General features: G+C 67.6%; 87 protein-coding genes. 50 read left to right on the forward strand and 37 right to left on the reverse strand.

Going from position 1 to position 88,813, the window contains the following annotated elements:
- Positions 1–267 precede the first annotated feature (267 nt).
- The gene (locus MHZ35_RS09640; RefSeq protein ID WP_132883708.1) at positions 268–1,665 is read right to left on the reverse strand and encodes a short-chain fatty acyl-CoA regulator family protein; all 1,398 of its coding nucleotides are present in this window, start codon (positions 1,663–1,665) and stop codon (positions 268–270) included.
- A 120-nt stretch (positions 1,666–1,785) separates the two neighbouring features.
- On the opposite strand from MHZ35_RS09640, the gene MHZ35_RS09645 reads away from it, so the two are divergent.
- The 3 genes from MHZ35_RS09645 to MHZ35_RS09655 are packed head-to-tail and all read left to right on the forward strand — an operon-like array spanning position 1,786 to position 5,675.
- Complete coding sequence (locus MHZ35_RS09645; RefSeq protein WP_132883707.1) at positions 1,786–3,375, forward strand: isocitrate lyase; 1,590 nt, start codon at positions 1,786–1,788, stop codon at positions 3,373–3,375.
- A gap of 12 nt (positions 3,376–3,387) precedes the next feature.
- Positions 3,388–3,564, forward strand: coding sequence for a hypothetical protein (locus tag MHZ35_RS09650; protein WP_165890034.1), 177 nt, complete (start codon positions 3,388–3,390; stop codon positions 3,562–3,564).
- 11 nt (positions 3,565–3,575) lie between these two features.
- Positions 3,576–5,675, forward strand: a complete 2,100-nt coding sequence (locus MHZ35_RS09655) for a malate synthase G (protein ID WP_132883706.1) — start codon at positions 3,576–3,578, stop codon at positions 5,673–5,675.
- Positions 5,676–5,801: 126 nt separating this feature from the next.
- Here MHZ35_RS09655 and MHZ35_RS09660 read toward each other — a convergent pair whose 3' ends face one another.
- The 3 genes from MHZ35_RS09660 to MHZ35_RS09670 all read right to left on the reverse strand — a co-directional run bounded on the left by MHZ35_RS09660 (position 5,802) and on the right by MHZ35_RS09670 (position 11,045).
- Entirely contained in the window at positions 5,802–6,731 is a 930-nt protein-coding gene (locus tag MHZ35_RS09660; protein WP_132883705.1) for an electron transfer flavoprotein subunit alpha/FixB family protein, read from the reverse strand.
- A gap of 161 nt (positions 6,732–6,892) precedes the next feature.
- Positions 6,893–7,642, reverse strand: coding sequence for an electron transfer flavoprotein subunit beta/FixA family protein (locus tag MHZ35_RS09665; protein ID WP_239435408.1), 750 nt, complete (start codon positions 7,640–7,642; stop codon positions 6,893–6,895).
- 655 nt (positions 7,643–8,297) lie between these two features.
- Positions 8,298–11,045, reverse strand: a complete 2,748-nt coding sequence (locus MHZ35_RS09670) for a TonB-dependent receptor (RefSeq protein ID WP_239435409.1) — start codon at positions 11,043–11,045, stop codon at positions 8,298–8,300.
- A 191-nt stretch (positions 11,046–11,236) separates the two neighbouring features.
- Between MHZ35_RS09670 and MHZ35_RS09675 the strand changes: the two genes are divergently transcribed.
- Positions 11,237–12,496: a histidine-type phosphatase gene (locus tag MHZ35_RS09675; protein WP_239435410.1), complete on the forward strand. Its 1,260-nt coding sequence runs from the start codon at positions 11,237–11,239 to the stop codon at positions 12,494–12,496.
- A 65-nt stretch (positions 12,497–12,561) separates the two neighbouring features.
- Here the strand turns inward: MHZ35_RS09675 and MHZ35_RS09680 are convergent, their stop codons facing one another.
- The 12 genes from MHZ35_RS09680 to MHZ35_RS09730 form a co-directional block, all read right to left on the reverse strand.
- The gene (locus MHZ35_RS09680) at positions 12,562–12,933 is read right to left on the reverse strand and encodes a response regulator (protein WP_132883790.1); all 372 of its coding nucleotides are present in this window, start codon (positions 12,931–12,933) and stop codon (positions 12,562–12,564) included.
- The gene (locus MHZ35_RS09685; RefSeq protein WP_446741042.1) at positions 12,930–16,151 is read right to left on the reverse strand and encodes a PAS domain-containing protein; all 3,222 of its coding nucleotides are present in this window, start codon (positions 16,149–16,151) and stop codon (positions 12,930–12,932) included. The genes MHZ35_RS09680 and MHZ35_RS09685 overlap by 4 nt, the downstream gene beginning before the upstream one ends.
- Positions 16,152–16,790: 639 nt before the next feature.
- The gene (locus MHZ35_RS09690) at positions 16,791–17,201 is read right to left on the reverse strand and encodes a (R)-mandelonitrile lyase (protein WP_239435412.1); all 411 of its coding nucleotides are present in this window, start codon (positions 17,199–17,201) and stop codon (positions 16,791–16,793) included.
- A gap of 92 nt (positions 17,202–17,293) precedes the next feature.
- Positions 17,294–18,061, reverse strand: a complete 768-nt coding sequence (locus MHZ35_RS09695; protein WP_239435413.1) for a glucose 1-dehydrogenase — start codon at positions 18,059–18,061, stop codon at positions 17,294–17,296.
- 102 nt (positions 18,062–18,163) lie between these two features.
- The gene (locus tag MHZ35_RS09700) at positions 18,164–19,072 is read right to left on the reverse strand and encodes a LysR family transcriptional regulator (RefSeq protein ID WP_342453513.1); all 909 of its coding nucleotides are present in this window, start codon (positions 19,070–19,072) and stop codon (positions 18,164–18,166) included.
- A 3-nt stretch (positions 19,073–19,075) separates the two neighbouring features.
- Entirely contained in the window at positions 19,076–19,207 is a 132-nt protein-coding gene (locus MHZ35_RS18030) for a hypothetical protein (RefSeq protein ID WP_274615794.1), read from the reverse strand.
- An 84-nt stretch (positions 19,208–19,291) separates the two neighbouring features.
- Entirely contained in the window at positions 19,292–21,511 is a 2,220-nt protein-coding gene (paoC, locus tag MHZ35_RS09705; protein ID WP_239435415.1) for an aldehyde oxidoreductase molybdenum-binding subunit PaoC, read from the reverse strand.
- Positions 21,508–22,458, reverse strand: a complete 951-nt coding sequence (locus tag MHZ35_RS09710) for an FAD binding domain-containing protein (RefSeq protein ID WP_239435416.1) — start codon at positions 22,456–22,458, stop codon at positions 21,508–21,510. Before MHZ35_RS09710 ends, paoC begins: the two co-directional genes overlap by 4 nt.
- Entirely contained in the window at positions 22,455–23,096 is a 642-nt protein-coding gene (gene paoA / locus MHZ35_RS09715) for an aldehyde dehydrogenase iron-sulfur subunit PaoA (RefSeq protein WP_239435417.1), read from the reverse strand. Before paoA ends, MHZ35_RS09710 begins: the two co-directional genes overlap by 4 nt.
- A 557-nt stretch (positions 23,097–23,653) precedes the next feature.
- Positions 23,654–23,839: a DUF3606 domain-containing protein gene (locus MHZ35_RS09720; RefSeq protein WP_239435418.1), complete on the reverse strand. Its 186-nt coding sequence runs from the start codon at positions 23,837–23,839 to the stop codon at positions 23,654–23,656.
- 74 nt (positions 23,840–23,913) lie between these two features.
- Positions 23,914–24,474, reverse strand: coding sequence for a DUF421 domain-containing protein (locus tag MHZ35_RS09725; RefSeq protein ID WP_239435419.1), 561 nt, complete (start codon positions 24,472–24,474; stop codon positions 23,914–23,916).
- A gap of 148 nt (positions 24,475–24,622) precedes the next feature.
- Positions 24,623–24,817, reverse strand: a complete 195-nt coding sequence (locus tag MHZ35_RS09730; RefSeq protein ID WP_239435420.1) for a hypothetical protein — start codon at positions 24,815–24,817, stop codon at positions 24,623–24,625.
- A gap of 347 nt (positions 24,818–25,164) precedes the next feature.
- On the opposite strand from MHZ35_RS09730, the gene MHZ35_RS09735 reads away from it, so the two are divergent.
- The 19 genes from MHZ35_RS09735 (at position 25,165) to MHZ35_RS09825 (ending at position 42,760) form a co-directional block, all read left to right on the forward strand.
- Positions 25,165–25,962 carry an SDR family oxidoreductase gene (locus MHZ35_RS09735; protein ID WP_274615795.1) on the forward strand — a complete coding sequence of 266 codons (798 nt, stop codon included), beginning with the start codon at positions 25,165–25,167 and terminating at the stop codon, positions 25,960–25,962.
- A 58-nt stretch (positions 25,963–26,020) separates the two neighbouring features.
- A complete protein-coding gene (locus MHZ35_RS09740; RefSeq protein WP_239435421.1) occupies positions 26,021–26,896 on the forward strand; it encodes an alpha/beta fold hydrolase in 876 nt (291 codons plus the stop codon).
- 89 nt (positions 26,897–26,985) lie between these two features.
- On the forward strand, positions 26,986–27,771 hold the full coding sequence (locus MHZ35_RS09745) for an SDR family oxidoreductase (protein WP_239435422.1): 786 nt from the start codon (positions 26,986–26,988) through the stop codon (positions 27,769–27,771).
- Between the two features lie 8 nt (positions 27,772–27,779).
- Positions 27,780–28,109: a hypothetical protein gene (locus MHZ35_RS09750; protein WP_239435423.1), complete on the forward strand. Its 330-nt coding sequence runs from the start codon at positions 27,780–27,782 to the stop codon at positions 28,107–28,109.
- Between the two features lie 14 nt (positions 28,110–28,123).
- Positions 28,124–28,894, forward strand: coding sequence for a DUF72 domain-containing protein (locus MHZ35_RS09755; RefSeq protein WP_239435424.1), 771 nt, complete (start codon positions 28,124–28,126; stop codon positions 28,892–28,894).
- Positions 28,895–28,974: 80 nt separating this feature from the next.
- Complete coding sequence (locus MHZ35_RS09760; RefSeq protein ID WP_239435425.1) at positions 28,975–29,832, forward strand: type 1 glutamine amidotransferase; 858 nt, start codon at positions 28,975–28,977, stop codon at positions 29,830–29,832.
- Positions 29,833–29,923: 91 nt separating this feature from the next.
- Entirely contained in the window at positions 29,924–30,589 is a 666-nt protein-coding gene (locus MHZ35_RS09765; RefSeq protein WP_239435426.1) for an HAD family hydrolase, read from the forward strand.
- A gap of 4 nt (positions 30,590–30,593) precedes the next feature.
- A complete protein-coding gene (locus MHZ35_RS09770) occupies positions 30,594–31,472 on the forward strand; it encodes a formate/nitrite transporter family protein (RefSeq protein ID WP_239435427.1) in 879 nt (292 codons plus the stop codon).
- A 284-nt stretch (positions 31,473–31,756) separates the two neighbouring features.
- The gene (locus MHZ35_RS09775) at positions 31,757–32,209 is read left to right on the forward strand and encodes a DUF2243 domain-containing protein (protein ID WP_239435428.1); all 453 of its coding nucleotides are present in this window, start codon (positions 31,757–31,759) and stop codon (positions 32,207–32,209) included.
- A 226-nt stretch (positions 32,210–32,435) separates the two neighbouring features.
- The gene (locus MHZ35_RS09780) at positions 32,436–32,684 is read left to right on the forward strand and encodes a glutaredoxin domain-containing protein (RefSeq protein WP_125960615.1); all 249 of its coding nucleotides are present in this window, start codon (positions 32,436–32,438) and stop codon (positions 32,682–32,684) included.
- 22 nt (positions 32,685–32,706) lie between these two features.
- Positions 32,707–33,741, forward strand: coding sequence for a patatin-like phospholipase family protein (locus tag MHZ35_RS09785; RefSeq protein ID WP_239435429.1), 1,035 nt, complete (start codon positions 32,707–32,709; stop codon positions 33,739–33,741).
- A gap of 113 nt (positions 33,742–33,854) precedes the next feature.
- A complete protein-coding gene (locus MHZ35_RS09790) occupies positions 33,855–36,077 on the forward strand; it encodes a hypothetical protein (protein WP_239435430.1) in 2,223 nt (740 codons plus the stop codon).
- Between the two features lie 2 nt (positions 36,078–36,079).
- A complete protein-coding gene (locus tag MHZ35_RS09795) occupies positions 36,080–36,820 on the forward strand; it encodes an SDR family oxidoreductase (protein WP_239435431.1) in 741 nt (246 codons plus the stop codon).
- A 39-nt stretch (positions 36,821–36,859) separates the two neighbouring features.
- Positions 36,860–37,912, forward strand: a complete 1,053-nt coding sequence (locus MHZ35_RS09800) for a zinc-dependent alcohol dehydrogenase (RefSeq protein ID WP_239435432.1) — start codon at positions 36,860–36,862, stop codon at positions 37,910–37,912.
- A complete protein-coding gene (locus MHZ35_RS09805) occupies positions 37,909–38,652 on the forward strand; it encodes an SDR family oxidoreductase (protein WP_239435433.1) in 744 nt (247 codons plus the stop codon). Before MHZ35_RS09800 ends, MHZ35_RS09805 begins: the two co-directional genes overlap by 4 nt.
- 142 nt (positions 38,653–38,794) lie before the next feature.
- Positions 38,795–39,520, forward strand: coding sequence for a hypothetical protein (locus MHZ35_RS09810; protein WP_239435434.1), 726 nt, complete (start codon positions 38,795–38,797; stop codon positions 39,518–39,520).
- Between the two features lie 95 nt (positions 39,521–39,615).
- The gene (locus MHZ35_RS09815) at positions 39,616–40,416 is read left to right on the forward strand and encodes a MipA/OmpV family protein (protein WP_274615797.1); all 801 of its coding nucleotides are present in this window, start codon (positions 39,616–39,618) and stop codon (positions 40,414–40,416) included.
- A 259-nt stretch (positions 40,417–40,675) separates the two neighbouring features.
- Positions 40,676–41,737, forward strand: coding sequence for a DUF47 family protein (locus tag MHZ35_RS09820; protein WP_239435436.1), 1,062 nt, complete (start codon positions 40,676–40,678; stop codon positions 41,735–41,737).
- 9 nt (positions 41,738–41,746) lie between these two features.
- The gene (locus MHZ35_RS09825; protein ID WP_239435437.1) at positions 41,747–42,760 is read left to right on the forward strand and encodes an inorganic phosphate transporter; all 1,014 of its coding nucleotides are present in this window, start codon (positions 41,747–41,749) and stop codon (positions 42,758–42,760) included.
- Between the two features lie 13 nt (positions 42,761–42,773).
- Here MHZ35_RS09825 and MHZ35_RS09830 read toward each other — a convergent pair whose 3' ends face one another.
- On the reverse strand, positions 42,774–43,586 hold the full coding sequence (locus MHZ35_RS09830; protein ID WP_239435438.1) for an SGNH/GDSL hydrolase family protein: 813 nt from the start codon (positions 43,584–43,586) through the stop codon (positions 42,774–42,776).
- A gap of 128 nt (positions 43,587–43,714) precedes the next feature.
- On the opposite strand from MHZ35_RS09830, the gene MHZ35_RS09835 reads away from it, so the two are divergent.
- A complete protein-coding gene (locus MHZ35_RS09835; protein WP_239435439.1) occupies positions 43,715–44,116 on the forward strand; it encodes a MerC domain-containing protein in 402 nt (133 codons plus the stop codon).
- Position 44,117: 1 nt separating this feature from the next.
- Here MHZ35_RS09835 and MHZ35_RS09840 read toward each other — a convergent pair whose 3' ends face one another.
- From MHZ35_RS09840 to MHZ35_RS09865, 6 genes are all read right to left on the reverse strand, one after another.
- Positions 44,118–45,014 (reverse strand): bestrophin family protein, encoded by an 897-nt coding sequence (locus MHZ35_RS09840; RefSeq protein WP_239435440.1) that lies wholly within the window; start codon positions 45,012–45,014, stop codon positions 44,118–44,120.
- Positions 45,015–45,078: 64 nt separating this feature from the next.
- Entirely contained in the window at positions 45,079–46,065 is a 987-nt protein-coding gene (locus MHZ35_RS09845; RefSeq protein WP_239435441.1) for a Gfo/Idh/MocA family protein, read from the reverse strand.
- A complete protein-coding gene (locus MHZ35_RS09850) occupies positions 46,062–47,039 on the reverse strand; it encodes an MDR/zinc-dependent alcohol dehydrogenase-like family protein (protein WP_239435442.1) in 978 nt (325 codons plus the stop codon). Before MHZ35_RS09850 ends, MHZ35_RS09845 begins: the two co-directional genes overlap by 4 nt.
- Positions 47,040–47,063: 24 nt before the next feature.
- The gene (locus MHZ35_RS09855) at positions 47,064–47,999 is read right to left on the reverse strand and encodes a glycosyl hydrolase (RefSeq protein ID WP_239435443.1); all 936 of its coding nucleotides are present in this window, start codon (positions 47,997–47,999) and stop codon (positions 47,064–47,066) included.
- Complete coding sequence (locus MHZ35_RS09860; RefSeq protein ID WP_239435444.1) at positions 47,996–48,802, reverse strand: TIGR04290 family methyltransferase; 807 nt, start codon at positions 48,800–48,802, stop codon at positions 47,996–47,998. Before MHZ35_RS09860 ends, MHZ35_RS09855 begins: the two co-directional genes overlap by 4 nt.
- Positions 48,799–49,386, reverse strand: coding sequence for a histidine phosphatase family protein (locus tag MHZ35_RS09865; protein ID WP_239435445.1), 588 nt, complete (start codon positions 49,384–49,386; stop codon positions 48,799–48,801). Before MHZ35_RS09865 ends, MHZ35_RS09860 begins: the two co-directional genes overlap by 4 nt.
- 228 nt (positions 49,387–49,614) lie before the next feature.
- On the opposite strand from MHZ35_RS09865, the gene MHZ35_RS09870 reads away from it, so the two are divergent.
- From MHZ35_RS09870 to MHZ35_RS09900, 7 genes are read left to right on the forward strand one after another with little or no spacing between them, the layout of a single operon-like run.
- Positions 49,615–50,727 (forward strand): NAD-dependent epimerase/dehydratase family protein, encoded by a 1,113-nt coding sequence (locus MHZ35_RS09870; protein ID WP_239435446.1) that lies wholly within the window; start codon positions 49,615–49,617, stop codon positions 50,725–50,727.
- Positions 50,724–51,824: an SDR family NAD(P)-dependent oxidoreductase gene (locus MHZ35_RS09875; protein WP_239435447.1), complete on the forward strand. Its 1,101-nt coding sequence runs from the start codon at positions 50,724–50,726 to the stop codon at positions 51,822–51,824. Before MHZ35_RS09870 ends, MHZ35_RS09875 begins: the two co-directional genes overlap by 4 nt.
- On the forward strand, positions 51,824–52,927 hold the full coding sequence (locus tag MHZ35_RS09880; RefSeq protein ID WP_239435448.1) for a glycosyltransferase family 4 protein: 1,104 nt from the start codon (positions 51,824–51,826) through the stop codon (positions 52,925–52,927). Before MHZ35_RS09875 ends, MHZ35_RS09880 begins: the two co-directional genes overlap by 1 nt.
- Positions 52,924–54,036, forward strand: coding sequence for a CgeB family protein (locus tag MHZ35_RS09885; RefSeq protein WP_239435449.1), 1,113 nt, complete (start codon positions 52,924–52,926; stop codon positions 54,034–54,036). The genes MHZ35_RS09880 and MHZ35_RS09885 overlap by 4 nt, the downstream gene beginning before the upstream one ends.
- Positions 54,033–55,121 carry a CgeB family protein gene (locus MHZ35_RS09890; RefSeq protein ID WP_239435450.1) on the forward strand — a complete coding sequence of 363 codons (1,089 nt, stop codon included), beginning with the start codon at positions 54,033–54,035 and terminating at the stop codon, positions 55,119–55,121. Before MHZ35_RS09885 ends, MHZ35_RS09890 begins: the two co-directional genes overlap by 4 nt.
- Positions 55,118–56,203, forward strand: a complete 1,086-nt coding sequence (locus MHZ35_RS09895; RefSeq protein WP_239435451.1) for a CgeB family protein — start codon at positions 55,118–55,120, stop codon at positions 56,201–56,203. The genes MHZ35_RS09890 and MHZ35_RS09895 overlap by 4 nt, the downstream gene beginning before the upstream one ends.
- Positions 56,203–57,255 (forward strand): UDP-glucuronic acid decarboxylase family protein, encoded by a 1,053-nt coding sequence (locus MHZ35_RS09900; RefSeq protein WP_239435452.1) that lies wholly within the window; start codon positions 56,203–56,205, stop codon positions 57,253–57,255. The genes MHZ35_RS09895 and MHZ35_RS09900 overlap by 1 nt, the downstream gene beginning before the upstream one ends.
- Before the next feature lie 324 nt (positions 57,256–57,579).
- On the opposite strand, the gene MHZ35_RS09905 is transcribed toward MHZ35_RS09900, so the two are convergent.
- Entirely contained in the window at positions 57,580–58,869 is a 1,290-nt protein-coding gene (locus tag MHZ35_RS09905) for an MFS transporter (RefSeq protein WP_125960593.1), read from the reverse strand.
- Between the two features lie 131 nt (positions 58,870–59,000).
- On the opposite strand from MHZ35_RS09905, the gene pgsA reads away from it, so the two are divergent.
- The 3 genes from pgsA to MHZ35_RS09920 are packed head-to-tail and all read left to right on the forward strand — an operon-like array spanning position 59,001 to position 60,258.
- Entirely contained in the window at positions 59,001–59,567 is a 567-nt protein-coding gene (pgsA, locus tag MHZ35_RS09910) for a CDP-diacylglycerol--glycerol-3-phosphate 3-phosphatidyltransferase (RefSeq protein ID WP_239435453.1), read from the forward strand.
- The gene (moaD, locus tag MHZ35_RS09915) at positions 59,567–59,824 is read left to right on the forward strand and encodes a molybdopterin converting factor subunit 1 (RefSeq protein WP_239435454.1); all 258 of its coding nucleotides are present in this window, start codon (positions 59,567–59,569) and stop codon (positions 59,822–59,824) included. The genes pgsA and moaD overlap by 1 nt, the downstream gene beginning before the upstream one ends.
- Positions 59,821–60,258, forward strand: a complete 438-nt coding sequence (locus MHZ35_RS09920) for a molybdenum cofactor biosynthesis protein MoaE (protein WP_239435455.1) — start codon at positions 59,821–59,823, stop codon at positions 60,256–60,258. Before moaD ends, MHZ35_RS09920 begins: the two co-directional genes overlap by 4 nt.
- A gap of 36 nt (positions 60,259–60,294) precedes the next feature.
- On the opposite strand, the gene MHZ35_RS09925 is transcribed toward MHZ35_RS09920, so the two are convergent.
- Together MHZ35_RS09925 and MHZ35_RS09930 are read right to left on the reverse strand one after the other, a co-directional pair.
- Positions 60,295–60,948 carry a fasciclin domain-containing protein gene (locus tag MHZ35_RS09925; RefSeq protein ID WP_342453515.1) on the reverse strand — a complete coding sequence of 218 codons (654 nt, stop codon included), beginning with the start codon at positions 60,946–60,948 and terminating at the stop codon, positions 60,295–60,297.
- Positions 60,949–61,056: 108 nt separating this feature from the next.
- On the reverse strand, positions 61,057–61,959 hold the full coding sequence (locus tag MHZ35_RS09930) for a hydrogen peroxide-inducible genes activator (protein ID WP_239435456.1): 903 nt from the start codon (positions 61,957–61,959) through the stop codon (positions 61,057–61,059).
- Between the two features lie 154 nt (positions 61,960–62,113).
- On the opposite strand from MHZ35_RS09930, the gene epsC reads away from it, so the two are divergent.
- Both epsC and MHZ35_RS09940 read left to right on the forward strand, forming a co-directional pair.
- A complete protein-coding gene (epsC, locus tag MHZ35_RS09935; protein WP_239435457.1) occupies positions 62,114–62,794 on the forward strand; it encodes a serine O-acetyltransferase EpsC in 681 nt (226 codons plus the stop codon).
- The gene (locus tag MHZ35_RS09940; protein ID WP_125960586.1) at positions 62,794–63,138 is read left to right on the forward strand and encodes a DUF2794 domain-containing protein; all 345 of its coding nucleotides are present in this window, start codon (positions 62,794–62,796) and stop codon (positions 63,136–63,138) included. The genes epsC and MHZ35_RS09940 overlap by 1 nt, the downstream gene beginning before the upstream one ends.
- Before the next feature lie 107 nt (positions 63,139–63,245).
- On the opposite strand, the gene MHZ35_RS09945 is transcribed toward MHZ35_RS09940, so the two are convergent.
- From MHZ35_RS09945 to MHZ35_RS09980, 8 genes are all read right to left on the reverse strand, one after another.
- On the reverse strand, positions 63,246–63,569 hold the full coding sequence (locus MHZ35_RS09945; RefSeq protein WP_132882728.1) for a hypothetical protein: 324 nt from the start codon (positions 63,567–63,569) through the stop codon (positions 63,246–63,248).
- Positions 63,570–63,640: 71 nt separating this feature from the next.
- On the reverse strand, positions 63,641–64,333 hold the full coding sequence (gene phoB, locus MHZ35_RS09950) for a phosphate regulon transcriptional regulator PhoB (RefSeq protein ID WP_125960584.1): 693 nt from the start codon (positions 64,331–64,333) through the stop codon (positions 63,641–63,643).
- 10 nt (positions 64,334–64,343) lie between these two features.
- On the reverse strand, positions 64,344–65,042 hold the full coding sequence (gene phoU, locus MHZ35_RS09955) for a phosphate signaling complex protein PhoU (protein ID WP_239435458.1): 699 nt from the start codon (positions 65,040–65,042) through the stop codon (positions 64,344–64,346).
- Positions 65,043–65,052: 10 nt separating this feature from the next.
- On the reverse strand, positions 65,053–65,799 hold the full coding sequence (gene pstB / locus MHZ35_RS09960) for a phosphate ABC transporter ATP-binding protein PstB (RefSeq protein WP_239435476.1): 747 nt from the start codon (positions 65,797–65,799) through the stop codon (positions 65,053–65,055).
- A 35-nt stretch (positions 65,800–65,834) separates the two neighbouring features.
- A complete protein-coding gene (gene pstA / locus MHZ35_RS09965) occupies positions 65,835–67,130 on the reverse strand; it encodes a phosphate ABC transporter permease PstA (RefSeq protein ID WP_446741041.1) in 1,296 nt (431 codons plus the stop codon).
- A complete protein-coding gene (gene pstC, locus MHZ35_RS09970) occupies positions 67,123–68,499 on the reverse strand; it encodes a phosphate ABC transporter permease subunit PstC (RefSeq protein WP_125960581.1) in 1,377 nt (458 codons plus the stop codon). The genes pstA and pstC overlap by 8 nt, the downstream gene beginning before the upstream one ends.
- A gap of 7 nt (positions 68,500–68,506) precedes the next feature.
- Entirely contained in the window at positions 68,507–69,538 is a 1,032-nt protein-coding gene (locus MHZ35_RS09975) for a substrate-binding domain-containing protein (protein WP_125960580.1), read from the reverse strand.
- Positions 69,539–69,611: 73 nt separating this feature from the next.
- Positions 69,612–70,823: an ATP-binding protein gene (locus tag MHZ35_RS09980; RefSeq protein WP_239435459.1), complete on the reverse strand. Its 1,212-nt coding sequence runs from the start codon at positions 70,821–70,823 to the stop codon at positions 69,612–69,614.
- A 119-nt stretch (positions 70,824–70,942) separates the two neighbouring features.
- Between MHZ35_RS09980 and MHZ35_RS09985 the strand changes: the two genes are divergently transcribed.
- From MHZ35_RS09985 to MHZ35_RS10000, 4 genes are read left to right on the forward strand one after another with little or no spacing between them, the layout of a single operon-like run.
- Entirely contained in the window at positions 70,943–71,350 is a 408-nt protein-coding gene (locus MHZ35_RS09985) for a hypothetical protein (protein ID WP_239435460.1), read from the forward strand.
- A gap of 23 nt (positions 71,351–71,373) precedes the next feature.
- Entirely contained in the window at positions 71,374–71,667 is a 294-nt protein-coding gene (locus tag MHZ35_RS09990; RefSeq protein ID WP_239435461.1) for an HPr-rel-A system PqqD family peptide chaperone, read from the forward strand.
- Complete coding sequence (locus MHZ35_RS09995) at positions 71,664–72,527, forward strand: HprK-related kinase A (protein ID WP_239435462.1); 864 nt, start codon at positions 71,664–71,666, stop codon at positions 72,525–72,527. Before MHZ35_RS09990 ends, MHZ35_RS09995 begins: the two co-directional genes overlap by 4 nt.
- The gene (locus MHZ35_RS10000) at positions 72,524–73,528 is read left to right on the forward strand and encodes a nucleotidyltransferase domain-containing protein (protein ID WP_239435463.1); all 1,005 of its coding nucleotides are present in this window, start codon (positions 72,524–72,526) and stop codon (positions 73,526–73,528) included. Before MHZ35_RS09995 ends, MHZ35_RS10000 begins: the two co-directional genes overlap by 4 nt.
- 3 nt (positions 73,529–73,531) lie before the next feature.
- On the opposite strand, the gene MHZ35_RS10005 is transcribed toward MHZ35_RS10000, so the two are convergent.
- The 3 genes from MHZ35_RS10005 to MHZ35_RS10015 are packed head-to-tail and all read right to left on the reverse strand — an operon-like array spanning position 73,532 to position 75,496.
- A complete protein-coding gene (locus MHZ35_RS10005; RefSeq protein WP_239435464.1) occupies positions 73,532–74,005 on the reverse strand; it encodes an OsmC family protein in 474 nt (157 codons plus the stop codon).
- Between the two features lie 8 nt (positions 74,006–74,013).
- On the reverse strand, positions 74,014–74,805 hold the full coding sequence (locus tag MHZ35_RS10010; protein ID WP_239435465.1) for an SDR family NAD(P)-dependent oxidoreductase: 792 nt from the start codon (positions 74,803–74,805) through the stop codon (positions 74,014–74,016).
- Between the two features lie 7 nt (positions 74,806–74,812).
- On the reverse strand, positions 74,813–75,496 hold the full coding sequence (locus tag MHZ35_RS10015) for an HAD hydrolase-like protein (RefSeq protein ID WP_239435466.1): 684 nt from the start codon (positions 75,494–75,496) through the stop codon (positions 74,813–74,815).
- Between the two features lie 75 nt (positions 75,497–75,571).
- Here MHZ35_RS10015 and glmU point away from each other — a divergent pair, with 75 nt between their 5' ends.
- The 10 genes from glmU to MHZ35_RS10065 all read left to right on the forward strand — a co-directional run bounded on the left by glmU (position 75,572) and on the right by MHZ35_RS10065 (position 88,633).
- A complete protein-coding gene (gene glmU / locus MHZ35_RS10020) occupies positions 75,572–76,930 on the forward strand; it encodes a bifunctional UDP-N-acetylglucosamine diphosphorylase/glucosamine-1-phosphate N-acetyltransferase GlmU (protein WP_239435467.1) in 1,359 nt (452 codons plus the stop codon).
- Position 76,931: 1 nt separating this feature from the next.
- The gene (gene glmS, locus MHZ35_RS10025) at positions 76,932–78,755 is read left to right on the forward strand and encodes a glutamine--fructose-6-phosphate transaminase (isomerizing) (protein WP_239435468.1); all 1,824 of its coding nucleotides are present in this window, start codon (positions 76,932–76,934) and stop codon (positions 78,753–78,755) included.
- A 140-nt stretch (positions 78,756–78,895) separates the two neighbouring features.
- Positions 78,896–80,761: a putative bifunctional diguanylate cyclase/phosphodiesterase gene (locus MHZ35_RS10030; protein ID WP_239435478.1), complete on the forward strand. Its 1,866-nt coding sequence runs from the start codon at positions 78,896–78,898 to the stop codon at positions 80,759–80,761.
- Complete coding sequence (locus MHZ35_RS10035) at positions 80,761–82,542, forward strand: ATP-binding protein (RefSeq protein WP_239435469.1); 1,782 nt, start codon at positions 80,761–80,763, stop codon at positions 82,540–82,542. Before MHZ35_RS10030 ends, MHZ35_RS10035 begins: the two co-directional genes overlap by 1 nt.
- A 132-nt stretch (positions 82,543–82,674) precedes the next feature.
- The gene (locus tag MHZ35_RS10040) at positions 82,675–84,729 is read left to right on the forward strand and encodes a carbon starvation CstA family protein (RefSeq protein WP_239435479.1); all 2,055 of its coding nucleotides are present in this window, start codon (positions 82,675–82,677) and stop codon (positions 84,727–84,729) included.
- Entirely contained in the window at positions 84,726–84,920 is a 195-nt protein-coding gene (locus MHZ35_RS10045) for a YbdD/YjiX family protein (RefSeq protein ID WP_132882743.1), read from the forward strand. Before MHZ35_RS10040 ends, MHZ35_RS10045 begins: the two co-directional genes overlap by 4 nt.
- Positions 84,921–85,002: 82 nt before the next feature.
- Positions 85,003–86,295: an Hsp70 family protein gene (locus MHZ35_RS10050; RefSeq protein WP_239435470.1), complete on the forward strand. Its 1,293-nt coding sequence runs from the start codon at positions 85,003–85,005 to the stop codon at positions 86,293–86,295.
- 94 nt (positions 86,296–86,389) lie between these two features.
- Positions 86,390–86,965, forward strand: coding sequence for a putative colanic acid biosynthesis acetyltransferase (locus MHZ35_RS10055; protein ID WP_239435471.1), 576 nt, complete (start codon positions 86,390–86,392; stop codon positions 86,963–86,965).
- 82 nt (positions 86,966–87,047) lie between these two features.
- Entirely contained in the window at positions 87,048–87,482 is a 435-nt protein-coding gene (locus tag MHZ35_RS10060) for a hypothetical protein (RefSeq protein WP_239435472.1), read from the forward strand.
- On the forward strand, positions 87,479–88,633 hold the full coding sequence (locus MHZ35_RS10065) for an SGNH/GDSL hydrolase family protein (RefSeq protein WP_239435473.1): 1,155 nt from the start codon (positions 87,479–87,481) through the stop codon (positions 88,631–88,633). The genes MHZ35_RS10060 and MHZ35_RS10065 overlap by 4 nt, the downstream gene beginning before the upstream one ends.
- Positions 88,634–88,813: the final 180 nt, after the last annotated feature.

An 88,813-nucleotide genomic window follows, 5' to 3' on the forward strand; every position in this document is an offset into this window, starting at 1 on the left:
CTCACACGGCTCTTGGCTGGCTGACGCCAGCTGAATATGCTGCATCCGCCGGGGTTAACCCCGGCGGATGCAAGCCGGAAGCTCGCATCACGCCCGGATGAGAAACCGGGGGACCGTCACTGCGATGCTCCCGACTAACTGTGTGAGCACGCGCGGTCACCAGGAAAGCATCGTCATGGCGACCATCGCGGGCTTAAGCCACCGCTCTAGGATCGAGCTTTCATAGAGCTCGTCAGGACCAGAACCGGCGTGAAACAACGTACGACGCTAGATCTGGCGAAAGGTATAACGCGTGGTAGGCCTTCGGAACGTCTCCGGGGCGAGTGCTCGCGTGATCGGTGGAAGCGAACGATCCGGACAGTCTGGGCGCTCGCATAGATGGCAGGCCGGACCGATCGGTGTTGTTCCGCTCGCCGCGGCTGCGTATCCGATCCGATCGGCGTGGCGCGCCTCACAGCCCAGAACCAGCAGCGTCGGTTCTGTATCTGCGGGCGCGCTGATCGCCCGTGCCCAGGTCAGATATCTCGCATCGTCCGGCAACACGGCCAAGTCGACCACTGTCTCCCCAGGCCGGCGTATTGCCCGGTGGACGCGCCAGCGTGGGCAACCGCCACCGAAGCGGGCAAAGGGCGTGCTTGCCTCCGCGAAACGCTTGGCAACATTGCCGGCAACATCCAGCTTGAGAAAGAACAGCGGGACGCCTCGCGCACCCGGTCGATCAAGCGTGGTCAGCCGGTGTGCGACCTGCTCGATCGACGCGCCGAAGCGATGTGAGAGGAGGTCGAGGTCGTATCGACTTGCTTCGGCGGCGGCGTGGAAGCGGGCATAGGGCATTACCAGCGCGGCCGCCGCGTAGTTCGTCGCGATCTGGAAGGCGAGCGCTCGCGTTTCCGCATTGGGCGGACCGGCGATCACAACGGCAGCAGCGATAGCCTCGCTCAACTCCACTTGCGCCAGCTGCACGGCGATGCCGAACAGGCGGCTCGCGGCCGAGAGCTGTTCCGAGAGCATCAAGCGGCGCCGGTGCAAGTCGTAGTGGCGTAGCGCGCCGGGAAGAACCTCCATCGGGACGACCCGAACAGTGGTGCCATGTTGTTCGCGCAATCGCGCTACCATCGCCTCGCGCAGCACCTCCGGATCGTCGCAGATGCCCAGCGATAGCGCCTCCGCCGCTTCGTCCAGCTCGGGAAGATGATTGCGACGCCGGTCTAGCCAGTCGCGCGACCAGGCGAGGGGCGAGGACAGGCGGGTATCTGACGCGCCCGCCGTTTCGACCCGGGCGGGTAACTGGCGCAGGTCCGCAAGTGCGCGGTACAGCCGCTTCACCGCCTCCGCGACGCCGGGGTAGTTTTCTGCGACTTCCAACACCTCCTGGCGGCCGATGCCGATCTCGCGGACTAGATCGTCAGCAAAGATCTCGTGCAGGTCGCTCGCCGCAGCTTCGTTCGCGCCCGCCACAAAGCCGCGCACGTCGATGTCATAGGTGTCCGCCAGTCGCAGCAGCATCTGCGCGGTGAGAGGACGCTGGTTCCGCTCCAGATGGTTGAGGTAGCTCGGCGAGACGCCCAGTTCCTCCGCCATGCGCGTCTGATTGATGCCCAGCTCGCGCCGGAGCATCCGCAGGCGCGGTCCGAGATAAAGCTTCCGATCGCGATTTGGCGCCACACTGTCGGTTTGTCATCATACGACAACGTGATCAAGTCACGATCTGACCCATCGTCAATATCCGTCCTTCCGATCCGTACGGGGCCCGTTCACCACCGCCTACGACTTACGGAGGGATCAATGATCTATCAGGACCTTGTCGCGGAATTGGTGGGTTTGATCGCGCGCCACGGGAATTGGAACGGCATCGCAGCGGAGGCAGCTGCGCGAATGCGGCTCCAGAACCGCTTCGACTGCGGGCTCGACATCGCGCGGCATACGGCGCGGATCATGCGGGCGGACATGGCAGCGTTCGACGCTGACCCGGCGCGGTACACCCAGTCGCTCGGCTGCTGGCACGGCTTCATCGGCCAGCAGAAGGTCATCAGCATTCGCAAGCATTTCGGCTCCACCGCGCGCCGGTATCTCTACCTGTCGGGCTGGATGGTGGCGGCGCTCCGGTCCGAGTTCGGGCCGCTTCCCGACCAGTCGATGCACGAGAAGACCAGCGTTCCCGCACTGATCGAGGAGCTCTACACCTTCCTGAAGCAGGCGGACGCACGCGAGCTGGGGTTGTTGTTCCGTGACCTCGACGCCGCGCGGGCCACCAACGACCACGCACGCGAGCGCGACCTGCTGGAACGTATCGACGCGTTCGAGACGCATGTCGTGCCGATCATCGCCGACATCGACGCCGGCTTCGGCAATGCCGAGGCGACCTATCTCCTCGCCAAGAAGATGATCGAGGCGGGCGCCTGCGCGCTCCAGATCGAGAACCAGGTGTCGGACGAGAAGCAGTGCGGCCACCAGGACGGCAAGGTCACCGTCCCGCATGAGGACTTCATCGCCAAGATCCGCGCCTGCCGCTACGCCTTCCTCGAATTGGGCGTGGAGGACGGGATCATCGTCGCCCGCACTGACTCACTCGGCGCGGGGCTGACCAAGCAGATTGCCTATAGCCGCGAACCGGGGGACCTCGGCGGCCAGTATAATGAATTTCTCGACTGCGAGGAGGTCAGCGACCTCGCGGCCCTGCGCGGCGACGTGCTGATCGAACGGGACGGACAGCTGGTCCGGCCCAGGCGGCTGCCGTCCAACCTGTTCCAGTTCCGCGAGGGCACCGGTGCGGACCGGGTCGTGCTCGACTGCGTGACGGCACTCCGGCATGGCGCCGATCTGCTGTGGATCGAGACGGAGAAGCCGCATATCGAGCAGATCGCGGCCATGACCGACCGCATCCGCGCGGTTGTTCCCGACGCCAAGCTGGTCTACAACAACTCGCCCTCGTTCAACTGGACGCTGAACTTCCGCCAGCAGGTGTTCGACGCCTGGACGGCGGAGGGGCGCGATCTCGCCGACTACGAGCGCGCGGCGCTGATGAGCGTAATCTATGACGGGACCGAGCTGGCGCGCGAGGCGGACGAGAGGATCCGGACGTTCCAGCGCGACGCAAGCGCGCGGGCGAACATCTTCCACCACCTTATCACGCTGCCGACCTATCATACCGCGGCGCTCAGCACCGACACCCTCGCCCGCGACTATTTCGGGGAAGCGGGAATGCTTGGCTATGTCGCCGGCGTGCAGCGTCGCGAGATCCGCGACGGCATCGCCTGCGTCCGGCACCAGAACATGTCCGGCAGCGACATCGGCGACGACCACAAGGAATATTTCGCCGGGGATTCCGCCCTGAAAGCCGGCGGCGTTCACAACACCATGAACCAGTTCGCCTGAAGGAGAGGAAGCATGACGACCGACACCATCCAGCCCACCCCCGCTCGCGCCCGAGCCGTCTTCTCCAACGAGGATTTCGGTCTGCTCAGGAAAGCGGTGATGCACTACCTGAAGCAGCCGGAGGTTCAGGACGCGCCGGAGTCGGTGAAGTACGTCAACCTGTTCCACCGGCTAGGCCGACTGGGTTGAGCCGAGGGACGATGACAACCTATTGCGATCGGGCGGGGCTGCGTGTCGCTGGAGTGCTGGCGGCCTTTGTGGAGGCGCGGGCATTGCCGGCGACAGGCATCGCGCCCGACCGGTTCTGGGCGGGGGTGGCCGCGATCTTTCAGCGGTTCGCGCCGGAGAACCGGGCGCTGCTGGCGCGGCGCGACGAGTTGCAGGCAGCGATCGACGCGCGTTACGCAGCAGGCGAAGCGGTGGATGAGAGTTTCCTGCGCGGCATCGGCTACCTGGCGGACGAGCCCGCGCCGTTCCGCATCGATACCAGCGGCATCGATGCGGAGGTAGGACAGTTGGCCGGGCCGCAGCTGGTCGTGCCGGTGCTGAACGCGCGCTTCCTGCTCAACGCGGCGAACGCCCGCTGGGGCAGCCTTTATGACGCGCTGTACGGCACAGACGCGCTGCCGGGTACGGCGCCTCCGGGCGGCTACGATGCCGGGCGTGGGGCGCAGGTGATTGCCTGGGCCAGGCAGTTTCTGGACCGCACCGTTCCGCTGGCGAGCAAAAGCTGGGCCGAGTGGAGCGGTGATGCGCCCGACCTCGCCGACCCTCGCCAGCTGATCGGCCGGTCCGGCGAGAACCTGCTGCTGCGCCACAACGGTCTGCACATCGAATTGGTGATCGACCGCACACACCCGATCGGCCGGAGCGATCCGGCCGGGATCGCAGACGTGCTGCTCGAATCGGCGCTGACGACGATCGTCGACCTGGAGGACTCTGTCGCGGCAGTGGACGCGCAGGACAAGGTCGCGGGCTATGCCCACTGGCTGGGCGTGATGTGCGGCGACCTGACCGTCATGTTCGAGAAGGGTAGCAGGCGCTTGGAGCGGCGGCTTGCTGAGGACCGGCGCTACGTCGCTCCGGATGGGATCGAGCTGGTCCTGCCTGGCCGCTCGCTGCTGTTCGTGCGCAACGTCGGCCACCTGATGACCACGCCAGCGCTCCTGCTGCCGGATGGCAGCGAGGCACCGGAAGGAATACTCGACGCGATCGTCACCAGCCTGGTCGGGCTGCACGACCTCATGGGGCTCGGCCGTCGGCGCAACAGCCGTGCGGGGTCGATCTACATCGTCAAGCCCAAGATGCACGGGCCGGAGGAATGCGCCTTCACCGACCGTCTGTTCGACGCGGTGGAGGACCTGCTCGGCCTCGCGCGCCACACGATCAAGGTCGGCGTCATGGACGAAGAGCGACGCACCTCCGCCAACCTCGCCGCCTGTATCGCCGCCGTCCGGCACCGGATCGCGTTCATCAACACCGGCTTCCTCGATCGTACGGGAGACGAGATGCATACCGCGATGCATGCCGGCCCGATGATCCGCAAAGGCGAGATGAAGGAAGCGACGTGGATCCGCGCCTATGAGGATCGCAACGTTCAAGTCGGCCTGGCTTGTGGACTGGCTGGACGGGCGCAGATCGGCAAGGGCATGTGGGCGGCGCCCGACCGCATGGCGGACATGCTGGCGCACAAGGCGGCACATCCGATGAGCGGCGCCAGCACCGCCTGGGTGCCGAGTCCGACCGCGGCGACGTTGCACGCGACGCACTACCACGCGATCAAGGTGGCGGACCGCCAGGCGGCGCGGGCCGGGGAAGTGGTGGCCCCGATCGCCGACCTCTTGACCGTTCCGGTCGCGACCAGGCGGAACTGGCGGCCCGAAGAAGTGCGGGCCGAACTCGACAACAATGTCCAGGGTATCCTGGGTTATGTGGTTCGCTGGATCGACCAGGGCGTGGGCTGTTCCAAGGTGCCGGACATCCACGATGTCGGCCTGATGGAAGATCGCGCGACGCTTCGGATCAGTGCGCAGCACTTGGCGAACTGGCTGCTTCACGGCGTTGCCACGCACGAGCAAGTGGATGCGGCCTTCGCCCGTATGGCGGCGAGGGTGGATGGGCAGAATGCCGGCGATCCGCTGTACCGGCCGCTCACACCCGACAGTTTCGCGATGCAGGCGGCAAAGGCGCTCGTGTTCGAGGGTGTCGCCCAGCCGAACGGCTACACCGAGCCGCTGCTACATCGATTCCGTCTTCAGGCAAAAAGTGCGGGGAATATGCACTCGAAGTCTGCGGCTTAGCGTCGGTACTGAACTGCGGCGATTCGCAACTTGAAGAAGATGCTTCTTTCAGCCGTGTCACCGGCGGGCTGTCTGACGGGTGCTGCGAAGCGCCCACACCCGACCAGCCAGCCCACCTCACCCGGCCTACAGCTTCGCCGTCAGTTCCGGCACGACTGTGAACAGATCTCCCACCAGGCCGATGTCGGCGACCTGGAAGATCGGTGCGTCCTCGTCCTTGTTGATCGCGACGATCACTTTGGAGTCCTTCATGCCCGCCAGGTGCTGGATCGCGCCGGAGATGCCGACCGCGATGTAGACTTCCGGTGCGACGATCTTGCCGGTCTGGCCGACCTGATAGTCGTTGGGAACATAGCCCGCATCCACCGCCGCGCGGCTCGCGCCGACGCCCGCGCCCAGCTTGTCGGCAAGCGGCTCGATCAGTTCGTGGAACTTCTCGCCAGAGCCGAGTGCCCGGCCGCCCGAAACGATCACCTTGGCGCTGGTGAGCTCGGGGCGTGCATTCTCGGCAAGTTCGGAGCCGACATAGGTGGACACACCCTTATCGCCCGTCGAAGTGACGGGCTGGACCGTGCCCGACCCGCCAGTTGCGGCCGCCTTGTCGAAGGCGGTGGTGCGGACGGTTACGACCTTCTTGGCGTCGCTCGTCTGCACGGTCGCGATCGCGTTGCCGGCATAGATCGGGCGGGTGAAGCTATCCTCGCCCTCGACTGACAATATGTCGCTGATCTGCATCACGTCGAGGAGCGCGGCGACACGCGGCGCGATGTTCTTGCCCGTGGTGGTCGCAGGCGCAACGAAGGCATCGTGGTTCCCCATCAGCTGAACCACCACCGGGGCGACATTCTCGGCCAGCGCATGTGCATAGGCGGCATCGTCGGCGACATGCACCGTGCCCGAGCCAGCGATCTGCGCGGCAGCCTGGGCAACGCCGTCCACTCCCTGCCCGGCGACGAGCAGGTTCACCTCGCCCAGCTTCGACGCGGCGGTGACCGCGGCGAGTGTGGCATCCTTTACCGTCGAACCGTCATGCTCGACCCAGACCAACGTTTTCATGCTTCCGTTCCTTCAGCCACTCCCACCCGTTCGCGTCGAGGAGGCATTGAGCCTGTCGAAATGCCGTTTCGAAACACGTCCACCTGGAGGCGGGGCCCTTCGAGACGGGTCTTCGACTTCGCTCAGCCCCTCCTCAGCAAACGGGGAGGGGAGGATCATCCTTACTTTGCGATGCCCATCGCCTGGAGCTTCATCGCCAGTTCGTCGACATCGGCTACCTTGATGCCCGCCTGGCGCTTGCCAGGCTCGACCACCTTGAGCGTTTTGATACGCGGGGTGACGTCGACGCCGTAGTCGGCCGGCGTCTTCTGGGCGAGCGGCTTGCTCTTAGCCTTCATGATGTTGGGCAGAGAGGCATAGCGCGGCTCGTTGAGGCGCAGGTCGGTGGTGACGATCGCGGGGAGGGTGAAGCGGTCGGTTTCCAGCCCACCATCCACCTCACGCGTCACGGTGACGCTGTCCGCCGCCAGCGTCACCCTCGAGGCGAAGGTACCCTGACCCCAGCCGAGCAGCCCCGCCAGCATCTGTCCGGTCTGGCTGTTGTCGTCGTCGATCGCCTGCTTGCCCAGAACCACGAGGCTAGGCTGCTCCTCCTCGACGATCTTCGCCAGGATCTTGGCGACGCCCAGCGGCTCCACCTTCTGCTCACTGGTGACCAGGATGGCTCGGTCGGCGCCCATGGCCAGCGCGGTGCGGAGCGTGTCCTGCGCCTTGGGCTCACCGAGCGAGACCACGACCACTTCGGTGACGCCCGACTTTTCCTTCAGCCGGATCGCCTCTTCGACGGCGATCTCGTCGAAGGGGTTCATGCTCATCTTGACGTTGGCGAGGTCGACGCCCGACCCGTCCGCCTTCACGCGAGGTTTCACATCGTAGTCAAGCACCCGCTTGACAGATACCAGCACCTTCATCGGAACCTCTCCTCAGAACGTCAGCCGAGCGCCAAGCGACAGAACCACCGCGTGCGGATACGAAGCGACCAAACGTTCGAGACCTAATCAAATTTAACATAATCTATGCTATCGCTTTCAGCTGGGACAAGGCGGTTTACGGCGTGCTCCGTAAGGGGAAGGCTGGTATCGCAGCGGTATCGCAGAACGCCGATGTTCTCGGCACGTTCTGGTTGGTATCGCACTAGAAAAGCTTGGAAAAACAATGTTCGGAGCAGTTTTTCAAGCAATGGCATTGCGAAGGTCAGGGGTTCGATCCCCCTCGGCTCCACCATTTCAAGACCCTGCTAGTGCCAGGGCTCGCCTTATCTGCGAATTCTCTTTGAAGAGCGCGTGACCACGTAGAGTTACCGCGGGACCGCAGACGCGCTGTGTGCGCTCCCTTCGGCCGAATAGGTCATCCAGCCCCCGGTGAAGTCCAAGACGTAGTCCGATCGGAGGCGGCGGTACTTTTCTCGTTGGCGCCGGTGCCTGCGTGTCCTGCTGCCGAATCGATCTGAGCCTCGGGCAGCCGAGCCGGTGCATCTCGGCTGACACCGTGTGTCGCGGTGGTCTGACCCACAAGCAGGGAGGAGTGCGGTGCGGAAGGGGCACGCCGTTTCCGCACCGCACTAGCTTACATCGTCATGGTCAGGCTTGCCTGGAAGATGCGGCCGGTCTTCAGATAGCCGCCCGCGCGATCGGCCGAGATGTAGCGCGTCGAGGCGGCCACCGTGTTGTAGTAGGTCGGCTCGTTGGTGATGTTGCGTGCTGCCAGTCCCAGCTCGATCTTGCTGGTCATGGCGAAGGCGACGCCCAGGTTCAGCTCGTCGAGCCCCTGGGTATAGGTGTCGGGCTGGGTGTCCTCGACATTGTACAGCCGCTTGCCGGTGTGGTTGTACCAGAGGTTCGCGCGCACCGGGCCCTGCTCGTAGAACAGCTCGGCATTGGCGATCAGGTGCGGCGCCTCGGGCAGGCGGCTGGTGCGGATTTCGTCCTCGCCCAGCTGATAGGTGACTTCGGTGTCCTGCACGGTCACGTTGCCGCCGATGCCGAAACCGCCCATCCAATCTGCGGGCGCCCAGTCGTTCAGTGCGAAGCGGAACGAGGCCTCGATGCCCTTCGCCGAGCCACCCAGGCCGTTGTACGGCTGATAGTAGATCACCCCGTCCACCGCGCCGGATCCGGTGCGGGTCGCGGTCGGCACGATGACGTTCTTCAGGTCCTTGTAATAGGCGGCAATCTGGAACCAGCGGTTGCGCTCGGTGCGATATTCGACCCCCAGGTCGAAGTTCCAGGCGGATACCGGCTTCAGGTCCGGGTTGGGACGGGTGACCGAGATCAGCTCGTCGGTGATCGCGTCGCGCTCCTCTGTGGTCGGGCCTGCAAGCTGGTTGAAGGCCGGGCGGCTATAGCTGCTGCGCGCCGAACCGCGAACCGTCCAGCCGCCAGGGGCACGCCACACCGCCAGGAGCGACGGGTCGAGATGGTCGTACTTGCGCCCCGCCTCGATGAAGCGCGCGTCGCTGTCGGCTTCGGTATTGGACCAGAAGCTGGCCGTGTAGCGATTATCTTCCCAGCGGATGCCCGGCATGACCTCGATCGTGCCTGCGTCCTCGGTTTCGAAGCGGAGCATCGCGGTCGCGAACACGGCCTTGCGCGTTTCCTCGCCCGACAGGCGCCCGCGGTTGAGGATGTCCTCGCTCAGGCCGTCGATGTCGACATAGCGCGACACCTGTTCCTCGATCGCCTCGCGGCTGATCAGCTTGATCGGGCGGGGGGTCTGGTGCCCCATGAAGCTGTCGAGCGTCTCGCCTGGGAACTGGGCGAGCGGCAGGCCGGGCACCGTGCCGCTGTAGAGGTCGGTCTGGAAGCGATAGCGCAGCGATCCGTCATCAATCGTCAGGCCCTTGCGATCGGCGCGCTCCCACAGGCCGCCCGCCTTGACGAGCGCGAGCACGCCGTCGCCGCGCCAGTCAATGTCGCCCTTGAAGGTCAGCTTCTCTTCCGAAAGGAAGCTGCGATTGGTCTGCACATAGTATTGCTGCGGCCGTTCCAGGCTGCCGACATAGGCGGCGGCCTCTGGCGACAGGATCGCGCGCGGCCAGTTGCGATCGGAGAGGTCGATCAACAGTCCTTCGCGCGCCACGCCGGTCTGACCGGGCGTGCCGATGTACGAGATGCCGCGAAACGCCGCCGTGTGCGACCGCGGCTGGTCGAGCCGACCATCGGCATAGGATCCGCTCAACCCGATGCTCACGCGCTCGCCCTTCCAGCGGCCGCCCAGCTGGGTGGAGACCAGCTCCTGCTCCACGTCCTCGACGCGGAAGTAGTGCGCCGGGTTGATGCCCATCGGCCGGTAGATGCCGGTGTCGTCATAGCCGCCGGGATTGGGATTGGTCTGGCCGCTGACCAGCTCATTGCGCAGGCCCGTCTGGTTCTGCGTGTTGGTGTTGTTGTAGCGGGCGTAGTTGACGCGCGCGAAAAGGTCGAGCGCGTCGGTGCGGTAATCCAGCGAGCCGCTGGCGCCGTAGCGCTCGATCTCGTTGTTGAAGAAGTTCCACTGGATGCCGTCGGCGGTCACCGAGTCCGGGTTCTCGCGCGGGGTCTCGCCTTTCACCGTCGCCTTGTACGGGTTCTGGAGCGCCACCGATTCCGCCGCACTCGCTCGGCGCTCGTAATAACCCGCGATGTAGACGCCGAACTGCCCAGCGCTGCCGAAGCGCTTGGCCATGTCGAGGCCGATGGCGCCGCCCATGCCCGCCTGTCCCTGATCGAGTGCCAGGTCCGCGGCCTGCGCCAGCACCCGGGCGCGCACAAAGGAACTGCCGAAGTCGAATGCGGTCGGAGTGCGCAGGTCGATGTTGCCTGCGATCGAATCCGCGTCCTTGTCGGCGCCCGGGGTTTTGTCGACGACGATGCCGCCGATCGCGAAAGGCGAGAACAGGTTGAGCGAGATCGCGCGGGTATTGCCGCCCGAGGTCTGGGGCAGGCGTAGCCCGTCGAGCGTATAGGCGTTGAAGCCGGTCTCGAACCCGCGAATCGAGACGAACTGCGCCTCGCCGGTCGCCGATCCGTTGCGTGCTTGATCGACGCTGACCGAGACGCCCGGGAGCTGCTTGGCCAGATCGGCGATGTTGGTTTGGGATCGCAGCGAGATGTCGCCGGTCTGCACCACGTCGATCGTGCCGACCGCGTCCTCCTCTTCCTGCACCAGCCGGCGGTCGGCCGCGCCGAGTACGACAATGTCGTTGTCGGTACGCTGCACCTCGGCGTCTGCGTCTGAAGCAGGGTCCGGCGCCCCGGCATAAGCGATGGAGGATGCCGAAAGCATCAGGGCAAGCAGCAGCGGCCGCCCAAGCGGGCGGAGGGAAGGCTTTGTCATGGGATCTCCCAGGGATTGCATCTGTCGAATGCAGATGTGGGCGACCTAAGTCCGCTACGTTACCGATCAGGGACCAATATATGTCGTCGACATGTCATCTCCGCTATGCTCGCGGTGCGATTAGAGCGTAATCGAGAGGACATGTTGCGGACCTAACGAAGCGCTTCTTTCCAGATCGCACAGGTTTGCTCATGAAACTCGGGTCCATGCTGCTGTCGGCCGTTGCCGCTGCCGTTTCTTGCGTGCCGGCGGCGGCGCAGGAACGGCCGGACCTGCAGCTGGAGAAGGTGGTGATGGTGGTTCGGCACGGGCTCCGCGCGCCGCTGGCGGACGAGGCGCCGGTCGGCACGATGGCGCGCCAGCCCTGGCCCGAGTGGCAGGTGCCCGAGAGCTATCTGACCGAGCGCGGTTACACCGGCATGCGGCTGCTAGGTGCTTATGATCGCGACACCTATGCCGCGCGCGGGCTGTTCGACGCGGCCGGGTGCCCGGTACCCGGCGCCGTGCGGATCCGGTCCAGCACCGCCCAGCGCGCGATCCAGTCGGGGAAGGCTCTGGCCGAAGGGTTCGCGCCAGGATGCGGCCTGGCCGTCGAGCATGGCGCGTCCGGCGATCGCGACCCGATCTTCGATCCGCGGGGCGCGGGCGTGGTCACCTATGACGGTGCGGCGGCAGTGGCGGCGATCGACAGGCATACCGGCGGTATCCAGGCGTTGGCCGGGCGGCACCGCGCCGCGTTCCGTACGCTGGAGGAGATCCTGGGCTGCCGGGGCAAGGGGATCGCGCGGCCGTGCGACATCCTGGCCGAGGAATCGGTGCTGAAGCCGGCGGCGGACCCTGCGTCGTTCGACTTTGGCGGGCCGATCCGGACGGCATCGGGAACCGCCCAGGTGTTTCTGCTCGAATATGCCGAGGGCTTCGACCCGGCGCGCGTGGGCTGGGGCCGTGCGACACCGGAAAAGATCGAGCAGATCGGTGCGCTGCACTCGCTGCTGTTCGACGTCCATGTCCGCGCACCCTATCTGGCCGGGCGGCAGAGTGCGGTGCTCGGCCGGCGCATCCTGTCCTCCCTTCAGGACCCGAGCGGGGCGAAGCTGGATCTGGTGGTCGGTCACGACAACAACCTGAACGCGATGGCCGCGGTGCTGGGCGTGACGTTCAAGGTCGATGGCTATGCCGAGAACGACGCAACCGTGGGCGGGGCACTGGTATCCGAGTTGCTGCGCAATCCCGGCAGTGCCGAGCGTTATGTGCGGGTGGCCTATCAGTCCCAGACGCTGGAGCAGCTGCGCAGCCTGGAGCCGCTGTCGATCGCGACGCCGCCCAGTTACAAGACCCTGGCGATCGCCGAATGCGCGGGTGGCTTCCAGGGCATGTGCACGCTGCAGCAGTTCGACGCGCTGGTGCGGGGCAGGCTGGCGCCGCTCGATGGTCCAGCGCGCTCTCGGTAGCGCCAGATGCGGCCGGCTGAACCGCGTCGCGCTGCGCTGCGGACACCGCGTTCAGGGATCAGCCGCTAATCCGACTCGCTGGCCGTGAGCGCGCGTTCCAGTGCGTCAGCAAGTTCGCTGGCCCGGTATGGTTTCGTCAGCGTCGGGACTTCCGCATATCCTTCGGCGCCTTCCGCGTGGCCGTAGCCGGTCGCAAAAATGAAGGGGATCTTGCGCTCGCGCAGGGTCTCGGCAACCGGGTACGATCGGCCACCGTGGAGATTGATGTCCAGCACCGCCACGTCGAACCGTTCGGTCCGGGCAAGTTCCAGCGCCGTGTCGAGACGCATGGCGGGCCCGACCACTTCGGCTCCCCGTTCGATCAGCAGGTCTTCAAGGTTCATGGCGACCAGCATCTCGTCTTCCACCACGAGGACACGCTTGCCGGTGAGTGTCATTCCTGCCCTTCCATGTTCGGCAGGGGAGCCTCAATCTCGCAGACCACCCCTGTTGGCGGATAGCGCAAACGCACTATCCCGCCGATTTCCGCTGCCAGCCCGCGTTCGATCAAGCGTGAACCGAAGCCCCGGCCTGACGGTGGCATAACCGACGGGCCACCCTGTTCCTCCCAGCGCAGGTGAAAGACGGGTGGCTCACCTTGCTCGACGCTGCAGTCGATCCGGGCGCGCCCGCCTTCTTGCGAAAGCGCACCATATTTGGCGGCGTTGGTGCACAGCTCATGCAACGCAAGCGCCAGGCTCACGGACGCCTTCGACCCGATGCGAAGGTCGGGTCCCGCATAGTCGAAGCGATTGGCCCCGCCGAAAGGCCGAAGCGCATTTTCGATGATCTGCCGGAGCGGCGCGGACGCCCAGCTCTCCCGCGTCAGGAGATTATGGGCATCCGACAGGGCCAACAACCTGCCCTCGAACGCGCGCCTCGCGTGATCGGGAACGCGCTCATCCCTGAACGATTGCACTGCAAGCGACTGCACGACCGCCAGCGTGTTCTTCACGCGGTGGTTGAGTTCGTTCACAAGCAGTTCGCGGTGCCTTTCGGCCTCCTTCCGCTCCGTTACGTCGGAGAAGGACACCGCGATGCCGCCGCCCTCCTTGGGAGCCGTTCGTATCTCGACGAATCGATCCGGCTTCAGCACCGACCGCATTTCTTGCCGGCTCTCGACCCGGTCGATCATGGTGCGACGGAGGACATCCTCGAACGGCGTACCGACCACTTCGGGAAAAACGTCCCACATGACGCGGCCAAGCACCTCGTCGCGGGACCGATCGAAATGGCGTTCGGCGGCACGGTTGAACAGGATCAGCCGCCAGTCCGCATCGATGGCGTAGAAGCCGTCGGACACAGCCTCCAGGACCGTCCGCATCCGGCGCTCGTTGTCGGCGAGCAGACGCGCCTGCTCCCGGGTGGCGCTCACGTCCTGAACCAGGCTGTAGAAGCCCTCTGTTTGCTCGTCCGACGTCAGCTGGGGCAGGTATTCGGCCTGTACGATACGGCGCACCCCGTCGGGAAAGATCAGCTCCTGCTCGAAGGAGAGGTGCTCGCCCGCCAGCACGCCGTCGATGTTCGCTCTCCCCTGGGCGAGCGCTTCCGGGTCCACAACGTCGAACACGGACTGTCCGATCACGTGCTCGCGCCGCCGGCCAAACCACTGCTCGAACGTCCGGTTCACGAACCGGTACCGCAGATCCTTGTCGACATGCGTGATGAGCACGGGCAGCGCGTCCGCCAGCATCCGCAACTGCTCCTCACTGTCGGCAAGCGCGGCCTTGGCCTGGCTGGTGGCGAGCTTCGCCTCGAGCACGCGCTCGCGGGACGCTGCTTCGCCACGAAGGTCCGCCAGCCGGATCGCCCCGGCTACACGCGCGCGCAGCTCCTGGGCGTTGAAGGGCTTCACGATATGATCGTCGGCCCCGGCCTCCAGGCTTTCCACCCTGGCCTCTTCACCGGCGCGCGCGGACAGAAAGATGATCGGGACGGCGGCCGTGGCCGGGTCCGCCCGCAGCTCCCGAAGCAGCGCGAACCCGTCCAGGCCGGGCATCATGATGTCCGACAGGACGAGATCGGGTGCGATCCGCTTTGCCGCGGCCAGGGCTTCCGTGCCGTTCGCGACCGCCGTCACCTCATAGTCGTCGCGCAACAGGCGCTCGACATAGGCGCGCATGTCCGCGTTGTCGTCGGCCAGAAGAAGATGCGGCCGCGCGGCGGGCAGGGACGCCCGGGACGCTACCGACTCTCCGGGCAGCCAACGAAGCGCTTCTTCGACATAGGCGTCTGCCCGGGTGGAAGCGGTGGCTGAAACCGCTGTGTCGCCGATGGTGCGGCCATAGGGCAGGATCACCCTGAAGGTCGCGCCGCGGCCCGGCCCCTCGCTCTCGGCCGATATCGTGCCACCGTGGAGTTGGACCAGCTTCTGGACCAAAGCCAGGCCGATCCCCGATCCTTCATGGCTGCGCGCGTTCTGACCCTCGATCCGGTGGAACCGCTCGAATAGCCGGGGCAGCTCCTCTGCCGCGACGCCCTCGCCGGTATCCGTCACGGTCAGTCCGACCCCATCGTCCAACCCGGCCAGCCGAACCCGGACCGATCCCTGATGCGTGAACTTGAAGGTGTTGGACAACAGGTTGAGCACGATCGTCTCGTACATGCTGCGGTCGACCGCCACGGGGCGAGGAAGGGGCTGAACGTCGACGGTGAAGTCCAAGCCGGCCTTCTCCATCGCGGATCGGAAGTTGGAGGACAGATCGGCGGTCAGCGCCGCAAGGTCCACGAGCTCGAAGCTCGCTTCGGCCCGATCGGCTTCTACCCTCGAGAAATCGAGAAGCGCATTGACCAGCCTGAGCAGACGTAGCGCATTGCGATGCGCCATCTCCAGCTCGCCGCGATGGGCAGGCAGGCGGTCAGGGCTGTCGGCCAGAGCGTCCTCCAGCGGCCCGAGCAACAGGGTGAGGGGCGTCCGGAACTCGTGCGACACGTTGGAGAAGAAGGCGGTCTTCGCCCGATCCAGTTCAGCCAACTCCTCGGCGCGCCGACGCTCGTCCTCGCGGGCGCGCGCGTTGCGCATGGCGACCGAAACCTGGCCGGCCAGCAGCTCGAAGAACGAGCGATAGCCTTCATCCAGCGAGCGGTTCGGGGATACGCCCGCAATGATCACGCCCAGCGCCGTTCCCTGGGCCCCGGTGATCGGGAGGACAAGGGCACAGCGGACGGGATCGGCATAGGGTCCGCCGACCAGCGGGACCAGGGTCTGCACATCGTCGACCGGCGTCACCTGGCCGCGCAATGCCGCGGCGACGGGCCACACGGCACCCGCCCCCTGATGCATGCGGTGCGGTGCGGCCACGCTGTGCTCCGGGATGCCGACTGCCGCAGTCCGGATCAGCTCGTCACCTTCGCAGAGGTAGATGGCGGCGAAGGGCACGTCGAGCGGATGTTCGGCCATGGTCTCGACGAGGTCGCGGGCGGCCTCGGCGGGTTCGCGCGCTTCACCGGCCCTCGCACCGAGTTCTCTCAACAGGCGCAGCCGTCGTTCGCTCACCAGCTGCTCGGTCACCTCCGAACACACGGCCAGCATGCCGACGATGTTGCCGTCGTCATCTTCGGCCGGCGCATGGCTGACCGAGAAGTAGGCCTCTTCGCGATAGCCGGAACGATGCATCTCCAGCGGCAGGGCCGCCGTCCAGTTCGCCAGGCCCGTCCTCATCACCCGGTCGATCATGGGCCCCAGCGTGTCCCAGGCCTCGGCAAGGGTGATCCGGATATCGTTGCCGAGGCCCGCCGGATGCCGGTCGCCAATCAGCTTCGAATAGGCATCATTGTAGATCTGGGTGAACGCGCCTCCCCAGGTGAGAACCATGGGATATTGGGACGACAAAAGGGTACGCACCGTCGAGCGAAGGCTCTGCGGCCAGCGCTCGACGGGGCCCAGCGGCGTGGCCGCCCAATCGATGAGGCGACCAAGCGCGCGGATCTCACCGGGGCCGGCAAACAGTTCTTCCGCGGAGCGGGATCGAAGCGGGACAGGATCAGACAAGCTATCGCAACCTTCGCGGTACATCAGCATCGTTGCTTTAGCGGTAAGCCGGTGAGGCCGCTACAGCGGCTCGAGAACGCGCCGGGGCGAGACACGGGTTGGTTGCTCACCTGGAGGCGAGCACCGCAAAGACGGCGAGCTGAAACAAACCTCCGACCGTCCACAATTTGGCAGACGGAGCTTCTCGCTCATTCGCGCACATCGTGTCGACTAGTAGCTCCAAGGCCCCGGCCGGGGAGCTTCACGATCACGTGCGGTACGGGATCAATCCTTCGCGACCGGGGCGAGATACTCCTCGTCCGTCACCTTCTCCATCCAGGTCACGGGGGAGCCGTTCACCGCTTCCTGGACCGCGATGTGGGTCATCGCTTCGTGCTGGGTCGCACCGTGCCAATGCTTGTGCTCGGCAGGGCACCACAGGATGTCGCCGGCATGGAACTCGAGCTTCGGGCCGCCCTCGATTTGGGTCCAGCCCACGCCTTCCGTGACGATCAGCGTCTGCCCCGCCGGATGCGTGTGCCACGCGGTACGCGCGCCCGGCTCGAAATGGACGATCGCGCCGCTGACGCGGGAGGGATCAGGGCGCTGGAACTGGCCGGTGATCGTGACCTTGCCCGTGAAATACTCCGCCGGGCCGTCGGCGGTCTTCATCGCCGCCTTGCGGGTGATTTCCATCTTCGGTTCTCCTTGCTGTGCATGCGCGATGGTCGGGAGGATGAGTGAGCCCGCCAGGATTGCGGGCGCGAAGAGCGATCGAGCGATCATCGTCAGTTCGCCGTGAAGCCGCCGTCGACGGGCAGCGCAATTCCGTGGACGAAGCTGGCGCCGGAACTCGACAGCCACAGGACGGCGGCCGCGACTTCTTCGGGTTCGCCAAGGCGTCCGATCACCTGCAGGCGCATGATGTCCTCCATCGCCTCAGGCTGGGTTTCCAGCATGCTCGCCACCATCGGGGTGTTGATCGTCGCCGGACAGACCGCGTTGATGCGAATGCCGAGCTTGGCGTAGCGCAGTGCGGCGCTTCTGGTCAGCCCGATCACGCCATGCTTGGTGGCGTTGTACGCGGCGAGATCGAGATTGCCGATCAGCCCGCCGATCGAGGCCATGTTGACGATCACGCCCGTTCCTTGCGCCCGCATCTGCTTCAGTTCGTGCTTCATACACGCCCAGGTGCCGCGCAGGTTGATCGCCACGACCCGATCGAAGTCATTGGTCGGCTGGTCGGCCAGATCGCTTGCGGGCGCCTGCACACCGGCGTTGTTGAAGGCGATGTCGAGGCGCCCGAACTCCGCAACCGTCCGTTCGATCGCTGCGGCGACCTGGTCTTCGTCGCGGACATCGCAGGCAAGGCCGATCGCTCTGCCTCCCTGGGCGTGGATCTTCTCGGCTTCGGCTTGGACGCGTTCTGCCTGCACATCGGTGAGCACCACGATGGCACCCGCTGCGGCATAGGCCTTCGCCGCGGCCAGGCCCATGCCCTGGCTTGCGCCAGTCACGAATGCGACCTGGCCCGTGAAGTCGTAGGTAGGGTTCATTGTTTGCCTCCGAAGCTGTCACCCCGGAGGTAGGCCTCGAACCGGGGCGGGATTAGCCCGGCAGCCGTTCATGAGACGGTGAGCGTCGCTCATCGCCCACGCTCACAAGCCCAAGGGACGGACTTCGCGGATGAGCTCGATCAGGAGGCGAAGCGCGGTCGGCACCTGGTGTCGGCTGGAATAATAGATGTGATAGCCTGGCCCCTGGGTGGCCCACTCCTCCAGAACCAGATTGAGCTGGCCGCGGGCCACGTACGGCGCGAAGGCCGGTTCCAGACCATAGATGAGCCCCATGCCCTGCAAGCCCAGCGTCAACAGAGCCTGAGTATCATCCACGGTGATCTTGCTGTGAACCGGCAGGGCGAACTCGCCCTCGGCCCCGTCGAACTCCCAATGATAGATACGCCCGTTCCCCAGCCGCACGCCGATGCAGCGATGCTGCTGGAGGTCCTGCGGCGCACCAGGCACCCCGTAGCGCTCCAGATAAGCAGGAGATGCCGCCACGACCCAGCGCAGGTTGGCGGAGAGACGCTGGGCGATCATGTCTTCGGGAACGGTGCCGCCATAGCGGATCCCCGCGTCGAAGCCGCTGCCGACCACATCGACCATGCGGTTGGTGGCAACGATATCGACTTCGATGTCGGGAAAGCGCTCGGCGAACAGCGGCAGCACCGATCCGAACAGCAACGGGACCGCATCGGCGACGACATTTAGGCGGATGCGGCCGGTTGGCGCATCACGGTAGCGATTGAGATCCTCAAGCGCTCGGTCGATCGCGGTGAACGGCTGGCTGATCGCGTCGCGCAGTTCCTCACCCGCCGCAGTCAGCGTGACGCTACGGTTGGTGCGATTGAGCAGCCTGACGCCGAGGCGCCCTTCCAACCCCTTCAGGGCGTGACTCAAGGCCGATGCGCTGACGCCTACCTCCAATCCCGCCAAGCGGAAGCTGCGGTGCCTGGCGATGGCCAGGAAGTAGGTGATGTCGGCAAGATCGGAACGGTTCGCAGCCACGGGCTACAGCCGATCGCCTGGATTAATCAGCGTCTCGAAGGACCGAGCATTTCTCTCGAACGTCGCCTGATACATGCCGAAGCCGAGCACGGTGCCGTCGTCCTCAAACAAACGATGGAGCGCTAGATGGATCATGGCTCTAGATCTTTCTGCGCGTCAGCCCCGCCCCTTCGATAGGAACAACCGCATCGAAGGGGAGAAGCGTGGCAGCTGTCCGCATCAGGCGATCGCAGGCAACTTCTCCAGATGCTTGTCCAGCGTGATCGGATAGTCGCGCACTCGGACGCCCGTCGCATTGTAGATCGCGTTGGCGACCGCCGCCCCGACCCCGCAGAGCCCCAACTCGCCCACGCCCTTGGCCTTCAGCGGGTTCGCCGTCGGGTCCGCCTCGTCCAGGAAGATCACCTCCTGGTGCGGAATGTCGGCGTGGACCGGCACTTCATAGCCGGCAAGGTCGTGGTTGACGAAGAAGCCGAAGCGCCGGTCGACCTCCAGTGCCTCCATCAGCGCGCCGCCGACGCCCATCGTCATCGCGCCGATCATCTGGCTGCGGGCGGTGACGGGGTTCAGGATCCGCCCGGCCGCACAGACCGCGAGCATCCGCCGCACGCGGGTGACGCCCGTGTACGCGTCGACGCCCACCTCCACGAAATGTGCGCCGAAGGTCGACTGCTGCATCTGCTTGCCGAGGTCGCCCCACTCCATCTTGTCCTCGACAACCAGCTCTCCGGAAGCCGCCGCCTCTGCCAGAGGGGCCGAGCGATTGCCGCTGGTGACCTTGCCGCCGGTGAACTGCGCGTCGGCCGAGTTGAAGCCGAGCCGCTGGGCCACTGCCTCGCGCAGCTTGACGCAGGCGGCGTAGACGCCCGAGGTCGCGCTGGCGGCGCCGAACTGGCCGCCCGAACCGGCAGAGATGGGGAAGCTCGAATCCCCGAGCTTCACGGCCACCTGCTCGATCGGCACGCCCATCATCTCGGCCGCGGTCTGGGCGATGATGGTGTAGCTGCCGGTCCCGATGTCGGTCATGTCGGTCTCGACCGTCACCACCCCGTCGCGGCCCAGCCGTACCCGCGCGCCGGACGGCAGGGCGAGGTGGTTGCGGAACGCCGCCGCCACGCCCATGCCCACCAGCCAGCGGCCGTCCCGCACCTGGGCGGGCTTGGCCTGGCGACGCGACCAACCGAAGCGGTCGGCACCTTCCTCCAGGCAGCGGACGAGGTTGCGCTGCGAGAACCGGCGCGTCGGCGTCTTGGGATCGACCTGGGTGTCGTTCTTCACGCGAAAGGCGATCGGGTCCATGCCGAGCTTCTCGGCCATTTCGTCGATCGCGATCTCCAGCGCCATCATGCCCGGCGCTTCGCCGGGCGCCCGCATCGCATTGCCCTCCGGCAGGTCGAGCACGGCGAGCCGCAGCGAGGTGAGCCGGTTGGCGCCGGCATAGAGCAGCTCGGTCTGGTTCACCGCGGTCTCTGGGCCGCCGCCGGGCAGATCGCCCGATCCGCTCTCGTGCGCGATCGCGGTGATGGTTCCGTCCGGGGTCGTGCCGATGCGGATGCGTTGGCGCGTCGCTGGCCGGTGCGTGGTGTTGTTCGCGATCAGCGGGCGTTGCAGCGCGAGCTTCACCGGCCGCTTCGCCGCGCGCGCGCCCAGCGCCGCCAGCACCGCGTCGGTGCGCAGGAACAGCTTCCCGCCAAAGCCACCGCCGACATAGGGCGAAAGGAAGTGGATCTTCTCCTTCGGCATCCCCAGCGTCTTGGCCAGGTCCGAGCGGCCCCAGTCGATCATCTGGTTGGACGTCCAGAGCGTCAGCTCGTCGCCGTTCCAGGCGGCGATGGAGGCGAACGGCTCCATCATCGCATGGCTGTGGTCGGGCGTCGTATACAGTGCGTCCAGCTTCACGGGCGCTGCCGCAAAGGCCTCCTCGAACTTGCCGACCCGGTGCTCGGGCGGGGATTCGCTGCCCTCGCCGCTGTTGCCACCCGTCAACGGCGCGGTCTTGAGCCCCTCGTCCAGGTTGAAGCGGCCGGCACCCCGGTCATAGTCGACGCGGATCAGCGCGGCTGCGGCGCGGGCCTGCTCGAACGTCTCCGCCACCACGACGGCGATCGCCTGGTGATAATGGGCGACCTCCGGTCCGCCCAGCAGCTTGGCCGTGTTGTAGTTGCCCTTGCCGAGCTTGCCGGCGTCGGCGGCCGTCACGATCGCGATCACCCCCGGCGCCGCCTTCGCGTCGCGCAGGTTCATCTCGCGGATCCGGCCCTTCGCCACGGCCGATCCCACCACATAGCCATAGGCGGCGTCGGCAACCTCATGGTGGAACTCATAGGCATAGGGTGCCGTGCCGGTCGTCTTGAGCGGTCCGTCGATGCGGCTGTGGGCGCGGCCCACGACCTTTTGTTGATCGATGGGGTTGGTGCCCGCGGGCGTGTCGAACTTCATGCGGACCTCGCTTCGGTCATCACCGCTGCCAGCGTGCGCTCGGCGAGCGGCAGCTTGAATGCGTTGTCGTGCGTGGGCTTCGCCCCGGCGAGCAGCCTCGCCGAAACGGCCCTGGCGCCCTGCGGCATCGCCGCCTCCGCCGCCTCGACCCGCCACGGCTTGTGCGCGACGCCGCCCAACGCGACCCGGCCCGTGCCGTCCTTCTGGACGATCGCGGCGACGGAGACGACGGCAAAGGCATAGGAGGCGCGGTCGCGCACCTTCTCGTACATCTGGAACCCGCCCACGGGCTTCGGCAGCGTCACCGCGGTGACCAGCTCACCCGGGGTCAGCACATTCTCGATATGCGGCGTGTCGCCCGGCAGCCGATGGAAGTCGGCGATCGGGATCGATCGCGTCTGCCCCTGCGGGCTCACCGTCTCGACCGTGGCGTCGAGCACGCGCATCGCCACCGCCATGTCGCTGGGATTGGTCGCGATGCAGGCCTCGCTCGATCCGATCACCGCGAGCTGGCGCGAGACACCGCCGATCGCGCTGCAGCCGGAGCCCGGCTTGCGCTTGTTGCAAGGCATGTTGGTGTCGTAGAAATAGGGGCAACGAGTGCGCTGGAGCAGGTTGCCCGCGGTCGTCGCCTTGTTGCGAAGCTGGCCGGACGCGCCCGCCACGATCGCACGGGCGAGCACACCATAGTCGCGGCGCACGCGCGCGTCGGTCGCAAGATCGGTGTTGGTGACGAGCGCGCCGATCCTGAGGCCGCCGTCCGCGGTCTTCTCGATCTTGTCGAAACCCAGGTCCTGTACGTCGACCAGATGGGCCGGCGCCTCGATCTCCAGCTTCATCAGGTCGAGCAGGTTGGTGCCGCCGGCCAGGAACTTGGTGCCCGGCCGGGCCGCGGCCTGGGCGGCCGCCACCGGGTCCGTAGCGCGCTCGTAGGTAAAGGCCTTCATGCCTTGGCTCCCGCCACTTCGGCCATGGCCTCGGCGATGTTCGAATAGGCGCCGCACCGGCAGATGTTGCCGCTCATCCGCTCCCGCATCTCGATGTTGGTGAAGCCGGGCTTTTCTGTCAGGTTCGCCTGCACATGGCTCGGCACACCCCGCTTGATCTCGTCCAGTACCGCAACCGCCGAGCAAATCTGGCCCGGCGTGCAATAGCCGCATTGGTAGCCGTCGTGGCGCACGAACGCGGCCTGCATCGGGTGCAGCTTCTCAGGCGTGCCCAGGCCCTCGATCGTGGTGACCGTGTCGCCTTGGTGCTGGGCGGCGAGGCTGAGGCAGGAGTTGATGCGGACGCCGTTCACGATCACCGTGCAGGCGCCGCACTGCCCGTGGTCGCAGCCTTTCTTGGTGCCGGTGAGGTGCAGGTGCTCGCGCAGGGCATCGAGCAGCGTGGTGCGCGGATCGAGCGTGAGATCGCGCTTCCGGCCGTTCACCTCAAACGAGACGGGCATGGTCGGCACCGCTTCCGCAGCGGTTGTCGCCTGCGCTGCCGCGGCGCTCGCCGGCGCAGTCGCGGCGACCGCCGTCGCCGCCCCGCTGGCAAGAACGGTTCGGCGAGACATTCCGAATTCAGCCTCTACGGCCATGATATAGGTTCCTTCTTCGCCGATCCGTCGGCGCCGCGCATACGCTGGCCGCACCGCCGTTGCGCGCACCTTCGTTCCTTCTAACGCTTGGCACAGGCGATCGCGCCTGCAAAGCAACTCAACGAAGCGATGAATATTGTTCATCGAAAAGCGTAACGGTGGGAGATCGCCGTCAGCTCCGACGGGCGCAGATCGGCGGAGGTGCCCAGCCGCGCGACAGGGCGGGCAGCTGGGGTGGGGCGATCAGCCAACGCGAGGTTTGGGGGATCGCTCAGCGGACCCTCGACATGGGTGCGGAGGGGGCCTGTGCCAAAGCCTGCTCGAAACGAGTGGCGGCACGGCGGGCGGAACCTGCGTTGAGGTGTTGGCCGCATGGGGACACCGGCCATCGGTGACAAACCATTGCGATGCCGGAGTTCAGGCGGCCAACAGGAAAGTTGCGCGCTTCTAGATCTGCACGACTCCCATTAGCGCCAGGATCAGCACGGTCGCGATGGCCGAGATCACGAGCGACCCCAGGCAGCCGATCCGGCGGGAGAAGAGCAGGAACAAGGGCCTTAGCCCTTCAGCTGCTCAGCGGCGGCGTCGAGCGCGGCGCGATCGTTGCCGATGCGGGCGATCAGATCGCGCGCCTGCTGCGCATGCAGGCCATGCTTGCGGGCGAAATACTCCACCTCATAGGGTTCTTCGGCCGCCACCGTCCGGCGATCGGCGCCGCCCACCTTGGTCTTGTCGTCTGCCATTTCCAGCCTCCTGATAGGTAGAACTGGAATCCGCGGCACTGCGGACTGGTTCCCGCGCACCGACCGAAGGAGCGTCAGTTGATCTCGATCCGCACCGTCTGCACTCCAGGCGCAACGGCGATGTCGACGACCTTGGCGCCGCCTTCCGACTTGATCACGCTGACCTTGCCGTTGCGCTCCAGGTGCGCCTGCTTCACGCTTGCGGGGTCCGCCACACCTTCCTCGCGCAGCGCCTCGCTGAGATCGCGGTCTGTCATATGGGCGGCACGGAGCATGTGCTCGTCGACGATGCCTTCGCGGATCAGGATCTCGTCGCGTCCTTTGATGAGATGCCCGAAGCCATGCCACCGCACCGCAACGGCCGAGACCAGCCAGTGCAGCGCGACGACGGCCGCGATGGCCGCAAGCGATGGCAGGATGGGCGCGTTGCCGGTGATCGCGCGGCTGGCGATCGATCCTATGACGATGCCGACGATTACGTCGAACGCGCTCGCCCGGCTGAGGAAGCGTTTCTTGCCGATGCGGACGATCGCGAGCGTGGCGACATAGAGGACAACTGCGCGGCAGGCCATCTGCCCGGCCGAAAGCGCCTGCGCCTCACGCCCGATGCCCAGCAACAGTTCTGCCCAGTCCACGTCGTTTCCTTTCCTGCTGCCAATCCGATCGCTTAACGCGGGAAGCGGGCCGCAGTGCGCGCCGGCAGGAAAATAGAAGGGCGACTGGGCTGCGGGCGAGCGAAACTCCGGAGCAAGGCGCATGGACCATCGACCCGGCTCGGCCCGATCAATCGTCCTTGCGCTCAGCCGTCCGGGCTACTCCGAGCTTTGCCGCGACGCGCTGAACTTCTTCGTCGGAAGGCGCGGCCGGAAGCGCTTCGCCGGGGGCTAGGGCTTCGTCGGGAATGCCGGGACCCGTTCCCGCGATGCTTTCATCCGGCGCGCGTTCGTTCGGGCCGTTGCTGATCTTGCGCTCGTCCATTGGGAACCTCCCTGTGTATCCGGTCAACGCACAGGTGCCGCGGATTGCGCCACCGATGTCGCGGTTTTCGGGCTGGGGCGATCCTTGTCCCAGCATCGCGAAACCTTTGATGCTGCCGCCCGTTCGGGGTTTTCCCAATCAGGAGACAGACAGTGAGCACAGGCGAACCTTCGCGCCGGGCGTTGCTTGGCGGGGCGGCGTTGGGTTTGGCGGCCACTGCCGCTCCCGGATTGGCCCAGAGCGCAGGCCCGGGCGCGGCACCGGCTCCGCTGCGGGATCCGCGGAGCAAATATACAGCCGGGCCTTTTCCCGAACAGCGCCAGCCCTGGCCCGGCCTGCAGAGCAAGATGAGCCCGCGGCCGGATTGCGGGGAGACCAGCTACAAGGGCTCGGGCAAGCTCCTGGGCCGGAAGGCGCTGATCACCGGCGGCGACAGCGGCATCGGACGTGCGGCAGCCATCGCCTATGCCCGGGAAGGTGCCGACGTCGCGATCAACTACCACCCGGACGAGGAGCCGGATGCCCGCGAGGTCGTCTCCCTGATCCGCGAGGCCGGGCGCAAGGCGGTGGCCATCCCCATGGACATTCGCGGCCTCGACAATTGCAGGCGCATTATCGCGCGCGCAGTGGAAGGGCTGGGCGGCCTCGACATCCTCGTCAACAATGCGGCCTACCAGCAGAGCAAGGCCGACATCTCGGAGATCAGCGACGAGCAGATGGTCCGGACGTTCGAGACCAACATCTTTGCGACCTTCCGCCTCAGCAAGAGCGCCATCCCGCACCTGAAGCCGGGCGCCGTGATCATCAACACGGGTTCGGTGAACAGCTATGATCCGGGCGAGGAACTGCTCGACTATGCCTCGACCAAGGGCGCGATCCTGATCTTCACCAAGGGTCTCGCCAAGCAGCTCGCCAAGAAGGGGATCCGCGTCAACATGGTCGCGCCGGGCCCGTTCTGGACGCCGCTGCAAGTCGCCGGCGGGCAATTGCCCGGGAAGCTCGGCGAGTTCGGCAAGGACACGCCGCTCGGACGCGCGGGCCAACCGGCGGAACTGGCGGCGCATTACGTGCTTCTCGCCTCCGACGATTCGAGTTTCACCACCGGTGGGGTGGTCGGGGCGAATGGCGGCAAGGGAAACCCCTGACGCGGCCGGGCCGGTTGCGAGCCCGGGAACTCCTCTGGTTCCCGCGGCTTGAGCCGGCATGACCGATAACGAATGGATCGCCGCGGGTTGGACAAGCCGGCAGGTGCGGGCGAACGGCATCGAGTTGCATGTCGTGGAGGCCGGACCGGGAGACGGGCAGCCGCTCATCCTGCTGCACGGCTTCCCGGAATTCTGGTGGGCCTGGCGCAAGCAGATCCAACCCCTGGCCGACGCCGGCTTCCGGGTGATCGTCCCGGATTTGCGGGGCTATAATCTGAGCGAGGCGCCGCAGGGTCTCGCCTCCTACGACCTCGACGTGCTGGCAGCCGATGTGGTCGGCCTGGCCAAGGCTCTCCACGTGCCGCGTTTCAACCTCGTCGGCCACGACTGGGGCGGGGTGGTCGCCTGGTGGGTCGCGGCTCGCCACGCCGATCATGTCGAAAAGCTGGTGATCCTCGACGCGCCGCATCCGGACGTATGGGGAGCGCAGGCGCTCAAGCACCCAACCCAAGCGCTGCGGAGCAGCTATGCCATGTTCTTCCAGCTTCCGTGGCTGCCGGAAGCCGTGTTCGGAAGCTTCGACTTTGCAGGCTTGCGCACGATGATGGAGGGCTCGGCCGCTCCCGGCGCGTTCGAAGCGGGAGCGCTCGACCGCTACATGCAGGCCTGGCAGCGGCCGGGGCGGTTTACCGCCATGCTGAACTACTATCGCGCGCTTCGGCATCGAAGGTCGGGCGGATCGGCGCGGATCGGGGTGCCCACGCGTATCCTTTGGGGCGGAAAGGACAGCTTCCTGGAGCCGCATGTCGCACGTGCGAGCCTGGGGCAGTGCGAGCAAGGTGACCTGGAGATCCTGGAGGATGCGACCCACTGGCTTCATCTCGAGCAGCCCGAGCGGGTGACGGCGCGGATCCTCGATCACCTCCAATCTTGAACCGGTCGCCACGACCGGCTGGCGGGGCGGGATAGAAGCGCCCCCGGGATCGTTCGGACGTCACAAGCTTGAATAGTGGGGCTGACGGCATGCGCTTTTCGGGACAGGTGGCATTGGTAACCGGCGCGGGCTCGGGCATCGGCAAGGCCGTTGCCCTGCGGCTCGCGGAAGAAGGCTGCGCAGTCGGGGTGCTGACCCACACCGCCGAGGATGCCGAACAGGTTGCCCGCCAGATCGCGGATGCAGGCGGTCGCGCTCTGCCGCTCGTCGCGGATGTCTCCGCCGAGGATCAGGTGAAGGCCGCGGTCGCCGATCTCGTGCGCGCCTATGGGCGGCTCGATCATGTGTTCGCGAGTGCCGGCATCAACGGCGTCTGGGCGCCCATCGACGAACTCGGGCCCGACGAGTGGGACCGTACCATCAACACCAATCTGCGGGGCACGTATCTCACGCTCCACTATGCCGTGCCGCACCTGAAGCATGCGGGTGCCGGCGCCATCGTCATCACGGCATCGGTGAACGGCACCCGCATTTTCTCGAACGCCGGCGCGACCGCATACAGCTGCACCAAGGCGGCGCAGGTCGCGATGGCAAAGATGCTCGCGCTGGAGCTCGCCAAGTTCCGGATCCGCGTGAACGTGATCTGCCCGGGACAGATCGAAACCGGCATCGAGGAGAGCACGACGCACCGCGACGCGGCGGTCGCGGGCGAGCCGGTCGAATATCCGGAAGGGAAGATCCCGCTGACCGATGGGGAGCCCGGCACCTCTGACGAAGTGGCGGACCTCGTGCTTTTCTTGCTTTCGGATCAGGCACGACACATCAGCGGCACACCGGTTTGGATCGACGGCGCGGAATCGCTGCTGGTCGGGTGAGGGAGCTGGTGGACGATCTGCAGCCCCGCTGGCTCGTCGAGCTCTTCCTTCCGACCACGTCGAATGAAGGTGCCCCCTTCACACGAGAGATGTTCGACCGGGTGCGCGATGAGCTTCTGCAGGCGTTCGGTGGCGTCACGCTGTTCAGCCGGAGTCCGGCCGAGGGGCTTTGGGCGGAGGGGCGCGGCGACGGCACCGCCCGTGATCGGATGATCACGGCAGAGGTCATGGTCGATGACGTGGACCGAGACTGGTGGGCGCGGTACCGGCGTGATCTGGAAGCCCGATTTTCGCAGGAAGAGATACTGATCCGCTGCTATCGCATATGGACGCTCTAGGAGCGGGTAGCCAAGTGGCGCGGTTGCGGATCGGTACCGCGGGCTGGTCGATCCCGCGCGAAGCCGCCGAGGCGGTGCCGGGCGAGGGAACCCATCTCCAGCGCTACGCGCATCACCTCGACGCCGCGGAGATCAACAGCAGTTTCCATCGCCCGCATCGGGCCTCCACCTACGCGCGCTGGGCGGCGAGCGTCCCGCCGCACTTCCGCTTCTCGGTGAAGCTGCCGAAGACCATCACCCACCAGCACAAGCTGGTCGGCTATGGCGATCTGCTGGGGCGCTTCGCTGACGAGATCGCGGGCCTCGGCAGCAATCGCGGGCCGACGCTGGTGCAACTGCCGCCCAGCCTTGCGTTCGAGCCGGCGGTTGCGGGCGCGTTCTTCACGGAACTGGCCGCGCGGCTGGGGCCGGCGATCGTCTGCGAACCCCGGCATCCCAGCTGGTTTGAGGAAGCGGCCGAACGACTGCTCCGCGACCATGCAGTCGCGCGCGTGGCTGCCGACCCTGCGGTTCATCCCCGCGCGGCCGAGCCGGGTGGATGGGCGGGGCTGGCCTATTTCCGGCTGCACGGGTCGCCGGTCATCTATCGGTCCTCATACGATGCGCTCGCCATCGCTCGCCTTCATGACGCGATGGCCGCGGCGGGCACCGCCGCCGCCGAGTGCTGGGCGATCTTCGACAACACGGCGTCCGGCGCGGCGCTTCCCAACGCATTGCAGCTCACCGAGTCCTTTGGAACCGATAAGGATCGGATCCAGGGCTTGGGGCGCAACCATTTGGGATAGTTGACGTTTCAGCTCCTCCGACCTGGCAGCGCAAGCCTGTCCGCCGCCAGTTCCCACCCCCCTGTCGTCTGCGAGCGTCCATGCGTATCCTTGTCGCCGAGAGTGAGCCGCCCGCCGCCCGCGAGAAGCGGCGGGACAGTGTCGGCCGCAGTTCCGGCGAGACCTTCCTCAAGCGCCTGGGTGACCTGGCGCCGGATGCCAGTTGTGACCGCGTGAAGCCGGCCGACCGTGGAAGCAGCGTGCCCGATGCCGTAGGGCTGGAGGGCTATGATGCGGTGTTTCTCACCGGTTCGCCGCTGCATCTGTACGAGGACACGCCCGAAACACGACGCGAGGTCGACTTCATGCGAGCGGTCTTCCAGTCCGGCACGCCTGCCTTCGGTTCGTGCGCCGGGCTGCAGGTCGCGGTGGTTGCGGCTGGCGGCACGGTTCGGGCGATGCAGGAGCGGCGGGAGGCGGGCTTTGCACGCCGGATCGCGCGCCAACCGGCGGGGGAGGGGCATCTCCTCCTCGACGGGCGCCCGCCGGTCTTCGATGCGCCGGCGATCCACACCGACGAGGTCGATGCGCTTCCCGAGGGTGCCCGGTTGCTAGCATCGAACTCCGTGACGCGCGTCCAGGCAGCCGAGATCCGCCACGGGAACGGCATCTTCTGGGGCGTGCAATATCATCCGGAAATCTCGTTGCGCGAAGTCGCCGCTGCCCTCCGCCGCCAGTCGGAAGACCTGATCGAGCACGGTCTCGCGCGGGACGAGCAGGACGTGGAAAGCCATGCCGCGCTGGTGGAGGAACTGCACCGCCAGCCCGATCGGCGCGATCTCGCGTGGCGGCTCGGACTGAACGAGCAGGTGACGGATGCGACTGCGCGCATGACGGAGCTGCGCAACTTCCTCACCCATCTGGTGCTGCCGACCCGCTCCGCCCGGAGCCGCGCCTGAGCGGGGCCGACATCCGCCGGTCCTTCCGGTGCGTTCGTGCGTTGAGCCTCGGTTTTGGCGCCATCACCTTTCCGGAAGGGAGCTGTCCTACGTGAAATATCGAGCCGTATTCTTCGACGTCGACGGGACGCTGGTCGACAGCAACGACATGCACGTGCTCGCCTGGGAGGAAGCATTCCGGAGCATCGAAGCCGATTTCGACCGCGCGACCATCCACGGCCAGATCGGCAAGGGCAAGGACATGCTGGTGCCGACGCTCATCCCCGATGCGGACGCGGACCTGATCGAAAAGCTCGGGGAGGCGCATGGCGCGGTCTTCAAGCCCGACCTGCTGGAACAGGTGCGGCCGTTTCCCGGCGCGCATGACCTGCTCGCCCGCGTCCATGCGGCGGGGCAGACGGTGGTGCTTGCCTCGTCCGCGTCGGCCGAGGAGGTCGATCATTATCTCGACCTGCTCGATGCGCGCGACCTCGTCCAGGCGACCACGAGTTCCGGGGATGTCGAACATACCAAGCCGGCGCCCGACATCTTTATGGCTGCACTGAAGAAGGTGGCACCATTGTCCGCAGAGGAGGTGTTGGTGGTCGGCGACAGCCCCTATGACGTGGAGGCAGCCAGCAAATGCGGTATCGCGACCATCGCTTTGCTTTCCGGCAAGTTCCCCGAGGAGACGCTCCGCGAAGCAGGCGCGATCGCGATCTACGACGATGTCGCGGCGCTGCTTGCGGAGTATGACCGCTCGCCGTTGGGACGCTAAGCCGATGTCCGGCTCCCGCGACAAGGACCTGAAAAGCGAGGGCGGTCCAGAGGCCGAGCCCGTGGAAGGGTTGACCGAGGAGGAGGTCGATTCCGTCGACGAGCGCCGCTCGGGCTCGCCCAAGGTCGTCCACGAGGTCATCCGGCTCCAGGGCGACGAGGAGCTCGGAAGACCGCTGGCCTCGCTGATCTTCTCCGGTTTTGCGGCAGGGGTGGGCCTCAGCGCGTCGATCCTGGCCGAGGCGTTCTTGCAGGAGAAGCTGCCCAAGGAACCCTGGGCGGAGTTGATCTCCTCGCTCGGCTATTCGGTCGGCTACGTGATCGTGATCTTGGGCAACCTGCAATTGTTCACCGAGAACACGGTGACGGCCGTACTTCCGCTCGCCACTCACCCGACGCGGCGGAACCTTGCCCGGCTGCTTCGTCTCTGGGTCACCGTCCTGGTTGCCAACCTGGTCGGCACCTTCTTCGTCGCCTTGCTGGTCGCCCATCAGATCATCGTCGGACCGGAGCAACTCTCCGCCACGCTGGAGGTCTCGCGCTCGGTGCTCCGGCATGATGCGATGACGACGCTGATGCTGGGCATGCCGGCCGGCTTCCTGGTGGCGTCGATCGCATGGATCCTGCCGAATGCGAGAGGCAGCGAGTTCTGGGTGATCGTCCTGATCACCTATGTGATCGCGCTGGGCGGCTTCAGCCATGTGGTCGCGGGATCGGGAGAGGCCTGGCTGCTCTGGCTGCAAGGAGAGGTGGGGCTTTCGGACGCCATCGGCCGCATCATCCTGCCGTCGTTGCTGGGCAACATCATCGGCGGCACCGGCCTGTTCGCGGTGCTCGCCCATGGCCAGGTGCACGGGGAGCTTGATCCGGACGAGGGCGAATAGCGGCAGTTCCTGAGCGCCGGAACCCTGGGGCCGGCCACGCGTCTGCACGGGATGGCAGCAAGGTTCAGGCACCTCGCCGGGATCGCCGTCCTGGCGACCGCGGCGCTCCGTCCGGTGCCGGCGCTCGCATGCACCCTGTGTCATTCGCCCCAGGCAGCATCCGTGCGCGAACGCCTGCTGGCGGGCGACCTGTGGTGGAATGCCTGCGCGGTCGCGTTGCCGCTGACGCTCCTGCTCGCGGTGGTCGCTCTGGTCCTTCGAGAGCCTGAGGAAAGGTCCCGGTCATGATCGCCAGCCGCCGACCGCTTCTGTCCGCCGGCCTCGCACTCGGCATGGGCATGGGCGGCTTCGTGGACGGGATCCTGTTCCACCAGATCCTGCAGTTTCACAACATGCTGTCCGGCCGAATTCCGAACACCGACTATGTCGGCGCCAAGGTGAACATGGTGTGGGACGGCTTCTTTCACGCCGGCGTCTGGATGCTCACGGCCATCGGCATCGCGCTTCTCTGGCGCGCGGGGCGTCGGCGCGACGCCGACCTGTCTGGGCGCTTTTTCAGCGGCGCCCTGCTGATCGGCTGGGGCCTGTTCAACCTGGTCGAGGGGGTGATCGACCACCACCTGCTTCAACTCCACCACGTCTATGAACCGGCGGGGCTCTCCGTGTGGGACGGCCTGTTCCTGCTCTGGGGAGCAGGGATGGTCGCGGTTGGCTGGTGGCTGTGTCGGCGCCGCTGAGGGCAGCGAATGCCGGCCACACCTCGGAGCAGGCGCAACGCTTCCGACCTCGCTGCGTTCTGGACTGGACGAGCGGCCCTTCAGCCACTCCCTCTCTGTCGCGACGAGGAATCCTCAAGATGCCCGCGATGAACAATCGTGGCCTGTCGAGCCCGCGCCGAAGAGCCGTCCCTACCATCCCGTCGGCCGAACAGGATTTCGGCCGACGACGCAAAGGAGCCCACCGATGAGCACGGAACGTAAGGCAACGCTGTACCGCATGGTGCTGCCGGAACACACCTGCCCCTTCGGCGTGCGCGCCAAGGCCATGCTGGAAGCCGCCGGCTACGAGGTCGAAGACCATCTGCTCCGGTCCCGCGAGGAAGTGGACCGGTACAAGGAGGAGCAGGGCGTTTCCACCACGCCGCAGGTCTTCATCGACGGGGAACGGATCGGCGGCAGTGACGATCTTGAGCGCTTCCTTGCCAGCAACTGAGCCCCGGCCAGAAATCCAGGACGTGAAGATTGTCCTGGTGCTTGGCGGCGGCAACGCCCTCGGCGCCTATCATGCCGGCCTGTATGAGGCGCTCCACGATGGCGGCATTGAGCCGGAGTGGATCGTCGGCACCTCGATCGGCGCGGTCACGGGCGCGATCATCGCAGGCAACTCCCCGGAGGACCGGGTGGATCGCCTCCGCAAGCTCTGGCGCCCGGCGGACGAGCAGGGCTGGCCGATGCCGTGGGACATGCTGCCGGAAGGGTGGCGCCGGACCGGTGCCGTGGTGGAAACGCTTCTGACGGGTCGCGCCGGACTGTTCGGGCCGCTCGGCTCCTATCCCGCATGGCGGCAGGGGGACGGGGCCGCCGGCTCGCCCGCCGTCTACGACACCCAGGCGCTGAGCAGCACGCTTCAGGATCTTGTCGACTTTGACCTGCTCAACCGCGGCCCGATGCGCATGACGGCCGTCGCGGTCGACATCGAAACCGGTGAGGAGGTTCTGCTGGATACCGCCCGGCAGCGGCTGTCGGCGGATCATATCCGCGCGAGCGCAGCCCTGCTGACCGCCTATCCGGCGGTGGAGGTGGACGGCCGCCTCCTCGGAGACGGCGGACTGTCGATGAACCTCCCGATCGATCCGGTGATGCTCGACTCGGGTTCCACGCCGATCCTGTGCATCGCGTCGGACCTTCTTCCGCTCTCCTCGCGCCGACCCAAGACCATCGGTGAGGTTGCCGGGCGGATGCAGGACCTCGCCTTTGCGGCCCAGTCCCGCAGGACGCTCTCGCGCTGGCGCGCTTTTTTCGAGAATGGCTGCCCGGGGCGGGAGACGTGCCGCTCGGTCGCGCTGGTGACCACCGCCTACCGCGACCAGGAGCAAGAGGTCGCCGGCAAGGCGATGGACTTCTCCCCACCATCGGTGCTGCAGCGGTGGAACAGCGGACGTCGGGACGGCAATGCACTCGTGCATCGGCTGCGGTCCGGCGAATTCACTCGCGGGCAGAACGATCTCACCATTCACGATGCTGCCAGTGACGGCAGAATTACTGCTTGAACTAACGTACGTTAAAAGGTTCCAACAATTCGTCGTGAGTTTCCTTTTCTTTGGGAACAACCCGATTGCTGGCGGGATTGGAGGGCATCGCAACGCAGAAGAGGGAGGTGTTGATGGCGTCAACGGCGATCTCGAAGGAGATGCTGCCAGTCAGCCCCTACTTCCTGGCGCTGCGAGAAGATCTTCGTCGCCCTAGAAAGCCGCTTGCCCGGTTCCGATCGGGTGAACTCGAGGTGGAGGTGGTCGCCGCCCCCGACGGTGTCTTCGCGCTCGTGCGACGCCCCGGGAATGGGGGGCTCGCGCTGCGGGCCGCCTTTATCGCCGCACCGTTCGAATGCGAGGTGCTGGATGCCCGGCCCGGCGAATCTGCTCGCCTTCGGGTGACCAGCGGCATGGGGGAACACCACATCGTCTTCGCGATCGGGTCGGAGGCGCTGGAGATCCTGCGCATCACCGTCTGCCTGACCCCTGAAACGTCGATCCTCATCCCCTTTGCGCCGCGGGACCTCTACCCCCTCGGGCGCGAGGATGATCCGGTTGCCGCAAGCGGCACGGTCGAAGCGGCCCAGCGGGGCTTGAACGGCGGGCTGATCTACTTCCGCATCGAGGAGCCGGACTTCGGCAATGTTCTCTACTTCCAGAACCTCACCGCGCTGAACGACTATTACCGCGACACGGGCACCAAGCCGGATGGGGTCGTGGGCGGGGAATGGCCCGAACTCGGCTATCTTCTGCCGACGCCCGAGCGTGACCAGGATCCGGCGTCCGCGGCGCTGGAGGCGGGCAAGATCGTCACGATCTCCGACGCGATCGTGGTGTTCCGCTACATGGCACCGCCGGACGAACGGGAGTCCGCACGCCAGTTCATCCAGATGCTGGGCACCGCCTACAAGGCCTTGGAGCTTCCGCCGGTTCAGTATCGCGACTGGGTGGATCGAGCGGAACGGGCTGCCCGCGACTTGGCGGAGGCGCCGGAGGCGACCATCCGCCACTATGGGCACCGCTACGTCCATCCGTATACCGCAGCGGAGTATCCCGACATCATGGTCCAGATGTCGGTGATCACCGCCCTGCACGACTGGGGCAAGTGGCGAGGCGAACCGCATCCCTTGGAAGCCGAACTGAAGGCGGGCCTGCACAAGTTCTACGACCCAAAGCTCGCCACGCTGCGCCGCTATCTTCCCAACGTCGGCAAGGACAAGGACGCCGACGCGGTCGACAGCTGGTACCTGTACCACCCGCTGCTCAACCTCGGCATCCTGGCGCTGGACGGCGACGCGGATGCGCGGGAGCTGTTCCTGTCCTCGCTCGAGTACGGCATTCGGGCCGCGCACCACTTCGAATACCGTTGGCCGATCCAGTACAACGTCACCGACTTCTCCATCATCGAGAAGACCGCGCCTGCCGATGGGCGGGGGCAGACCGACGTGGGTGGCATTTACGCCTGGGTCATGTTGCAGGCGTTCGAGCTGACCGACGACAAGCGGTATCTCGACGAGGCCCGCGCGGCGATCGAAGCGGCAGTGGGGCTGGGGTTCAACATCAACTACCAGGCCAATTTGACGGCCTGGGGCGCCGCCGCCTGCATGCGCTTGTGGCGGATCACCAATCGCGAAGTCTATCTCCAGCAGAGCTACGTCTATCTCGCGAGCTTCTTCCACAACAGCATCTTGTGGGACAGCCGGATCGGCCATGCCGAGCATTACGAGACCTTCCTCGCCGTGACTTGCCTCCAGGACGCGCCCTACATGGCGATGTACGAATGCTTCGACACCTTTGTCGCGTTCGAGCGGTTCCTGAACGACAGCGGCCCGGAACTCGAGCCGGAAGCGCGCATGCTGATCAGCGAATATTGCAAATATGTCCTGTCGCGCGCCTGGTACTATTATCCGGACGCACTGCCGCCCGAGGCAGTGTCGGACACGCAGCGGGAGCCCAACGGGCACATCGACCCGAAGCTCTCCTTCCCCTTGGAAGACCTGTATCCCGACGGGCAGCAGGCGGGCCAGGTGGGCCAGGAGGTTTATGGCGCCGGCGCCGCGTTCATCTTCGCGTCGCGGGCCTTCCACGACGTCGAGGGCGCACCCTTCCGGATCTACTGCGACTATCTGCTGGGAGGGATCGAGCGCACCGGTGAGCGCGCCGTGACGATCACCCTGGACGGGGTGGAGACCTGCACCGCCAACCTTCGGCTCGTGCGGCTCAAGCGGCGCAAGCTTCCCAAGAGCAGCGTCACCACTGCGGGTGGCGATGCGATCCGCCCGCACAGCAGCTCGGAAGACCGCACCGATTACAACGTGCCGGCCAACGGCCGCATCGTCCTCAGCTGGGAATAAACATGGCGATCGAGCATACGTCGCTTGCGGGCAAGCGCATCCTTCTGACGGGCGGTACCACCGGCATCGGTCGCGCGACCCTCGCGCTTCTTGCCGGGCAAGGCGCGCGTGTCCTCACCTTCGGCCGAGACCAGCAGGCGCTGGACCAGGCGCTCGCAAGCGCCGGCGGCGGGCAGGACCTGTTCGGCATCACCGCGGATGCCGCGACGAAGGAGGGGATCGAGGCCGTCTTCCAGGCAGTCGACGAGAAGCTCGGCGGCGTCGACATGCTGGTCGCCTGCGCGGCACTGGGCGCCGATCCGCTGGACGAGATGGCGGACGAGGATTGGCGCTACGTGGTCCAGACCAACCTGGTCGGCTACCTTGCGTCGGCCAAGGCGGCGCTGACGCGGATGGAGGCACAGGGCGGCGGGCACCTGCTCTTCGTTGGTTCGATCAGCACCGAGATCAAGGCGGAGGGCGAGAGCGTCTATTCCGCGACGAAGGCCGGGGTTCAGGCGTTCGCCGAAACTCTCCGCAAGGAAGTCGCGGACAAGAACATCAAGGTCAGCGTGATCCAGCCGGGCTCGGTCGACACCGACATGCAGGAGTGCAGCCCGGAAGAGAAGCGGGAAGCGGTGGCCAAGCAGGAGATGCTCCAGGCGGAGGAGATCGCCGAGGCGATCCTCTTCGTCCTCAGCCGCTCCTCGGCGTGCGACGTCGTCAATCTGCGGATCGAGCCCCGCGTGCAGAAGACGAGCTGAACTTCCCGTCCCATCCCACAACAAGGAGCCGGCCGCTCGATGAAGGCTGCACTCAAGACCGCCGAAGGCACGTTCATCGTTACAGAGGTCGAGCGGCCGATCCTGCCCGCATCCAACTTCGTGCTGGCACGCGTGCGTGTGGCGGGCATCTGCGGGACCGACCTGCGGCACTGGAAAAAGCACGAGCCGGAGCTGGAATGCCACATCATGGGGCATGAACTGGCCGGCGAAGTGGTCGAAGTGGGCGAGGGCGTCACCAACGTGAAGCCGGGCGATCGCGTCGTCATCGAGACGGTGATGGGAGACGGTGTCTGCGACTATTGCCGCATCCAGCGCTACAATATCTGCGAGCACCTCTACGACGTGCGAACCCAATATGTGTCGCGTGCCTATGGCGAATATGTCGCGGGTCCCGCCGAGAAGTTCTACAAACTCCCTGACCATGTGAGCTTCGAGGAAGCGTCGCTGATCGACACGTTCTCGGTGTGCCTGCACGCGCAGCATTTGTCCGGGCTCGGCATCAACGACACGGTGGCGGTGATCGGGGCGGGACCGATCGGCCTTGGGCAGATGATGCTCGCGAAGGCGAGCGGCGCGGACGTGATCATTTGCGACGTGGTGGACAGCGCGCTCGAACTGGCACGGGAGCTGGGCGCCGATGCGGTGGTGAACAGCGCCACCGAGGATGCTGTCGAACGGGTGAAGGCCTTCACCGGCGGACGCGGCGCGGACATCGTCTTCGAATGCGCGGGCGGCGAGTCGATGCCGCAGACGCTGCCGCAGGCCACCCGGATGGTGCGTCGCGCCGGCAAGGTCGTGATCGTCGGCGGCTTCGATGCGGGGGAGACGGCAATCCCGCTCGAATGGCAGCGTATCCAGATGTCGGAAATTCAGCTGATCCCCAGCGCCAGCTTCGCCATGCACCAGATCTACCGCGAACAGGGGATGATGCTGGACCTGATTGCCAAGGGGCGCATCGACGTGAAGAAACTGATCACCCATCGCTTCCCGCTCGACCGGATCAACGAGGCCTTCGACACGGCCGATCGCAAGCAGGAAACCGGCGCGGTCTTCGTGGCGATCACCCTATGACCGACGCGTCGATCCTTGCGGGCCGGCGGGTCCTGATCACGGGAGGCGCCGGTGGTGTCGGTCGGGCGGTCGCTGCCCGCATGATCGCGGCAGGGGCGCACATCCTGATCACCGATCGCCCGGAGGCGGACCTTGCCGGCGCGGCCGCGGAGCTCGGCCGCGGCGCACCGCTTTACGCCTTCGCGGCCGATCTCTCGACCAGTGCGGGCATCGCTGCGCTCTTCGGGGCGGTGGACGAGAAGCTCGGCGGGCTGGACATGCTCATCGCCTGTGCCGGCGTCGGATCGGGACCGCTCATGGAAATGGACGATGCCGGCTGGCGCTACGTGCTCGAAAGCAACCTTGCGAGTTATGTCGGCTGCACCCGCGCCGCCATCGAGCGGATCCGCGCGGCCGGGATCGACCACGGCATGATCGTGCTCGTCGGCTCGATCAGCGTCCACATCAAGGCGGTGGGCGAGAGCGTCTACAATGCCGCCAAGGGCGGCGTTGCTTCCTTTGCCGAGACGCTGCGCAAAGAGCTGATGCCGGAGCGCATCCGCCTGACGTTGATCGAACCCGGTGCGATCGGATCCGCGATGCAGCCCTACTCGGCCGAGGAGCGGAGCCGCTTTATCGAGGAATTCCAGATGCTGCCGCCGGCCGAGGTCGCCGATGCCATCCTCTATGCGGCGACGCGCCCCCGCGGCGTGGATGTCGTGACGCTGCGCATCGAGCCCTTGCACCAGAAGATCTACTAGGGCGTCGCCCTTCGAACGAGGCGATTGCTCGCCCGAGACCGCCGCAACCCGCAGCATCGCTGCGCGTTCTGCCGCCATGTCCAGCTTCGCGCCATCGCATGCATCGCCCGCCGATTCGGCGCCTCGCATCGCCGTCATCCTCATGGCGGTTCTGCAGATCCTGACGCCGGTGCTTCCGTCGCTGGGGATCGGTGAGCCGATCGGTTCCCAGTCCGATGCGGTCCGGACGCTGATCACGCCGGCAGGCTGGGCGTTTTCGATCTGGGGCCTGCTCTACCTCGGCTCGATGCTGTTCGCGATCTACCAGGCGCTTCCGGGGCAGCGGAACGATGCGCTGGTAGCGCAACTGCGTTGGCCCGCAGCCGGGGCGTTCCTGGGCAATGCCCTTTGGGCTGCCTACACGCAGGTTGCCGGGCTGACGGTGATCTCGGTGGCGATCATCGTCTGTACGCTGCTGTGCCTCCTCACCGCCTATCGCCGCATTTCCGATTGGAAGCCGCGCTTCACGACCGGCCAGCGCTGGCTTGCGGTTCTGCCGCTGAGTGCGCTCGCTGCCTGGCTGACCGCGGCGACCATCGTGAACATCGCGGCGGCGCTGCGCTTTCACGGGGTGGAGCTCGAAAACGGTGCGGTGGTGACGGCGCTGATCGTGCTGGTGGGTGGCATCATCGCCGCAGCGGCGCTGATCCGCGGCTGGGGCAACCCGCCCTTTGCGCTCGTATTTCTCTGGGCGCTCGCCGCCATCTATGCCTCCGGCGGGCAGCAGGCCGGCGTCGTCGCCGCCTCCACTGCGGCCGCCGCGCTGCTCGTCGTCGCTGGTGCTCTGCTTGGTCTACGGCGTACTGGCGCTTCTCGCTGGTTCGGGTAAGTTCTTGTGGGAACGACTTTCCGGTAAGCCGAACGCCGCAAGAAGCCTTGTGCAGGGAAGCTCCGTGAACCGAAGGTGAGGAGGTACCGTCTGCCATGAGGCCGAGCGACGCACTCAGATATACCGGAAGGGCGCTTTCGCTGGCCCTGCTCGCGACCGGCTCCGCAGCATATGCCCAGGAGGAGAGCGAGGAACGCGCTCCGTGGAGGACGCGGATCGCACTGGGGCCTCAGCTCGTGCCGAGCTTTCCGGGATCCGACTCGGTCAGCGTGCGCCCGCTGATCGACATCGCCCGCGCCCGAGGCGATGACCCGTTCCCGTTCGAGGCGCCGGACGAAGGCTCCGGTCCCATTCTGGCGCGCAGCAACGGATGGCAGTTCGGTGTCGCGTTCGGGTTCGAAGGCGATCGCTCGCGCAACGATACCGACGGGGTGCTGCCCAAGGTCGGCTTCACCGTCGAACTCGGCGGCTTTGTGCAATATGAGGTGGCGCCAGCGTTCCGCCTGCGGACCGAGTTCCGGCAGGGTCTGGGCGGCCATGAAGGGCTGATCGGCACCGTAAGCGCGGACTATGTCGCGCGCGACGGCGACCAGTGGCTGTTCTCCCTGGGGCCGCGCGCCACCTTCGCCAACGGTCGCTACCACCGCGCATACTTCGGCATCAGCGAGGAGACCGCGGCAACGACGGGGCTGCCCGCGTACGACGCGGAGGGCGGCTTGCAATCGGTAGGGGGGACGGCCGGCCTCATCTTCCAGGTGACCCCACGCTGGGGGCTTTACAGCTACGCCAAGTACGACCGTCTGGTGGCGGATGCCGGCCGCTCCCCGGTCGTGCGCAACTTCGGCTCGCGCGACCAGCTGTCGGGCGGACTCGCCGTGAGCTACACCTTCCGATAAGCCGGGGCGGCTGACGGACGCGGCATTGCCGCAGTTCGTCCAGCCGGCCTCCGGCGATGCATCGCCCGCACCTTCCATTAAGGCTTTCGCGGGAAGGTGCCGGGCATGCACCGTTCAGGATCAGGGGAGAGGCCCACCGGATTGTCTTGCGCCGAGGCAGGCGCAGATTGTAACGGGCCCCGCCCGCCTCGGAGTTCCCTTCATTCCCCAGATTGCCGCCCTGCCGTATCGTTCCGAAGGTCCCGCCAGGGACGCGTCCGTGCGCGTCCTGCTGGTCACTTCGCGCGAGACCAAGCGGTGGGTGATCCCGAAGGGCAACCTGGACAAGGGCGAGGCGCCGCATGCCGGCGCCGCGCGGGAGGCGGAGGAAGAGGCCGGTGTTCTCGGCCTCGTCTGCCCGACATCCCTGGGATCGTATCGCTATCGCAAGCGGCGGCGCAACGGCGCCTCGCTGATGATCGACGTCGAGGTGTTTCCGCTGGCGGTCAGCCAGGAACTCGACAGCTGGAAGGAACAGTCGGAGCGCGAGCGCCGCTGGTTCAGCTTGCCCGAGGCTGCGGCCGCGGTCGAGGAGCCGGACCTGCGCGAACTGATCCGTTCCTTCGGGCCTTCGGAAATGAAAGCAGCAATACGGCGCACCGATCTGCTCAGCACGGTGGCCGAAAAGTCTAAGGTGAATCGCATGTTCGGATGGTTTCAACGGCTGCTTCCGAAGACCGGAAATTTCTTCGATATGTTCGAGGCGCATGCCCGGACCGTAACGGCGGGTGCCGATGCCCTCGCGCGGCTGCTGCAGGACGGCAATCGTGACCACATCCAGGAGGTGATCGAGCGCGAGCACGACGCCGACGACATCATCCGCGAGGTGCTGCGCACCGTGCGCGAGACCTTCCTGACGCCGTTCGATCGCGGCGCGATCATCAGCCTGATCGGCTCGATGGACGACGCCATCGACGAGATGCAGGCAGCCGTGCAGGCGATCGACCTCTACGAGGTCACCGAGTTCGAGCAGGAGATGAAGGACATGGCGGCGATCATCGTCGACGCGTCCCGGATCACGGCAGAGGCGATGCCGCTGCTGCGCGACCTTGGAAGCAATGGCGGGCGTCTTCACGAACTGACCGAACGCCTCGTCCGCATGGAAAGCCACGCCGACGAGATCCACACGGCGGGGCTGAAGCGCGCGTTCAAGGAACTGGGGCCGGAGGATGCGCTGCGCTTCTCGGTCCAGCGCGAGATCTACAAGCATCTCGAGCGCATCGTCGACGCGTTCGAGGACGTGGCGAACGAGATCGACGGCATCGTCGTCGACCACGCCTGACGCACCCCCATGCACGAACTTGCCCTGCCGCTGCTGATCGGGTTGATCCTGGTCGCGCTTGCGTTCGACTTTTTGAACGGCCTGCATGATGCGGCGAACTCGATCGCGACCGTGGTGGCGACGCGGTTGCTGCGTCCTGTCCACGCCGTCGCTTTTGCCGCGGTGTTCAACTTCGCCGCCTACTTCCTGACCATCGCTTTTCCGGCGCTGCACAAGGTCGCCGACACGATCGGCCAGGGGCTGATTGACAAGGACCTGATCACGCCGGCGGTGGTGTTCGGGGCACTCGTCGGCGCCATGTTCTGGAACGTCGTAACCTGGCTGAAGGGGCTGCCCTCCTCGTCCAGCCATGCGCTGGTCGGCGGCATGATCGGCTCGGGCGTCGCCCATGCCGGCATGACCGGCATCCAGTGGACCGGCCTCAACAAGACGCTGATCGCCATCGTGCTGTCGCCGACCATCGGCATGATCCTGGCGATGCTGGTGATGCTGATCACGAGCTGGCTGTTCGCGCGTGCCACCTCGCGCAATGCGGAGCGGTCGTTCCGGGTCCTGCACCTTCTCTCGTCCGGCGCCTATTCGCTCAGCCACGGGCTGAACGATGCGCAGAAGACGATGGGGATCATCACCGTGCTGCTCTACTCGACCGGCTATCTGCACGGCGCGTTCGAGGTGCCGCACTGGGTAGCGATCAGCTGCTACATCGCGATCGCGCTCGGTACGCTGACGGGTGGGTGGAAGATCATCGAGACGATGGGCTCGCGCATCACCAAGCTGTCACAGCACCAGGGGTTCAGCGCCTCCCTGGCCGGCTCGATCGTGCTGTTCTGCGCCTCGTTGCTCGGTATTCCCGTGTCGACGACCCACACCATCACCGGCGCGGTGATCGGCGCGGGGACTGCGCGGCGCGCCTCGGCCGTCCGCTGGGGCGTGGCGAGCAGCGTGGTCGTCGCCTGGGTCATCACCATCCCGGCGTCGGCCGCGGTGGGTGCGCTCTTCTACCTCCTGACGCGGCTGTTCTGAACGACAGCCGCGCTTACCGCGGCAAGCGCGCGTCGAGCGCCTCAGCGACGGCACGCATGCCGTCGCGGTTGGGGTGGTACGGAACCGGACCTTTCCCCTCTGCTGCATAGCCGCTCGTCCAGGGTTCCGCGTCGCAGACGTCGTGTTCGCGCGACAGTGCGGAGGCGCGGACCAGGCCGGCGCCCGCCCGGCTCGCGGCTGCGGCGGTGGCCTCCTCCAGGTGGCGCGCCGTCCTCCGCAGCATTTCGGCCTGCTCCGGCGAGACCGGGGTTCCCGCACAGGGCTGACCGTCCGGCAGCAGGCTGAGATAGTCGACAAACACCAGCCTGGCACCCGGTGCGCGCCGATGCACCTCGGCGGCGATGCGATCGAAGCTCTGCGCGAGCCGCTCCCATGCCTCGTTCGTCGGCGGCTGAATCTCGCGCCCGGCCGAGGCGTTCATCAGGCTGCCGACATAGTTCACGTCGTTGCCGCCGATCGTGACCGTCACCAGCGCCGTGTCGGGCGTGAGCGCGTCCAGCTGCGCCGCCAGTTCGTTCCAGGGGCCCAGGATGTGCGCCGTGGTAGCGCCCGAGCAGGTGACGTCGACCAGCGTCAGCCCGCGCATGCGGGCGAACTGGTGCGCGTAATTGTTCGTCGATCGGCCGCAGCGGGCGGCAGGCGTGGCGACGCGCTCGGGGATACCGGGGCCGGCCGCAAAGGAACTGCCCATCGCGACATAGCGGGCGCCCGCGCCGAGAGTGGGCGGGACAGGCGCATGCGCGCACCCGGCGACTGCCGCCAGAGGCAATGCGCATCCGAGCCAGCGGTCGATCAAACGGCGCATGATCCTCTCCTTCTCTGATGCGGAGGGTAGCGGCCCCGCCGAGAGGCATGCAACCTTTCCCACGGGCACCCTTGACGTTCATGATACAAGGTATCATCTCCCGCGCTCGTTGGCGTTGAGGTGCAAGCATGGAACGACAGATGGCCGCGCGGCGGCAGCAATGGCTGGACGGCGCAGCGATGGGGGCATCGCTGCTCTGCCTGGCGCACTGCTTGCTGCTGCCCGTCCTGATCGTCGCGGTCCCGATGCTCGCCGCCTTCCTGACGCTGCCGGAGAGCTTCCACGCGCTTGCCTTCGCCTTCGCAGTGCCGACGAGTGCAGTGGCGCTGGGGCTGGGGTTCCGCCGCCACCGCCACCCGCTGCCGCTGGTGATTGCCGCGCTCGGGTTGCCGCTGCTGGGTGCCGGCGCGTTCCTGCCCACCGGACCCGTGGTGGAGACGGCGCTGAGCGTCGCCGGTGCGCTGCTGTTGGCCCTGGGTCACGGCTGGAACTGGCACGCGAGTACCCGCCCGCCTGCCATCGCCGGCTGAGCTAGAGCAGCACCGCATCCTTCGGGAGGAGCGGCGGCGGCAGATCGGTCCGTCCCACGGCTGCCAGCAGTTCCCGCTCCACCGTGCGGACGAGGGCGTCCAGCGGCAGGTCGTTCGTCTCCTGCCCGAACGGGTCCTCCATCTCGTCACCCAGGGCGTCGAGCCCGAAGAAGGTATAGCAGACCACCAGCACGACCAGCGGGGTCCACCAGCCGAGCGATTGCGCAAGCGCGAAGGGCAGCAGCAGGCAGAAGGTATAGGCCGTGCGATGGAGGAGCAGCGAATAGGCGTAGGGCAGGGGCGTCGCCTTGATGCGCTCGCATCCGGCCTGCACCTGGGCGAGGCCGGTCAGCGGCTGTTCCAGCACCGAGTAGCGGATGTCGGTGATATGGCCGTCCTGCACCAGCCGGCTGCATGCGCGCCCGACCGACCGCAAGGCCGCATCGGTCGGGTTCGGCTGGTCTGCCCAGTCCTTCCCGTCAGACCAAGGGACGATCGCGGCCGCTTCGGGCTTGCCGCGAAGGCGCGCTGCCAGACCGTGGCTGAACCCCACGAGCCCCATCAGCAGCGGCGTTCGGATCTCCGGTGCAAGGTGCGCGGTCTGGCGGGCGAAGGTGCGAACCTCGATGATCAGCTGGCCCCAGAGCTTCCGACCTTCCCACCAGCGATCGTAGCACGCATTGTTGCGGAAGCTCATGAAGATCGAGAGCGCGAGGCCGATCAGGGTGAAGGGGATTGCACCAAGCTGCGCGAGCACGGCTGGCGTGCGTGCGGCGAGCAGCACGGCGGCGCTGGCGATCAGCAGCATCGCCGCCAGGCGAGGGGCGATGCTGCCGATGATCGATCCGCGGACGCGAAACAGGATATCCCACAGCGTGGGCCGGCGAAGGACGATCATGGGCGATCCTCAGGAACGATCCCCGCCGGTTCCGCCATGCGCCTGAGTCGGTGCAAGCCCCTCGTCAACGGCCGTAGATGCGGTCGAGCACCTCGGCACTGCGCACCAGTTCTTCCGCATCCTCTGTGAAGCGGGGCGAGCGGGCCAGGCCCTCGGCCCAGTCCGCGCCGGCGCGACCGCCCCACGCGTCCGGTGCCTCCGCAAGCAGGTGCCGTGTGGTGCCCTCGAATCGTTCGGCGCGGAAGTCGTAGAAGGAGCCGTTGAGGTTGCGCAGCGCCGCGGCCCCGCCGGTGCCGTAGAAGCTCGCGTCGATCACCGCGTCCTGCCCGGCGGGCAGACGCCAGGAGCAGGCGAGGCGTACCACCGTACCGCCCGCCAGCACCAGCGTGGCGACGGCATAGTCCTCCACCTGGCGATCTGGATCGGCGAGGGGGTGCCCCCCGCTCGACAGGTGAGACGTGACCTCCCGCACCTCCGGAAAACCGAGCGTCCAGAGCGCCAGGTCGACCAGGTGCACCCCCAGGTCCATCACGCAGCCGCCGCCCGACAGCGCGGGATCGTAGAACCACGGCTTGTCCGGGCCATAGGCGTTGTGAAAGGTGAGGTCGATCGCGTGGACATGGCCGAGCGCGCCGTCGCGCACCAGCGGCGCGATCTGCTGCATGCCGGCCGTGAACCGGTAGGAGAAATCCACCGACAGCAGCCGGTCGGCTCGCCGCGCGGCATCGACCACGGCGCGTGCCTCGGCGGCGCTGCGGCCGAGCGGCTTCTGGCAGAAGACGGCGCAGCCGGCTTCCAGTGCCTCGATCGACTGGCTGGCGTGAAGCGCGCTGGGGCTCGCGATCACCACACCGTCGAGACCGAGCGCCAGCATCGCGCCGAGCGAATCGACCACCGCTGCATCCGGCGCGAGCTTCTGCGCCTCCGCCACCATCTCGGGTGAGGGATCGCTGATCGCCGCTGCCTCGACCACGCCGGTGGCGAGCATCGCCTCCATGCGGTGACGGCCGATCCAGCCGACGCCCAGGAAGCCGAGCTTCGGGCGGATCATGCGGCGTCTCCGAACGTCACCAGCGCCTTCACGAAGCCGTCGGGCTTGTCGCGGGTCGCGAGCAGCGCCTCGTCCAGCCGGTCGAGCGGATAGCGGTGGGTATAGAGCGGCGTCGGGTCGAGCCGGCCGGAGGCCACCGCCTCCGCGGCTTCCCGCAGACCGCGCAGGTTCACCGCTGGGTCGCGCTCGTGCGCGCTGGCGATGTCGATGCCCTTCCAGTTCCACATCTGCATGTTGACCTGGCGGGGACCGTCCTGGTGATAGCCCGCGATCACCAGCCGGCCGCCCTCGCGCACCAGCTCGCCCGCCAGATCGAGCGGCCACTGCTTGCCGACGCATTCGATCACCCGGTCGCAGCCGCGCCCGTCGGTGAGGCGCTTCACGTCCTCCAGGATGCGCCAATGGTCATCCATGACGATCGTCTCGGCCGCGCCATAGTGACGGGCGAGATCGAGCGAGGACTGGCGCCGCGAGATCGCGATCACCCGTGCACCCGCCTCGGTCGCCAGCCGCGTCAGCACCGCGCCGAGGAAGCCGATCCCCACGATCGCCACCGTCTGTCCCGCCTGCACGTCCGCGCGGCGGAAGATGTTGAACGCGCAGCCCAGCGGCTCGCCGGGGAAGGGCTTGCCGGCCAGCGCCTCCGGCAGCTTCACCAGCGCACCGACGTCGGCAACATCATATTCGGCGTAGCTCTTGCCCGACAGCATCGCCACGCGGTCCCCGATCGCAATGCCGGTGACGTCCGGGCCGAGCGCGTCGACGATGCCCCAGCCTTCATGCCCCATGCCGCCCGGCTCTCCTGGGAACTGGGACCAGGGTTGCCCCTCGAACGGCTCGACGTTGGAGGCGCAGACGCCGCAGCCCTCCAGCTTCACCCGGACCTGGCCTGCGCCAGGCTCGGGCAGGGCGACCTGCTGCAGTTCCATGGTGGCGGGCGCGGCGAGCACCGCCGCGCGCATCGTCTCGGTCATCGTCATTCCTGGTTGGATATAGGATCAGGCGCGCATTTCGAGCGCGGGCTCGGCCGCCGCCTGGATGCCGCCCGCGGGGGCATAGCGGTCGATCATCCACGCACAGAAATCGGCGAACTGCTGCGGCTCGTACGGCGGGCTGGTGTGATGCTTGCCCGGCCCCAGATGCTCCGGCGTGAAGCAGAAGGTGACGGTCACGTCGAAGTCGGCGATTGCCTCCATCTGCCGGTCGAACCAGTCGAGCGCGTTGGGGCGGAAGCTGTCCGCCCAGCTGAGGCCCGTGCGCAGCTTCTTGGTACCAAGCCGCTTCATCCAGGCGACCGCCTCGTCCAGGCGCGGATCCTCGAAATGGAACCACTGCATCAGCCCCATCTCGGAGGCCACCTTGGCATAGTCGTCGAGCGCGGGCTTGGGGGTGCCGTCTTCGCGGATGAGCCCCATGTAGAAATGGCGGTAGTAGCTCGACCCTTCCGCCTCGCGGTGGCGGGTGGTGGCGCCCCAGCTCTGCGGCAGGTCGTAGAGCGAATACCAGAAGATGCGCGGCACGCGGCCGATCAGAAGCTCGGCGGTCCGGTTGACGCCGAACACCTGCACCTCCTCCGCCCCGAACGATCCGACGCCGACCTCGGTCACCCAGATCGGCTTGTCCGTCACCGCCTCGATCTCGGCGATCTTTTCGGGCCAAGCGTGAATCGGCCACAGGTTCCAGTCGAGCGGAAAGCCGTGCACCGCGACCGCATCGACCGCGTCGAGCACGCCGCGCGCTTCCATCCGCTGCACCCAGGCCGGATCGATCGGCGACATGCCCCCGAGCACGCGCGTGATCGCCGGATTGATCGCCTGGATCGCATTGCCTGCCCGGACCATCGTGTCGGCAAAGATTGCCCATTCGGGGTCGAGCTCGGGATCCCAGTGCGACTTGTTGTTCGGCTCGTTCCAGAGCATCGCGGCTTCGATCACTTGCTTCCCCCCTGTTCCGGCCCGCGGGCCGGGTAGACTGCCGCAGGGCCGTATTCCGCATAGGGAACCGGCGCCACGCGGCACAGATAGACGTCACGCTCCGGGCGTGCCTCGACGGTGAAGCCGGACGCCCGCAGCATCGCCTCCGAGGCGGCATGGTTGGGTGCCCACCAGTTAGTCCAGTCGTGCGCATATTCGCGCTCGATGAAGTGCATCTTGGGATAGCCCGGATCGTCGAAATAGGCGGGCGCATCATAGGTGCCCGGCACATAGAAGGGGTGATCCTCCGGCACCTCGCACACCTCGTCCGACCCGCGCTGCAGCGTCTGGAACAGCATCATGTCGCGGGCGACATGCTCGCGGATGAGGTCGAGTGCCAGCAGCGGATGGCGCAGGTGGTAGAGCACGCCCATGAAGATCACGAGGTCGAACTTCTCGCCCAGCGACGCCACGTCATAGACCGACAGCTTGGCGAACTCGACGCCGGTGAAGCCCAGCGCTTCGGTGGCGAGCCGTGCCTGCGCCAGGTAGCGCTCGTCGCTGTCGATGCCGAGCACCCGCGTCGCGCCGCGCCGCTTCATCTCCACCGAGTAGAAGCCGGCGTTGCAGCCGATGTCGAGCACGGTCTTGCCCGTCATGTCCTCCGGCAGGGCAGGACCGAAGCGCTCGAACTTGAACCGGGGATAGTCGCCCAGGAAATGCTCGGGCGCAGTCTGGATGCCGCTCCCTAAGTCGATGTTGTGGAACCAGGGCGCGAGCCGCGCCACTTCCTCGCGGAGCCGGTCGGTCGGCATCTTGGTCATTGCGGCACCTCGTTGAGCGTGACGATGCGGCCCTGGCCTCCTGCCAGTGCCAGCGTGGTAAGCGAGCCCGGCGCACAATCGAACGCGAGCAACCGATCGAGGCTGAGCCCCAGGACCTGCGCGGCCACGCCGCGGATGATGTCGCAGTGACTGACGCAGAGGGTCGTGCCGCCGTCGCCTTCGAGCGAGGCGATGTGCGCCGTCGCACGCGCGACGGCCGCCGCCATCGTCTCCCCACCTGGCGTAGAGGCGGTCGCCCGCTCCGCGTTCCAGCGGTCCCATTCCGCATCGCCATCAAGGCTGTCGAAGCTGCGTCCGGTCCAGGCGCCGAAGTCGACCTCGTCCAGCGCGTCCACCGGGATCACGGGCAGGCCGTGGCGGGCGGCGACGATCTCCGCGGTCTCCCGCGTGCGGCGGCGGGGGCTGGCGTGGATCGCGCGGAGCGACGTGGAGGCGAGACGGTCCGCCAAGCGCTCCGCTTCTGCGCGGCCCGCGGCGTTGAGCGCGATCTCCGACCGGCCGCTCAGAACCGCGCCGACCTCATCATGGCTTCCGTGACGCGCGAGAAGGACGGTCGCGCTCAATGCGCGCCCGTGAAAGGCAGGATCAACATAGATGCTGCAATCGCATCGCGTCCCCCTTTGGTTCCCCGCTCCGGGAAAAATGTTTCCAGCCCGGAATGATTTTCGGGAACAAAGATGAAGAAGAAGCGCTTCTTCTTCCGGGTCGCAAGCCATTGAACAGGCTTGGGACGGTCAAGTCAACGCAGGCACGGCTGGGGGATGCAGCCGATGTCGAGGGCGGGAGGAAGAATGGAACGAGTTCTCATCACCGGGGGGGCGGGATTCATTGGGCGCTTCGTCGCGGACGAACTGCTGGCACGCGGCAACGAAGTGCGGGTCCTCGATAGCCTGATCGAGCAGGTCCATGGCGCGACCGACGGCTCGCAGATGCTCAACAAGGAAGCCGAGCTGATCCGCGCCGACGTGCGCGACAAGGATGCGGTCCTGAAGGCGCTCGACGGCGTCGACAGCGTCGTCCACCTGGCGGCCGAAGTCGGCGTCGGCCAGTCGATGTACGAGGTCGAGCGCTACACCTCCACCAACGATGTCGGCACCGCGGTGCTGTTCGAGGCGCTGATCGACAAGCCGGTCCGCCGCGTCGTCACCGCCTCGTCGATGAGCATCTATGGCGAAGGCCTCTACCGCGACGCCGATGGCGAACTGGTCGAGAACGCCGAGCGCAAAACGTTGAAGGACGGCCAGAAGAATTGGGAGCCCACCGACGCGCAGGGCCGCCCGCTCAGCCCCGTCGCGACCCCGGAGTGGAAGCGCCCGAACCTCGCGTCGATCTACGCGCTCAACAAATATGTGCAGGAACGCACGACCCACATCATGGCCGAGCCCTATGGCATCGAGGGCGTGTGCCTGCGGCTGTTCAACGTCTATGGTCCCGGCCAGGCGCTGTCGAACCCCTACACCGGCGTGCTCGCGATCTTTGCGTCGCGCTTCCTCAACGGCCAGTCGCCGCTGATCTTCGAGGACGGCGAGCAGCGCCGCGACTTCGTCCATGTCAGCGACGTGGCACGCGCCTTTGCCGACGCGCTGGTGCTGCCGCAGGCAGTGGGCGGCACGTTCAACATCGGCTCGGGCAACCATCGCTCGGTCAAGGAAGTGGCCGAGGAACTCGCCAAGGCGATGGGCAAGAACGACCTGACCGCCGAAGTGGTGGGCAAGGCGCGCATCGGCGATATCCGCCATTGCTTCTGCGACACGACGCTGGCGGCCGAGAAGCTCGACTTCCGCGCGAAGCAGGACTTCCAGCAGGGCCTGGCCGAACTCGCGGAGTGGGTGGCGCAGCAGACCGCCCAGGACCGCGTCGAGCAGATGCGCTCCGAATTGGAGAAGCGGGGCCTGGTGGCATGACGGGCGAGGGGAACGCTGCGGCGGACCCGCGGCCGATCCTGGTCACTGGCGGCGCGGGCTTCATCGGATCCAACCTCGCCGATCGTCTGGCCGGCGAGGGGCATCGCGTGCTCGTCTATGACGCGCTGTCGCGGGCGGGGGTGGACACCAACCTCGCCTGGCTGCAGCAGCGCCACGGCGACCGCATCGACTTCCTGCACGCCGACATTCGCGACGAGGCGCGGCTGGCGGATGCCGCCGCCGGGGCCAAGGCGGTGTTCCACCTGGCGGCACAGGTGGCGGTGACCACCAGCATGGTCGATCCGCGCGACGACTTCGCCATCAACATCGCCGGTACGCTCAACCTGCTCGACGCGATCCGCACCCGGTCGCCGGAGACGCCGGTGATCTTCGCGTCCACCAACAAGGTCTACGGCGACCTCGCCGACCTGGAGTTCGCGCTGGAGGACGACGCCTATCGCCCGGTGGACGCAGAGGTGCGTGCGCACGGCATCGGCGAGGCGCGCCCGCTCGACTTCCACACGCCCTATGGCTGCTCCAAGGGGGCGGCCGACCAATATGTGCTCGACTATGCCCGCAGCTTCGGCCTGAAGACCGCGGTGCTGCGGATGAGCTGCATCTACGGTCAGCGCCAGATGGGTACCGAGGACCAGGGGTGGGTCGCCCATTTCCTGATCCGCGCGCTCGAGGGCAAGCCGATCACGCTCTACGGCGACGGGCATCAGGTCCGCGACATCCTCGACGTGTCGGACGCGGTGGATGCCTATGTCGCGGCATGGCGCAACATCGATGCGGTTGCGGGGCAGGCGTTCAACCTGGGCGGCGGCCCGGACAATGCGATCAGCTTGCGCCAGCTGCTGGCCTATATCGGCGAAGTGCTCGGCCGTGATGTCGACCTGAGCTTCTCCGACTGGCGCGCCGGCGACCAGCGCTATTTCGTCGCGGACACGCGCAAGGCGCAGGCCGCGCTGGGCTTGGGCAAGCGCGTCGATTGGCACGACGGCGTCGCCCGGCTGGCCCGCTGGCTGGCGGAGGCGCGCGGCATCAATGCGCCCATCGGCGTCCCGGCGGCGGATGCCTCGGCAGGGGCTGCTTGATGGCGGCGCGGATCCTGATCACCGCCGATGCCGTGGGCGGTGTCTGGCAATATGCGACCGATCTCGCCTGCGCGCTCTCCCCGCTCGGCTTCGCGCCGACCGTGGCGGTGCTCGGGCCGGAGCCGAATGCCGCGCAGCGCGCGCCGGTGGAGGCGGCGGGTATCCCGCTGATCGAGACCGGGCTGCCGCTCGACTGGCTGTGCGACGGCCCCGTGCCGGTGCGCGAGGCTGGCGAGGCATTGGCGAAGCTGGTTCGGGAACAGGGCTTCGATCTCGTTCACTGCAACATGCCGACGCTGGCGGCGAGCGGCGCGTTCGGCGTGCCGGTGGTCGCGGTGGCGCATGGCTGTCTCGCCACCTGGTGGGACGCCGCCAATGGCACCAAGCTGCCGCCGGACTATCGCTGGCAGCGCACGCTGACCGAACAGGGTTTCCGCGCGGCCAGCCGTGTGGTGGCGCCGACCGCAGCGTTCGCCGCGGTGATCCAGCGCACCTATGGCCTCACCGACCTGCCGCTCGCCGTCCACAACGGCCGCCGGCCGCTGTGTGTGGGCAAGGGCGAGCCCGTCGACTGCGTGTTCACCGCCGGCCGGCTTTGGGACCAGGTCAAGCAAACGCGTCTGCTCGACCGCGTGGCCGCCCGGCTGCCGGTGCCGTTCCACGCGGCCGGCGCCCTGGTTGGCCCGCATGGCGAGCAGGTGCCCGCCGACCATCTCGAGCCGCTCGGGCTGTTGAGCGAGGCGGAACTGGCCGAGTGGCTCGTCCAGCGACCGATCTTCGTCTCTGCCGCTCGGTTCGAACCGTTCGGGCTGGCGGTGCTGGAGGCGGCGGCTGCCGGCTGTCCGCTGGTGCTCGCCGACCTGCCGACCTTCCGCGAGCTGTGGGACGGCGCGGCCGTCTTCGTGGCGCCACAGGACGAGGACGGCTTCGTCGCCGCGATCGAGGCGGTCCGCGCCGATCCCGCGCGCCGCACTGCGTTGGGCGAGGCCGCGCAGGCGCGCGCCGCCCGCTACACGCCGGCGGCAGTTGCGCGCGACATGGCCGCGCTCTACCGCGACCTGCTCGAACCCGGCGCAACCCTCACGCGGAGTGCCGCGGCATGAAGATCGCCTATTTCACCCATTCGCTGCTGTCGTGCTGGAATCACGGCAACGCGCATTTCCTGCGCGGCGTGCTGCGGGAGCTGATCGCGCGCGGCCACGACGTCCGCACGCTGGAGCCGGAGGGCAATTGGAGCCTCGCCAACCTGCTCGCCGACGGCGGTGACGCAGGGCTGGAGCCCTATCGCACCGCCTATCCGGAGCTGTCGTCGGAGAGCTTTGCGCCCGGCACCGATCCGGCCGAGCTGGTCGGTGATGCCGAGCTGGTGATCGTCCACGAATGGAACGACCCCGCGCTGGTTGCCGCCATCGGCGACCTGCGCAAGCGCGGCGGGCGCTTCACGCTCTTGTTCCACGACACCCATCACCGCGCCGTCAGCGATCCCGACGCGATCCGCGCCTTCGATCTTTCCGGCTACGACGGCGTGCTCGCGTTCGGCGAGACGCTGTCGGAGGTCTATCGCCGCTGGGGCTGGGAAGGGCGCGTCTGGACCTGGCATGAGGCCGCCGACACGCGCCACTTCCACCCGCCGGTGCACGAGGGCACCCGCGAGGGGCTGGTGTGGATCGGCAACTGGGGCGACGGCGAGCGCACGCAGGAGCTGGAGGACTTCCTCTTCCGCCCCGCCAATGCCGCCGGCCTGCCGCTCGACATCTACGGCGTGCGCTACCCGGACGAGGCCAAGGCGATGCTCGCCTCGCACGGCGCGCGCTATCGTGGCTGGGCACCCAATGCGAAGGCACCGGAGATCTTCGCCCGGCATCTCGCCACTGTGCATGTGCCGCGCCGCTACTACGCGACCATCCTGCCCGGCATCCCCACCATCCGCGTGTTCGAGGCGCTTGCCTGCGGGCTGCCGCTGGTGTCCGCGCCATGGGAGGATGCGGAGGGGCTGTTCCGCCCGGGCACCGACTATCTCGTCGCCCGCGACGGCGCCGAGATGACCCGCCACTTGACGGCGTTGCGCGACGATCCGGACCTGCGGGCGAGCCTCGCCGCCGCCGGGCTGGAGACGATCCGCGCCCGCCACACCTGCGCCCACCGCGTCGACGAGCTGCTCGCCGTCGTCGCGAGCCTCGGCGCCCCGCAAGTTGAGAGGAACGTGGCGTGAAGATCGCCTTTTACGGATCAAGCCTGGTGTCGTCCTATTGGAACGGCGCCGCCACCTATTACCGCGGCATCCTGCGAGATCTGGCGCAGCGCGGCTACCAGATCAGCTTCTACGAACCCGACGCGTTCGACCGGCAGAAGCACCGCGACATCGACGCACCCGACTGGGCCCGCTCGATCGTCTATCCGGCGACGGAAGAGGCGATGCGCGGCGTGCTTGCCGAGGCGGCGGACGCGGACATCGTCGTCAAGGCGAACGGCGTGGGTGTGTTCGACCGCGAACTGCTGGAGGGCATCGTCGAGCATGCCGCGCCGCACGCGCTCAAGATCTTCTGGGACGTCGACGCCGCCGCCACGCTGGACGAAATGCGCGCCGACGCGGACCATCCCGTGCGCCGCGCGCTTCCGGATCTCGACGCGGTGTTCACCTATGGCGGCGGTCCGCCGGTCGTGAACGCGTACAAGGGTTTCGGCGCCGCCGACTGCGTGCCGGTCTACAACGCGCTCGACCCGACGACCCATTTCCCGGTCGAGCCCGACCCGCGCTTCGCCTGCGACCTCGCCTTTCTCGGCAATCGCCTGCCGGACCGAGAGGCACGCGTGGAAGAGTTCTTCCTGAAGGCCGCGGCCGCGCTCCCCGAGCAGCAGTTCCTGATCGGCGGCAATGGCTGGGAGACCAAGGCCATGCCCGGCAACGTCCGCCATCGCGGTCACGTCTATACGGCCGAGCACAATGCCTTCAACTGCACCCCGCGTGCGGTGCTGAACGTGGCCCGCGACAGCATGGCAAATGTCGGCTTCTCGCCCGCGACCCGCGTGTTCGAGGCGGCGGGCGCTGCCGCCTGCCTTATCACCGACGCGTGGGAAGGCATCGAGCAGTTCCTGGTGCCCAACGAGGAAGTGCTGGTCGCGCGCGACGGGCAGGATGTGGCGGACCATCTCGCCGCGCTCACGCCCGAGCGGGCGGAGGCGATCGGCCAGGCGGCGCTCAAGCGCGTGCTCGCCGAGCACACCTACACGCTGCGCGGCGCGCAGGTGGACCAGCTGTTCCAGGCCCATGCCGAGCGGCAGCGGGAAGTCGCATGAAGCTCGTCGTCCTCGGCCTCTCGCTGTCGTCTTCCTGGGGCAACGGCCATGCCACCACCTTCCGCGCGCTGCTGAAGGCCTATGCCGCGCGCGGGCACCACATCCTGTTTCTGGAGCGGGACGTGCCCTGGTATGCGTCGCATCGCGACCACGTCGATCCCGACTATTGCCGGCTGAAATTCTACGCCGATCTGGACGGGCTGGACGCCTGGCGCGAGGAGATCGCGGGCGCCGATGCGGTGATCGTCGGCTCCTATGTGCCGGAGGGCGTAGCGGTCGCCCGCTATGTCCAGCAGGTCGCTGAGGGCGTCACCGCCTTCTACGACATCGACACGCCGGTGACGCTCGCGAAGCTCGAACGCGGCGACTTCGAATATCTCTCGCCAGAGGTCATCCCCGGCTACGACCTCTACCTGTCGTTCACCGGCGGGCCGACGCTGGAGCGGCTCGAGCGCACCTATGGATCGCCGGCGGCGCGTGCCTTCTACTGCTCGGTCGACCCGGCGCTCTACGCGCCGACCGGCACGGAGAAGCGCTGGGACCTCTCCTACCTCGGCACCTACAGCGACGATCGCCAGCCCACGCTGGAGCGGCTGCTGATCGAGCCGGCGCGGGCGCTGCCGCACCGCCGCTTCGTGGTGGCGGGGCCGCAGTATCCCGACAGCATCGACTGGCCGGCGAACGTCGAGCGCATCGACCATCTGCCGCCGTCCGAGCACGCCGACTTCTATTCGGCCTCGCGCTTCACCCTCAACGTGACGCGTGCGGACATGATCGCGGCGGGCTGGTCGCCCTCGGTGCGCCTGTTCGAGGCGGGCGCCTGCGGAACCCCGATCGTGTCGGATCGCTGGGAGGGGATCGAAGACCTGTTCACTCCCGGCCGCGAGATCCTGCTGGCGGACGATGGCGCCGCCGTGATCGCCGCGATCGAAGGGGCGGATGCCGCGGCAATGGGGGAGGCGGCACGCGCCCGCGTGCTGGACGCCCATACCGCTGCGCACCGCGCCGCAGAATTGGAACTGCACCTCACCGAAGCGGCAGCACGACAGGTGCCGCAGTCTGCTTTGGCAGGAGCCGCCTGATGAACGACATAAGGGACAAGAAGGAGCGGAACATGGCGCAGAACGAAGCTGGAGTGGCGCTGGTCGCGGGCGGAGCGGGCTTTATCGGCTCGCACCTCTGCCGGGCGCTGGTGGATCAGGGCTATGAGGTGCTGTGCCTCGACAATCTCCAGACGGCGCGTCCGTCCAACCTGCGGCTGCTGGAGACGCTGCCCAACTTCACCTTCGTGGAAGCGGACATCGTCAACCCGCTGCCCCAGGCGGTGCTCGAACGGGCCGATCGCATCACGCGCATCTACAATCTCGCCTGCGCCGCCTCGCCGCCGCAGTACCAGGCCGACCCCGAGCACACGATGCTCACCAACGTGGTCGGCACCAACCACCTGCTGCGCCTGGCTGAGAAGACCGGCGCGCGCTTCCTGCTCACCTCCACCAGCGAAGTCTATGGCGACCCGGAAGTGCATCCGCAGGCAGAAGGCTATCGCGGCTGGGTGAGCTGCACCGGCCCGCGCGCCTGCTATGACGAGGGCAAGCGCGCTGCCGAGGCGCTGACCTTCGACTATGCCCGCATGAACCGCGCGGAAGTGCGCGTGGCCCGCATCTTCAACACCTATGGCCCGCAGATGCATCCGGACGACGGCCGCGTCGTCTCCAACCTCATCTGCCAGGCGCTGTCGGGCCGCGACATCACCGTTTATGGCGACGGCAGCCAGACGCGCAGCTTCTGCTACGTCTCCGACATGGTCGATGCGCTGATGCGGCTGATGGAAAGCGACATCAATCCGATGGAGCCGGTCAACCTCGGCAATCCGACCGAGTTCACCGTGAACGAGCTGCTGGAAAAGGTGCTGGTCGCGACCGGCGTCGAGGGTCGCGTGACCTACAACCCGCTGCCGCAGGATGATCCGCGCCGACGTCGTCCCGACATCAGCCGCGCGAAGGCCGTGCTCGGCTGGGAGCCGACCGTGCTGCTGGAGGACGGGCTCGCCCGCACCAGCGCCTGGTTCGCGGAAGAACTGGGGGTCGAGCCGGCCCAGCCGGAGATCCAGGAGCCGCTGCGCGCCCGCGCCTGATCCAACTCCTAGAAACGTCGTGCCCCCGCTCCGGCAGTAGCCGGGGCGGGGCGTTTCATATCGGGACCCGGTACGTCGGCGACGAACGTGCAAATCGTAAACGACGCGTTAACCTGTTCCTATGGAACAACGACACGCGCACTCGCCTGTGGCCGTTTCCGGCCCACCGCATCCCTTTCGCCGTGCTCTGGCGGATGCTCGCAAGGCATCGAAGGACGCCAGCAGCGAAGAGGATCTGAAGCTCTTCGTCCTGAGCTTCACCGCCTTCTTCGTCTGCTTCTACACCTTCCTGCTATAGCCGCGCTTGCGGCCTGAAGCGGCGGTTCAGTCGCACGCGCAGTGCAGCTTCCAGGCCAGCCAGGCGGAGAGCACGCACATGCCGGCGACCACCAGCAGCATGTCCTCCGGCGTCACCCCGGCCGCGCTGACGGCGCTCACCACGATTGCGCCGATTGTCATCGCGCCTGCGTTAACGATGTTGTTGGCCGCCACCGTCCGCGCGGTCTGGTCCTTGGTGACCGTGGTGGTCAGGAAGGCGTAGAGCGGCACCACGAACATGCCGCCGGTGACTGCGACGGCAAGCATCGTCAGCAGCAACCCGACCGCGCGCGGCAGCGTGATGAAGTCGTAGAAGCCATACAACGTCCCGGCCGGCGCCTGCACCCAGCCACGCGCCTCCAGCGACAGCGCGATCACGGCGACGCCCATCGCGATCACCGAGCCCGGCGCATATTTCGCCGAGACCTTGCCGCGCAGCAGCGCATTGATGACCACCGAACCGATCGCCACCCCGACCGAGAAGATCGCGATGGTGAGGCTGGCAACCCGCTCGTTGGCGGTGAGCACGTTCTTCACCAGCGGCGGAAAGATCACGATCATCACCGACGCGATCGTCCAGAAGAAGCTGATGGCGAGGATCGCCAGGAACAGCCGCCGGATGTGCATCGTCGCCGCGACCAGCTTCCACGAGGAGGTGATCGGGTTGTAGTTGAGCTTCAGTTCGGCACCCAGCCGGGGGGCCGCGGGCACCATGCGGCCCGTAATCCAGCCGATCACCGCAACCCCGATCACCAGGATCGCGGAAGCCTCGACGGAGATCCATCCTGCGATCACCGTTCCCAGCAGGATCGAGAGATAGGTGCCGGCTTCCACCAGCCCGGTGCCGCCCAGCACCTCATCCTCCTTCAGATGCTGCGGGAGGATCGCGTATTTGATCGGCCCGAAGAAGGTCGAGTGGGTGCCCAGCAGCAGCACGGCGCCCAGCATCATCGCGAGGCCGAGATTGATCCACCCGGCCTGCGCCACGAACACGCCCGCCGCGCCGAAGATCATGATGCCGATCTCGGCCGTCTTCACGATGCGGATGATCCGTGCCTTGTCGCTCGTGTCCGCGAGCTGGCCGGACAGCGCCGAGAGGACGAAGAAGGGGATGATCCCGATCGCCGTCGCCAGAGCGTTGAAATTCTGTTCTGCCTGCGCGTCCGAGAAGATCTGGTAGGTCGCGAACAGCACGATCGCCTGCTTGAACAGGTTGTCGTTGAAGGCACCCAGAAACTGCGTGACGAACAGGGGAAGGAAGCGGCGCTTCCTGAGCAGCCCGAGCGCATTCAGCATCGTGTCGTCAGTACCTTGTGTCGTTGCATCGCGCAGGCTTGATGCCCGTAGCCATAGCCCAGCGTGGCAAGCGGCTTCAATGCGCGATTAAAGCTTCTCCCCGCTCGCGCCCCGGTGCTAGACCCCGGCGGGTGCTGACGCTTCCCAATATCCTCACGCTCTCGCGGATCTTCGCGGTGCCTCTCCTGGTCGCGTTCCTCTGGTGGCCGCAATGGCATGCCGGCTACGCGATCGCCTTCGCCCTCTACTGCCTGATGGGCGTCACCGACTATTTCGACGGGTATCTTGCCCGCTCGAACGGCACGGTGTCGAAGCTCGGGGTCTTCCTGGATCCGATCGCGGACAAGATCATGGTCGCAGCCGTGATCCTGATGCTGGTGGGAACGCGGCACGATACCGCCCTCATCACCGGCATCCACCTCATCGCCGCGCTCGTCATCCTGTTGCGCGAGATCGCCGTGTCGGGCCTGCGCGAGTTTCTTGCGGGGTTGCAGGTCTCGCTGCCCGTTTCCAAGCTCGCCAAGTGGAAGACGACGCTGCAGCTCGTCGCGTTCGGGGCGCTGATCCTGGCCGGTGCGGTCCCGGACATCCTGTGGGTCCGCGCGGTCGGGCTCGCCTGCCTCTGGGGGGCGGCCGTCCTGACCCTCGTCACCGGCTGGGACTATCTGCGCGTCGGCCTCAAGCACATGGACAGCTGATGGCGCTTGCCATGCTCTATTTCGCCTGGGTGCGCGAGACGATCGGGGCGGGGGCGGAGAGCGTCGATCCTCCCGCGGACGTGGGCACGGTCGAGCACCTCATCGACTGGCTCTCGACTCGCAGCCCTGCGCACGCCGAGGCGCTGGCCGATCGCGCGCGGCTGCGTGCTGCGGTCGACCAGCGCTTCGTGCCGCTCGACGCTTCCATCAGCGGAGCCCGCGAAGTCGCGATCTTTCCCCCGGTGACCGGCGGATGATTCGCGCGCTGGTCCAGTTCGAGCCGATCGACCTTGCCGCCACACTCGCGGCGGTGGAGGGCAGCGGTTCCGGCGCGGTCGCGAGCTTCTCCGGCTTCGTGCGCGAGGATGATGGCGTGCGCGAACTGGCGCTCGAGCATTACCCGGGCATGACCGAGGCCGTGTTGCGCGCCCTCGCCGAGGAGGCGGTCGCGCGCTGGCAGCTACACGCGGTGGCCGTGGTCCATCGCGTGGGCCCCATGGCTCCCGGCGAGCGGATCGTGCTGGTGGCAACCGCCGCACCCCATCGCCATGCGGCGCTGGAGGCCTGCGCCTTCCTGATCGACCGGCTCAAGACCGATGCGCCGTTCTGGAAACGCGAGCGTCGCGAAGAAGGTGCGCGCTGGGTCGCAGCCCGCGATGGCGATGCCGGCGCGGCCGACCGCTGGCGCTAGAAAAGGGGGAGGAGGGCGAACCCTCCTCCGAAAAGGTCAGCCGAGCTTCGGCACCAGCACGCCGTTCACGACATGGAAGACGCCGTTCGACTGGTTGACGTCGTAGGTCGTCACATAGGCCTTGGTGCCATTCGCATCCGTCAGCGTGATCGCGCCGTTCTCCAGGCCTGCGGTAAGCGGCTGGCCCGCGACCGTGGTCAGCATCAGCGTGCCGCCGGCGCTTTCGATCTGCTTCTTGAGCGTCACGGCATCGAGCTTTCCCGACACCACATGGTAGTTGAGGATCTTGGCGAGCGTCGCCTTGTTCTCCGGCTTCAGCAACGTGTCCATGGTGCCGGGCGCAAGCCGGCCGAACGCATCATTGTCGGGCGCGAACACGGTGAAGGGGCCGGGGCCGGCGAGTGCCGCATCGACGCCGGCGGTCTTGAGCGCGTTGACCAGCGTCGCCAGGTTCGGCGCTGCGGCCAGGTTCTCGACGATCGGCTTGGTAGGCGCCATCTGCGCGCCGCCGACGGCCGGGTTCGGCTTGGCGGCTGCTGCATCGGCGGGTGCGGCGGTGGTGCCGGGCGCGGCCGGCGTGGTCTGCGGAGCCGTCTGGGGTGCGGGCGTCGCGGTCGTGGTCTGCGCCAGCGCCGGCGCCGCGGTAGCGGCAACGACGGCCAGAGCGGATACGATCGGAAGACGGAACATCAGTTTCTCCTCAACAGGGATGGATTGCGCGACTGCGGCGCAACGCCTGGGGAGGACGATCGGAGCTTCCGGGGCGCATGGTGTCCACCCTGTCGGGATGAGTCGTGGTCAGCGCGCGGTGGAGAGCACCCCCGCGAGCAGTCGGAAGTCGCGCTCGCGCGGGGAGGCGCGGCGCCACACCAGCGCGATCTCGCGCGAGGCCTTGGGGGCGTCGATCTTGCGGGCGACCACCTGCGTATGATCGAGGATGCCGGCATCCACCGCCATCTCGGGCAGCATCGTGTGGCCGAGACCGTTGTCGACCATCTGGACGATGGTGTGGAGCGAGGTGCCCAGCATCGTCGCCCGTCCGCGCAGCTCCGGATGCGGGCAGGCGCGCAGCGCATGGTCCTTCAGGCAGTGGCCGTCCTCCAGCAGCAGCAGGCGGGCGGCGTCGATGTCGTCGGCCACCATCGGCCCGGCTCCGGGACGTGCCTCGCCCTGCGGCACTGCCAGGTAGAGCGGGTCTTCGAACAGCGGCGCCACCTCCACGTCGCCACAGGCAAAGGGAAGGGCGAGCAGCACGCAGTCGGAGCGTCCGTGGTGCAGCGCTTCGCACGCCGCCTGGCTCGGCTCCTCGCGCAGGAACAGCTTGAGGTCGGGATAGTCCTCGCGCAGCCGCGGCAGGATGCGGGGCAGCAGGAACGGGGCGATGGTTGGGATCACGCTCATCCGCATCTCGCCCGACAGCGGCCGCCCGGCGGCACGCGCCATGTCGGCGAGTTCTTCGGCTTCACGAATGACGGTGCGCGCTTTGTCGACGATCGCTTCACCGAGCGGCGTGAAGCGCACGACCCGCCGCGTGCGCTCGACCAGCGTGACGCCGATCAGCGTTTCGAGTTCGCGAATGCCCGCCGACAGGGTAGACTGGGTCACGAACGACGCCTCCGCCGCGCGTCCGAAATGGCCCGCATCGCGCAGCGCGACGAGATACTGGAGCTGCTTCAGGGTAGGCAGATAGGTGGTGCTCATGGCACCGTCTTATCGGCGGTGTCGATCAAGTTCCAGCGATTGAGCGAGCGGAGCGCTGATGCGTCGAACAGGCGTGTCGCGCGTTCCATACCGCGGTTGCTGGAAATTCCGCAGCAGGAGTCCTAAATGGCCTCGAAACGGGGAAGGGACTAGCATGGTCGGCCGGCTCGGCGCGTATCTGGATTCGATCAAGGCCCGGGACCCGGCGCCGCGTTCGCGTGCCGAGATCCTGCTGTACCCGGGTGTCTGGGCGCTCGGCTTTCATCGCATCGCGCACCGCCTGTTCCAGGCGCGGCTGTTCTTCCTCGCCCGCGCGGTGAACCACCTCGCGCGGTTCCTGACGGTGATCGACATCCATCCGGGCGCGAAGATCGGCCGCAACTTCTTCATCGATCATGGCTTCACGGTGATCGGGGAGACGGCGGAGATCGGCGACAACGTCACCATCTACCAGAATGTGACGCTCGGCGGGACGAGTCCCGACAATGGTATCGCCGGCAAGCGGCACCCGACCATCGGCGATGGCGTGATCATCGGCTCTGGTGCGCAGGTGCTGGGACCGATCCAAGTCGGCGCGCGTGCACGGGTCGGCGCCAACGCCGTCGTCACGCGCGACGTGCCGGAAGGGGCGGTGATGGTCGGCATCCCGGCGCGGCCGACCCTGGTCGACTCCACCGCCTACCAGCGCGACTTCGTGCCCTATGGGACCCCCTGCCGCGAACTGCAGGACCCGCAGGCGCAGAAGATCGAGACCCTGCGCTGCGAGCTGGAAGCGCTGCGCCGCCGCCTGGATGCGGCGGTGGCCGAAGCCGAAGAGCATCGCAACCGCGCCTGATGGGAATCGTCACCCCCTTTCCAGCCAGCGCCGGGCGCCCGAGCCAGACGGGGTTCGAACGTGCCGAACTGGCCCGCATCCTCGACCTCTACGGCCGAATGGTCGCAGCCGGGCATTGGCGGGATTATGCGATCGATCTGGGGCGCGATGCGGCCGTGTTCTCCGCCTTCCGGCGGTCTGCCGAGCGGCCGGAGTTCCGCATCGAGAAGCGCCCGGCGCTCCGCAATCGTCAGGGCATGTGGGCGCTGGTCAACGAGGTTGGCGCGGTGCTGAAGCGCGGGCACGAGCTTGGGCCCGTGCTGGCGCCGGTGGAACGCCGCCTGATGAAGCTGGTCGAGGACTGACACCGCACCCGACGCGCCGTGTTCGCGTCCGGCACCCCTGAATGCACCAACGCGCGCCCTCCGCTCGGGAGGACGCGCGCTGCTGACGTCGTTGGACGCTTAAAGGCTTACTTGCCGCCCGGATTGCGGCAGCTGTCCTTCACGGTGCGCGAGCACACCGGATAGTTCTGCTGTGCGGCCGGCGCCGGGGTGGTCGACGGCGGTGCAAAGGTCACCGGACCGGTCGTGGACGGCGTCATCGTCGACGAGGGCACGCCGGAGGTCGTGTCGGTGCCGGTGGTGGTGGTCGTATCGGTGCCGGTCGTCGTGGTCGTGTCCGACGTCGTGCCGGTCATGTCACCAGTGGTGGTCTGTCCGGTGGTGCCCGGGGTCGTCTGGGCAACCGCGGCGCCGCTGAGCGTGAGGGCGGCGGCAAGAGCAAGGAGTTTCATTGTATCTTCTCCTGGAACTGGTTCTGGCCGACCCTCAACGCGCGATTTTCGGAATCTTTCCGTAACGATTCTCAGTTTCCCGCATCCAGCGCATAGCCTGCCGACCGGACGGTGCGGATGATGTCCGGCATCCCCTCGCCATTGATCGCCTTGCGCAGCCGCCGGATGTGGACGTCCACGGTACGCGTCTCGATTTCCGTGTCCCGTCCCCACACCGCGTCCAGCAGCCGCTCGCGCGAGAACACCCAGCCGGGATGCTGGAGGAAGTGCTTGAGAAGGCGGAATTCCGTTGGACCGAGCGGGACGAGTTCGCCCGCGCGGCGCACCTTGTGCCCCACCGTGTCCATCTCGATGTCGGCATAGCTCAGCGTCTCGCCGGCAAGGGCGGGGCGCACGCGGCGGAGCACGGCCTTCACGCGTGCGACCAGCTCGCGGGGCGAGAAGGGCTTGGTGACATAGTCGTCCGCACCCGTCTCCAGGCCGCGCACCCGGTCCTCTTCCTCGCCACGTGCGGTCAGCATGATGATGGGCACGTTCGCCGTCTCGGGCGTGCGGCGCAGGCGCCGGCACACCTCGATCCCCGACAGCCCTTCCACCATCCAGTCGAGCAGCACCAGGTCCGGCGTGCCCTCGCGCGCCAGCAGCAGGGCCTCTTCGCCGTCGGGCGTGTGGCGGACGTCGAAGTCCTCGCGGCGGAAATGATAGGCGAGCAGTTCCGCCAGCGCCGCGTCATCCTCGACGAGCAACATGCTTGGCTTGGCCATGGCGGGTCCCTTAGTGGTTCGATGGGTCGGCGGTCTCGCGGTCGGCGAGATACCGGCCGGTCGCCGCGAAATAGACCATTTCCGCGACGTTGGTGGCGTGGTCGCCGATCCGCTCCAGGTTCTTGGCGACGAACAGCAGGTGGGCGACCTGGCCCACGGTCCGCGGGTTCTCCACCATGAAGGTCACCAGCGTGCGGAAGATGCTGTCGTAGAAATCGTCCAGCGCCCGGTCGCGCTCGCACACCGCAACGGCAGCCTCGGCATCTCGTGCAGAAAAGGCATCGAGCACGTCATGGACCATGTCGCTCGCCATCTGCGCCATGGCCGGCAGCAGCGAGACCGCCTCGATGCGGTCGTCGCCCTGGTGGATCATCGGCACGCGCTTGGCGATGTTCTTGGCATAGTCGCCGATGCGCTCGACCACCGCCGCGATCTTGAGCGCCGCGACCACCTCGCGCAGGTCGTCCGCCATCGGCGCGCGCAGCGCGATCACCCGCACCACCAACCGCTCGACCTCTGCCTGGATGGCGTCGATCTTCGCGTCGGCGCTGCGGACTTCCTTCGCCAGCGTCGGATCGTTGCGCTGGAGCGCGAGCATCGCGTCCGAGATGCCCTGCTCGGCAAGGCCGCCCATCTGCGAGATCAGCGCGCGCAGGTGCCCGATCTCCTCGTCGAACGCCTTGACGGTGTGTTCGTGGCCCGTGGGCATGCTCGTCTCCTCAGCCATAGCGGCCGGTAATGTAATCCTTGGTCCGCTCCTGGCGGGGATTGGTAAAGATCTCGGACGTGACGCCATATTCCACCAGATTGCCCAGGTGGAAAAAGGCGGTGCGCTGCGACACGCGCGCCGCCTGCTGCATGTTATGGGTGACGATCACGATCGCGTAGCGGCCGCGCAGCGCGTGGATCAGCTCCTCGATCTTGGCGGTCGCGATCGGGTCGAGCGCCGAGCAGGGCTCGTCCATCAGGATCACTTCCGGATCGACGGCGATCGCACGGGCGATGCAGAGGCGCTGCTGCTGGCCACCCGACAGCGCCGTGCCGCTGTCCGAAAGCCGATCCTTGACCTCGTCCCACAGGCCCGCGCGCCGCAGCGAGCGCTCGACGATCGCCTCCAGATCAGCCCGGCTCGGGGCAAGCCCGTGGATGCGAGGGCCATAGGCCACGTTCTCGAAGATCGACTTGGGGAAGGGGTTCGGCTTCTGGAACACCATGCCGACGCGGGCGCGCAGCTGCACCACGTCCATCGACTTGTCGTAAATGTCCTCGCCATCCAGGCGGATGTCGCCGGTCACGCGCGCGTTGCCGACGGTGTCGTTCATCCGGTTGAGCGTGCGCAGGAACGTCGACTTGCCGCAGCCCGAAGGGCCGATGAACGCGGTCACCCGGTCCATGTCGACTTCGATCGACACGTCCTTGATTGCCTGCTTGTCGCCGTAAAAGACGTTGACGTCGCGCGCCGACATCTTCGGCGCTGCGGTGTCGGATGTGGGGCTATGGTTCACCAGCGGGTCTCGAAACGGTTGCGGAGGTAGATGGCAAAGGCGTTCATCGCGAGGAGGAACGCCAGCAGCACCAGGATTGCCGCCGACGTCTTCTCGATGAAGCCGCGGCTGACCTGGTCGGACCAGAGGAAGATCTGCACCGGCAGCACCGTCGCCGGGGCGTTCAGGCCGTCCGGCGCCTGGACGATGAAGGCGCGCATGCCGATCATCAGCAGCGGCGCGGTTTCGCCGAGCGCGCGCGCCATGCCGATGATGGTGCCGGTCAGGATGCCCGGCAGCGCTAGCGGCAGGACATGGTGGAACACCACCTGCACCGGGCTCGCGCCGACGCCGAGGGCGGCATCGCGGATCGAGGGCGGCACCGCCTTGATGGCGTTGCGCCCGGCGATCACGATCACCGGCATGATCATCAGCGCGAGCGTCAGGCCGCCGACGATCGGCGCCGAACGCGGCAGGTTGAAGGTGCCGAGGAACAGCGCCAGCCCCAGCAGGCCGAAGATGATCGAGGGCACCGCCGCCAGATTGTTGATCGACACCTCGATCAGGTCAGTCCAGCGGTTCTTGGGTGCATATTCCTCCAGGTAGAGCGCGGAGAGCACGCCCACTGGGAAAGCGATCAGGAGCGTGATCGCCATGGTGAGCAGCGAGCCCTTGAGCGCACCCCAGATGCCGACTGCGGTGGGATCGGTGGAGTCGGCGCCCGTCAGGAAGCCCCAGTTGAAGCCGCTGCGGATCGCGCCGGCTGCCTTCAGGCGCTGGACCATCTGCTCGGCAGCAGGCTCGCCGGTCGCCTTATACGCTTCCTCGATCCCCGGGGCTGCGGGCACGTAGAGCGCCGCGCGGCGCGTCAGCAGGGTCGGGTCCGCCTTGATCGCATCCCGCACCGTCAGCCAGGCGCTCTCGGCGATGACCGGCTGGTCCTCGCCAAAGGCCTTCACCGCGGCGAGGCCGGTCACCCCTTCCAGGCCCGCGCCGGAGAGCGCCAGGTCGGCGCCCGCGGTCGCGAGCTGGGCCGGAGCCACTTCCAGCTGCGCTGCCGGAAAGTCGATGGGCAGGGCGACCTGCACCCGCTGGAAGCCACCGATGCCGGCCGTCAGCATCGACACCAGCAGGAAGGCGAGGAAGCCGGCGGACAGCAGCACCGCCAGCAGCCCCATCAGCCGGAAGCGACGCTCGGCAGCGTAGCGGCGACGGATGCGCCGCTGCATCGACTGCGTATTCCAGTCCGTCGGGCGGCGCTCGGCCGGCTCGTGGCCGGCGGCGGGGACGCCCGCGACGAGGGGGCTATTCATAGGCTTCCCGATAGCGCTTCACGACGCGCAGCGCGACGATGTTGAGGAGCAGGGTGACGACGAACAGCGTCAGGCCCAGAGCGAAGGCGGCAAGGGTCTTGGGGCTGTCGAACTCCGCCTCGCCGGTCAGCAGGTCGACGATCTGCTTGGTGACGGTGGTGGTGCTCTCGAACGGGTTGAGCGTGATGGTGGCGGCGCCGGAGGCGGCCATGACCACGATCATGGTCTCGCCGATCGCGCGGCTGACGGCGAGCAGCACGCCGGCGACGACGCCGGGCAGCGCCGCGGGGAGCAGCACGCGGCGGATCGTCTCGGACGTGGTGGCGCCCATCGCCAGGCTGCCGTCGCGCATCGAGCGGGGGACCGCCGCGATCGAGTCGTCGGCCATCGACGAGACGAACGGGATGATCATCACCCCCATCACCAGCCCTGCCGAAAGCGCGCTTTCGGAGCTGGCATAGGGCATGCCCAGCATCACCGCGAGATCCCGGATCGCGGGCCCCACCGTCAGGGCTGCGAAATAGCCGTAGACCACGGTCGGAATGCCGGCGAGGATTTCCAGGATCGGCTTCATCCAGCGTCGGGTCGTCGGACGGGCATATTGGGTGAGGTAGATCGCGCTCATCAGCCCGAACGGGATCGCGACCAGCATCGCGATCACCGCGCCGATGAAGAAGGTACCCCAGAACAGCGGCACCGCGCCCAGCGTCTCGCCGGGGTCGCTCGCCCGGATCACCTGCGGGCTCCAGCGCGTGCCGAACAGGAAGTCCGTGATCGGCACGATCGAGAAGAAGCGCCCGCTTTCGAACAGCAGCGACAGAAAGATGCCGAGCGTGGTCAGGATCGCGATCAGCGAAGCGCCGAGCAGCAGCAGCATGACCGCGCGCTCGACGCGGGTGCGTGCGCGGAATTCCGGTCGGATCCGCGTGAAGGCAAAGGCCGCACCGGCAAAGGCGAGCAGCAGCGCCACCGCCGTGCCGATCCAGCGATAGCGCGCTTGCGCCGTCGCGAAGACCGGCGCCAGCGGCTCCGAAGCGGGGTTGAACGCGCCATAGGCGGTGCCGTTGGCGAGCGCGCGTGCCTCCGCCAGCACCGCCGCACGCTCGAAACCGTCGGTGGGAAGGGTGGCTGCGGCCGGGCTCGCCAACACGGCCTCCTGCGCCAGCTGCGGGGCGACCGCGGACCAGACGGCGAGGAACAGCAGCGCGGGGATCGCGACCCACATCGCCATGTACCAGCCGTGCTGGCTGGGCAGCGAGTGGACGCGCCCGGCACCCAGCCGCGCGAAGCTGCCGGCGCGCGCGCGGGCGACGATCCAGCCGATCAGCGCCAGGCCGATCAACAGGAAGAAAAGGGCAAAGCTGCTCATGGGCGGATCAATGCAACGTCGTGGGATCGAGGGGCGTGCTCTGCGCGACCGTCGCGCGGGAAGCGGACCGGACCGCGTCCGGAGCGGCGATCATGCCGCGCCGGGTGAGCGGACCGTCGGGGTTCCAGGAGTCGGCATAGCGCGTCAGGAAGTCGGCCATGCCGGGGACCGCGCGCAGGTGCGCCTTCTTCACATAGATGAACAAGGGGCGCGCACCGGGATAGCTGCCGTCCGAGATCGTCTGGTAGGTCGGCGTGACGCCGTCGAGCGGCACCCCGTGCAGGCGGCTGCGGTTTTCCTCCAAATAGCTGAAGCCGAACACGCCGATCGCATTGGGGTTGGTGGAGAGGTTCTGCACGATCAGATTGTCGTTCTCGCCCTTGTCGACGTACGCGGCGTCGTCGCGAATGCGCGTGCAGACGTCTTCGTAGCGTTCCTTGTTGCTTTCCTTGAGCGCCTTCGCCTCGGGCAGGCCGGCCTCGCAGGCGGGGACCATCACCAGCTCGACCAGGGCGTCGCGCGTGCCGCTGGTGGAGGGGGGGCCGAACACCTGAATCGGCAGGTGCGGCAGCGACGGGTTCACGTCGCTCCAGAAGCGGGCCTTCTGCGGCTTGCCCAGCGGATTGGCCGCAAGCGCCAGATACACGTCGCGGTCGTTGAGCTGGAGCTTGGGGCCGTTGTTGGCCTCTGCCAGCACGACTCCGTCGACGCCGACCTGGACCTCCATCACCTCTTTCACGCCGTTGGCGATGCAACCCTGCATCTCCGACTTCTTGATGCGGCGCGAGGCGTTGAGGATGTCGGGATGCTGCGGGCCGACGCCTGCGCAGAACAGCTTCACGCCGGCCCCGGTGCCCGTCGATTCGATCACCGGTGCGCGCAGCGCGGGATTGGCGTTGATCATCGCCTCGGCAACGGCAGTAGTGAACGGGAATACGGTCGAGGAGCCAACCACCCGTATCTGGTCGCGCGAAACGTTGCGATCGCACGCCGCGAGCGCGAGGAGCGCAGCGGTGGCAATCGCGATACGGCGGATCATCGTCGTCATCTCCACAGCGGGCGAGGGACTCGGCCGTCCGTTGCTGCCGCCCTTCCGTACGTTGGTTGCGCTTTTATGACACTGCGCCGTCATCCGCCTTCGGCAAAATCACGGTGACCGTCGTTCCGACGCCGACTGTGCTTTCGATGTCGAGCCGCCCACGATGCCGCTCGACGATGTGGCGCACGATGGAAAGGCCAAGTCCCGTGCCGCCGACGGAACGGCTACGGCCCGCATCGACGCGGTAGAAGCGTTCCGTCAGGCGGGGCAGGTGCTTGGCAGGGATGCCTTCGCCCTGGTCCGTCACGCGAAGCCGGACCATGTCCTCCATCGGCTCCAGCTCCACGCGCACCGGCGTACCCGGGCGCCCATAAGCCATGGCATTGCCGACGAGGTTGTGGATCAGCTGCGACAGCTGCGCGCGGTCGCCCTTCACCGCCGGCACCTCCGCCACCTCCAACACCAGGTCGGCACCCCGGCCGCCGTGCAGGTCCACCAGCGCGCCGCGAACCTCCCGTACCAGCCCGTCGAGTGCGACCGTCGTGTCCGGCGCACGGAACTTGCCCGCCTCGATCCGCGACAGGGAGATTAGTTCGTCGATCAGCCGCTGCATGCGCCGGGTTTCGTCGAGCATGATGCCGAGGAAGCGGTTGCGCAGCTGCGGGTCCTCGCCCGCTTCCTCGCGCAGCGTCTCGGCAAAGCCGCGCAGCGAGGCGAGGGGGGTGCGCAGTTCGTGGCTGGCGTTCGCCACGAAATCGACGCGCATCCGCTCGGCGGCATAAAGCTGGGTTTCGTCGACGAGTTGCACCAGGCGCCGCTCGTCGCCCAAGGGCCGCACCCGCATCTCCCAGCGCTGCTCGCGCGTGCCGATGCCGACCAGGTGCGTCGTGCTGCCGGCGTCTTCCGCCGGGTCCGCGATCAGCCGCTCGGCAGCAGCAGGGTGGCGGATCGCGATGCGGACGTCCTGGCCGACGATATGGGCGCCCAGCAGCGTGCGTGCCGCCTCGTTCGCACAGGCCACGCGCGTGCCCGCCGTCACCAGCACCGGCCCCGCAAGCGCGTCGATCAGCGCCTGGACGCTCGGTTGCTCGGGACGGGAGCGGGTGGGAGGCCGCGGCACGCTTTCGGGCGCCTCGCCCGATGCTGCGATCAGGACGGCCGCGAGCCCGGCAACCGCGGCCACGACGACCGCATTGATGTCGGCGCCCAGCAGGAAACCGGCCGCGGCACCGCCAATCGCGACCCCCGCGGCGACGAGCGTGCGAATCCCTGAACCGATGGCCATGGGCGCCCTATAGGCCAGCCGGGGGCCAGCGGAAACGTCCCGCGGCGATACGGCGTATCCCGAGGCGGCCCCGTGCTTGGGGATTGCGCATTCGCCTCGCTTCCAACACACAGGCCCTCGTGAGCGACGAGCAGACACCCGAGGGCGAAGGCGCCCGCTCTGGCCTGGGCCGACGCACGCTGCTGTTGGGGGCGGCTGGCGCCTCTGCGGTGGTGTCGATCCGCCCGGCACTGGCGAACACCGCCGCGTCGGTGTCGCTGTGCGAGATCCCGGTGCCCGATCCCGGCCGCGCGGGCAGCTATGTCGCGCCCAACGGCGACCTGGTGCCGCCGGGCACCCGCGGCGCCTATCCGGCCGCCCGCCGGCCGTTCAAGGCCGCGGACGTGAAGCGCGCGCTCAACAACGGCATCAACCTGCCGGGCACCACCAGCGACCAGTCGCGCGCCTACACCAACTACATCCGCCGCCTGCAGTCGGGAACGAGCGGGTTCACCTGCTTCGCCTCCCTGCAGATGCCGCGCGGCTGAACGGCCCCGCGGCGTCCACCCGCATGGAGGCGGAGGCAGGCGACGGCCCGGTGCGGTTCCGCGCGCCGCCGGCGGGCGTGCTGCGCATCGTGCCGCTCGACGAACTCACGGCGATCTATCACCGTGCTTCCGGCCAGACCCACCTGGTCGCGCCTCCCGTGCCGGAGATTCTGGCCGCCCTGGCCCAAGCACCCGCCTCACTCGAAGAACTGCTCGCCCGGCTGGGGGCCTGCTACGACCTTGCCGATCCGGACGCGGAAGCTTTGGGCGCTCGCGTCGCCGAACTGGTCGGCCTCGGCCTGGTGCAGCGCGGGTGAGGCACGCCTTCCAGCTGCGGATCGGCCCAGTCGGCTTTCGGGTCGGTGCCGATGGGCGCGAACCCATTGACACGCTGGCCGCGCTGTACGACGACTATCCCAAGCCGCACGACGGCATCCCCGATTTCTCCGTTCGCCTGCTCGCCGGCCGCCGCTGGCGGCGGTGGGTGCGGCCCTCGATCACGATCGGCGGTGACTATGTCCTGCCCGACGCCGCCCCCTTGCCGCTGCCGCTCGGGCTGCTCGCGGCCGAGATGGGCATGAACCTGCAGATGGCGCTCGGCCAGCGCCGCTACCTCCTGCTGCATGCCGCGACGGTCGAGCGCGACGGCCAGGCGCTGCTGATGACGGGCGTCTCGGGCGCCGGCAAGTCGACGCTTGCCGCATTGCTGATGGCACGCGGCTGGCGGCTGATGGGCGACGAGTTCGCGCTGCTCGATCCCGCCACCGGTCTGGTGCACGGTTTCCCGAGGCTGGTGAGCCTCAAGAACCAGGCGATCGGTGTCGTCGAACAGGCGCTGCCGGCGGGCAGGTTCGGCCCGCTCCAGCCGGACACCCCCAAGGGCGACATCCGCCACCTGAAGCCGGATGGCGCTTCGGTCGCGACCATGGACGTGCCCGCGCAACCGGCGGCGATCCTCTTCCCCAGCTTCGGCCACGCGCCCGACGTGCGGCCGGTGCCGCCTGCCGAGACCTTCGTGCGGCTGACCCAGGCCTCGACCAACTATGTCGCGCTCGGAGAGCGGGGCTTCGACGCGCTCACCCGTCTCGTCGCAACGGTGCCCGCGCAGGCCATCGACTATCCGGACACCGAGACTGCCCTGGCCATGGTGGAGCGGTTGTGGGAAGAGGCCACGTGAGCGGCGCCACGCTGGTCCGGGCCCTCCGCGATCCCGCCAGGACCCGCGAGCTGGACGCCGCCGGCTGGACCGGCCTCATCGCCGCGGCGCGCGCGGAACAGATCCTCGGCACGCTCGCCCACCGGCTGCATGGGCTTCCCATGCCCGCCACCGTCGAGTGGATCCTGGCGGACGCCCGCGCCGCGGCCGAGCAAGGCCGCACGCTCGCGCTGTGGGAGGCGGAGATGGCGGCACAGGCGCTGCTGCCGCTCGGCATTCCCGTCGTGTTGCTCAAGGGCACCGCCTATGTCGCCGCCGGCCTTTCGGCGGGGCAGGGGCGAAGCATCGGCGACCTCGATATCCTTGTGCCCCGTGACGCGCTCGACGCGGTCGAGGCGGCGCTGCTGGCGGCCGGATGGGAGTGGGTGAAGCCCGACGCCTATGACGACGCCTATTACCGGCGCTGGATGCACGAGCTGCCGCCGCTGATCCACCGCGAACGCGACCGGATGATCGACGTGCACCACACGATCCTCCCCCTGACGGCGCGCCCCAGCCCAAACGCAGACGCGTTGCTGGCAGACAGCGTGCCGCTCGCAAATGGCCTGTGCGTGCTGTCGGCTGAAGACATGGTCTGCCACGCCGTCGCGCACCTGTTCGCCGACGGCGATCTTGCCGGCGGGCTCCGGAACCTCTGGGATATTCACTGCCTGCTCGACGCCTTCGAAGCGCCCGAGGCGCTGGCGCGGCTGCGAGCACGCGCATCGCTGCACCAGATCGCGACGCATCTGGAACGGGCGTTGCGCTTGGGGCAAGCGCTGTACGGAGAAGGGGCGCGATTGAGCGCTTCCGATCGCCTCTACGTCCGCCGGCTGCTCGCTCGCGACGAGTGGGGGCGACCGACTGCCAGGGCGACGCGCACCGCCTTCTACCTTCGCTCGCACCTGCTGCGCATGCCGCCGGGGATGCTCGCCCGCCACCTGTGGACGAAGTGGCGCAAGGGACATCGGGTCACGCCCTGACGATCACTCCGTGACGATCACCGCCTCGTGCTTGATCGGGAACTGGACCGAACGCGCGAGGAAGCACAGCCGAGCGGCTTCCTCGTGCAGCGCGCGGGCATGCTGTACATTGTCGCCCGCGCCGATGGTGACTTCCGGCCGCAGCGTCACCTGCGCGAACTGGCCGGAGCCGTCGGCATTCTCCGCCATCACGCCGGTCGCCGCATCGCGATAGGCGAGCACGCGAATGCCCGCGCTTGCGCAGAGGTGGAGGTACCAGAGCTGGTGACACGCGGCGAGCGCACCGACCAGCATCTCCTCGGGATTCCAGCGGCTCGGATCGCCGCGGAAATCCGGATCGGACGAACCCGCGATGTCGGGCTTGCCGGGCGTGGTCAGCAGGTGATCGCGGCTATAGCCGGCATAGCTCTCGGTGCCCGACCCGGTGTTGCCGGTCCATTCGACGGCCACGGCGTAGCGATGCTCCCGGCTGGCCACCTATGGCCTCAGTGGTAGCGGTCAGCGGTGCGGTCGCGCGAACTGTTGGGCGCGATCTTCGCCTCCGCAGCCATATAGGCTTCCCAGTCGCGAATGTCGGGCAGGGAGGGGATGCACACCGGCTCCTCCATCTCCAGCGCCCGTAGCGACGCGACCACCAGGTCGTCCGCCTGCATCACGCGCTCCGGCGGGAAGTTCTCGATGGCATTGCCCGCCACCGCGTGGAAGTCGGTCGCAATCACGCCGGGGATCAGCAGCTGCACCCTGACGCCGCTGTCCGCCAAGTCTAGCTGCATGGTGCGGGTGAAATAGGCGACGAACGCCTTGGTCGCGCCATAGCCGGCGTTACCGGCGAACTGCATGAACAGCGTGCCCGAGCCGACGTTGATGATGGTGCCGCGGCCCTCGCTACGCATCCGCGCCGCCGCGGCGTTGGCGAGCCGCGCGAAGGCAAGCACGTTCACCCGGATCATCGACTCCAGGGCGGCCGCATCGAGGCCGCCGACCGCGCCCCGCGCGGCGAAGCCGGCGTTGTTGACGAACAGGTCGATCGGATCGCCTTCCGCCAGCCGGGCTTCGACCGCGGCGACGCCTTCCGGCGTCTCCAGGTCGGCGGGCAGCACCTCGACCACGATGTCGTGCGCCTCGCAGAGTTCCTCCGCGAGCGCCTCCAGCCGATCGGCGCGGCGGGCGACCAGCACCAGGTCGTGGCCGGTGCGGGCGAGGTGGGTGGCGAAGCTCTTGCCAATGCCGGCGGAGGCGCCAGTGACCAGGGCGGCGGGGCGGGTGGGATTGCTCATGGGCGGCTCAACGCGCGACCGCGCCCAGCCGCTCCAGCACCGGCAGCAATTCGTCGTACCCGTCGATCACCGCGTCCGCCTCCAGCTCCTCGACCGGCTGCATCAGGAAGCCGAAGCTGCATGCGACGGAGGGGATGCCGGCGTTGCGCGCGGCGCCCGTGTCGTAGATCGAATCCCCAACGAACGCGGCGCGCCCGCCGCCGCAGCGCCGGATCATCTCGTCGATCGGCGCGCGGTGCGGCTTGCCGAAGCCCTTGCCCATGGTGTCGCCCCCGATCAGGCAGGCAAAGCGATCGCGAATGCCGAGCTCGTGCAGCAGCTGTTCCGCAAGCACCTCCAGCTTGTTGGTAACGACCGCCACCTTCACGCCGCGTGCCTCCAACGCATTGATCGCGTCCATAGCGCCGGGGAACGGCGCACTCTCGACCGCGATGTGGCTCTCATAATGGTCGAGCAGCAGGCGGTAGAGCCGGTCGAGTTCCATTTCGGAACAGCCGCCGGTGCTCGCCATCCCCTGCATCAACATATGTCGCGCGCCGCCGCCGATCATGGTGCGCACCGCGTCGCGCGCCAGCAGGGGGCGGCCGGCGTCGGCAAGCGCATGGTTGAGCGCATTGGCAAGATCGCCGCTGGTGTCCACCAGCGTGCCGTCCAGGTCGAAGCCGACGATGTCGAAAGGGAAAGCCGTCATGACTGGGCTCATGCGGGCAAGGCACTGGCAAAGGCAAGATCGGCGTGGCAGGGCGCAGATGCCTCGGAGACGTTCATGACCCCTCGACCCATCGCCGCGATCATCCTTGCCGCCGGCAAGGGCACCCGCATGCAATCCGACTTGCACAAGGTGCTCCATCCCGTCGCCGGCCGCCCCATGCTGCTGCACCTGGTCGACAGCGTCGCCGCGCTGGCGCCGGACCGCACCGTGGTGGTGGTGGGTGCCGGCCGCCAGCAGGTGGAGGCCGCCGTGGCCCCGCTCGGCGTGGCCACCGCGCACCAGGCGCAACAGCTCGGCACCGGCCATGCGGTCGCCCAGGCGGAGGCTGCGCTCGACGGGTTCGATGGCGACGTGCTGGTCCTCTACGGCGACGTACCTCTGGTCTCGACCGCGACCATGCGGCGGATGCTGGATCGCCTGCACGGGGAAGACGCGCCCGCGACGGTCGTGCTCGGCTTCCGTCCCGCAGATCCGGGCGCCTACGGCCGGATCCTCGCCGAGGGCGACCGCATCGTGAAGATGGTCGAGTTCAAGGACGCCACGCCCGAAGAGCGCGCGCAGACCCTGTGCAATTCGGGCCTGATGGCGGTGCGCTCGTCGGATCTGTTCGCACTGCTCGCCCGCGTGGGGAACGACAATGCCGCGGGCGAATATTACCTGCCCGACGTGGTCATGCTGGCCGCTGCCGACGGGCGTCCCTCGGCAGTGATCGAGACCGATGCGGCAGAGGTGGCCGGCGTCAACAGTCGCGCCGAGCTCGCCGGGATCGAGGCTGCGTGGCAGGCGACGCGCCGTGCGCGCGCGATGGCGGAGGGGGCCACGCTGATCGCGCCGGAAACCGTCTGGTTCGCGCATGATACCCAGATCGGCCGCGACGTCCTGATCGAGCCGAACGTCGTGTTCGGCCCCGGAGTCCGTGTGGCCAACGCGGTGACGATACGGGCGTTCAGCCATCTGGAAGGCGCAAGCGTAGGAGAGGGCGCGGAGATCGGCCCCTATGCACGGCTGCGACCGGGGGCAGTCCTGGAGCCGGAGGCGAAGGTCGGCAATTTCGTCGAGATGAAGAATGCGGTGCTCGGCCGCGGCGCCAAGGCCAATCACCTGACCTATCTTGGCGATGCGGAGGTCGGCGCGGGCGCGAACATCGGTGCGGGCACGATCACCTGCAACTACAACGGCTTCCTCAAGAACCGCACGCGCATCGGCGAGGGAGCGTTCATCGGCTCGAACAGCGCGCTGGTGGCGCCGGTCACGATCGGTGCCGGGGCGATGGTGGCGGCCGGGTCGGTCATCACCCGCGACGTGGAGCCGGATGCGCTGGCGGTGGCGCGGGGAAGCCAGGAGGTGCGGTCCGGCTGGGCCGCACGGTTCCGAGAAAAGATGGCGGCACTGAAGGCCGCGGGGAAGCGATAGTATGTGCGGAATTGTGGGTATCATCGGCGGCGGCGATGTCGTGGACAGCCTGGTCGACGGACTGCGGCGGCTCGAGTATCGCGGCTATGACTCGGCCGGGGTCTGCACCGTCCACGACGGCGTGCTCGATCGCCGTCGCGCCGAGGGCAAGCTCGCCAACCTGATCCGCCAAGTGCGCGAGGCGCCGCTCCCCGGCGCCACCGGCATCGCCCACACCCGCTGGGCGACCCATGGCGCGCCGACCACGGCCAACGCGCATCCCCATGCCACCGACGAGGTGGCGCTGGTCCACAACGGCATCATCGAGAATTTCAAGCCGCTGCGCGACGCCCTGATCGCCCGCGGGCGCGAGTTCCACAGCCAGACCGACAGTGAGGTCGTCGCCCATCTCGTGAGCGAGCGGATCGAGGCCGGCGATAGCCCGCAGGATGCGGTCAAGGCGGTGCTGCCCCAGCTCCATGGCGCCTTTGCCCTCGCGATCCTGTTCCGGCAGTTCCCGGACCTGCTGATCGGCGCGCGCCTCGGTTCGCCGCTGGTGGTCGGCTATGGCGACGGCGAAACCTATCTGGGATCGGACGCGCTCGCGCTGGCACCGCTAACCCAACGCATCTCCTATCTGGAAGAGGGCGACTGGGTGGTCCTGACCCGCGAGGGCGCGCAGGTTTACGACAAGGACAACAACCCGGTGGAGCGGCCGATCACGATCAGCGGCGTCACCGGTGCGCTGATCGACAAGGGCAACCACCGCCACTTCATGCTCAAGGAGATCTACGAGCAGCCGGTGGTCGTCGCCCAGACGCTGCGGTCGTACCTCCGCCCGGTCGAGGAAAAGGTCGCGCTGCCGGACATGGATTTCGACCTGTCCAGTGTCGAGCGGGTCGCGATCGTCGCCTGCGGCACCGCCTCCTACGTCGGGATGATCGGCAAATACTGGATCGAGAAGTTCGCGCGCCTCCCTGTCGAGGTCGATGTGGCGTCCGAGTTCCGTTACCGCGACCCGGTGCTGCTGCCCAACACGCTGGGCGTGGTCGTCTCCCAGTCCGGCGAGACCGCGGATACGCTGGCGGCGCTGCGCCACATGAAGGCGAATGGCGTCACCACTGCCGGCATCATCAACGTGCCGACGAGTTCCATGGCGCGCGAGGTCGACCTGCTGCTGTCGACTCACGCCGGGCCGGAGATCGGCGTCGCCTCCACCAAGGCATTTTCCTGCCAGCTGGCGGTGATGGCGGCGCTCGCGGTCAACCTCGCCTGTGCCAAGGGCAAGCTGACGCCGGACGAAGAGCGGGAGATCGTGCGCCACCTCGTCGAAGCGCCTGCGGCCATCAACGCCGCGCTCGACCACGACTCCGAGATCCAGCGGATGGCAGGCACCATCGCGGGCGCACGCGACGTCCTCTATCTGGGCCGCGGGCCAGATTACCCGCTCGCCCTTGAGGGCGCCCTCAAGCTCAAGGAAATCAGCTACATCCATGCCGAAGGCTATGCCTCCGGCGAGATGAAGCACGGCCCAATCGCCCTGATCGACGAGCATGTGCCGCTGATCGTGCTCGCGCCGTCGGGACCGCTGTTTGAAAAGACAGTGTCCAACATGCAGGAGGCGCAGGCGCGTGGTGCGCAGGTGGTGCTGATCTCGGACGCGGACGGTCTGGCGCTGGCCGGCGAGGATGCGGTCGCGACCATCGAGATGCCGAAGGTTCATCCGCTGATCGCACCGCTGGTCTATTCGGTGCCCGTCCAGCTGCTCGCCTATCACGTCGCAGTGGCGAAGGGGACCGACGTCGACCAGCCGCGCAACCTCGCCAAGTCCGTCACGGTCGAATAGCTTGGAGGCGGTCGCCGCAGAAAAAAACCAATCCGGCGCGACGTTTACCTCGCTGTAACGCGCCGCCCGTTAAGCTTCCGTCCATTTGGTGAGGGAGTCGGGCCGCGGTGCGGGTACTGATTGTAGACGACGAACCGGCGATGCACGAATCCTACCGGCATGCGTTCCGCAGGCCGGAGGGGGAGCGCTCCCTGTCCGCCATGGCGGCCGAGCTCTTCGAGGAAGGTGACGCCGGGGCTGCGCCTCTAGAGCCGGCTGCGGAACTCGAACTCGTCCATGTTTCCCAGGGGCTGGAGGCAGTCGCCGAGGTCGAAGACGCCGTCCGCGCCGGCAGGCCGTTCGCCGTGGCGTTCATCGATGTCCGCATGCCGCCCGGCATCGACGGCAAGGAAACGGCGCAGCGGATCCGCGCCATCGATCCGGACGTGAGCCTGGTGATCGTCACCGGCTTCTCGGACTTCGCGCCGGCCGAGATTTTCCGCGCGGCCGGTCCGGCCGACAAGATCTTCTACATCGCCAAGCCGTTCGAGGCGGTCGAGGTGGTGCAGACCGCAACCGCGCTCGCGCACCGCTGGCAGCTGGACCGGGAGCTCGCGGCGACCCGCGCGGCGCTGGCGGAAAAGGTCGTGCAACTCGAGGAACAGGCGCGGGAGCTCGCCGCGAACGAGAGCAAGGCGGCTCATATCGCCAGCCACGACCCCCTGACCGAAGCCCCCAACCGGCTCGCCTTCCTGCGCGCGCTCAGCGAACGCGTGCATGTGCCGGGCTGCTTCGCGGTGGCGATGCTCGACATCGACCGGTTCAAGACGATCAACGACACCTTCGGCCATTTCGCCGGCGATGAAGTGATCCGCACCGTCTGCAACTTCCTCTCCGAGCAGATCGGCGAGGAGGGCTTGGTTGCCCGGCTGGCCGGTGACGAATTCGGGTTGATGATGTCCGTGTCCGGTGAGGACGAGGCGGTGATGCGCTGCGAGCGGCTGCTGCGCGCCTGCTCGGGCACGCTCAGCATCTTTGGCCAATCGGTGCAGAACACCGCCTCGATCGGCCTCGTGGTGGCCGACGCGGATCATGAGCGCGACTCGGTCGACATCATGCGCCGTGCAGACCTGGCGCTGAACGAGGCGAAGCGCGCAGGGCGGAACCTGGTCCGGGTGTTCGATCAGAGCATGGACGAGTCGGTCCGCTTCCGCCGCCAGATCGAGACCGGGCTCGGCCAAGCGATGGCCAACGGCGAATTGTCGCTGGTCTATCAGCCGATCTTTGCGCGCGGCGGATTGGAAGTGGTCGCGTTCGAGGCGCTGCTGCGCTGGTGCAGCCCCGAACATGGCATGATTTCTCCGGGCATGTTCATCCCCGTGGCCGAGGAGAGCGGCCTGATCCACGACCTCGGCGACTGGGTCGTGGAGGAAGCGCTGGAGGCGGCGAAGCGCTGGCCCGGACAGTTCGTTTCGGTGAACTTCTCCCCGCGCCAGTTCCGCCGGCAGAATTTCGTCGCGCAACTGGTGGCGCAGGTCCAGCGGGCCGGCGTTTCCCCGAACCAGCTGCAGATCGAGATCACCGAGACGGCGCTTGCCGAAAACGCCGAACGTGCCGCCGACACCCTCTACCGGTTGCGGCAGATGGGGTTCCGCGTCGCGATCGACGATTTCGGTACCGGCTACTCCAGCCTGTACAACATCCGCACCTTCGCGCTCGATACGCTGAAGATCGACAGCAGCTTCGTGGACGGCATGGGACGGGAGCGCGAGTCCGCCGCGATCGTGCACTCGATCATCCACCTGGGCCGTGCGCTGGGCCTGGAGGTCGTGGCGGAGGGCGTCGAGAACGAGACGCAGCTCCAGGCGCTGCGCCTGGCAGGCTGTTCTCAGGTCCAGGGCTATTACCTTTCTCCGCCGCTGGTCGCCGATGATGCCGTGCGGTTGGCCCAGGGCGGGAGCGTGCTCGAACCGCAGACCCCCTGCGCACCCGAGGCGCAGGTGCCGGGTACCGGCACCACCGGCTGATGCCGCGGCGCCGGCGTGCGCGTCAGGGCTGGCGCCGGCACCTGCGTCGGGCGGGCCCGACGTCCCTGTCCGGCAAGCTCGTGTGGATCCTCACCGGCATTGGTGTGGCGGGCACGCTCGGCATCGCCCTGATGCTGACGCTGGTGCTCACCCCCGGCTTTCGCCAGTTGGAGGATCAGGCGATCCAGCGTGAGACGGAGCGCGCCGCCGCCGTGCTCGACACGCTGCGCCTGCAGGTCGAGGCGGCCGCGCGCACCGTCGGCGAGACCGGCGACGGCCAGGAATCGGCCCTGCATCTGTTGGAGGAAAGCCGGCGCGCCCGGCTGCTCGTGCCGGATGATCCGCTCGATGCCCGTCGCACGGCCGAGGCCTTGCGTGGCATCGATCCGGTTGCAGCCCTGTCGGACGCGGACGCCGGCAGCTTCTTCGTCTCCAACGGCGGCACGTTGAGCGCCGTCGGCATCGCCCGTGTGCTCGCGCGCCCATCTGCCGTCCCCACCTATGTCGCGGTTGCCGAGCCCGTGCATCGCGCCCAAATCCAGCAGCGCCTCCAGCGCGCGGTCCGGCTCGTGCCGATGGGTGCCGCCACTCCGCGGGTGGACCGGCACCGCGACGGCCTCGACCTCCGCGTGCCTGTCCCCGGCTGGGACGGCCGCCCCGTCGCGGGCGTCGCCTTCTCCATCGATCGGAACCTCTGGGGGCTCGGTAGCAAGCTGCTGATGTACGCCGCCGCGGGTGTCACCGCGCTGATGCTCCTGCTCCTCATCATGCTGCGGCGCATCTTCCACCGGCTGGTGCTGCAACGGCTGCACTCGGTCGAGCGGCACATGCACCAGATCGGCGACTCCGGCTCGATGGCGACGCTCCCGGATCCGGTCACCCGGGATGAAATCGGCTCGCTCGTGGCCAGCTTCAATGCCATGCTTGGCCAACTCGCCAGCCTCCGCGAGCAGCTGGAAGTGCAGTCCTTCCGTCTCGGCCGGACCGAAAGTGCGGAAGCCGCGATGCACAATGTCCGCAACGCGCTGAACCCGATCAGCACCATCCTGTCGAAGGGGCTCACCCACGCGCTGCCCATCGAGCCGGCCACGATCGACCGCGCGCTGAACGAGCTCGGCGAGCCGGGGATCGAGCCCGAGCGCCAGGCGAAGCTCGCCGCGTTCCTGCGCGCTGCGCTCGACGCCGAGCGGAGCGCGCGCGCGGAGCGGCTCTCCCAGCTCGAAATGGGGCGGGACGCGCTGCAGAATGTGCTGGAGATCATCGGCAGCCGCTCTCAACGGGATCAGGACCGGCTCCCGCTTGAGGTCTGCGACGTCACCCAGTTGATCGCCCGCAACGGCGCGATCGCCCGCTATTCGCGCGAGTTGTCCATCGCCACCGTGTTTCCCTCCAAGTCCTGCCTGGTGCGCGCGAACCGGGTGATTCTGAGCCAGGTCATCGGAAACCTCTTCTCCAATGCGGCGGAGTCGATCGCAGCCGCAGGAACGCCCGGCGCCAGCATTCGCGTCTCCATCACCGAACGGGAGGGTCGCGTAGAGGTGGTCATCCGCGACAATGGCGAGGGCTTCGACCCCGCGGATGCACCGGCGTTGTTTCAGCGCGGCTTTTCGACCCGCAAGAACCGCTCCGGCGGCCTCGGGCTGCACTGGTGCGCGACGTCGATGATGGCGATGGGCGGTGCGCTTCGGCTGGAGAGCGAGGGCTGGGGGAAGGGAGCGCGCGCGGTGCTGACGCTCCAGCGGGCGCAGGCGCCGGCCCAAGCGCCGGAAATCGCCGCCTGAAGAGCCCGGCGCCTGTTGCCTCCTTCCAGACTTTGGTAGGGGGGCGACGAGACGGAATGCCGCATCCGCGCGATGCGGTCGCGCGCCGCCGAGGCGGCGGGCGCATCGAAGAGAGGATGCACGGTGACGGCGATTTCCAAAGCAGGCTGGGCGGCGCTTGCGCTGTTGGCGGCGGCCGCGCTCGGCGTGGTCGCCTTTTCCCGCGGCGAGACGGTCAACGCGCTGTGGATCGTCGTCGCTGCGGTCGCGATCTACCTGATCGCCTATCGCTTCTACGCGCTCTACATCGCCCGCCATGTGATGCGGCTCGATCCCGCGCGCGCGACGCCTGCGGTCCGGCGCGCGGACGGGCTCGACTATGTCGCCACCGATCGCAACGTGCTGTTCGGCCACCATTTCGCGGCGATCGCCGGGGCGGGGCCGCTGGTGGGTCCGGTGCTCGCGGCGCAGATGGGCTACCTCCCCGGTACCCTGTGGATCCTGGCAGGCGTCGTGCTCGCGGGCGCGGTGCAGGACTTCATGGTGCTGTTCATCTCGATGCGGCGCGACGGCAAGTCGCTGGGCGAGCTGATCCGCATCGAAATGGGCCCGGTACCCGGCACCATCGCGCTGTTCGGCGCCTTCATGATCATGGTGATCATCCTCGCGGTGCTGGCGCTCATCGTGGTGCGCGCGCTCGCGGACAGCCCCTGGGGCATGTTCACGGTAGCGGCCACGGTGCCGCTCGCGATCCTGATGGGCATCTACACGCGCTGGCTGCGGCCGGGAAAGATCGGCGAGGTCTCGATCCTCGGCTTCGTGGGCCTGATCCTCGCGATCGTCTATGGCGGGCAGGTGGCGGCGTCGCCCACCTTCGGGCCGCTGTTTACCTTCTCGGCGGTCGAGCTGTGCTGGATCCTGATCGGCTATGGCGCGATCGCTTCCGTGCTGCCGGTGTGGCTGCTGCTGGCGCCCCGCGATTATCTCTCCACCTTCCTCAAGATCGGCGCGATCGCCGCGCTGGCGATCGGCATCGCGATCATGGCGCCGCCGCTGCGCATGCCTGCGGTCACCCAGTTCATCGACGGCAGCGGCCCGGTCTGGGCCGGCGCGCTGTTCCCGTTCCTGTTCATCACCATCGCCTGCGGCGCGGTCTCCGGCTTCCACGCGCTGATCGCGAGCGGCACCACGCCGAAGCTGATCGCCAGCGAAGGCGACGCGCCCTTCATCGGCTATGGCGCGATGCTGATGGAGAGCTTCGTCGCGATCATGGCGCTGGTCGGTGCCTCGATCCTCGATCCCGGCGTCTACTTTGCCATGAACAGCCCGGCGGCGGTGCTGGGCACCGACGTCCATTCCGCGGCCACGGCCGTCACGGCGATGGGCTTCCCGGTCACGGTCGAGACGCTTGCCCAGACCGCCCGCGACGTCGGCGAGACCACGATCGTCTCGCGCTCGGGCGGGGCGCCCACGCTGGCGGTCGCGATGGCGCACATCTTCAGCCATGTCGTGGGCGGCAAGGCGATGATGGCCTTCTGGTATCATTTCGCCATCCTGTTCGAAGCGCTGTTCATCCTGACCGCGGTGGACGCGGGCACGCGCGCGGGCCGCTTCATGCTCCAGGACCTGATCGGTCTGGTCGTCCCACGCTTCCGGGAGGCGTCGGCGATCGTGCCGGGCGTGGTCGCGACCGCGCTGTGCGTCGCCGCCTGGGGCTTCTTCCTCTACCAGGGTGTCACCGATCCGCTGGGCGGGGTGAACACGCTGTGGCCGCTGTTCGGCATTTCCAACCAGATGCTGGCGGCCGTGGCGCTGGTGCTGGCGACCGTCGTGCTGTTCCGCATGAAGCAGCAGCGCTTCGCCTGGGTGACGATGGTGCCGGCCGCCTGGCTGCTGGTCTGTACGGGCAGCGCGGGCTTGTTGAAGCTCTTCTCGGCCGATCCGAAGGTCGGGTTCCTGGCGCACGCGGCGCGGTACGGGGACGCGCTCACCAGCGGCCAGGTGCTGGCGCCTGCCAAGGACCTCGCCGAAATGCGCCGCATCGTGTTCAACGATCGCATCGATGCAGGGCTTTGCGCGATCTTCCTCGCGGTGGTCTTCTCGATCGTCTTCTACGGCATCCGCACCTGCCTCCAGGCGCGGCGGATCCCCCGGCCGAGCGTGACGGAGATCCCGCCGACGCTGGCGCGGGTGGAGGCGGCGGAATGAGCCGGCTCGCCGCCCTTGCGGCACGCGTGCGGGAAACGGCCCACCTGATGGTCGGCATGCCCTCCTATGCTGCCTATCGCCTGCACATGGAGCAGCATCACCCCGAGAGGCCGACCATGAGCGAGGCGGAGTTCTTCCGCGATCGGCAGCAGGCCCGCTACGGTGGCAAGAACGGCGGTCGCTGCTGCTGACCGGCGCGTTCGGCCCTTCGTGCGCCCCGGGGACCGTCAAACGGCTTGAGCCGGCCAGCCAAGCGTGTAGGGCCGCACGCCCATGTCGCACGCACGCCCCACCGCCCTCGGCCTAGATTTCGGCACCACCAACTCCGTCGCGGCGGTAGCCCGGGGCGGTGCGGCCGACCTCGTCCTGCTGGACGCCCCGGACGGGCCGGATGCGGTGTTCCGATCCGCGCTCTGCTTCTGGCAGGATGACGCGTTGCCCGGCGGCGTCGCGTCCGAGGCCGGGCCATGGGCCATCGCCGAGTATCTCGAATATCCGGAAGGCAGCCGTTTCCTCCAGTCGTTCAAGTCGGTCGCGGCAAGCAGCGCCTTCGAACAGGCGACCGTCTTCGATCGGCGCTACCGCTTCGAAGACCTCGGCCGTCTGTTCCTCGACAAGCTCGCAGCCCGGGCCGGTGGCGCGCTTGGCGGCATCGGCCGGGTCATCGTGGGCAGGCCGGTGGAATATGCCGGGCATCGTCCCGACGCCGCCCTGGCGCGCACCCGCTATGATGCGATGTTCGCCGCGCTGGGAGCGGAGATCCACTATGTCTACGAGCCGGTCGGCGCGGCGTTCAGCTACGCGGCGCGCATCGAGGATCCGGCCACCATCCTGGTCGCCGATTTCGGCGGCGGCACCAGCGACTTCTCGGTCGTCCGCATCGCGGCACCGGGCGCCGAGCGCCGGTGCGAGCCGCTCGGCCATGCCGGCGTCGGCATCGCCGGCGATCGCTTCGACTACCGCATCCTCGACCATCTCGTCCTGCCGCTCTTGGGCAAGGGCAGCAGCTATCGCTCGTTCGACAAGGTGCTGGAGATCCCGCGCGGCTATTTCACCGACTTCGCCGATTGGTCGCGGCTCGCGCTGATGCGCAACCGCCGCACGCTCGCCGAACTCGACAAGCTGCGCCGCAGCGCGCTCGATCCGGACGCGGTCGGGCGCATGATCGCGGTGATCGAGGAGGAGCAGGGCTTTCGCCTCTACGACGCGGTTGGCCGGGTGAAGCGCGACCTCTCTGCAGCGGAGAGTGCCAGCTTCCAATTCGCGGGCGGCGGGCTGTCGATCGAGGCGGAGGTCACGCGCGCGCAGTTCGAGGCTTGGATCGCGCCCGACGTCGCTCGCATCGAGGCGGCCGTCGACGCCGCCCTGGCAGCGGCCGGCGTGCCGCCGACTGCGATCGACCGCGTGTTCCTGACCGGCGGCACCTCGCTCACGCCCCGCATCCGGCGGCTCTTCACCGAGCGGTTCGGCGAGGAGAAGATCGCCAGTGGCGGCGAACTGACTTCCATCGCGCACGGCCTGGCATTGATCGGCGAGCAGGAGGATGTCGCTGCCTGGGCCGTCTGAGGCATCATCGCTGTAGAAGATGCGAGCAGAGTAGTTATGCTCCCCCTGGGGGCGGCCGTGGCGGGTGCTGCGGTCTGCGTCGGGGGAATGGGCGATGGAACGAGGGACCGGCACTTCGCAGCCGCTGGAGCCGGCCGAGCGGCACCAGCCGAGCTTCTCGCTCGGCAATCGGCTCTCGCGGGTGGGGTGGGGGCTCTGCTGGCTGTTGCTTGCCCGATGGACGCCGCCGCCGCTCCATCGCTGGCGTTGCATGTTGTTGCGCCTCTGGGGGGCGGAGATCGGCCGCGGTGCGCGCATCTATGGCTCGGTCCGGATCTGGCACCCTGGGAACCTCGAGGTCGGCGAGGGTTCGGTGCTCGGCCCCAGGGTCCGCTGCTACAACCAGGGGCGCATCACCATCGGGCGGTCGGTGGTCGTCTCGCAGGACGCGAGCCTCTGCGCCAGCACGCATGACGTGGTCGATCCCGTGTTCCCGCTCCGCCTGCGACCGATCCGGATCGAGGATCATGCGTGGATCGCAGCGGAAGCCTTTGTTGGGCCCGGTGTTCGGGTAGGGGCAGGCGCAGTGCTCGGCGCGCGGGGCGTGGCGATGCGCGACCTCGCGGCATGGACCTTCTTCTCCGGCAACCCGGCCCAACCGCTGAAGCCCAGGCCGCAGCTTCCACACTAACCAGAACGGTACGTTTCTTCTTTCCTACACAAGTGATTTTGGATCACACCTGCCGCGGATTTTCACCCTCGGGAGGCTCCGCATGTCTTCTTCCATCCCCATCGACGTACCCGCGCCGTTCGTCCCCGCAGTCGGACTATCGTTCGGACAACCGGGGGCCGATGCCGTGTTCGTGGATGCCGCCAATCCGATGCCGGTGCGGCTGGCGCGCGGCCGGGCTGCCGCATCGCCGTTGGCGGGGACCGCGTCCACGTCCGGCCGGGTCGGGCCATTCGTGCCGGAACTCGATCGCCCCATCCACCTCACCCTGTCCGGCAACTGGTCCGGCAGGGTGCGCGTGCTGCGATCCGTCGACGGCGGTACCACGCTCGACCCGCTGACGCTTGCCGGTGAGCCATGGGGCCTGTTCACGACCAACGCCAATGAACCGGTGGCGGAGGAAAGCGTCTCGGGCACGAGCTATTATCTCGAGCTTTCGCTGTTCAGCGGCGCGGTCACTTACCGGGTGGCGCAATGAGCGCGGACCTGCTGGCGCGCGGGATCGGTGCGCGCGCGCATGCCATCGCCCGACGCCACGCGCGCGAAACCGCGATGCGGGCTGCTGCCGCTATGCCCATCGGTCCGCTCCCCTGCTTCACCGTCGCGGCGAGCCCGCCGCTCATCACCACGACGGACGCTGCCGCGCCCACCATCTCCTCCGCCGTCCGGGTGACGGCGACCAACGCCTGCTTCCGCGTGACCGGCACGCCGATCGTGCCAGTGGCGGCCGATCCCTCCACCTTTGGCGCCTCGGACGGAGCAGGAGGCACCGGCTTCACGCGCCCGATCCAGTGGGAGTGGATGAGCGACGCTGCGCAAGTCGAACTGCTCGTGTTGAAGCACAATGCGTTGTTCGATCTCTTCGTCGACGGGCAGCTGGTCCAGGATGGCGCGTTCGCCACGCCCACGACGGGAGATCGGCGGCTGGTGAAGCTCGACTGGAGTGCCACCGGCGATCCCCGCCGCCCGCGGCACTACCGGCTGGCTGGGATCAACCTGCTGTTCGGTGGCCTCTATCTCGACCCTGCCGGTAGCGCCTGGTTCCCCGGCGGCTCGGCGCGACGCGGGCTCATCGCCATCGTCGGCGACAGCTATAGCCAGGGCACCGGCGCGCCTTCGGTGGCGCGGACCTGGGCGGCCGCTGCCGCCGCTCAGCTCCAGATGGATGCGTGGAGCGATGGCGTGGGCGGCGCCGGGTGGAACAGCGGGGGCGCGAATGTCCCGGCCTCGCGGGTGGCGAAGGGCGTCGCCGCCCTCACTCGGGCACCCGATCTGCTGGTGACTGCGATGGGCTACAACGACTTCGCCGCGGATGCTCCCGCCTTGGTCGGCCTGCGCGCGCGCTATGATGCATGCGTTGCCGCGATGCGGTCGGCGTGGCCGGCTGCCCGCATTGTCACGCTCGGACCTTGGACACCGCTTGGGCCCACGACGGCATTGGGGCGGGTCAAGGCGGCGCTGGTCGAGGCAGCGGCCGCCAACGGAGCGGCGTTTCTGGATATCGAGAACTTCGTCGGCGTCGGCAACCGCGGCATCTACACCGCGCCGGACAACGTCCACCCGACCGCAGCCGGCCACCTCTACCTCGGGCGCCGCATCGGGCAGGCGATCGCGGAGGCGCTGGCGTAGCCGGCTAGAGGGAAACGCCCGCCGGCCGCCCCCACGACGGTCGGCGGGCAGTCGCCGCCTGTCCGCCGTCAGCACCAATGGCACAGATTTGAGGTTGTGATTTAAGGAGGATCTGGGCTTCGTCGTAGTGACGAAGGAACGAAGATGAAGCCCAGATCCTCCAATGTAAAATCGCCCGCC

Origin of the sequence: Sphingomonas sp. ACRSK, from assembly GCF_022346685.1 — a bacterium.
GTDB classification, from domain to species: Bacteria; Pseudomonadota; Alphaproteobacteria; order Sphingomonadales; family Sphingomonadaceae; genus Sphingomonas; species Sphingomonas molluscorum.

Excerpts from the sequence above, each read along its gene's own strand:
- MHZ35_RS09645 (WP_132883707.1), top strand. The coding sequence starts at position 1,786 with ATGATCTATCAGGACCTTGTCGCGGAATTGGTGGGTTTGATCGCGCGC.
- MHZ35_RS09650 (WP_165890034.1), top strand. The coding sequence starts at position 3,388 with ATGACGACCGACACCATCCAGCCCACCCCCGCTCGCGCCCGAGCCGTC.
- MHZ35_RS09655 (WP_132883706.1), top strand. The coding sequence starts at position 3,576 with ATGACAACCTATTGCGATCGGGCGGGGCTGCGTGTCGCTGGAGTGCTG.
- MHZ35_RS09660 (WP_132883705.1), bottom strand. The coding sequence starts at position 6,731 with ATGAAAACGTTGGTCTGGGTCGAGCATGACGGTTCGACGGTAAAGGAT.
- MHZ35_RS09665 (WP_239435408.1), bottom strand. The coding sequence starts at position 7,642 with ATGAAGGTGCTGGTATCTGTCAAGCGGGTGCTTGACTACGATGTGAAA.
- MHZ35_RS09670 (WP_239435409.1), bottom strand. The coding sequence starts at position 11,045 with ATGACAAAGCCTTCCCTCCGCCCGCTTGGGCGGCCGCTGCTGCTTGCC.
- MHZ35_RS09675 (WP_239435410.1), top strand. The coding sequence starts at position 11,237 with ATGAAACTCGGGTCCATGCTGCTGTCGGCCGTTGCCGCTGCCGTTTCT.
- MHZ35_RS09680 (WP_132883790.1), bottom strand. The coding sequence starts at position 12,933 with ATGACACTCACCGGCAAGCGTGTCCTCGTGGTGGAAGACGAGATGCTG.
- MHZ35_RS09685 (WP_446741042.1), bottom strand. The coding sequence starts at position 16,151 with ATGCATCGTTCCGGCTATCGCGAAGAGGCCTACTTCTCGGTCAGCCAT.
- MHZ35_RS09690 (WP_239435412.1), bottom strand. The coding sequence starts at position 17,201 with ATGGAAATCACCCGCAAGGCGGCGATGAAGACCGCCGACGGCCCGGCG.
- MHZ35_RS09695 (WP_239435413.1), bottom strand. The coding sequence starts at position 18,061 with ATGAACCCTACCTACGACTTCACGGGCCAGGTCGCATTCGTGACTGGC.
- MHZ35_RS18030 (WP_274615794.1), bottom strand. The coding sequence starts at position 19,207 with ATGATCCATCTAGCGCTCCATCGTTTGTTTGAGGACGACGGCACCGTG.
- paoC (WP_239435415.1), bottom strand. The coding sequence starts at position 21,511 with ATGAAGTTCGACACGCCCGCGGGCACCAACCCCATCGATCAACAAAAG.
- MHZ35_RS09710 (WP_239435416.1), bottom strand. The coding sequence starts at position 22,458 with ATGAAGGCCTTTACCTACGAGCGCGCTACGGACCCGGTGGCGGCCGCC.
- paoA (WP_239435417.1), bottom strand. The coding sequence starts at position 23,096 with ATGGCCGTAGAGGCTGAATTCGGAATGTCTCGCCGAACCGTTCTTGCC.
- MHZ35_RS09720 (WP_239435418.1), bottom strand. The coding sequence starts at position 23,839 with ATGGCAGACGACAAGACCAAGGTGGGCGGCGCCGATCGCCGGACGGTG.
- MHZ35_RS09730 (WP_239435420.1), bottom strand. The coding sequence starts at position 24,817 with ATGGACGAGCGCAAGATCAGCAACGGCCCGAACGAACGCGCGCCGGAT.
- MHZ35_RS09735 (WP_274615795.1), top strand. The coding sequence starts at position 25,165 with ATGAGCCCGCGGCCGGATTGCGGGGAGACCAGCTACAAGGGCTCGGGC.
- MHZ35_RS09740 (WP_239435421.1), top strand. The coding sequence starts at position 26,021 with ATGACCGATAACGAATGGATCGCCGCGGGTTGGACAAGCCGGCAGGTG.
- MHZ35_RS09745 (WP_239435422.1), top strand. The coding sequence starts at position 26,986 with ATGCGCTTTTCGGGACAGGTGGCATTGGTAACCGGCGCGGGCTCGGGC.
- MHZ35_RS09760 (WP_239435425.1), top strand. The coding sequence starts at position 28,975 with ATGCGTATCCTTGTCGCCGAGAGTGAGCCGCCCGCCGCCCGCGAGAAG.
- MHZ35_RS09770 (WP_239435427.1), top strand. The coding sequence starts at position 30,594 with ATGTCCGGCTCCCGCGACAAGGACCTGAAAAGCGAGGGCGGTCCAGAG.
- MHZ35_RS09775 (WP_239435428.1), top strand. The coding sequence starts at position 31,757 with ATGATCGCCAGCCGCCGACCGCTTCTGTCCGCCGGCCTCGCACTCGGC.
- MHZ35_RS09780 (WP_125960615.1), top strand. The coding sequence starts at position 32,436 with ATGAGCACGGAACGTAAGGCAACGCTGTACCGCATGGTGCTGCCGGAA.
- MHZ35_RS09790 (WP_239435430.1), top strand. The coding sequence starts at position 33,855 with ATGGCGTCAACGGCGATCTCGAAGGAGATGCTGCCAGTCAGCCCCTAC.
- MHZ35_RS09795 (WP_239435431.1), top strand. The coding sequence starts at position 36,080 with ATGGCGATCGAGCATACGTCGCTTGCGGGCAAGCGCATCCTTCTGACG.
- MHZ35_RS09800 (WP_239435432.1), top strand. The coding sequence starts at position 36,860 with ATGAAGGCTGCACTCAAGACCGCCGAAGGCACGTTCATCGTTACAGAG.
- MHZ35_RS09805 (WP_239435433.1), top strand. The coding sequence starts at position 37,909 with ATGACCGACGCGTCGATCCTTGCGGGCCGGCGGGTCCTGATCACGGGA.
- MHZ35_RS09810 (WP_239435434.1), top strand. The coding sequence starts at position 38,795 with ATGGCGGTTCTGCAGATCCTGACGCCGGTGCTTCCGTCGCTGGGGATC.
- MHZ35_RS09815 (WP_274615797.1), top strand. The coding sequence starts at position 39,616 with ATGAGGCCGAGCGACGCACTCAGATATACCGGAAGGGCGCTTTCGCTG.
- MHZ35_RS09825 (WP_239435437.1), top strand. The coding sequence starts at position 41,747 with ATGCACGAACTTGCCCTGCCGCTGCTGATCGGGTTGATCCTGGTCGCG.
- MHZ35_RS09830 (WP_239435438.1), bottom strand. The coding sequence starts at position 43,586 with ATGCGCCGTTTGATCGACCGCTGGCTCGGATGCGCATTGCCTCTGGCG.
- MHZ35_RS09835 (WP_239435439.1), top strand. The coding sequence starts at position 43,715 with ATGGAACGACAGATGGCCGCGCGGCGGCAGCAATGGCTGGACGGCGCA.
- MHZ35_RS09840 (WP_239435440.1), bottom strand. The coding sequence starts at position 45,014 with ATGATCGTCCTTCGCCGGCCCACGCTGTGGGATATCCTGTTTCGCGTC.
- MHZ35_RS09845 (WP_239435441.1), bottom strand. The coding sequence starts at position 46,065 with ATGATCCGCCCGAAGCTCGGCTTCCTGGGCGTCGGCTGGATCGGCCGT.
- MHZ35_RS09850 (WP_239435442.1), bottom strand. The coding sequence starts at position 47,039 with ATGACCGAGACGATGCGCGCGGCGGTGCTCGCCGCGCCCGCCACCATG.
- MHZ35_RS09860 (WP_239435444.1), bottom strand. The coding sequence starts at position 48,802 with ATGACCAAGATGCCGACCGACCGGCTCCGCGAGGAAGTGGCGCGGCTC.
- MHZ35_RS09870 (WP_239435446.1), top strand. The coding sequence starts at position 49,615 with ATGGAACGAGTTCTCATCACCGGGGGGGCGGGATTCATTGGGCGCTTC.
- MHZ35_RS09875 (WP_239435447.1), top strand. The coding sequence starts at position 50,724 with ATGACGGGCGAGGGGAACGCTGCGGCGGACCCGCGGCCGATCCTGGTC.
- MHZ35_RS09880 (WP_239435448.1), top strand. The coding sequence starts at position 51,824 with ATGGCGGCGCGGATCCTGATCACCGCCGATGCCGTGGGCGGTGTCTGG.
- MHZ35_RS09885 (WP_239435449.1), top strand. The coding sequence starts at position 52,924 with ATGAAGATCGCCTATTTCACCCATTCGCTGCTGTCGTGCTGGAATCAC.
- MHZ35_RS09895 (WP_239435451.1), top strand. The coding sequence starts at position 55,118 with ATGAAGCTCGTCGTCCTCGGCCTCTCGCTGTCGTCTTCCTGGGGCAAC.
- MHZ35_RS09900 (WP_239435452.1), top strand. The coding sequence starts at position 56,203 with ATGAACGACATAAGGGACAAGAAGGAGCGGAACATGGCGCAGAACGAA.
- MHZ35_RS09905 (WP_125960593.1), bottom strand. The coding sequence starts at position 58,869 with ATGCTGAATGCGCTCGGGCTGCTCAGGAAGCGCCGCTTCCTTCCCCTG.
- moaD (WP_239435454.1), top strand. The coding sequence starts at position 59,567 with ATGGCGCTTGCCATGCTCTATTTCGCCTGGGTGCGCGAGACGATCGGG.
- MHZ35_RS09920 (WP_239435455.1), top strand. The coding sequence starts at position 59,821 with ATGATTCGCGCGCTGGTCCAGTTCGAGCCGATCGACCTTGCCGCCACA.
- MHZ35_RS09925 (WP_342453515.1), bottom strand. The coding sequence starts at position 60,948 with ATGTTCCGTCTTCCGATCGTATCCGCTCTGGCCGTCGTTGCCGCTACC.
- MHZ35_RS09930 (WP_239435456.1), bottom strand. The coding sequence starts at position 61,959 with ATGAGCACCACCTATCTGCCTACCCTGAAGCAGCTCCAGTATCTCGTC.
- epsC (WP_239435457.1), top strand. The coding sequence starts at position 62,114 with ATGGTCGGCCGGCTCGGCGCGTATCTGGATTCGATCAAGGCCCGGGAC.
- MHZ35_RS09940 (WP_125960586.1), top strand. The coding sequence starts at position 62,794 with ATGGGAATCGTCACCCCCTTTCCAGCCAGCGCCGGGCGCCCGAGCCAG.
- MHZ35_RS09945 (WP_132882728.1), bottom strand. The coding sequence starts at position 63,569 with ATGAAACTCCTTGCTCTTGCCGCCGCCCTCACGCTCAGCGGCGCCGCG.
- phoB (WP_125960584.1), bottom strand. The coding sequence starts at position 64,333 with ATGGCCAAGCCAAGCATGTTGCTCGTCGAGGATGACGCGGCGCTGGCG.
- phoU (WP_239435458.1), bottom strand. The coding sequence starts at position 65,042 with ATGCCCACGGGCCACGAACACACCGTCAAGGCGTTCGACGAGGAGATC.
- pstB (WP_239435476.1), bottom strand. The coding sequence starts at position 65,799 with ATGTCGGCGCGCGACGTCAACGTCTTTTACGGCGACAAGCAGGCAATC.
- pstA (WP_446741041.1), bottom strand. The coding sequence starts at position 67,130 with ATGAATAGCCCCCTCGTCGCGGGCGTCCCCGCCGCCGGCCACGAGCCG.
- pstC (WP_125960581.1), bottom strand. The coding sequence starts at position 68,499 with ATGAGCAGCTTTGCCCTTTTCTTCCTGTTGATCGGCCTGGCGCTGATC.
- MHZ35_RS09975 (WP_125960580.1), bottom strand. The coding sequence starts at position 69,538 with ATGATCCGCCGTATCGCGATTGCCACCGCTGCGCTCCTCGCGCTCGCG.
- MHZ35_RS09980 (WP_239435459.1), bottom strand. The coding sequence starts at position 70,823 with ATGGCCATCGGTTCAGGGATTCGCACGCTCGTCGCCGCGGGGGTCGCG.
- MHZ35_RS09990 (WP_239435461.1), top strand. The coding sequence starts at position 71,374 with ATGGAGGCGGAGGCAGGCGACGGCCCGGTGCGGTTCCGCGCGCCGCCG.
- MHZ35_RS10010 (WP_239435465.1), bottom strand. The coding sequence starts at position 74,805 with ATGAGCAATCCCACCCGCCCCGCCGCCCTGGTCACTGGCGCCTCCGCC.
- MHZ35_RS10015 (WP_239435466.1), bottom strand. The coding sequence starts at position 75,496 with ATGACGGCTTTCCCTTTCGACATCGTCGGCTTCGACCTGGACGGCACG.
- glmU (WP_239435467.1), top strand. The coding sequence starts at position 75,572 with ATGACCCCTCGACCCATCGCCGCGATCATCCTTGCCGCCGGCAAGGGC.
- glmS (WP_239435468.1), top strand. The coding sequence starts at position 76,932 with ATGTGCGGAATTGTGGGTATCATCGGCGGCGGCGATGTCGTGGACAGC.
- MHZ35_RS10030 (WP_239435478.1), top strand. The coding sequence starts at position 78,896 with ATGCACGAATCCTACCGGCATGCGTTCCGCAGGCCGGAGGGGGAGCGC.
- MHZ35_RS10035 (WP_239435469.1), top strand. The coding sequence starts at position 80,761 with ATGCCGCGGCGCCGGCGTGCGCGTCAGGGCTGGCGCCGGCACCTGCGT.
- MHZ35_RS10045 (WP_132882743.1), top strand. The coding sequence starts at position 84,726 with ATGAGCCGGCTCGCCGCCCTTGCGGCACGCGTGCGGGAAACGGCCCAC.
- MHZ35_RS10050 (WP_239435470.1), top strand. The coding sequence starts at position 85,003 with ATGTCGCACGCACGCCCCACCGCCCTCGGCCTAGATTTCGGCACCACC.
- MHZ35_RS10055 (WP_239435471.1), top strand. The coding sequence starts at position 86,390 with ATGGAACGAGGGACCGGCACTTCGCAGCCGCTGGAGCCGGCCGAGCGG.
- MHZ35_RS10060 (WP_239435472.1), top strand. The coding sequence starts at position 87,048 with ATGTCTTCTTCCATCCCCATCGACGTACCCGCGCCGTTCGTCCCCGCA.
- MHZ35_RS10065 (WP_239435473.1), top strand. The coding sequence starts at position 87,479 with ATGAGCGCGGACCTGCTGGCGCGCGGGATCGGTGCGCGCGCGCATGCC.